The 115343-nt window shown below is 64.0% G+C and carries 109 protein-coding genes and 2 pseudogenes (2 of these 111 running past the window's edge); 57 read left to right on the forward strand and 54 right to left on the reverse strand.

The window, feature by feature from the left end:
* The 3 genes and pseudogenes from tnpC to AAC691_RS07470 all read left to right on the forward strand — a co-directional run.
* Nucleotides 1-235, forward strand: the 3' portion of a protein-coding gene (tnpC, locus tag AAC691_RS07460; RefSeq protein ID WP_342627163.1) for an IS66 family transposase. It extends 1361 nt beyond the left edge of the window; only the last 235 of its 1596 coding nucleotides appear in the window; the start codon falls outside the window, past its left edge; its stop codon occupies nt 233-235.
* Nucleotides 236-241: 6 nt separating this feature from the next.
* Entirely contained in the window at nt 242-940 is a 699-nt protein-coding gene (locus tag AAC691_RS07465; protein ID WP_342627626.1) for a UPF0149 family protein, read from the forward strand.
* Between the two features lie 57 nt (nt 941-997).
* Nucleotides 998-1567, forward strand: a pseudogene (locus tag AAC691_RS07470) (aldo/keto reductase); the annotation flags it as partial.
* Between the two features lie 301 nt (nt 1568-1868).
* Here AAC691_RS07470 and AAC691_RS07475 read toward each other — a convergent pair.
* From AAC691_RS07475 to AAC691_RS07520, 10 genes are all read right to left on the reverse strand, one after another.
* Nucleotides 1869-3392: a hypothetical protein gene (locus AAC691_RS07475; protein WP_342629550.1), complete on the reverse strand. Its 1524-nt coding sequence runs from the start codon at nt 3390-3392 to the stop codon at nt 1869-1871.
* Between the two features lie 179 nt (nt 3393-3571).
* Nucleotides 3572-4951: a hypothetical protein gene (locus tag AAC691_RS07480; RefSeq protein ID WP_342629551.1), complete on the reverse strand. Its 1380-nt coding sequence runs from the start codon at nt 4949-4951 to the stop codon at nt 3572-3574.
* Entirely contained in the window at nt 4941-7283 is a 2343-nt protein-coding gene (locus tag AAC691_RS07485) for a hypothetical protein (protein ID WP_342629552.1), read from the reverse strand. Before AAC691_RS07485 ends, AAC691_RS07480 begins: the two co-directional genes overlap by 11 nt.
* Nucleotides 7284-8402: 1119 nt before the next feature.
* Entirely contained in the window at nt 8403-9008 is a 606-nt protein-coding gene (locus AAC691_RS07490; RefSeq protein ID WP_176640024.1) for a nitroreductase family protein, read from the reverse strand.
* 87 nt (nt 9009-9095) lie between these two features.
* Entirely contained in the window at nt 9096-9932 is an 837-nt protein-coding gene (locus AAC691_RS07495; protein ID WP_323991912.1) for a fumarylacetoacetate hydrolase family protein, read from the reverse strand.
* A 17-nt stretch (nt 9933-9949) separates the two neighbouring features.
* Complete coding sequence (locus tag AAC691_RS07500) at nt 9950-10675, reverse strand: pirin family protein (protein WP_342629553.1); 726 nt, start codon at nt 10673-10675, stop codon at nt 9950-9952.
* On the reverse strand, nt 10672-12237 hold the full coding sequence (locus AAC691_RS07505) for an efflux transporter outer membrane subunit (protein WP_176640027.1): 1566 nt from the start codon (nt 12235-12237) through the stop codon (nt 10672-10674). Before AAC691_RS07505 ends, AAC691_RS07500 begins: the two co-directional genes overlap by 4 nt.
* Before the next feature lie 10 nt (nt 12238-12247).
* Entirely contained in the window at nt 12248-13324 is a 1077-nt protein-coding gene (locus tag AAC691_RS07510; RefSeq protein ID WP_342629554.1) for an HlyD family secretion protein, read from the reverse strand.
* Nucleotides 13325-13383: 59 nt separating this feature from the next.
* Nucleotides 13384-13545, reverse strand: a complete 162-nt coding sequence (locus tag AAC691_RS07515; protein ID WP_176639091.1) for a hypothetical protein — start codon at nt 13543-13545, stop codon at nt 13384-13386.
* A gap of 33 nt (nt 13546-13578) precedes the next feature.
* Nucleotides 13579-15246 carry an MFS transporter gene (locus AAC691_RS07520; RefSeq protein WP_342629555.1) on the reverse strand — a complete coding sequence of 556 codons (1668 nt, stop codon included), beginning with the start codon at nt 15244-15246 and terminating at the stop codon, nt 13579-13581.
* 250 nt (nt 15247-15496) lie between these two features.
* Between AAC691_RS07520 and AAC691_RS07525 the strand changes: the two genes are divergently transcribed.
* The gene (locus tag AAC691_RS07525) at nt 15497-16462 is read left to right on the forward strand and encodes a LysR family transcriptional regulator (RefSeq protein ID WP_176639096.1); all 966 of its coding nucleotides are present in this window, start codon (nt 15497-15499) and stop codon (nt 16460-16462) included.
* Nucleotides 16463-16469: 7 nt separating this feature from the next.
* Here AAC691_RS07525 and AAC691_RS07530 read toward each other — a convergent pair whose 3' ends face one another.
* The gene (locus tag AAC691_RS07530) at nt 16470-17252 is read right to left on the reverse strand and encodes an FCD domain-containing protein (protein ID WP_342629556.1); all 783 of its coding nucleotides are present in this window, start codon (nt 17250-17252) and stop codon (nt 16470-16472) included.
* 121 nt (nt 17253-17373) lie between these two features.
* Nucleotides 17374-18291 carry a LysR family transcriptional regulator gene (locus AAC691_RS07535; RefSeq protein WP_176639089.1) on the reverse strand — a complete coding sequence of 306 codons (918 nt, stop codon included), beginning with the start codon at nt 18289-18291 and terminating at the stop codon, nt 17374-17376.
* A gap of 100 nt (nt 18292-18391) precedes the next feature.
* Here AAC691_RS07535 and AAC691_RS07540 point away from each other — a divergent pair, with 100 nt between their 5' ends.
* The gene (locus AAC691_RS07540) at nt 18392-19183 is read left to right on the forward strand and encodes an NAD(P)H-dependent oxidoreductase (protein ID WP_176639088.1); all 792 of its coding nucleotides are present in this window, start codon (nt 18392-18394) and stop codon (nt 19181-19183) included.
* 245 nt (nt 19184-19428) lie between these two features.
* Here the strand turns inward: AAC691_RS07540 and AAC691_RS07545 are convergent, their stop codons facing one another.
* The 3 genes from AAC691_RS07545 to AAC691_RS07555 form a co-directional block, all read right to left on the reverse strand.
* The gene (locus tag AAC691_RS07545; RefSeq protein ID WP_342629557.1) at nt 19429-19902 is read right to left on the reverse strand and encodes a helix-turn-helix domain-containing protein; all 474 of its coding nucleotides are present in this window, start codon (nt 19900-19902) and stop codon (nt 19429-19431) included.
* Nucleotides 19903-20245: 343 nt separating this feature from the next.
* Nucleotides 20246-21127 carry a DMT family transporter gene (locus tag AAC691_RS07550; protein WP_342629558.1) on the reverse strand — a complete coding sequence of 294 codons (882 nt, stop codon included), beginning with the start codon at nt 21125-21127 and terminating at the stop codon, nt 20246-20248.
* 17 nt (nt 21128-21144) lie between these two features.
* Nucleotides 21145-22002 (reverse strand): 2OG-Fe dioxygenase family protein, encoded by an 858-nt coding sequence (locus AAC691_RS07555; RefSeq protein ID WP_342629559.1) that lies wholly within the window; start codon nt 22000-22002, stop codon nt 21145-21147.
* A 515-nt stretch (nt 22003-22517) separates the two neighbouring features.
* Between AAC691_RS07555 and AAC691_RS07560 the strand changes: the two genes are divergently transcribed.
* On the forward strand, nt 22518-23384 hold the full coding sequence (locus AAC691_RS07560; RefSeq protein ID WP_323991934.1) for a LysR family transcriptional regulator: 867 nt from the start codon (nt 22518-22520) through the stop codon (nt 23382-23384).
* Between the two features lie 441 nt (nt 23385-23825).
* The gene (locus AAC691_RS07565; RefSeq protein WP_408906066.1) at nt 23826-24479 is read left to right on the forward strand and encodes a MucR family transcriptional regulator; all 654 of its coding nucleotides are present in this window, start codon (nt 23826-23828) and stop codon (nt 24477-24479) included.
* A 28-nt stretch (nt 24480-24507) separates the two neighbouring features.
* On the opposite strand, the gene AAC691_RS07570 is transcribed toward AAC691_RS07565, so the two are convergent.
* The gene (locus tag AAC691_RS07570; protein ID WP_342629560.1) at nt 24508-25128 is read right to left on the reverse strand and encodes a TetR/AcrR family transcriptional regulator; all 621 of its coding nucleotides are present in this window, start codon (nt 25126-25128) and stop codon (nt 24508-24510) included.
* A 528-nt stretch (nt 25129-25656) separates the two neighbouring features.
* Between AAC691_RS07570 and AAC691_RS07575 the strand changes: the two genes are divergently transcribed.
* The 4 genes from AAC691_RS07575 to AAC691_RS07590 all read left to right on the forward strand — a co-directional run bounded on the left by AAC691_RS07575 (nt 25657) and on the right by AAC691_RS07590 (nt 32076).
* The gene (locus AAC691_RS07575) at nt 25657-27984 is read left to right on the forward strand and encodes a TonB-dependent receptor (RefSeq protein ID WP_342629561.1); all 2328 of its coding nucleotides are present in this window, start codon (nt 25657-25659) and stop codon (nt 27982-27984) included.
* Nucleotides 27985-28018: 34 nt separating this feature from the next.
* Nucleotides 28019-30175 carry a TonB-dependent siderophore receptor gene (locus AAC691_RS07580; protein WP_342629562.1) on the forward strand — a complete coding sequence of 719 codons (2157 nt, stop codon included), beginning with the start codon at nt 28019-28021 and terminating at the stop codon, nt 30173-30175.
* A 126-nt stretch (nt 30176-30301) separates the two neighbouring features.
* Complete coding sequence (locus tag AAC691_RS07585) at nt 30302-31066, forward strand: class II aldolase/adducin family protein (protein WP_342629563.1); 765 nt, start codon at nt 30302-30304, stop codon at nt 31064-31066.
* Nucleotides 31067-31080: 14 nt separating this feature from the next.
* Entirely contained in the window at nt 31081-32076 is a 996-nt protein-coding gene (locus AAC691_RS07590; protein WP_342629564.1) for an ABC transporter substrate-binding protein, read from the forward strand.
* A 77-nt stretch (nt 32077-32153) separates the two neighbouring features.
* Here the strand turns inward: AAC691_RS07590 and AAC691_RS22285 are convergent.
* Nucleotides 32154-32926: pseudogene (locus AAC691_RS22285) on the reverse strand (SDR family NAD(P)-dependent oxidoreductase).
* Between the two features lie 165 nt (nt 32927-33091).
* Here AAC691_RS22285 and AAC691_RS07605 point away from each other — a divergent pair.
* A complete protein-coding gene (locus AAC691_RS07605) occupies nt 33092-33979 on the forward strand; it encodes a LysR family transcriptional regulator (protein ID WP_342629567.1) in 888 nt (295 codons plus the stop codon).
* Nucleotides 33980-34052: 73 nt separating this feature from the next.
* Nucleotides 34053-34685, forward strand: a complete 633-nt coding sequence (locus tag AAC691_RS07610; protein WP_408906067.1) for an NADPH-dependent F420 reductase — start codon at nt 34053-34055, stop codon at nt 34683-34685.
* A 229-nt stretch (nt 34686-34914) separates the two neighbouring features.
* Here AAC691_RS07610 and AAC691_RS07615 read toward each other — a convergent pair whose 3' ends face one another.
* Together AAC691_RS07615 and AAC691_RS07620 are read right to left on the reverse strand one after the other, a co-directional pair.
* Entirely contained in the window at nt 34915-35652 is a 738-nt protein-coding gene (locus tag AAC691_RS07615) for an ABC transporter ATP-binding protein (RefSeq protein WP_176641349.1), read from the reverse strand.
* 5 nt (nt 35653-35657) lie between these two features.
* Nucleotides 35658-36554, reverse strand: coding sequence for an ABC transporter permease (locus tag AAC691_RS07620; RefSeq protein ID WP_408906068.1), 897 nt, complete (start codon nt 36552-36554; stop codon nt 35658-35660).
* Between the two features lie 242 nt (nt 36555-36796).
* Between AAC691_RS07620 and AAC691_RS07625 the strand changes: the two genes are divergently transcribed.
* Nucleotides 36797-37711 (forward strand): ABC transporter substrate-binding protein, encoded by a 915-nt coding sequence (locus tag AAC691_RS07625; RefSeq protein ID WP_342629569.1) that lies wholly within the window; start codon nt 36797-36799, stop codon nt 37709-37711.
* Between the two features lie 50 nt (nt 37712-37761).
* Nucleotides 37762-38922, forward strand: coding sequence for an acyl-CoA dehydrogenase family protein (locus AAC691_RS07630; RefSeq protein ID WP_342629570.1), 1161 nt, complete (start codon nt 37762-37764; stop codon nt 38920-38922).
* A 36-nt stretch (nt 38923-38958) separates the two neighbouring features.
* Here the strand turns inward: AAC691_RS07630 and AAC691_RS07635 are convergent, their stop codons facing one another.
* From AAC691_RS07635 to AAC691_RS07655, 5 genes are read right to left on the reverse strand one after another with little or no spacing between them, the layout of a single operon-like run.
* Nucleotides 38959-40548 (reverse strand): rhodanese-like domain-containing protein, encoded by a 1590-nt coding sequence (locus AAC691_RS07635; protein WP_342629571.1) that lies wholly within the window; start codon nt 40546-40548, stop codon nt 38959-38961.
* A 3-nt stretch (nt 40549-40551) separates the two neighbouring features.
* A complete protein-coding gene (locus AAC691_RS07640; protein ID WP_176640928.1) occupies nt 40552-41151 on the reverse strand; it encodes a cysteine dioxygenase in 600 nt (199 codons plus the stop codon).
* 5 nt (nt 41152-41156) lie between these two features.
* Nucleotides 41157-41987: a class II aldolase/adducin family protein gene (locus AAC691_RS07645; protein WP_323991959.1), complete on the reverse strand. Its 831-nt coding sequence runs from the start codon at nt 41985-41987 to the stop codon at nt 41157-41159.
* Between the two features lie 38 nt (nt 41988-42025).
* On the reverse strand, nt 42026-43039 hold the full coding sequence (locus AAC691_RS07650; protein WP_342629572.1) for an NAD(P)-dependent oxidoreductase: 1014 nt from the start codon (nt 43037-43039) through the stop codon (nt 42026-42028).
* 10 nt (nt 43040-43049) lie between these two features.
* Entirely contained in the window at nt 43050-44141 is a 1092-nt protein-coding gene (locus tag AAC691_RS07655) for an LLM class flavin-dependent oxidoreductase (protein ID WP_342629573.1), read from the reverse strand.
* 153 nt (nt 44142-44294) lie between these two features.
* Between AAC691_RS07655 and AAC691_RS07660 the strand changes: the two genes are divergently transcribed.
* The 6 genes from AAC691_RS07660 (at nt 44295) to AAC691_RS07685 (ending at nt 49385) form a co-directional block, all read left to right on the forward strand.
* Nucleotides 44295-45188, forward strand: coding sequence for a LysR substrate-binding domain-containing protein (locus AAC691_RS07660; protein WP_176640209.1), 894 nt, complete (start codon nt 44295-44297; stop codon nt 45186-45188).
* A gap of 96 nt (nt 45189-45284) precedes the next feature.
* Nucleotides 45285-45983 carry a peroxiredoxin-like family protein gene (locus AAC691_RS07665; protein WP_342629574.1) on the forward strand — a complete coding sequence of 233 codons (699 nt, stop codon included), beginning with the start codon at nt 45285-45287 and terminating at the stop codon, nt 45981-45983.
* Complete coding sequence (locus tag AAC691_RS07670) at nt 45973-46512, forward strand: flavin reductase (RefSeq protein WP_342629575.1); 540 nt, start codon at nt 45973-45975, stop codon at nt 46510-46512. The genes AAC691_RS07665 and AAC691_RS07670 overlap by 11 nt, the downstream gene beginning before the upstream one ends.
* A 28-nt stretch (nt 46513-46540) precedes the next feature.
* Nucleotides 46541-47614 carry an ABC transporter substrate-binding protein gene (locus tag AAC691_RS07675; protein WP_342629576.1) on the forward strand — a complete coding sequence of 358 codons (1074 nt, stop codon included), beginning with the start codon at nt 46541-46543 and terminating at the stop codon, nt 47612-47614.
* Nucleotides 47611-48630, forward strand: coding sequence for an ABC transporter permease subunit (locus tag AAC691_RS07680; RefSeq protein ID WP_342629577.1), 1020 nt, complete (start codon nt 47611-47613; stop codon nt 48628-48630). Before AAC691_RS07675 ends, AAC691_RS07680 begins: the two co-directional genes overlap by 4 nt.
* Entirely contained in the window at nt 48624-49385 is a 762-nt protein-coding gene (locus AAC691_RS07685; protein ID WP_323991974.1) for an ABC transporter ATP-binding protein, read from the forward strand. The genes AAC691_RS07680 and AAC691_RS07685 overlap by 7 nt, the downstream gene beginning before the upstream one ends.
* 45 nt (nt 49386-49430) lie before the next feature.
* Here the strand turns inward: AAC691_RS07685 and AAC691_RS07690 are convergent, their stop codons facing one another.
* Nucleotides 49431-50519, reverse strand: a complete 1089-nt coding sequence (locus AAC691_RS07690) for an LLM class flavin-dependent oxidoreductase (RefSeq protein ID WP_342629578.1) — start codon at nt 50517-50519, stop codon at nt 49431-49433.
* Nucleotides 50520-50729: 210 nt separating this feature from the next.
* Here AAC691_RS07690 and AAC691_RS07695 point away from each other — a divergent pair, with 210 nt between their 5' ends.
* Nucleotides 50730-52319 carry an FAD-binding protein gene (locus AAC691_RS07695; protein WP_342629579.1) on the forward strand — a complete coding sequence of 530 codons (1590 nt, stop codon included), beginning with the start codon at nt 50730-50732 and terminating at the stop codon, nt 52317-52319.
* Nucleotides 52316-52705, forward strand: a complete 390-nt coding sequence (locus AAC691_RS07700) for a ferredoxin family protein (protein WP_342629580.1) — start codon at nt 52316-52318, stop codon at nt 52703-52705. The genes AAC691_RS07695 and AAC691_RS07700 overlap by 4 nt, the downstream gene beginning before the upstream one ends.
* A gap of 19 nt (nt 52706-52724) precedes the next feature.
* On the opposite strand, the gene AAC691_RS07705 is transcribed toward AAC691_RS07700, so the two are convergent.
* The 5 genes from AAC691_RS07705 to AAC691_RS07725 form a co-directional block, all read right to left on the reverse strand.
* Nucleotides 52725-55184: a TonB-dependent receptor plug domain-containing protein gene (locus AAC691_RS07705; RefSeq protein WP_408906069.1), complete on the reverse strand. Its 2460-nt coding sequence runs from the start codon at nt 55182-55184 to the stop codon at nt 52725-52727.
* A gap of 267 nt (nt 55185-55451) precedes the next feature.
* Nucleotides 55452-56309, reverse strand: coding sequence for a serine O-acetyltransferase (gene cysE / locus AAC691_RS07710; RefSeq protein WP_342629582.1), 858 nt, complete (start codon nt 56307-56309; stop codon nt 55452-55454).
* 77 nt (nt 56310-56386) lie between these two features.
* Nucleotides 56387-58015, reverse strand: coding sequence for a chaperonin GroEL (gene groL / locus AAC691_RS07715; RefSeq protein ID WP_342629583.1), 1629 nt, complete (start codon nt 58013-58015; stop codon nt 56387-56389).
* Nucleotides 58016-58040: 25 nt separating this feature from the next.
* Complete coding sequence (locus AAC691_RS07720) at nt 58041-58340, reverse strand: co-chaperone GroES (RefSeq protein ID WP_342629584.1); 300 nt, start codon at nt 58338-58340, stop codon at nt 58041-58043.
* A 36-nt stretch (nt 58341-58376) separates the two neighbouring features.
* Nucleotides 58377-58598 (reverse strand): hypothetical protein, encoded by a 222-nt coding sequence (locus AAC691_RS07725; RefSeq protein ID WP_342629585.1) that lies wholly within the window; start codon nt 58596-58598, stop codon nt 58377-58379.
* Between the two features lie 553 nt (nt 58599-59151).
* Here AAC691_RS07725 and AAC691_RS07730 point away from each other — a divergent pair.
* The 6 genes from AAC691_RS07730 to AAC691_RS07755 all read left to right on the forward strand — a co-directional run bounded on the left by AAC691_RS07730 (nt 59152) and on the right by AAC691_RS07755 (nt 63425).
* Complete coding sequence (locus tag AAC691_RS07730; RefSeq protein WP_342629586.1) at nt 59152-59958, forward strand: MetQ/NlpA family ABC transporter substrate-binding protein; 807 nt, start codon at nt 59152-59154, stop codon at nt 59956-59958.
* A complete protein-coding gene (locus AAC691_RS07735) occupies nt 59955-60983 on the forward strand; it encodes a methionine ABC transporter ATP-binding protein (RefSeq protein ID WP_176638727.1) in 1029 nt (342 codons plus the stop codon). Before AAC691_RS07730 ends, AAC691_RS07735 begins: the two co-directional genes overlap by 4 nt.
* Nucleotides 60964-61611 (forward strand): methionine ABC transporter permease, encoded by a 648-nt coding sequence (locus AAC691_RS07740; RefSeq protein ID WP_342629587.1) that lies wholly within the window; start codon nt 60964-60966, stop codon nt 61609-61611. Before AAC691_RS07735 ends, AAC691_RS07740 begins: the two co-directional genes overlap by 20 nt.
* A 73-nt stretch (nt 61612-61684) precedes the next feature.
* A complete protein-coding gene (locus AAC691_RS07745; RefSeq protein WP_342629588.1) occupies nt 61685-62050 on the forward strand; it encodes a hypothetical protein in 366 nt (121 codons plus the stop codon).
* Nucleotides 62051-62113: 63 nt separating this feature from the next.
* The gene (locus tag AAC691_RS07750; protein ID WP_323991996.1) at nt 62114-62620 is read left to right on the forward strand and encodes a peroxiredoxin; all 507 of its coding nucleotides are present in this window, start codon (nt 62114-62116) and stop codon (nt 62618-62620) included.
* A gap of 25 nt (nt 62621-62645) precedes the next feature.
* Complete coding sequence (locus tag AAC691_RS07755; RefSeq protein ID WP_342629589.1) at nt 62646-63425, forward strand: alpha/beta hydrolase; 780 nt, start codon at nt 62646-62648, stop codon at nt 63423-63425.
* Between the two features lie 73 nt (nt 63426-63498).
* On the opposite strand, the gene AAC691_RS07760 is transcribed toward AAC691_RS07755, so the two are convergent.
* Nucleotides 63499-64536, reverse strand: coding sequence for an alpha/beta hydrolase (locus AAC691_RS07760; RefSeq protein WP_342629590.1), 1038 nt, complete (start codon nt 64534-64536; stop codon nt 63499-63501).
* Between the two features lie 305 nt (nt 64537-64841).
* On the opposite strand from AAC691_RS07760, the gene AAC691_RS07765 reads away from it, so the two are divergent.
* Genes AAC691_RS07765 through AAC691_RS07775 form a run of 3 tightly spaced genes read left to right on the forward strand, consistent with a single transcriptional unit; the run spans nt 64842 to nt 66768 of the window.
* A complete protein-coding gene (locus AAC691_RS07765; protein ID WP_176638709.1) occupies nt 64842-65300 on the forward strand; it encodes a MarR family winged helix-turn-helix transcriptional regulator in 459 nt (152 codons plus the stop codon).
* Nucleotides 65301-65356: 56 nt separating this feature from the next.
* A complete protein-coding gene (locus tag AAC691_RS07770) occupies nt 65357-65923 on the forward strand; it encodes a TetR/AcrR family transcriptional regulator (protein WP_342629591.1) in 567 nt (188 codons plus the stop codon).
* Nucleotides 65924-65970: 47 nt separating this feature from the next.
* Entirely contained in the window at nt 65971-66768 is a 798-nt protein-coding gene (locus tag AAC691_RS07775; RefSeq protein ID WP_218064148.1) for an SDR family NAD(P)-dependent oxidoreductase, read from the forward strand.
* 255 nt (nt 66769-67023) lie between these two features.
* Here the strand turns inward: AAC691_RS07775 and AAC691_RS07780 are convergent, their stop codons facing one another.
* The 3 genes from AAC691_RS07780 to AAC691_RS07790 form a co-directional block, all read right to left on the reverse strand.
* On the reverse strand, nt 67024-67719 hold the full coding sequence (locus tag AAC691_RS07780) for a VIT family protein (protein WP_342629592.1): 696 nt from the start codon (nt 67717-67719) through the stop codon (nt 67024-67026).
* A gap of 191 nt (nt 67720-67910) precedes the next feature.
* The gene (locus AAC691_RS07785; protein WP_342629593.1) at nt 67911-68516 is read right to left on the reverse strand and encodes a hypothetical protein; all 606 of its coding nucleotides are present in this window, start codon (nt 68514-68516) and stop codon (nt 67911-67913) included.
* A 14-nt stretch (nt 68517-68530) separates the two neighbouring features.
* Nucleotides 68531-69022, reverse strand: coding sequence for a DUF1826 domain-containing protein (locus tag AAC691_RS07790; protein WP_342629594.1), 492 nt, complete (start codon nt 69020-69022; stop codon nt 68531-68533).
* A gap of 309 nt (nt 69023-69331) precedes the next feature.
* Here AAC691_RS07790 and zigA point away from each other — a divergent pair, with 309 nt between their 5' ends.
* Nucleotides 69332-70552, forward strand: coding sequence for a zinc metallochaperone GTPase ZigA (gene zigA / locus AAC691_RS07795; protein ID WP_342629595.1), 1221 nt, complete (start codon nt 69332-69334; stop codon nt 70550-70552).
* 144 nt (nt 70553-70696) lie between these two features.
* Here the strand turns inward: zigA and AAC691_RS07800 are convergent, their stop codons facing one another.
* On the reverse strand, nt 70697-71314 hold the full coding sequence (locus tag AAC691_RS07800) for an NAD(P)H-dependent oxidoreductase (protein WP_342629596.1): 618 nt from the start codon (nt 71312-71314) through the stop codon (nt 70697-70699).
* Between the two features lie 38 nt (nt 71315-71352).
* A complete protein-coding gene (locus AAC691_RS07805; RefSeq protein ID WP_342629597.1) occupies nt 71353-72141 on the reverse strand; it encodes a class III extradiol ring-cleavage dioxygenase in 789 nt (262 codons plus the stop codon).
* A gap of 78 nt (nt 72142-72219) precedes the next feature.
* Here AAC691_RS07805 and AAC691_RS07810 point away from each other — a divergent pair, with 78 nt between their 5' ends.
* Nucleotides 72220-73122: a LysR family transcriptional regulator gene (locus AAC691_RS07810; RefSeq protein ID WP_342629598.1), complete on the forward strand. Its 903-nt coding sequence runs from the start codon at nt 72220-72222 to the stop codon at nt 73120-73122.
* Nucleotides 73123-73169: 47 nt separating this feature from the next.
* On the opposite strand, the gene AAC691_RS07815 is transcribed toward AAC691_RS07810, so the two are convergent.
* Entirely contained in the window at nt 73170-73925 is a 756-nt protein-coding gene (locus AAC691_RS07815) for a YoaK family protein (RefSeq protein ID WP_342629599.1), read from the reverse strand.
* A gap of 97 nt (nt 73926-74022) precedes the next feature.
* Entirely contained in the window at nt 74023-74616 is a 594-nt protein-coding gene (locus tag AAC691_RS07820; RefSeq protein ID WP_342629600.1) for a hypothetical protein, read from the reverse strand.
* Nucleotides 74617-75271: 655 nt separating this feature from the next.
* On the opposite strand from AAC691_RS07820, the gene AAC691_RS07825 reads away from it, so the two are divergent.
* The 10 genes from AAC691_RS07825 (at nt 75272) to AAC691_RS07870 (ending at nt 85284) form a co-directional block, all read left to right on the forward strand.
* A complete protein-coding gene (locus AAC691_RS07825) occupies nt 75272-76495 on the forward strand; it encodes a pyridoxal phosphate-dependent aminotransferase (RefSeq protein ID WP_342629601.1) in 1224 nt (407 codons plus the stop codon).
* Between the two features lie 66 nt (nt 76496-76561).
* Nucleotides 76562-77308, forward strand: coding sequence for an aspartate/glutamate racemase family protein (locus tag AAC691_RS07830; protein ID WP_342629602.1), 747 nt, complete (start codon nt 76562-76564; stop codon nt 77306-77308).
* A 22-nt stretch (nt 77309-77330) separates the two neighbouring features.
* On the forward strand, nt 77331-78110 hold the full coding sequence (locus tag AAC691_RS07835; RefSeq protein ID WP_342629603.1) for an SDR family oxidoreductase: 780 nt from the start codon (nt 77331-77333) through the stop codon (nt 78108-78110).
* 154 nt (nt 78111-78264) lie between these two features.
* Nucleotides 78265-79236, forward strand: a complete 972-nt coding sequence (locus AAC691_RS07840) for a D-2-hydroxyacid dehydrogenase (RefSeq protein WP_342629604.1) — start codon at nt 78265-78267, stop codon at nt 79234-79236.
* Nucleotides 79237-79337: 101 nt separating this feature from the next.
* Nucleotides 79338-80183, forward strand: a complete 846-nt coding sequence (locus AAC691_RS07845) for a transporter substrate-binding domain-containing protein (protein WP_342629605.1) — start codon at nt 79338-79340, stop codon at nt 80181-80183.
* Nucleotides 80184-80202: 19 nt separating this feature from the next.
* Entirely contained in the window at nt 80203-80862 is a 660-nt protein-coding gene (locus AAC691_RS07850) for an amino acid ABC transporter permease (RefSeq protein WP_342629606.1), read from the forward strand.
* The gene (locus AAC691_RS07855; RefSeq protein WP_342629607.1) at nt 80855-81628 is read left to right on the forward strand and encodes an amino acid ABC transporter ATP-binding protein; all 774 of its coding nucleotides are present in this window, start codon (nt 80855-80857) and stop codon (nt 81626-81628) included. The genes AAC691_RS07850 and AAC691_RS07855 overlap by 8 nt, the downstream gene beginning before the upstream one ends.
* Nucleotides 81629-81636: 8 nt before the next feature.
* Complete coding sequence (locus AAC691_RS07860) at nt 81637-82938, forward strand: FAD-dependent oxidoreductase (RefSeq protein WP_342629608.1); 1302 nt, start codon at nt 81637-81639, stop codon at nt 82936-82938.
* Nucleotides 82939-82945: 7 nt separating this feature from the next.
* Nucleotides 82946-84343 carry an MFS transporter gene (locus AAC691_RS07865; protein WP_342629609.1) on the forward strand — a complete coding sequence of 466 codons (1398 nt, stop codon included), beginning with the start codon at nt 82946-82948 and terminating at the stop codon, nt 84341-84343.
* Entirely contained in the window at nt 84322-85284 is a 963-nt protein-coding gene (locus AAC691_RS07870; RefSeq protein ID WP_342629610.1) for a LysR substrate-binding domain-containing protein, read from the forward strand. The genes AAC691_RS07865 and AAC691_RS07870 overlap by 22 nt, the downstream gene beginning before the upstream one ends.
* Nucleotides 85285-85356: 72 nt before the next feature.
* Here AAC691_RS07870 and AAC691_RS07875 read toward each other — a convergent pair whose 3' ends face one another.
* Entirely contained in the window at nt 85357-86481 is a 1125-nt protein-coding gene (locus AAC691_RS07875) for an AbrB family transcriptional regulator (protein WP_342629611.1), read from the reverse strand.
* A gap of 20 nt (nt 86482-86501) precedes the next feature.
* Nucleotides 86502-88994: a TonB-dependent receptor gene (locus AAC691_RS07880; RefSeq protein WP_342629612.1), complete on the reverse strand. Its 2493-nt coding sequence runs from the start codon at nt 88992-88994 to the stop codon at nt 86502-86504.
* Nucleotides 88995-89475: 481 nt separating this feature from the next.
* Here AAC691_RS07880 and AAC691_RS07885 point away from each other — a divergent pair, with 481 nt between their 5' ends.
* The gene (locus AAC691_RS07885) at nt 89476-90633 is read left to right on the forward strand and encodes an FAD-binding oxidoreductase (RefSeq protein ID WP_342629613.1); all 1158 of its coding nucleotides are present in this window, start codon (nt 89476-89478) and stop codon (nt 90631-90633) included.
* Nucleotides 90634-90702: 69 nt separating this feature from the next.
* Here AAC691_RS07885 and AAC691_RS07890 read toward each other — a convergent pair whose 3' ends face one another.
* The gene (locus AAC691_RS07890) at nt 90703-91818 is read right to left on the reverse strand and encodes a metallophosphoesterase (protein WP_342629614.1); all 1116 of its coding nucleotides are present in this window, start codon (nt 91816-91818) and stop codon (nt 90703-90705) included.
* Nucleotides 91819-91929: 111 nt separating this feature from the next.
* The gene (locus AAC691_RS07895; RefSeq protein WP_342629615.1) at nt 91930-92910 is read right to left on the reverse strand and encodes an SDR family NAD(P)-dependent oxidoreductase; all 981 of its coding nucleotides are present in this window, start codon (nt 92908-92910) and stop codon (nt 91930-91932) included.
* 120 nt (nt 92911-93030) lie between these two features.
* On the opposite strand from AAC691_RS07895, the gene AAC691_RS07900 reads away from it, so the two are divergent.
* Nucleotides 93031-93612 (forward strand): TetR/AcrR family transcriptional regulator, encoded by a 582-nt coding sequence (locus AAC691_RS07900; RefSeq protein WP_342629616.1) that lies wholly within the window; start codon nt 93031-93033, stop codon nt 93610-93612.
* Nucleotides 93613-93821: 209 nt separating this feature from the next.
* Here AAC691_RS07900 and AAC691_RS07905 read toward each other — a convergent pair whose 3' ends face one another.
* Nucleotides 93822-95030, reverse strand: a complete 1209-nt coding sequence (locus AAC691_RS07905; protein WP_342629617.1) for an MFS transporter — start codon at nt 95028-95030, stop codon at nt 93822-93824.
* Nucleotides 95031-95214: 184 nt separating this feature from the next.
* On the opposite strand from AAC691_RS07905, the gene AAC691_RS07910 reads away from it, so the two are divergent.
* The 3 genes from AAC691_RS07910 (at nt 95215) to AAC691_RS07920 (ending at nt 97297) form a co-directional block, all read left to right on the forward strand.
* Nucleotides 95215-95460, forward strand: a complete 246-nt coding sequence (locus AAC691_RS07910) for a hypothetical protein (protein WP_342629618.1) — start codon at nt 95215-95217, stop codon at nt 95458-95460.
* Nucleotides 95461-95694: 234 nt separating this feature from the next.
* Nucleotides 95695-96612 carry a DUF6328 family protein gene (locus tag AAC691_RS07915; protein ID WP_342629619.1) on the forward strand — a complete coding sequence of 306 codons (918 nt, stop codon included), beginning with the start codon at nt 95695-95697 and terminating at the stop codon, nt 96610-96612.
* Between the two features lie 91 nt (nt 96613-96703).
* Nucleotides 96704-97297, forward strand: coding sequence for a hypothetical protein (locus tag AAC691_RS07920; protein WP_342629620.1), 594 nt, complete (start codon nt 96704-96706; stop codon nt 97295-97297).
* Between the two features lie 64 nt (nt 97298-97361).
* Here the strand turns inward: AAC691_RS07920 and AAC691_RS07925 are convergent, their stop codons facing one another.
* Nucleotides 97362-97916 carry an extensin family protein gene (locus AAC691_RS07925; RefSeq protein ID WP_342629621.1) on the reverse strand — a complete coding sequence of 185 codons (555 nt, stop codon included), beginning with the start codon at nt 97914-97916 and terminating at the stop codon, nt 97362-97364.
* Nucleotides 97917-98275: 359 nt separating this feature from the next.
* Here AAC691_RS07925 and AAC691_RS07930 point away from each other — a divergent pair, with 359 nt between their 5' ends.
* The gene (locus tag AAC691_RS07930) at nt 98276-98653 is read left to right on the forward strand and encodes a PRC-barrel domain-containing protein (protein WP_176638372.1); all 378 of its coding nucleotides are present in this window, start codon (nt 98276-98278) and stop codon (nt 98651-98653) included.
* A gap of 121 nt (nt 98654-98774) precedes the next feature.
* On the opposite strand, the gene AAC691_RS07935 is transcribed toward AAC691_RS07930, so the two are convergent.
* The gene (locus tag AAC691_RS07935; RefSeq protein ID WP_342629622.1) at nt 98775-99188 is read right to left on the reverse strand and encodes a hypothetical protein; all 414 of its coding nucleotides are present in this window, start codon (nt 99186-99188) and stop codon (nt 98775-98777) included.
* 326 nt (nt 99189-99514) lie between these two features.
* On the opposite strand from AAC691_RS07935, the gene AAC691_RS07940 reads away from it, so the two are divergent.
* Nucleotides 99515-99925 carry a general stress protein gene (locus AAC691_RS07940; protein WP_342629623.1) on the forward strand — a complete coding sequence of 137 codons (411 nt, stop codon included), beginning with the start codon at nt 99515-99517 and terminating at the stop codon, nt 99923-99925.
* A gap of 217 nt (nt 99926-100142) precedes the next feature.
* On the opposite strand, the gene AAC691_RS07945 is transcribed toward AAC691_RS07940, so the two are convergent.
* From AAC691_RS07945 to AAC691_RS07955, 3 genes are all read right to left on the reverse strand, one after another.
* A complete protein-coding gene (locus tag AAC691_RS07945) occupies nt 100143-100445 on the reverse strand; it encodes a DUF6496 domain-containing protein (RefSeq protein WP_342629624.1) in 303 nt (100 codons plus the stop codon).
* 175 nt (nt 100446-100620) lie between these two features.
* Entirely contained in the window at nt 100621-100842 is a 222-nt protein-coding gene (locus tag AAC691_RS07950; protein WP_342629625.1) for a hypothetical protein, read from the reverse strand.
* Between the two features lie 110 nt (nt 100843-100952).
* Complete coding sequence (locus tag AAC691_RS07955) at nt 100953-101921, reverse strand: GlxA family transcriptional regulator (protein ID WP_342629626.1); 969 nt, start codon at nt 101919-101921, stop codon at nt 100953-100955.
* A gap of 167 nt (nt 101922-102088) precedes the next feature.
* Here AAC691_RS07955 and AAC691_RS07960 point away from each other — a divergent pair, with 167 nt between their 5' ends.
* Nucleotides 102089-102748, forward strand: a complete 660-nt coding sequence (locus AAC691_RS07960; RefSeq protein WP_342629627.1) for an HD domain-containing protein — start codon at nt 102089-102091, stop codon at nt 102746-102748.
* Here the strand turns inward: AAC691_RS07960 and AAC691_RS07965 are convergent.
* Both AAC691_RS07965 and AAC691_RS07970 read right to left on the reverse strand, forming a co-directional pair.
* Nucleotides 102697-103416: a MarR family transcriptional regulator gene (locus tag AAC691_RS07965; protein ID WP_342629628.1), complete on the reverse strand. Its 720-nt coding sequence runs from the start codon at nt 103414-103416 to the stop codon at nt 102697-102699. The two genes, AAC691_RS07960 and AAC691_RS07965, sit on opposite strands and share 52 nt — an antisense overlap.
* 48 nt (nt 103417-103464) lie before the next feature.
* Entirely contained in the window at nt 103465-104271 is an 807-nt protein-coding gene (locus AAC691_RS07970) for an SDR family oxidoreductase (RefSeq protein WP_176638378.1), read from the reverse strand.
* A 119-nt stretch (nt 104272-104390) separates the two neighbouring features.
* Here AAC691_RS07970 and AAC691_RS07975 point away from each other — a divergent pair, with 119 nt between their 5' ends.
* Nucleotides 104391-105326, forward strand: coding sequence for a GlxA family transcriptional regulator (locus tag AAC691_RS07975; RefSeq protein WP_342629629.1), 936 nt, complete (start codon nt 104391-104393; stop codon nt 105324-105326).
* Nucleotides 105327-105341: 15 nt separating this feature from the next.
* Here AAC691_RS07975 and AAC691_RS07980 read toward each other — a convergent pair whose 3' ends face one another.
* Nucleotides 105342-105917 carry a TetR family transcriptional regulator gene (locus AAC691_RS07980; RefSeq protein WP_342629630.1) on the reverse strand — a complete coding sequence of 192 codons (576 nt, stop codon included), beginning with the start codon at nt 105915-105917 and terminating at the stop codon, nt 105342-105344.
* A gap of 203 nt (nt 105918-106120) precedes the next feature.
* On the opposite strand from AAC691_RS07980, the gene AAC691_RS07985 reads away from it, so the two are divergent.
* From AAC691_RS07985 to AAC691_RS07995, 3 genes are all read left to right on the forward strand, one after another.
* A complete protein-coding gene (locus AAC691_RS07985; RefSeq protein ID WP_342629631.1) occupies nt 106121-106900 on the forward strand; it encodes a glucose 1-dehydrogenase in 780 nt (259 codons plus the stop codon).
* Between the two features lie 10 nt (nt 106901-106910).
* Nucleotides 106911-108350: an MATE family efflux transporter gene (locus tag AAC691_RS07990; protein ID WP_342629632.1), complete on the forward strand. Its 1440-nt coding sequence runs from the start codon at nt 106911-106913 to the stop codon at nt 108348-108350.
* A 138-nt stretch (nt 108351-108488) separates the two neighbouring features.
* Nucleotides 108489-108812 (forward strand): hypothetical protein, encoded by a 324-nt coding sequence (locus AAC691_RS07995; protein ID WP_342629633.1) that lies wholly within the window; start codon nt 108489-108491, stop codon nt 108810-108812.
* 62 nt (nt 108813-108874) lie between these two features.
* On the opposite strand, the gene AAC691_RS08000 is transcribed toward AAC691_RS07995, so the two are convergent.
* The 3 genes from AAC691_RS08000 to AAC691_RS08010 all read right to left on the reverse strand — a co-directional run bounded on the left by AAC691_RS08000 (nt 108875) and on the right by AAC691_RS08010 (nt 113715).
* Nucleotides 108875-111985 carry an efflux RND transporter permease subunit gene (locus tag AAC691_RS08000; RefSeq protein ID WP_342629634.1) on the reverse strand — a complete coding sequence of 1037 codons (3111 nt, stop codon included), beginning with the start codon at nt 111983-111985 and terminating at the stop codon, nt 108875-108877.
* A complete protein-coding gene (locus AAC691_RS08005) occupies nt 111982-113082 on the reverse strand; it encodes an efflux RND transporter periplasmic adaptor subunit (RefSeq protein WP_342629635.1) in 1101 nt (366 codons plus the stop codon). The genes AAC691_RS08000 and AAC691_RS08005 overlap by 4 nt, the downstream gene beginning before the upstream one ends.
* Before the next feature lie 84 nt (nt 113083-113166).
* The gene (locus AAC691_RS08010) at nt 113167-113715 is read right to left on the reverse strand and encodes a TetR/AcrR family transcriptional regulator (RefSeq protein WP_342629636.1); all 549 of its coding nucleotides are present in this window, start codon (nt 113713-113715) and stop codon (nt 113167-113169) included.
* 277 nt (nt 113716-113992) lie between these two features.
* Between AAC691_RS08010 and AAC691_RS08015 the strand changes: the two genes are divergently transcribed.
* Nucleotides 113993-115343 carry the 5' portion of an efflux transporter outer membrane subunit gene (locus tag AAC691_RS08015; protein ID WP_342629637.1) on the forward strand. 56 nt of this gene lie beyond the right edge of the window, so only the first 1351 of its 1407 coding nucleotides appear in the window; its start codon is at nt 113993-113995; its stop codon lies beyond the right edge, outside the window.

Here is a 115343-nt window from a genome sequence, read left to right on the forward strand (position 1 = left end):
TCTCAGAAATATTGCGGTGACACGGAAGAATTTTCTGTTTCTGGGATCGGACCGGGGTGGAGAGCGAGCCGCGATCTTCTATACTCTCCTGACCACGGCAGCCCTCAACGGGCTGAATCCGGAACGCTGGATGGCTGATGTAATCGACCGCCTCGCGCGTGGGCATCCGATCAACCGGATCGACGAACTTTTACCCTGGAACTGGTCGCCACAGGCAAAGCAGAAACCCGCCTGAAAAGGCTTGATCCTGGCTGCCGGGAATGCTGCGCTACTACGCAGCATGCCGCCACAGACAAGACTCCCTCCCTATCTGCGTCAACTCGAACGCGTCCTCGCACGGCTCGAGACAGCCATGCTGTTGAGCGAACTGGACGGGTTCCTCGCCGGCGTCATCGTCTGTCCTGAGATGATCCTGCCCTCCGAATGGCTGCCCGTGGCGCTCGATCCCGACGAGGAGGGGGATCCTGTTCTCGAACACGAGAACGATGCTCGGTTGATCCTGCGCCATTACAACGCCGTGCTAAGGGATCTCGATCGCGGGCGTTATGCGCCTCTGTTCGATATCGACACAAGGCATGACGAAATACTCTGGGAACTGTGGATCGAGGGGTTCGAGCGCGCCATGACGCTGCGGCCTGAAGCGTGGGACAGCTTTTTGCTCGATCCCGACGAGGCGGTGCTCCGGGCCCTTGTCGGTCTACGCAAGCTCGTCGCCATGACCGATGCCCCAGCCGACAGCAGCGATGAACTCGGCGCCCTGCTGACGGAGACCGCGCCGGATCTCATCCCCGACTGGGTGCAGACACTCCATGCCGAGCGCCTGTCAAATTCCATGGACCACTTCTCGAACGCACCAGCCCTGTCGACAAAGGTCGGCAGAAACGAGCCCTGCCCCTGTGGCTCCGGCAAAAAATACAAGAAATGCTGCGGCATGAACTGAGCCAATCCAGCCCATAGAATGATGGAATGCAAGCGTGGGGATCAGCTCACGCTTACGATGAAATCGATGTGCATCGCCGACCAGAACCGTTTTGCACGTCCGATTTCGCACCAGATCCACTACACCCTGCAGGCGCGCGAGGCCGAGCTCGAATTGTTGCCCTGCGCCGTCGACCAGGGCCTGGGCGTGATGGTCTGGAGTCCCCTGGCCGGCGGCCTGCTGTCGGGCAAGCACCGTCGCGGGCACGCCACTCCGGAAGGCACACGCCAACTGGCCCAATGGAGCGAACCGCCGGTCCACGACACCGACGCCCTGTACGACATCGTGGAAGTGCTGGTCGGCATCGCCAACGCACGCGGCATTTCAGCCGCCCAGGTAGCTCTGGCCTGGCTGTTGACCCGCGACGCCGTCAGCACGGTCGTCATCGGGGCCCGGACCGAAGCCCAGTTGACGGACAATCTGGGCGCCGCATCCGTGGCCCTGACCCGGGAAGAAACCGAAAAACTGGAACGCGCCAGCCGCAGGCCACTGCCCTATCCGTTCTGGCACCAGGCGACCACGGCATCGGATCGCCTCGGCCCCGCCGACCTGGCGCTGCTGCGGCCCTACCTGGCCGACCTTATGTGATACCGATCCTCTACGCGCGTTCATCACCGGCGACCTTGGCGCAAGCGCCCAGATCAAGGCCAATCCCAGTCGCGCCACTGCTCCGCCGAGCGACTGGGGCAGTATAGGGAACGCCACAATGGATAATGGCTTCATCGAACGCCTCCGGCGCTCGATGAAGCCAGTCAACAGCCCGCACAGGCATCCTCGGTCGATTTAATGATCAGCCCGACCAAGGAGAAACAACCGAGCCGGACCGTCCAACTTGAAAGCGGCCACCATTGATCTTCAGGATGGGGCCGCTTCATGCGCTTCGGCAATATCACGCCGTGCGCGCAACGGGGCGATCGGCTTCGACGCTGCCGGACGTCCATCCGACCCGCTCCGCGAAGCGATCGAACATCGCGGTGGAGTCGTTTTTCACGCCGCGCAGGCGCAATCCCAATCCGATCAGCGCGTTGCCCAGCATCAGGATCCGGCTGCCTTCGCCCTGGCCGTCCGATGAAAACTGTTCGACAAGCCAGGAGAACGCCGACGCGCCGCCATATGCCGCCCGCGGTTCGAACAGTTTTCCGGCCTCCCCCACCTCGCCCAGGGCATTGAGATCATATGCGAACGGATAGGCACGGCTGACACGGTCGAGCGGGGTTGCGTCCATGCGCACGAAACAATCGGCAATCCGGTCGATCGCCCGGCCGGAGATCGCGTCGAGCCGTCCCGTCACCATAGCGGTTTCCACGATATAGGCATGCGACAGGCCGTTGAGGAAGAAATTCGCCCCGGGGTCCACGACATCGAGATACTGGACCAGTTCGTCGACGATTGCGCCCTCGCCGCCGATCTCCTGCGACATCTTGCCGAGATTATGCAGCGCGATGAGGTAATACAGCCCCTGATGCATCTTCTCCGGCGGCTCCAGCTCGGCCCAGAGCGGCTTCAACTCAGCCAGCCGATCGTGCCCCATCGTCGCATAGGATGCCCGCCCCGAGACCGCGATGGCGTTCAGCATGGTCACGCGCGGGTAGATCTTGACATAGGCCGGCGAGATCGGCTGCGGGAAGCGCAGCGGGAAGCTGATCTCGTCATCCCGATCGACATAGTCCAGCACCTCCTTCATGAAGTCGGTGCCGTCATCGAAGATCATGCCGTCCAGCCCGATGGCCGACAGCACCGAGAACAGCATCGAGCAGCCGCGCCCCTTGAAGAAGGGAGACGGGACCGTCTGGATCAGGCCGAGGGCCTCCCTGACGTAATTGCGGCGGCCTTCGATCAGTTTCCTCTCCAGCCCTGCCTGCCCCATGCCCAGGAAGAGCGAGGTGTAGGCGAACAGCTTCTCGTATTCGCCGTGGTTCCCGGCATTTTCGTCCTTGATCTGGTCGGGCTGGATCCGATCGACCGTCGCCAGCATTTCCTCGGCGAAATCGCACTCGGCATTGACGAGCAACGACACATCGAGACGCAATTTGGCAAAGGCGTCGAACAGGATGCCGCCGCCGACGACGGCATAATAGGGGTTCTTCTCGGCACGCAGCGCGTCCATCAGCCTTGTCGCGCTGGCCTTGAGCCCGTCGCCATCAATTCTGGCGCCGGGACGGCACAATTCGACGGCCAGATCGGCCAGAAGCAGCGCGAAGAGCAGATAGCCCTGGGGCCTGGAAATCCTGCGCAGCAGGATGTCCTTCGCCTGGCCGACGACGGACGCGAGGGATTCATTATAATCGACAGGATACTGGCCAAGGGCGAGCCCCCGGACCATACGGCTCCAGGGCGTGGAGATGACTCGCGATTCGGGCGCCAAAGCCGCCATGCCGAGGCGCGACAGCGCGGGATTGGGAGTTGTGACCATCACATTCTTCCTTCCAGGAGGCTCAACGGCCGGCAACCGTGTCCGACAGGAGATTGGAGCGGGGCGGCGATCGGGCGGAATCGTTCGATCGCGTGAAGATGCCCGCCAAAACAAGAGGCCAGGGTCATATCCGTGTACGGATATGACCCTGGGTATCGAGTGAAAGACCGGTCCGGCCGCTATGCGTCCACGGTATCCGCCAATGTGGCCCTGGACGGAGACGCCGCCACATAATCCGGCACCGGGACGCCCAGGAATTTCCGGCGCTTGCCCTCGAGCATTTCGAGCGACCAGTTCAGCCAGCGGATGCCTTCGCAGAAGATGGCCACCGGGCGCCGCTGCACGAGATACGAATCGACCAGGGTACCGTCGAGTTCCATCTGGAAATGGAAGGGCGGCATGGCGGTGAAATGAGCCCCCATCATGAACACGAACCGGACCAGCCAGTTCGGATCCTCGGCAACCGCCGCGGAATGCGGATTGTCGAGATCGTAGAGCTTGCGCATCACCGGCGCGAAATAGCGCTCCATGCCCGTGACATCGGGGCGCTCGTCGATGTCGATGTTACGTTCGGTCAGATCCTCGACCCTGTAGGACCGCTCATACGGATTGCCCGGCTCGTAACGGATCTCGATCTCGGGTGTCTGCCCTTCCCCGACCGAAACCGACAGGTCGAAACGCTCGTGATGCACTTCGTCGTAATGACCGAGCGAATTGTGCCAGGGCTTGTTGTCATACATCGGGTCGTCGCGCGTCTCGGCACCCTCGCTGTCGAAGCCGATCGCGCGCGGATCGAGGAACCGCAGATCGATCGAGGCCGCCGTAATGGCGTCCAGCGCGGCCTCGATTTCGGCATCCGGCGCGTTTCCTTCGATCAGCGCCTGGGCCCGCAGCAGAGGCGCCAGGTTGTTGATCTTGATGTTCTCGGTGTTGGTGTCCCCCATGACGAGGGCGTGGAAGCGCGGCTCCAGCACATCGCAATAGGCCGCGTTTTCCCGCAGGATGCCCAGGATCGTCCGGAAGTTCCGGTAGCGGACCCCATTGATGACGATATGTCCGGTATCGAGAAGTTTCTCGTTGAAGGTATTCGGCGCGGTGCGCCGGCACAGGTCCAGGCGATCCTCGATCTTGCGGAAATAGGATGCCTCCAGCGTTTCGCCCGGCGACGCCGTGCGCCGCAGGCTATGCACGTCGTTGCGCAACACGATGGCGATCTGCTCGTAGATACGGGCCACGATCGCCGGCGGCGGGCTGCAGCGCTCGACGTAACGGCTGACCTCCTCTCCCGGCACGAAGCTCATCTCATAGATCAGTTCCTTGAAGGTGGGCCGATCGGTTTCCTTGAGATAATGGGTCGGCACCGGGATCTCGCGTTCGAGGATATCGAACACGCGCGGAAAGTAGCGGCGCGCCGGATCCGGCAAGGCCTGCAGGAACTCGGCCTGCCTCTTGGCCTTGGTAAAGGGAGGCAGCATGACGCCGGTCCCCTCCGGATTCCAGCCGACGGCGATCAGGGCTTCGCTCAGGATCTTCCGAACGATGACATTTTCATGCTGCATGATGGTCCTCCGCGGTGACGAACATCGTCATGGATTCGCTGCCGCCCTTTCCGAACCCCAGGACGCGCTCGCCAAGTTTGATGTAGGAGAAGACGGTGCTGCTCAGGATCTTTCGCCCCCGGGCGAAATGCAGCACGCGCTGGTTGTCGTCGGTGAGGGACGACACGCATCCATGTTCCAGGGCTTCCAGGGACGCGCTGTGGCTGCGTTGCGCAATCTCTTCCGGTGTGGCCACGATGGTGACCGCGCTCCCGTAAGGCGCCGTATCGAATGTCTCCTGGTCCGGATCCGAGCCGAGGCAGACGATCTGGACGTCCCCATTGAGACGGAGATAGCGGCGCCGCGCGTCGAATGCCGGCTGTTCGAACAGGTGCCGCGTCGCCGTCGCGATGTCCTTGGCTGCCGCCAGAGGGACACCGGTGACGGAAACGAGCGGCGAGGCGGCCTCGCGGAGGCGCCCGAGAATATCGCCGATCCCGTCCGTCGGATTTGCGTCCGACGCCGTCACGCCGCGCAAGTGATTGGCATAGAGCGCGACCGCATCCTCGACGTCCAGCGCATCCGCCGCACAGAGCGCAACGCACCAGCCGAGGAGATCACCGCCCGCATGGTAATAGTCGTGGGACATGAAGATGGCCGGACGTTCCACCCGCAGCAGCAGCAGCATCGAAAGCTGGTGGAGGATCTGAAGCGTTGCGACCGCCTGCGGGGACATCACGCCGATCGGCTCCCGCCCCGCGGTCTCGGCACCGACGTCAAGCGACAGCACCGAGGCGAACGTGCCGTAGAGCGATGCGACCTGCTCGTGATGCTCGGCCATGCGGCGGGCGCTGCGGATCAGATCCAGGACCGGCACGCCATCCAGACGGCTGAAATAGAAGACCAGCGCTTCCGGCGTCCAGCGGCCGGCGGAGCACCGGTCCGTCACCGAGCCGTCCGGCTTGAGTACCTTGATCTCCGTGGTCACGCGGCCCAGCGTATGGCTGTCCCCTACGACGGTCTTCTTCGCCTGCACCTGGAGTGCGAGTTCCCCTCCCGCAAGGTCGAGATCGTCGCGGGCCGCGGATGTGTGCTGGTAGATTTCCAGGAACCGGCGCAATGGCCGGGGGATGGACTTGCGGGAGGCGAGTTGAAAGCCCGCGATCAGGCGGGTGAACTCCCGGACCAGGAACTCCTTTACCAAGGGATAGCACGCCGGCACGCCGAACATCTGCCTCAGGACGGCCAGATCACCCTCCTGGAGGCTCACCGCTCCTTCTGCGTCGCGGGCCGCGATGCCGCCGACCTCCTGCAGCAGGGTCGCGGCCGCCACGAGGGCATCCGTATCCTTCTGGCCGCCGGCATACGCGATCGCCGGCAGGGTGAGTTCGTTATCCACCAGAAGCTGGACCGATTTTCCGCCCTGGCCGAGTTCGATCACGACGTTTCCACCGACATGCTCGCAATTATCGGCGGTCCAGCGTGATTCCATAACGCAATCGATGATCGACAGGACGGCGTCGCGAACGTCCGCGGCCTTGCGGACGATGCGATTTGCATGATTGCAGATGAGGGGCGTATGCGCGTCCCGGAACAGAATGCCCTCGCTGTCCATCATGCGGGCGAATGCCTCGCGAACGGGCGCCATCCGGGCCGCATGGGCCATGAAACTCGTCGGCTCTTTCAGTTCCTTCACCGTGATGTCCGGGAAGTTGCGCATGAAGAAGCCGAAACTTTCCCGGATACCCGACCGCACATAGACATTCGCCTGGTTCGCGGCGTAGGTCTTGTGCAGCTCCACATCGGAGACGTCGTAGGCGTCGCCGATCGCCACCAGGACGCGATTCACCACGTCGGGATGCCCCGTCAGCGCCACGACATGCGCGGGCTGCGCCACGAGAGGCTGTGTGACGCCGACGGCCGCCAGCGTTTCGGCGACACGTGCCTGCAGGGGCGACGACGACGTCACACCCTCCGCACCGACGAGGATGAAGGGCGCGAGCGCATGGGCGATCTTCGTGCCGTCGGCAACGGACAATGCGCCGGCGGCGACCGCCGCGGTGATGATGCCGAAGCTTTCGCCCGTAAAGGCCGCGAAACGGATCTCCGCCCCGCTTCGCCGAGCCGCATCGACAAGATAGCGGTGCAATGCGATCCCATGGACCAGCAGCGCGGCCCCCAGGAACGCCTGCCGCTCGATCCGGTCGTCAGGTATGTTGGCGTCCTGCAGAACGAGACGTTCGGGATCGAAACCAAGGGCCTCCGCCCCTTCAGAGAAAACCTGACGAACGTCCCGTACGTCGCTGTCAAACAGGTTGCGTTCAAGCTGCCGATAGGCAGCGCGGCTGCCCAAGCCGGGAAAAAACCCAACCGGGCACATCGAAATGGAGCCCGATTGCGCTGTTGCCCCTCGGCTCACGCCGTCAGGCGCGGAAACCGGACGGGCAGGTTTCTGACTGGTACTCATCCGTGTCTTCCCTTTCATGACCGATAGTCTCGTTATCGACGCTCCTGCCCGTATTCACGACGCACACCTTTTGTGGTGTGTTTTATATACAATTGTTTTTATTGATTTTTTTAAATTCCACCTGGAACGGCACCAGGCATTTTTTGATGGCCGGACCGGTGGACTGCCACCATCTTTGCAAATCATCCTATGTTTAAGTCAATAACGCACATTTAAGTGCGTAGGTATCAAATTTGATATTTCGGCGAAGGGAAATCATGCTGCCGGAGGGCATCGCAGCACACGGCACAGATGCCGGTGCGCGCTCATTCCCGCGTTGCCAAGAATTTTTAACGTATTGTATTTTAAAGAGTTTATTTCGTTTAGCCACGCCCGGCATCCGAACGGAGGCGACGGCATGGCCGGACAAGTGTGAACAGGACGTAAACCGGCGGCCAAAAGCAGGCCTCATTATGTTACAGTACCGTATGGTACCAATTGTAAATAAATAAATGCGACACGGACCTTTTGCTTATCGGCGCGATTTCAGCGGAAGCCAGCGGCGTTCGCCTCGTGGGCGGTTGTATTGGCGCCGCAGTCACCGCAATGTCGCACGTCGACGCGCAGAACGCATTCCACGCAAGGCGATGATCGATGCGCGCGGGAGCGCGACCTCGAAAAGGATCCAGATTAGAAAAATAAATATTGATTTAATTAAAACATCATCCGATCGAATGGAATCGTCATCCGACATCCTGCGAATTTCGGATGATGCGCACAATTCAAACCAACGACTTAGTATCTTCCAGCAATCGTACAGCATGCCTTCAGGGCAATGTCGGCGAGATCAACGCTTTTCCTCCACAGGAGGACTGGACTGCAGCGAAGACACGATCGGGCAAGAACGTGCAACGACTGATGCGAAAAATCGCGAACGGCGGTGCCCAGGGTCGACGCTCTACCGGCGCTCTCGAATCCTGGCACCACCAAGGGCCTCATCGCGGCCCATATGCCGGGAAGCCCTGTTCAGAAGCGGTCATAGGCGACGATGTCGGCATCCGGGATCCGGCCGCCATGGGGCGGCAATGCGCCGGTCCCCTTTCCGACCGCGACGAACATGACCAGTGCATGGTCCTTGGGCAGGCGGATGATGTCCGCGACCTGCTCGAAATCGAAGCCGTCCATCGGGCAGGTATCGTAGCCATGCGCGGCGGCCGCCATCATCAGGGCATAGGCCGCCATACCCGCGGACCGGAATGCCTCGTCACGCTGCATGGCGGGGTTGTTTTCGTAATATTGCGTGATCATAGTGACATATTTCTCGCGCATGTCCTCGGGCGCGTCCTTCCAGTACCGGCCGGGGTCCTTTGCGTAAGCATGCATGTCCGCGCACAGAACGATCAACGCCGAGCATTCTTCGATCTGCGGCTGGTGCCACGCCACCTCCTTGATCGCGGCGCGGATGACGGGGTCGCGCACCACCAGGAATCGCCAGTTCTGGAGATTGAATGCCGTAGGCGCCGTTCGGGCCGCATGCAGGATCGCAGCCAGCGTTTCATCCGGAATCTTGTGGGCCGCGTCGAAGCGTTTCGTCGCCCGCCGCGCGAGCATCGTGTCCAGGATCTCGTTCATCTCGCCTTCTCCTTCTGTCCGTCCATGTCCACCGGCGGCGCGCACGGAACCGGACGACCTGCCGTCGTGCCGCCGCCGCGCACCTTATCAGGCCACGCGTTGCCGCTGCCTGCCAAGCCGCTCGATACCGAGTTCCACGACGTCGCCGGACCGGAGATAGAGAGGTTCGGGCCGCATCCCCATCCCCACGCCCGGCGGCGTCCCGGTGGCGATGACGTCGCCCGGCATCAGCGTCATGTAGCGGCTGACATAGGCAACGATCTCGGCTACGGAAAAGATCATCGTCCTGGTATTGCCAGCCTGCATCCGGCGGCCGTTCACGTCGAGCCAGATCGCCAGATCCTGGGGATCGGGCACCTCATCCTTCGTGACGAGCCACGGGCCGAGCGGACCGAACGTGTCGCATCCCTTGCCCTTGTCCCACTGGCTGGACTGCATCTGGAAGGCGCGCTCGGACACATCATTGGCGACGCAATAGCCTGCGACATGATCCAGCGCGTCACGCGACGACACATCCTTTGCGCGTGTGCCGATGACGACGGCGAGTTCCGCCTCCCAGTCCAGCCGGGTCGCGCCGAGCGGCGGCACGATCGGGTCGTCCGGCCCCGAGAGCGCGGTGATCGCCTTGAGAAAGACGATCGGCTCGTCCGGGACGGGCAGACCGGCCTCTTCGGCATGATCGCGATAATTGAGGCCAATGCAGACATATTTTCCGATACCCGCGACCGGCACTCCCAGGCGCGCGCCCGCTTCGACGCGCGGCAATGTCCGCGGGTCGAGATCCGCAAGAGCCGCAAGCCGCGCCGGCGCGAGACTGTCCGGCGTCACGTCGCCGATCACGCCCGCCAGGCTGCGCACGGCCCCCGTCTCGTCGACCAGGCCCGGACGTTCCTGCCCCGGGGTTCCGTAGCGGCACAGTTTCATGACCCTCTCCTTCCGCGTCAGTCCGAATCGCAGACGACAAGGTGCGATGGCTCGAGCGCCCGCACAATGACCGTCTCGCATCCCGTGACAGCGGCGCCGCAGCCCACGTCGGCGTCGCGCCCGAGAATGTCCACGCGTCCCGCGACGACGAGCGCGTAGACGGACCGATCCGCGCGCGTGGAGATGACGGCCTGTCCGCCAGCCGGCAAGGCGATGCGGAGCACGCGCGCCCGGGCCTTCAGCGGCAGCGGATCGCCCGACCGCCCCTGGTCCGTTTCCTCCGGATCGTCCTCAGGGAAGCCGCTGGCCAACAGGATGTGCTCATGGCCCGACCGATCCGCATCGCGGCGCAGGCCGATTTCCGGCTCGCCCCCCTCTTCCTCGGGCAGCAGCCAGAGTTGCAGCAGCGCCGCCGGGGCACCGCCAGCCTGCCATGTCGCCAGGCCGATGCCGTCGCCGGCACTGACGACATGACAATCGCCCGGCTGCAGCAGGCTGTCGCCAAGACCATCCACCCGCACCACGACCGTTCCGTCCAGAACCAGGGTCACGATTTCGACCGAACGCTCGTTCGCCAGTCTGAAGGTGGCGTCGGCGTCGAGTTCGATCCGGTTGAGCACGCGCAGCCGTCCCCAATGAACCGGGGCCGTGCCGGCATAGTCCCTGAACGCGAAATGACAGCGCAGCGTCACGCCATCGCGCGTGAGAAGGCCGAGTGTGGACGGGTGATGGAGCTGGATCATCCCTGATGCACTCCCTCCTGGCGCACGCCCTGCCCTGCCCGCTGCGCCGTTGCCAGCGGATAGCGTTCCTCCCAGCCGCCGCCGAGCGCGCGATAGAGCCGCGCAACCGAGACAGAAACCGCCGTCGTCGCCTGCACGAGCTGGTTCTGGCTGGCCAGCAGCGCATTCTGCAGGGTCAATACGTTCAGGAAGTCCGACGCGCCCTGCACATATTGCTGCTGGGCCAGGCTCACCGCCATCTCGTTCTGCGCCACGGTCTCGCGCAACTGGTCGCGCTGCTGCTGCGCGGCCGAGAAATCAGCCATGGCGTCGTCGATCTCCTGCCACGCCTTCAGGATCGTGCGCTGGAGGTTGATCGCAGCTTCCTTCTGCTGTGCCTTGCGCAGACGCAACTGCCCCGTCAGGCGGCCGCCCTCGAACAGCGGCAGGGTCATGGTCGGTCCAAAACCATATTGCCGCGACGCCCAGGTGCCGAGCTCGCTGAACTGCAGCGCCTGGATGTCCAGGCTGCCCGACAGCGTCACGCGCGGGAAGAAATCGGCCACCGCCACGCCGATACTGGCCGTGGCCGCGTGAAGCTGCTCCTCCGCCACGCGGATGTCTGGCCGGCGCTCCGCCAGTTCCGACGGCAGGCCGACCGGTACCGAGATCGGCACGGGCGGGATCGGCGCGGGCGTGCCCAACTGGGATCGCAGCGCGCCCGGCTCGCGCGCCACCAGGAAGCTCAGGGCGTTGATGAGATGTACTTCCTGGCTTTGCAGCACCGGCAGGCGCGATTGGAATTCGCTGAGCTGGCCGCGCGAATCCGCCACGTCGAGCCGGGTCGCCGCCCCTTGCGTGAAGCGCAGCGTCGTCAGGCCGACGCTGTGGCGGGCGATGTCGATGTTCCGGCGGACGATCGCGATCTGTGCCTGCACGCCGCGCAGATCGAGATAATCCTGCGCAGTTTCCGCCATCAGCGAGACCAGCACGTCACGCTGCATGTCCTCGGTCGCCCGCACCGCCGCGCTGGCAGCCTCCACCTGACGCCGGACATGGCCCCAGAAATCGACCTCCCATGACGCGCTCAGGCCATATTGCGGCAGATCGAAGGGCGCCGCGCCCGTCGTGCCGGGCAGGCGGGCCGGCCCAAATCCCTGCGCCCCGCTGGCGATCTCGCCCGGGCCCTGTTCCTCCATCGTGCCCAACAGCCCCAGCACGCCGTTGGGGCTGGCCCGCTCGCGTGCGTAGGAGGCGTTGGCCTCGACACGCGGGAACTGGGCCGCGCGGGCGATACGGCGTTCGGCCAGGCTCTCGGCCAGCCGCCAGGCGGCGGCGCGCAGATCCAGATTGGCGTCGGCAACCTGCTGCTCCAATGCCGTCAGGGTCGGATCGCGATAGATGCGCCACCATTGCGGGTCGGCCGGGCTTTCGACTGGCCGGCTTTCGGCGTCGCCCAGGCCGCGATGCCAATGGGCCGCGCTGGCGAGATCGGACTTGTGGTAATCTGGCCCGACCGAGCACGCGCCGAGCAGAAGAGCGCTTGCCAGGGAGAGGCAGCTACGATTCACGAGGGTCGCCATGATCCGCCCCTCACCGCCACGCATAGCGCGGATCGTTGGCCTTCGGGCCCTCGGGGCGCGACGCCGTGTCGACCGTGACCTCCACCGACATGCCGACCCGCACACGCGCTGCCAGAGTCTGGCCCGGATCGAAGGTGATCCGCACCGGCAGGCGCTGCACCACCTTGGTGAAATTGCCCGTCGCATTGTCGGGCTGGATCGGCGCGAAGGCGACGCCGGTCGCGGGCGGAATGCTGTCCACATGCGCGCGCAGGGGCTGGTCGGGGAAGGCATCGACCCACACCGTCGCCTTCTGGCCCGGCAGCATATGGGTCAGTTGCGTTTCCTGGAAATGGGCGACGACAAACGCGTCTTGCACCGGCGTGACCGCCATCAGCGCCGTGCCAGGATGGACATAATTGCCGACGCGCACGCCGCGGGCGCCCACCACGCCGTCGACCGGGGCGGGAATCGTGCAATAGGACAGGTCGAGTTCCGCCTGCTGCGCCATGCCTTGAGCGCGCACGAGGTCGCCCTTGGCGCGTTCGATCCGGGCGGCCAGGACGTCCTTTTCCTGCCGCGCGGCCAGAAAGGCGGCCTCGTCGCGCGCCTTGGCGGCGGCAGCCTCGCGCGTTTGGGCGGCGGTGCGCTGCCGCTGTTCGGTCGTGCCCGCGCCGCCGGCGGCGAGGTTGCGGTAGCGGTCCTCATCCTGCCGCGCGAAGGCCAGTTGGGCATCGTCCGCCTGCACCGACGCCTGGGCGGCGGCGATCAGCGCGTCCTGCCGGACAAAGGCGGCTTGAAGGTCGGCGATGTCGGCGCGCGCAGCAATGACATTGCCCTGGGCCACCCTGAGCGCGGCACGGTAATCGTCGTCCTCGATATGGGCCAGCACGTCGCCCGTGCGGACACGTTCGTTGTCCTGCGCCGTCACGGCATCGATCCGGCCGCCGACCTTGGGTGCGACGACCGACGAATAGGCCGCGACATAGGCGTCGTTCGTCGAGACCCGCGCGCCATCCCCGAGCACGAGGCGGTCGCCGCCCCAGGCTGCCGCGCCCAGCACGACCACCCCGGCCGCGAGAAGCAGCCCTTTCGATGTTCCGTTCATGGATACTCCCTCTGGCGGCCCCTGCGGCCGCATCGTCTTTCGCAGGATGCGGGGGACCGTCAGGTCAGCGTCAGGTCGATCGCGACGGTCGGCGCCGGCAGGTCCCCCTCGCCCCGATTGCGCAGCGTCCATTTCCGGTCCGCCACGCTGGCGTGTCTATCCGGCGATCGGATATCGAGGCGCCGCGGCACGCGCGTCGCCGGATGCAAGTCGGTCTTCATATCACTCCCATGTCGGGCATCTTCGGACCCGAATCAGCGCGCCGGCGCGCTGGCCGAGGGCGCCCGCGGCGGATAGACCCGCTGGGGCAGAATCATGTTGAGGACGAACAGCGCGGCGCAGACGCCGATCATGATCGTATAGATATCCGCGCAGGCCAGGATCAGCGCCTGCTCCGATACGGCCCCATGCATCAGGATCGTCATGTTCCATTCCAGCCGCGCGGGATCGGCGATATGCGGCGCCAGCAAGCCCTGTGCCGGATCGCCCCAGGGCTGCAGGGCGTTGTGGTTGTAGCCATACGTATCCAGCAGCATGGTGGAATGATATTGCTCGCGCCGCCGCAGCAGAGCGGAGATCACGCCCGCCGCGATGGCATTGGCCAACCCCTTGGTCATGTTGAACATGCCGGAAATGAACGGCCCGTCCGCCGGCCCGAGCCCCATCGTCGCCAGCATCAGGATCGCGATGACCATCATCGGCTCGCTGGCAACCTGCAACAACTGCACGATATAGAAATTCTCGCGCACCCAGTCGGAGTCGACCCACGTGCCGAGCCAGTACGACAGGCCCTGGATCGCCAGCCCAGCCATCAGCACGTGGCGGCAATCCACCCGGCGGATGTTGCACAGGGCCGAGACCAGCGGCAGCGCCAACAGTTGCGGGATCGCCAGGATCAGGGCGACCGGTGCGATCTGGATCGGACGGTAGCCGCGGATTTCCTCGAGATAGACGGTCGGAATCTCCATCGTGACCGCGCCCAATATCAGCACGGCCGCCAGAGTCAGCAGCGCGTCCGTCACGTTGCGCTGCTTGAGCAACTGGATGCGGAAGAACGGCACCGGGTGGAACCATTCATTGATGATGAACAGCGCGAACAGGAACCCGCCGCCGAAGAACAGATGGGTGATCAGCGGCGAGCGGAACCAGTCCAGCCGGTCCCCCTGCTCCAGCCCGATCACCAGCATGCAGATCGCGGGCAGGCCGGTCAGCAGGCCGCGCCAGTCGAACTGGCGGAAACGCTCCAGCCGGATCGGATCCTGGGGCAGCCCCCAGGCCACGCAGATCATGGAGATAAGGCACAGCGGGACGATCTGCCAGAACAGAAACGGCCAGCCGACATATTCGAACCAGAATCCCGCCAGCGGCGAACCGCCCAGGTTCGGCCCGAAGGTGGCGGTCAGGGCATAGGCGCCCAGACCGTAGATCTTGATGTTCGGCGGCAGGAAGCGCAGCGCCACCGTCATCAGCATGGGCGGCAGGCTGCCGCAGGCCAGCCCCTGCAGGCAGCGCAGCACCAGCAGCGACGCCAGGTTCGGCATGAAGGGCGCCACCATCCCCAGCACGCCCACAAGGCCTGTCATCACGACGGTCAGGCGGCGGATCGAGAACGTCACCGAGCACCAGGGCGCGAAAGCCATCGCCGCGATGTTGAACGCCTCGAATAGGGCAGTGATCCAGGTGCCTTCATCATGGCCCAGATGGAATACGCCCCTGATATCCGCCAGCCCGGCCTCGGTGGTATGTTCGTTGAAGCCCGCCAGCAGGACCGCCAGCAGCACGCCGATCAGCCCGGTGGCCAGGCGCGGCCCGAAGACCGGCGCCTTGGGCGGCGCGGGCGGCGGAGGCTCGGGGCGCCCCACGCGGGGCGTTTCCACTGCAACGACTGGTGACGGCAGCGTCAGGTTATCGGCGTGGTCCACGGGACACCTCGCGGCGACATCGTTCGGGCATGCCGACAGTTTCGATTAAACGTCCCATGTTTGGGAACCATCAATTCTGAAATCGTTGGAAAGCAGATTTGAAACGGTCGCCCCATCAGATTCCGATTGCGACACGGCGGCGTCTCTGCCAGCTTCGGCCGGGATACGGTCCGGGCCGCGCATATTCATCCTATGATTCGGATTTTATGGCGCTTGTCGGAGGCTCGCCCGTATGGCGAAGGAGACCCTGATGGCAAACGTGGCGCGCGGCTACGATCTCAATCTTCTGCAGGCGATGAACGTACTCGTAGAGGAATCGAGCGTCACGGGGGCGGCGCAGCGGCTGCATGTCAGCGCCGCGACAATGAGCCGTACCCTGGCGCGCCTGCGCGAGACCTTCCATGACGCGATTCTGGTGCAGTCGGGGCGACATATGGTGCCGACGCCGCGCGCGCTGCAGATGCAGCCGCGCGTCAGCCAGATCCTCTCGGCCATCGGCGATCTGTATCGTCCGCGCGAAGCCCTGGATTTCACGGGGCTTAAACCGATATTCCGCATCCGCGCCACCGACGTCGTGATCGGTCCGTTCGCGGACGCTCTGCTCCGCGCGCTGCGTGCCGACTGTCCGGACACCACCCTCATCTTCACGGCGGAATCGAGCAACGACGACAGCGATTTCCTGCGCCAGGGCGGAGTCGACCTCTATATCGGGGCGACCGCCTTCCTGCGCCCTGAGATCATGCGCCAGACGCTTTTCGAAATCCACTTTCGCGGCGTCGTCCGAGCCGGCCACCCGATCCTGCTGGGCGACATAACGCCTCACACGCTGGTGGCCTATGACCATATCGCCGTCTCGCGCCGAGGCGCGCGACGCGGACCGATCGATGAGGTGCTGGCGGACCAGTACGGGCTCGAACGGAACGTGGCCCTCCTGCTGACATCCTTCTATGCGGCGCTCCAGGGCCTGTCGCGGACCGACCTGATTCTGCCGCTTCCGGACATCGTCGCGGACGGCGCTACGCTTGAGCGCCTCGGCCTCTACGCATTTCCGTTGCCGCTCGAACTGCCGCCGGTCTCGATATTCCAGGCTTGGCACCCGCGGCATGATACCGATCGGCTTCACCAGTGGCTGCGACGCAAGGTCGCGCAGGTACTGGCCCCGCGCCCGGTCCCTTTGCAACGCGCAGGGGGCTCCTCGGAAAGGAAAGCGTCCTGAGCCCGTCTCAGCGCAGATCTATTGCTTCCATGCCCGCGTCCGGCGCGCGGCCGCGGCCATTATTGGAAGGCACGTTTTTCTCAACCAGGCTGAAGGCGGCGATCAGAGGACGCAGGACCGCACGCGCAGCACGGGCGGCGTGCGCCACGTCTCCGGCTTCGATCGCGCGGAAGAGGCGCGCGTGCAGCGGCTGGCCGGGCTCGGCCACACCATGCTCGATCATGGCCGACCGTGCGGCCTCCTGGGCCATGCCCAGGAAATAGCGATAGAGTTGTATGAGCGCGCCGTTTCGACTTGCCTCGACGATGGCCAGATGGAAGGCGGCATCGCATTTGAGGAACGCGTCCACGTTATCGGCGGCATTGCACTCACTCCGCGCCGTCAATGCACTTTCAATCCGCCTGAGATCTCGCGGCGACCGGCGCGACGCGGCGAGTCGCGCGCCTTCGATTTCGAGCATCGCGCGTAACTCGAAGTGGTCGCGCAGGCTCGACCGGCTGATCGTGCGCATCACGACGGCGGGGTCTTCGATCGATCGAACATATGTGCCGTCGCCCTGTCTGACCTCCAGGACGCCGGCATGAGAAAGCACCCGGATGGCCTCACGAACGGTATTTCGGCCGATCTGGAGCATGTTCCCCAGTTCGGCCTCGTTGGGGATGCGGCTCCCGACCGGCCACGTACCCGCGCCGATATGCTCGCGCAGGGCGTCAAGTGCGAAATCGACCAGAGACTGGCGTCTGGCGTGGGAAAGCGTCTCAGTACGTCGCATGATCTTATCCAGGGGCATGGCACAGTCATCCTATCGCCGGATGTTTCCTTGTCGATAGGTTAATAATTATTACGGTGACGGGACTATCAATCAAGCCGGGCACGCACCCGGGTCGCACAACGGGCTTACGGCTCGGCGGCTAACGGCGGATGCCGGGGAGCCGCATAATTCCGCCGGACAAGAAATCGGCGCACAGCCTGACGCGGGCAAGGGTCGCGCGCTCGGGCGCGATCAGCATGCTCAAGGGAACGGGGGTGAGCGTCCATGACGGCAGGAGGCGCATCAGGCGACCGTCGGCCAAGCAATCCTCGACCAGCCAGAGATGGGCCGGTCCGTAGCCGCGCCCGGCCAGCAATGCCTCGCGCAGGGCCAGTCCGTGATCGACGTTCAGGCGCGCGTGAAACGGCAAAATGGCAGGCTTTCCGGCCTTGCCCTGCAGGACCAACCGGTCTGAGCCCAGAACGCGCGAAAGCCGAACCCCGTCGCGTTCAGCAAGGTCCGCGGGCAGGCGTGGCACTCCAAACCGCTGGACCCACGCCGGCGCGGCGACCAGCACGCGCTCGCTGGTGCCCAGGGAGCGCAGCCGCATGGCGCTGTCCGTCAGCGGCCCCAGACGGATGGCGATATCCACGTCGTCCTGCACCAGGTCGACGCGGTCATCCGTCAGGTTGAACGCGATGCGGATGTCCGGCTGGGCGTCCTGGAAATCGAAGATGAACCGACCGACATGCAGGACGCCCAGCGCCGCCGTGCAGGAAATCCGGACCGATCCGGCCATCGACGTCCCTGTCGCATGCAGTTCCTGACGGGCCTGCTCGATGAGGCAGAGGACCTGCTGGCAATGGTTATAATAGCGGGTGCCTTCCTCGGTGAGCGACACGCGGCGGGTCGTGCGGCGCAGAAGCGCCACCCCCAAAGCGTCCTCGAGCTCCCGAAGGTGGCGCGTCACGGTGGACTGCCCCGCGCCCGTCTCGCGCGCCACCGCGGATAGACTGCCCCTCTCTACAATTCGCATGAATGTGCGCATCCGGTCGAGCGAGATGCCAGATTGTTCCATAATTCGGCATAGTCCTATCCGGTTGGACCATATGGGACAACGATACCATATCGCCTATTTTCTGGTCTGTGCAAACTGACTGGAGAAGAGGTACGCGCCCATGAATGTTCTGATCGTTTTCGCTCATCCGGAACGGCAATCCCTGAACGGGGCGTTGCTGGACGTCGCCGTACGCGAACTGGAGGCACAGGGACACAAGGTCCAGGTTTCGGATCTTTACACCATGCACTGGAAGGCCACGGTGGACCGCGACGATTTTCCCGGCCTGTCGTCCGACGCGTCGCTGAAGGTCTGGAAGGCCTCACATGACGGCTTCGCAGCGGGCGATCTGACGGAGGACGTCAAGGCCGAGCAGGAAAAGCTGCGCTGGGCCGATACGGTCATCCTGCAGTTCCCCCTCTGGTGGTTCGCCATGCCGGCCATCCTGAAAGGCTGGGTCGACCGCGTCTATGCCTCGGGCTTCGCCTATGGCGTCGGCGAGCATAGCGACAAACGCTGGGGCGACCGCTATGGCGAAGGCGTCATGGAAGGCAAGCGTGCCATGCTGATCGTCACGGCCGGCGGCTGGCCCGAGCATTATTCCGAACGCGGGATCAACGGCCCGATCGACGACCTGCTGTTCCCGATCAACCATGGGATCCTGTTCTACCCCGGCTTTACCGTGTTGCCGCCGTTCGTCGCCTACCGTGTCGATCGCCTCGACGACGCGAAGTTCGGCGTAGTCGCCGACCAACTGCGCGAGCGCATGCGCACTCTGGAGACAATCCGGCCGATCCCGTACCGCCGGCAGAATTACGGCGACTATCAGATTCCGACCATGGAGGTTCTGCCGGAGCTGGTTCCGCCGGGTGTCAAGGGCTTCGAGGTGCATCTCGCACCCGAACGCGACTGAGGAACGGAGCGTATTCGCCTGACGAAACGTCAGCGATAAAACGCTCAAAACGAGCCATCTCGGCTTGGTGGTGGGGCGGGCCTTACGGCCCGCTCTGATGCCGCGGAGATTGGATGCAGGCCGCAATCTATCGCGGCACGCAACAATTTTTCATATCAACATCGGAGAATGGGCTACGACCGCGCCGCTCCCTGCGGCCTGACATTCGCCAGTCATGCAAGGTCACCGAGCCCGTTTCGTATTCATCAGGACGAAGCTATTGCCTCAACAGCTTCGCTTGCCGAACGGCTTCGAACGGATCGCATCGTTTGCCGGCTCGGCGAACCCTCCCGAAGCGGACCATCTTGCAGTTCGGCGGCAGGATCGACATGTCCATGTGATGGAACAGTCGGATCTATTCCGCATGCCCCCCATGCCTCCAGCGCGATAATGACCGGGTGCAGGGCTTCGCCATATTTCGTCAGGGCATACGTGACCCGCATCTGGGTAGTCATTTGGACGTCCCTGCCTATCAACCCGGCGTCTTCCATGTCGCGCAACTGGAGCGTCAGTACGCGGTGGGTGATTTTTGGCAGGCACCGGCGGAGGTCGTTAAAGCGCAAGGGGCCCCGCGTCATCAACGCGTAGAGAATGAGCCCCTTCCATTTGCCGCTGATCCGATCCAGCGCCACTTCGACATAATAGCCGGGCAGCTCGCCATGTGTGCGTTTATGATCCATCGGGCAGTCCTCCGAGGCAACACATCCATTCGATACCACACTCTATGGTTGCATGATAGTCGATCATTCGTCATGCAGATTGCATGAGACAGGGGAACAGCGGATACCAACACGCACTGGAAATCGCCATAGGATGCGTGCGCGAATTCAATTGTGAGGCACGACGAATAGCGCCGCAGGCATCTATGGAAATCTCATGAAAAACAATGATCTCTCGACGGTTTGGAAACATCAAAATAACCATGGAAAGATTTATTCGTTTTTCGCGGTAAGCGAACAATTTTTACCATCGAGTATTTCAGTCACTGTGCCATGGGAATGTTCAGCTTGCGTCCGAAGAACCTCATTGTACTCTCGCCAACCGGGTCACGACGCGGGGCATGCCCCATCCAAATCTCGCTCCCAGGGTCGAAACAGCGATCAATGTCGCTCCGATATATTGGACGACTGTCAAGCGGTGACCATAAACCAGATTATCACAAAGAATCGCCACGAGCGGGTATATAAACGTCAAGGAACTGATTGTTGCCGTACTCAGATGCGGGTAAGCATTAAACATTAACGCGTAACATAGGCCTGTAAGGATCACACCGGCACCAATAACCCATCCCCACGCCGACCAACCGGGTAGATGACTATAGCGCGCGAACGGCGCCAAAAGTGCGGCACCAGCTATCAATTGCCAGAATGTCGTGATTTCTGCACACTGATTGCGGATGCTCTTGGTCACGAGAGTGATGAGCGCGTAGGCAGCGGCGGCCAGTAACGCAAGCATCACTCCGATCAGGGCGTGATCCCCGGCAGGCATTCCTTTGGAGAGAAACCCGCTGGACAGGGCCACACCGATAAAAGCCGCCACGATCCACAAGATTTGCAATCGTGTTATTTTTTCCTTGAAGAAAAAAGCACCAGCGATAATAACAAAAAAAGGTTGAATATGATAAACTATTGTCGCTGTTGCAATTGATGTCAGACCATAGGCGGTAAAAAATAAAGTCCAGGAACATACTATAAGTGCGCCGCATGCCACGGCTGCAATGATACCGCGCGTATGAAAATGAAAAAACAAACCATGAATCAGGCACCAAATGCCGATGGATATAGCACCGAACACACAACGCCAGAATACGAAATTGATCGGATCAAGCGTGCTTTGGACGACGCAGACACCAATCGTTCCTGACAATGCCATTGCGACGGCAAGTTGAAGGGCTGGGGATCGCATAACCCTTTTCCTTTACTCTATGCATCAGCCATTGCGACTTTTTTCGTGTCGGCAAGAGCGACGGTCGGGGCAACTGTCGGAGGACTTGGAATATTGAGATTCAGAGGAAATTCCAAATGAGGATTAAATGAATCGTAGGGGTACGAGATATGTCCCTTTGTCGCCGGTTTGCGCGTAAAGAAAATGATTACGTCCCGCGTGGCCCGCAACCTGGGATCGACAGCACGCACCGGAGAAAGACTGTGCTTTCTTTCGTGATCGACGATCAGGACGGTATCCAGAAATTTCTTGTGCTGAAATTTCCCGCGCAGGAAAGCAGGATTTGTTTCATTCCATCGTTTCGCATTATCCTCGCGCATATCGTGTATAAAGGTCTCGGCACTGTCATCCGTCATATTATGACTTCCCAACAGAGAGGTCATAGTATGGTCAACGCCGTCGCTATGAACTCCTTCGAGCGCAGGCTCCCCCAGCACGTCGGGTGTCGTGATCGTTCGCGTGGGGAAAACAGTCGAAACCCATTTTGCAGAGGACATGTCCAAATTTGGTCGCGGCGAAACATATACATCGCGGATAATAAAATACTTAAAGAACAGAAGGGCATGGAAAGCTTTATTTAGCTGAAGATTGTCTCCAATCCCTCGAAATCTTCGCAACTTTCCGGAATCATGGCGAACGAAATCTTCCTTTACCGAAAGAACGAACGGTTGAAACTCAAGCCGGCTTATACTGCCTTGATCTGAATCGAGGCAGAAGCGCGCGCCGTTTGTTTCACGAAAAGGAAGTGTCGGGTCCGGAGCCAGATGATCGCCCACCGTTTTTAGGGCATCGAAATCTTTGTCTCTGACACCAAATTCTTCGAGAATGCGAATCATGTCACGACCGTCAATGGTAACAAAACGGTCCTTCAGATAAGATTCATGTATGTCACGCAGTAATCCGTTCAATCTCATTTTATGCATGCCCAAAATTTTTCTCCATCATCATTAAAAAAATGAGGCGACACAACGAGGCTAGAACATCTTTATCTGATCAGATAGAATCATCTGATCAGATAAGGATGCTCGTTGAAACACGAGAGCCATGTCCATGGACCCCGTGTCCATGAACCGATGTGAACGGATATAGCTCCCAGACCGTTCGCAATACGGGAAATGCGTACGCGACCCCTCGCGCTGCAACATGGGTTGCGCCCTGCACGTCACGCTGAAACCCCAACGCGGCCATTCCCGGGAGAGGCTGCGTCGACGGTCCAGCCAACTGATCAACGCCGTTCAACCGCCGGGAACTCCACGATATCCCTTTCCCAATGTTCCGATTCGTATGATGTATTGAAAAATTAGAGAAACGATAATTTGACGTGGGTTGCATTAGGAATCATGATACCAGAATGATACGTACGCTCGACCTTCTGCTGATTCGCACCTTCGTCACCGTGGCGGACCATGCCAGCATGACGAGCGCGGCGAACAAGCTACATTTGACCCAGGGAGCCGTCAGCCAGCATGTCCGGCGATTGGAGGACCAATTGGGGCGGCCTCTGTTTGAGCGTGCGCGTGGCGGTCTGAGACTCACGCCCGCGGGAGAACGGCTGCTGGGCAAGGCCCGATACCTTCTTGCCCTCAACGATGAGATCTGGAGCGATTTGGATGAGCATGCCCTCAAGGGAACGGTGCGTTTCGGCGTACCCCCCGACCTTATAGGTACCAGCATCGCACCCATCCTGAAGTCGTTTTCCGAAACTTATCCCCAGGTCGAGTTGTCCCTAGCTTGCTCCGCATCTCCGGACCTGAAAGATTGTCTCAGAAGAGGAGAATTGGACCTCGCCGTCATCGAGGAGCCGGCAGGACAGGAGACAGGAGAATGCCTGACTGTGGACAGGCTGGTCTGGGTGGGTGCCCGAGACGGCCAAGCCTTCCGTCGCCGCCCCCTCCCCGTCTCCATGGTGTCGCCCACCTGCGCCTTTCGCCCCGTCATGCTGGACGCCCTGCATAGAAGTGACGTGCCTTGGCGAAGCGCCTTTGAAACCGGCAGTATCGAGGCCGCGGCGACAACGGTCCGTGCGGATCTGGCCGTAACCCCATGGTTGCTCTCTACCGTTCCGGCAGATCTTGGGATCCTGACGGAGGCGAACCTACCCGATCTGGGCTCCTTCGCGATTACGCTCCATCTGGCAGGACAAACCATGTCGCCAGCCGCAACCGAGCTTGCCCGCTCGATTCGAATGCGGTTTCTGGCATTTCGACAAGCGGCGTGAAGCTCCGGGAAGAGGAGAGCCATTTTCAGGCTGAGAGCGAATGCACGAAATAAAGCGCGCCAGGACGCGTTGCTCGCCCTGTTCACTGCCCCAGTGCCAAGACGTGCCCGGCGAGATGCACGGCGCGTTTGGAAAGTGACATGGGAACAAAACACGAACATTCCCAGGGCGAAGTTCTCGGGCGTGTCGGTATCGAATCTCGCATGGGCGGCATGCATATACGCCGCGCACTGTTGCGGGTCTCGGCGCCGAGCAGGCCATCAATTACCGTCAAGCACCGCGACGCCGTGGCATCCCGCCATGCGCCGTCACATCGGCGTGGCATACTTGCTGGACGATGGAAGAACATGCTTGGAATGTCACGGGAGCACCGTCGAACGGCCGGTACCGAGATCCGTGCCATTGTCGGTTTTTGCGGTTAATGGGCAAGGACGTTCATCATTGAGCAACGACGACGCCGTCTTTCTCGCACGCCTGAATGCGATGACCCAAATCGTCACCGCTCATATGGCAACAACGAAAATCGAGACCGACAGAGTCCCGGAATTCATCCAACGGGTGTACGCATCGATCCCCACACGACAAGCTGACCCCAGCCCCGCCGTTTCACTGCGGGAATACGATACCGCGACGGACAAAGAGCGACCGGCCAGGCGGGAAGCCGCCTGGGAGCCCACGATCTCCGCACCCGCGAGCGCACGGCCCGAAGGGTCGGATGCGCCCGTTCCGGCAGTACCGATCCAAGCCTCGGTCTTTCCGGATTACATTATCTGCCTCGAGGATGGGAGGAAGCTCAAATCCCTTAAACGCCATCTGATGTCGGCCTTCGGCATGACGCTCGCCGCCTACAGGGCGAAATGGGGGCTTCCCGAAGAATATCCCACGGTGGCGCCGAACTTCGCTGCCCGCCGCCGCGAGGTGGCGCAGGCTATCGGACTTGGCCGGCGCTCGTCAATCGCTGCACCCGTTGCATCGGTACCTCCGGAAGAATCCCGGGTTGTCGAAACGACCGATTACGGATCTATCGGAAGAACCGCACGGCAACGTCCGCAGCAGGACGAATACAGCCTCCTGCGTGCATTGAAGGTGTCCTGACAGCGCAGTCGGCCATCGTAAACTGGAGCTACCACCCCGTGGTGCTCCGTGGCGGCACGAGCTCGGCAGAGAGCGCAGTTTCGGTCATGTTCCACGCAATGTCCGCCGCATCTTTCTCACCCAGAAGCTGAGCCGAAACGACTGCCCCGTCCAGAAGGCAGATGATCTGGCGCGCCAGGTGCTCCGAGCGGCTCTCCGGCACGCCGATCGCCTCGACCAACGCGCGCACGGCATTGCGGAGACTGAGCTTCTGCACTTCGGACAGCCGAATGATTTCAGGATGCTCGCCCTTGTACTCCCTGGCAGCGAGGGGGAACATGCACCCGGCGAAGTCCGGTTGAGCGAACCAAGCCGTGTGCCAATCGAACACGGCCTTCAGGCGATCGCGCGGGTCCTGTCTCGCGTTGACGGCCGCCGCCAGCGACGCCTCGATCTGTACGATACGGTTTTCCAAAACCTCGGTCACCAGGTTTTCCTTCCCGCCAAAATGGCGGTAGAGCGTCGATTTGGTCACCTTGGCTTCCCGAGCGATGTCCTCGACGCTGACATCATGAAAGCCCGACCGCGCGAACAATGTATCAGCCGTGTCGAGGAGCAGCGCATGATTGTCCGGACGCCGGCGGCGGATCTCAACCTGGGACTGTAGCACGTCGAAAGACCTCACATTCTCGGCGGCGGCTTGTCACCGCGCAAGGTGAGAACCTCTCCTCCATCGCCCGGTCTGGAAAGGGATGAAGCCACAGTCCCGAGGGAGCCTCAAGTAAAATGTCATAAACCTGTCATTACCGTCGTGCGAAGGCAGCATGGTTTCCGACGGGTGCGCCCGCTGACGCCGGGTTACCCCGTCGCGCCACGCATCACGACAGTATGAAGCAAGTCTGGAATTGCGGTCCCTCAAGATCCGCAGCCGAGCCATCGACTTCGCAGGGCGAGAGTAACCCTTTCAACCCAAAAATTCACGACAGACAACAAGAGAGTAATATAAACCAAATAAATCATTTTAATATTTCTTATGGGATCGTTTTCAATAAGTCATGAAACGCCCCGTTGCAGTGCCCTCGCGGGACTGAATATAATTTAATTGAGTGATTTCGAACCTCAATTCGTGTCAATAAAACGCTTAGGACACGTGATGTCGTCAGCCGGCAATTCCCCCTGCCCTAAAAATGCCTCCAGCATGTATCCCGAACTCATGGGGGCGGTATGCTGCGCCATCCTGCTGACGATCGGGGGACACAGGGCGAACGCGGCACCACAGGGGGCGCGGTCGCAGAAACAAAACGCGACGTCCGTACATCCGTCTTCTCCACCGTCCACGGGCGGCGCGCGCAAGCACCCGCCGAGGAAGGCGCGGGCGCAGGCCGCCGAAACCGTATCGGTCACAGGCCTGTCGCGGAGCGCGCGGCGCACGAAGGAATTGCAGAAAACGCCGTCGTCCACTTCGCTCCTGACGGACCAGACACTGGAACGGCTTGGCGTGCAGAACACCCGGCAACTGGCCCGCCTGACGCCGAACCTGTATGTGCCCAACAGCATGCCCGGATATTCGGTCAACAACTACTTCATTCGCGGCATCGGTGAAATCGACCCCCAGGGAGAGCCGTCGGTCGGCACCTATATCGACGGCGTCTATCTGCCGCGCAACATGGGCACCATGCAGGAGCTCCTCGACGTGGGGGACATCGAGGTCGATCGTGGCCCGGTCGTCTTTGCCGGACATCAATCCGAAGGCGGCGGCATCAGGATCAATACGCTGACACCGACCAACCAGCGTCATGCCGTCCTTCAGACGGGCTATGGCACCTATAACGAATATCAGATCGGCGCGCTGGCCAGCGGCGCGATCGTCCGCGACAAGGTCTATGCGAGCATCGCGTTCGGACGCCACGCCCGCGGCGGGATCGACCATAATTATACGGTCGGCAAGGACACGAACACGATCGACTACACACAGGCGCGGGGGAAGCTGCGTTTTACGCCCAACGACGCCCTGGACATCACGCTGGCCTTCGACGGCACGGTGGATGGCGGCACGAACCGCGGGGTCGGCAATCTGCTCAATCCCTATATCTACGGAAACTACAATCGGGCCTTTCCCAAAAACAACTACAGCGAGGCCGGATTTACGGGAAATATTCGCTATGCCCTTTCGCCGCACCTGGTCCTTTACGCGACGACCGGGATACGCGGCTACGACGACAAGGGCATGTACGATAACTATGGAGACTATTATTCCCGCGCCAGCCAGAACCTGTATTACCGCGACCGCATGTATTCGCAAGAGCTGCGCCTGCATGGCGAATATTCAAAACTGACCTTCAGTGCCGGCGCGTATTTCATGTACGAAAACTGGTTCACGCAGCGTTGGGCCAATAACGCCACCAGTTACAACACCGCCCCCAACGTGCTGACGCAACCGGTACTGGCCATCATCAACCAAATCAATCGCAACTGGGCCGTCTATGGCGACGTCAGTTACCACATTGCACCGAAACTGACATTTACGGCGGGACTACGCTTCAACTGGGAAGATCACGACAATGCCGAATCGCTGTATTATCTGGAGCCCGGCAATCATCTGGCCGGCCCCGCCGCCGCGCTGGCGGCCCTCAACTGGGGGGCTCCCAGTTCGCTGGCCTGGCGGGCCACCGCGCGCGACAACTGGATCCAACTGCTTCCCAAAGGTGTCCTGAACTGGCAAGCCCTGCCGAACCTGATGACTTATCTATCGATTTCGCAAGGCGGAAAGTCGGGTGGATTCGATTTCCGCGCCCAGACGCCGACCGCGCTGGGCAGCCTTCAAGCGACCACGCCGTATAATCCCGAAATCGTGACGACGTACGAAATCGGCGTCAAGACGGATCCAATTCCCGGTCGCGTACGCGTCAACGGCGCGTTGTTCTGGAATCAGTTCGACAATATCCAGTTGACCGTCACCGACCCGTCGAACGGGCTGTCACATCGCTTCAACGCCGGCACGGGACACTCCGCCGGCGCCGAAATCGAAACCACGGCACAGATCACGCCAGACCTTTCCCTGCGCTATACCGCATCCTACCTTTACGCCGTACTCGACACATTCAACGGGGTCGTCAGCAGGACGATTCTGGCCAGCGGACAGATATACAACAACACGCCCTATGCCGGCGCGCCGCTTCCCTATTCCCCACGATTCCAGACGATGGGGGCGCTGACCTATCATATCCCGCTCGATCTGCCTGGACGTTTCGAGATCGGCGCCGACGTGTCCTTCCAGTCGGCAGCTTATGTCAGTTCGGCCATCAATCCGCAGACGCGCATCCCGCCGCAGACCTATGTCAACGCCATGGCCGGCTGGACCAGTCCGAACAAACGCTGGACCGTCCAGGCGATGGGGCGAAATTTGCTGGATCATCGTTATCTGCAAAGCGAGACGCTTTTCCAGTCCGGTGGAAAACCCGTTTACGAAGGGGCCTATTTTTCAGACCCGCGCACGGTTTTCGTGTCCGCGAAGCTGACATTCTGATCCGGCGCAGATGATCATGAAACGGTTTTTTCCCATGACGACAAGCGCCAGCGCCGTCACTACGATGCTCATGCTTCTGAACCATGGGGGCCAGGCCGCCTATGCGGCGGGGCCTGCGACGCGCAAGGCGACGACAGCCCCGGCCCGGCCAGCCGCGCCGACGGCGGCCGGCGCCCAGGCGACACCCGAGGCGATCACGGTTCACGCCGACCCGCATCGCCCGCGCCTGGCGGCGCATGCCGCGATGGGCGCATTGGGATCGCGTTCGGAATTCGACACGCCGTTTTCGCTGAGCGTGGTGTCGGCTGCGAAGGTCGAGCAGATGCAGGCGGCGGACATCAACGACGTCTTCCGCGCCGAGCCGGGCGTGCAGGAAAATTCGAACGGCGGATCGACCGCGTCGGGCGCCAGCTTTCGAGTCCGCGGCCTCGACCTGGACTGGACCAACGGGTACAAGATCGACGGTTTCGCCATCCCGTACTGGTTCATCGACCTGCCGATGGCCAATTTCGGCCAGTTCCAGCTGACGAAGGGCGCGTCGGCCTTCCTCTACGGGTTCGGATCGCCCGGCGCAGTCCTGGATTTCCAGTTAAAAAAGCCGGTCGATGCGCCGCGGCTGGGGGTCGAGGCCGGCTATCGGTCCGATACCGCGTTTCGCCAGAGCCTGGATGCCGGCGGCCCGATCGGACCGTCGGATCGGATAATCTATCGCTTCGTAGCCGCCAACGAGGTCGGCAACCAGTATAATGGCAGCTACATCCGCTCCACATCGATATCAGGCGCGCTGAAGGTGCAGATCACCGACGCGCTCGACTGGAATTTCGATAGTTTCTACCTCAATACTCTACAAACCGGCATGGTCAATGGGGTGAGCGTGAGCAGCGGCCTGGCATCGCTGACCCCGATCAGCGGCCGGGCCGAGCTTGGCGCGCCGGATTCATGGAAACGCAATGACCTCAAGCATTTCAACACCGGCTTCGATTGGCAATTCGCGCCCCGTTGGACCGCCCGCCTGGCCTATGCCTACTCGCACCTGGACGAACGGTTTCCCTCGAACGCCATTACCTTTCTGGACAATCAGGGCGACTACCTGAACCGCCCGTTCCAGATGACGCGAGTCTTCACCTATCACGAGGTACAGCAGACCACGGAAGGGCATTTCGAAACCGGACCTCTACACCATGACGTTGTCGCCGGCATCATGTGGCTGTACCAGAAATTCGACGCCGACGCCAACGCGGCCTATTACCAGCCCTATCAATACGGAAACATCTTCACCACGCGTCCGACCAACACCAACGCGCATTTCTACAATCCGAAGCTCTACAACTACGTCGATTACACGCAGGTCGCGCCGTTCTGGAGCGATACCATCACATGGCATCGCTGGTCCCTTCTGGCCGGCGCGCGCTACACGGACTATATCGAAAACGATTACGCGACCGACGGCAGCGGGCGGCGGACGGCCGCCCGACAGAATAACCCCGTGACCCCCGTCGTCTCGCTCTCCTACAAGCCCGCAGCGGATATCAATGCCTATTTCAGCTATGTCGAAGCCATGCAGTCCGGCACCCAGGCTGCCGCGACGGCGAAAAATGCGTACCAGGTCTTCGCCCCCATGCGCAGCCAGGAATACGAACTGGGCGTGAAGGTGCAGAAAACCCGTTGGAGCGGCACGCTGGCCCTCTACCGGCTCGACACCATCGCGGCCTATGTCGATTCCAACAATGTGCAACAGCAGGGGGGGCTTGTCCGCTACCAGGGGGTGGAAGCCGGCGGAACGGTCCAGGCGACACGCAACCTGCAATTGACGGGCAGCCTGACCTATCTGGATGCACGCTATGGCGCAGGCACGCCCTATAACGGCAAGCAAGCCGAATCCACCTCGCCATTCGAGGCGAATGTCGCCGCGGACTACACAATCCCCTGGATGAAAGGCCTGAGTATCCATGGCGGCGTGAACTACGTATCCGCCGGATGGCTGAATCCGTCGAATAGTTTCCGGCTGCAATCCTATATTTTGGGTACGGTCGGCGCCCAGTATGTCACGCACGCCGACCGGCATAGACTGACCTTCCGGGCGGCGGTCGAGAATATCGGCAACGAGAGCTACTGGGTCAGCCGGGGCGCGCTGCAGCTTTTCCCGGGGGCGCCCCGTACGGTCACGCTTAGCGCGCGGCTGGATCTCTGACCCGTCTTTGGGCAAACGGCCATTATATTGTCGAGAAAAAATCGATAGAATCATGATCTTTTCTCACTCGTGTCCATCGGCCCGGCATTTAGAATGATCATGCCCAGGCATGATCAGGAGGCTCCGATGGCGGTCAACGGTATTTCCGATAGCGAATGGGCCCTGCGTGTCGATCTGGCAGCACTTTATCGTCTGGCTGCCCTGCATGGCTGGGACGATCTGGTGGCGACCCATATCTCGGCGCGTCTCCCCGGACCCCAGCATCATTTCCTGATCAATCCCTTCGGCCTTCTGTTCGAGGAAGTCACGGCATCCAGCCTGGTCAAGGTCGACCTGGACGGCACAATCGTCGAACCCGGTGAATACGGCATCAATTACGCAGGCTTCGTCATCCATTCGGCCATCCATGCCGCGCGTCCCGACGCCCATTTCATTATCCATTTCCATACGGCGGACGGGATGGCCGTCTCGGCCCATGCCGAGGGACTGCTGCCGCTCAACCAGCGCGCGCTGACGGTCATTCCATCTCTGCGCTACCATGATTACGAAGGCATCGCCCTCGATCTCGACGAACGGGAACGTCTGGTCGCCGATCTGGGCGATGGGCATTTCATGCTGCTGCGCAATCACGGCACGCTCGCCCTCGGCCACAGCCCGGGCCGGGCGTGGCGACGGATCTATCAACTCGAAACCGCCTGCACGGCGCAGGTCCGGACCCTGTCCATCGGCCGGGACAATGTGCTTTTGGCGCCTCAGGCCGCGCAGGATACGGTGCGCCGGCAGATCGACCGCAACCGGCAACCGGTCGAGGGCAAACGGGACCTGGACGATCTGATCTGGGAGGCCGCGCTGCGCCGCGTGGCGCGCCACGCACCGGGTTTCGATAGTTAATTAAGGACCCCATCATGTTCCATAGCCCGTACCGGCCCACGCGACGTCAGTTTACCCGTCTGTTCAGTGGCAGCGCCTTCGCCATGGCGCTTCCGTCGTCGCCGCGCGCCGCCGACGCCCCGGACCTGTCGCACGTCACGCTGCGCGTGGCGACCTTTCGCGGGCAGGACAATACGCTCCTGCCCGCGGCAGGACAGGCCGACTTCCCGTATCGGGTCCAGTTCAGCGAATTCAATTCCGGCAACCTGATCGCCCAGGCGATCAATGCCGATGCGATCGATCTGGGTGGCTGGAGCGAGATCCCGATGGTCTTCGCGGCCGCATCCGGTTCGCGGGTCGCCATCGTCGCGACACTGGACGGCCCGACCACCGACCAGGCGGTGCTGACCCCGCTGCATAGCCCCTACCATTCGGTCGTGGATCTGCGCGGCCGGCGCGTGGGCTACATCAAGGCGACCACCGCCCATTATTTCCTGATCCGCATGCTCGCACAGCACGGCATGAGCTTTGCGGACATCCATCCCATCGCATTGGGGATGAGCGAAGGTCTGACGGCGATGAAGGCGGGCAGCCTCGATGCGTGGGCGACCTACGGCTATGCCATCCAGACGCTGGAGGCCGACGGCACCGCGCGGATCCTGGAAAGTGCCCGGGACATCCTGTCAGGCCATTATTTCATCGGCGTCAATCCGCGCCGGTTGGACGACCCTGCCTTCCGCTATGCCTCGGCCGATTATATCCGCCGTCTGGGCCGTGCCTATGCCATCCTTACCGCCGACAAGCCGCGCTGGGCGCAAACGGTGGCGCCCGTGATCCAGGTGCCCGAACCGGCCGTCCTGGCCTATTTGCAAGGGCAGAATCGCCCCTACGGAATCCGTGCCTGGACAGGCGCCGACATTTCCAGCGCTCAATCCGTCGCAGACACCTTCGTCCACGCCGGCGTGCTGCCCGCCGGCACACGGGTCGATTCCGTCTTCTCGCCGGCTCTGGCAAGGCTCCTGACGACATAGCCCAAGAGGCAAAAACATTCGCTTCGCTCTGAAGCAGGCTTCATAGCCTATGGGCTCGTTCGTACGCGGGACCGGTATCAGACGTTGCTCACACCGCCATCGACGACCATGTCGGAACCGGTCATGAACGAACTTTCGTCCGAGGCGAGGAAGAGGGCCGCGTTGGCCAGTTCCTCGGGCCGTCCCAGCCGGAGCATCGGGGTGTATCGTGCATAGCCCTCGCGGATCGCGGCGGCCTCTTCGGTCGTGCCGGCCTGGGAATCGAGGATCGGCGTGTCCACGACGCCTGGGCTCAACGTATTGGCGCGGATGCCATTATCGACGAATTCCGCCGCCCAGGTCCGCACATACGACCGCAGCGCCGCCTTGGTGGCCGCATAGGTCGAATGGTTCGCCAGCCCCATGTCGTGCATGGCCGAGGATACCAGGATAATCGACCCGCCACGCCCCATCATCGGCAGCATCTTCTGCACCAGGAACAGGGGGCACGGCAATTCAGGTCGAAGGTGCGGGCATAATGGTCCGGCGTGATGTCGGGCAGCTTCACCTGCTCCGTGATGCCGGCATTGGACACGACGACGTCGACCCTGCCCGCGTCGGCGCGGACGGCCCCCGCGATACGGTCGATGTCCTCCAGCCGGGTCAGGTCCGCCGCGATGGCGGTGACGTTGGCGCCGATCTCCCTCGCCGCCGCGTCCAATGCGTCGCGGCGCCGGGCTGTGATGAAGACCTGCGCGCCTTCGGCGGCGAAACGGCGGGCGATTGCCAGCCCGATTCCGCTATTGCCTCCGGTTACGACGGCGATCTTGCCTTTAAGTCTCGACATGATGTGTCCTTCGCTTGGGTGCATTCGACGATGTCGAGATAGGCCGACCTGTGCCGGCTGCTCAGTGCGCAGACGCGCGGAACGGTGGTGCGGAATCGATCCGGTCTTGCCCTTGGCACGATGCGTGCGGTCCGATAACGCAGGAACGGATTTGGAAAAGGCGCACCGCACGGTGCGGGATCGCACCAGATGATCGAATGGGACGACGTCCGCTATTTCCTGGCCGTCGCGCGTGGCGGTTCGGTCCGCACAGCCGCCGCGCGGCTACGGGTGAACCATTCCACCGTGCTGCGTCGCATCGCGCAGCTGGAGGCACGGCTGGGAGCGCAGATGTTCGAAAAACTGCCGTCGGGCTATCGCCTGACGGAGGCCGGCCAGGACATCCTTGAATTCGCGGCCCAGATGGAAGCGTCATCGCACCGGCTGGAGACGCGAATCTTCGGTCGCGACCAGGGCGTGCGCGGGGTGCTGCGCGTCACGATGGCGCCGACGCTGGCCACGCACCTGCTGATGCCGGACTTCGCCGAATTCGCGCGCCTGCATCCCGAGGTCGAGATGGAGATCCTGTCGTCCGACGCACCGGTCAACCTGACCAACCGCGAAGCCGACATCGCCCTGCGGGTCGTCCATGACCGCACGACCCTGCCGCCCAATCTGCATGGATTGAAGGGGCCGGAACTATTCGACGGCGTCTATCTGTCCCGCGACCGGCTGGCCGCGCGGGACGCGGGTGAGGCTGTGCGCTGGATCGTCAAGAACGGGGCCGCCATGCCGGACCTGGCGCGCGCAGGCGATATCCGCGCGGCTGGGGTGCCGTTCCGGACCACGGATGCCGGGGCGCAGATCGTGGCGGCGCGGCAGGGGCTGGGAATGGCGGTGCTGCCCTGCTTCGTCGGCGATGCCGAACCGCTGCTGGTCAGGGCGCCGGGCGCGGCACTGCACCGGCACGGCACGCTGTGGCTTCTGACGCAGGGCGAGACGCGCAAGACGAAGCGCGTGCGGCTGTTTACCGCGTTCATTGCCCGCCGGCTGGCCGCTCATGCGTCGCGTCTCGCGGGAATGCCGCCCGGCGGCTGACCTACGGTGCATCGGCGCACAGCCCCTGTCGAGAATTGGCCAGTCGCTCCCGGCCGCGGACGCGTCCAGAACGATGGGGACGTTTGTCAGAATCGGGAGCAACAGGATGAGCTATGCGATCATCGGCTTCGGTGCGGTCGGCCAGGCCCTGGCCCGTGCCTTCGCCCGCACGGGGGTCGCCGTCACTGTGGCGAGCCGGCGGCCGCCCGAGGCACTGGCGCCGCAGGCCAGGGCGATCGGACCGACGATCGCCCCCAGGCCGTTGCGCGACGCGCTGGCGGCCGAGACCATCATTCTGGCGATCCCGTTCGCGGCCTATCCGGAAATCGCAAAGGCGGGCGGAGACTGGCAGGGCCGGATCGTGATCGACGCGACCAATGCCTTCGGCGTCCCGTCGGAGGAACTGGGCGGCCGCCCGTCCTCGGTGGCGATCGCCCAGGCGTTGCCCGGCGCCCGGCTGGTGAAAGGGTTCAATCACCTGCCCGCCGGGGTGTTGGCCAGTGACCCGGCCGGTCATGGCGGCCGGCGGGTGGTCTTCCTGTCGGGCGACGACGATGGCGCGACGGCGCGGGTGGCCGCCCTGGTCGAGCGGCTGGGCTTCGCGCCGGTCGGATTGGGCAGGCTTGAGGAAGGCGGCCTGCTGGTGCAGGCGCGGGGACACACATGGGCGCCGCTGATCTTTCAGGACCTCGTCAAGTTCACGTAGCGTCGGGACTCACATGAATCCAACGGTTGAGCGTTTCTTATGAGAATTTCCCGGATCAGCAGGCCGCCAGAGCAGATCCCGTTCAAACGGAGTCGTTTGAACGGGCAAAGATGCTCGATAAAATAACGACACTCGGCGGGCAACCGGCCCCGACCGCGATTTGGCGTGGGCCAAGCGTAAGGTCCGGTCTTTTCACCTGCCGTCAGTCGAGCGAAACGGAGAATTGGCATCAGCCGTCATGTACGCCCAGCGCGTCCAGCAGCATGGCGCGCAGGCGTTCGAATTCCGGATCGGCGTGGCGGCGCGGACGGGCCAGTTCGACGGGAACATCGGTCCGGATCCGGCCGCGTTCCAGCACCACCGCCCGGTCGGCCAGCAGCAATGCCTCGTCCACGTCATGGGTCACCAGCAGGACCGCGCAGCGATGGCGCGTCCACAGGTCCGAGACCAGGCGCTGCATCTTCAGCCGCGTCAGCGCGTCCAGCGCGGCGAAGGGCTCGTCCAGCAGCAGGAAATCCGGTTCGCGCACCAGGGCGCGCGCCAGGGCGGCGCGCTGCGCCTCCCCCCCGGACAGGGTCAGCGGCCAGGAATCGATCCTGTGGCCCAGCCCGACTTCCCGCAGGACCTCCGCCGCGCGGTCCCGCCGGTCGGCGCCATCCTGTCCCAGCACGACATTCTGCCATGTCCGCTTCCATGGCAGCAGCCGGCTTTCCTGAAAGACCACCGAGACCTCGCGCGGCCGCGCCACGGTCCCTTCGGTGACAGGATCGAGCCCGGACAGGGTGCGCAGCAGGGTCGACTTGCCCGAACCGCTATGGCCGAGCAACGCCACGAATTCGCCCGGCGCGATCGCCAGGTCGAGACGGTCCAGCACCGCCGGCCCGTCGCCGAAGCGCCGGGTGAGCCCCTTGACGATGACGGCCTGGCCGGACCCGGCCCGACCAGATGTCCGCCGGGCGTCGGAAATCGCATTCACGACGCACGCCCGCCGCGATAGACCGGCCGCCAGGCCAGCAGGGTGGTTTCCAGAAGCCGGACGACCTGGTCCGAGGCAAGGCCGAGCAGACCGTAGATGACCAGCCCCACCAGGATGATGTCCGTCCGCAGGAAATCCTGCGCGTCCATCATCATGTGGCCGATGCCGCTGTCGGCATTGACCTGCTCCGCCACCACCAGCATCAGCCAGGATATGCCGACCGCGAAACGCAGGCCGACCAGCAGGTCCGGCAGGGCGCCGGGCAGGATGACATCGCGGATCGTGCGGCCCCGCGACAGGCCCAGCGTACGGGCCATTTCCAGCAATTTGGGATCGATGGCGCGGATCCCCTTGTGCAGGTTGAGGTAGATCGGAAAGGTCGCGCCCAGCGCCACCAGAAGGATCTTCGGCGTCTCGCCGATACCGAACCAGAGGATGAACAGCGGCACCAGGGCCAGGGCCGGCAGCGTGCGCAGGATCTGCAGCGGCGCATCGACGACATCCTCGCCCAGGCGCGACAGGCCCGAGACCAGGGCCAGGCCGACGCCGGCCACCAGCGCCAGCCCCAACCCGCCGGCGGCGCGGATCAGCGACACCGACAGGTTGGCCGCCAGCGTGCCGTCCCGCATCAGCGACCAGCCGGTCGCCGCGATCTGAGCGGGCGACGCGACCAGCCGGGTGGAAAGCAGGCCGGACGCGCACGCCAACTGCCATAGCACCACCAGCAGAACGGGCGAGGCGAAGCGCCTGAAGGAGAGGCGGACCGGGATGCCCGGCAGGCGCCGCGCGACTGTCCGACCCTGGGTTCCGATCCGGATGCCGATCCGAGTGCCGATCCGAGTGCCAATTCGAGTGCCAATTCGAGTGCCAATTCGAGTGATTGTCTCCGACATAGGCGAATGCTCCGCGGCAAAGGGCGACGTTCCACACAGATTTATATAAATTACATACCAACGTCAGGTGAATTTAATTCATACAAAACTTTATCGTGATTTAATTGTATCGCACAGCGGCCGGCGGCAAGATCGGCCGGAGACATGGCCAGGGGCATGGCCCGAGACATGATATGAGCCAGAAACATGGTACAAGAGTGACGTCCTTGCCTTTCCCGCTGCAGACCGCGAGGCGTCTCGCCTTGGCCTTTCTCTTCGGCCTGTCCTGCCCCCTGGCGACGGCCCGGGCCGGGGACGAACTCGTCGTCGCGGATCAGAAAGGACAGCAGAAGGCGCTGCTGGACGCGGCCGGTGTCGACCGGGACCTGCCCTATCGCATCCGCTGGACCGAATTCGAGGCCGCGGCACCCCTGTTGCAGGCGCTCGGCGCGGGCGCGGTCGATACCGGCATCGCCGGCGACGGCCCGTTCCTGTTCGCCTGGGGCTCCGGCCTGCCCGTGAAAGCCGCCTTCCTGCTGCCGCCGCGCGGCGGCGGACGGGCGACGGCGGTCGTGGTCGCGGCCGGCTCGCCAATCCACGACGCCGCAGGGCTTTCGGGCAAGCGGATCGCCACCGGACGCGGCTCGATCGGGCATCTGCTGCTGCTGCGCCTGATCCAGAGCGGCGCGATTCCGCCGCCCGCGCCCCGCATCGTGTTCCTGACCCCGGCTCAGGCCAAGGCCGCGCTCGACGCCGGCAACCTGGACGCCTGGTCGACCTGGGAGCCTTATGTGTCTCTGGAGGTGCTGCGCGGCCACGGGCATGTGGTGGTGGACGGGAGTGGTCTCCTGCCCGGCAACAGTTTCTTCGTCGCCAACCAGGCGGCGCTGGCGCACAAGCGTGCGCAATTGGCCGATTTCTACCGGCGCGTCACCCGGGCCTATGCCTGGGGGCACGCCCATCTGGCGGACTATGCCGCGATCCTGGCGCGGCAGACAGGACTGCCGGACGACGTGGCCCTGGCCGTCGCCGAAAAACAGATCGCGGCACCCGTGCCGCTGGATCATCATGTGGTTGCGCAGGAGCAGGCGACTCTGGACAGTTATCGCAAGGCCGGGCTGGTATCGGGCACGGACGCCCTGCCCACGGCCTTCGACGAAAGCCTTGCCGCGCCTTGATCCCGACGACGGATACCAGGAAGACGGATACGAGGAAGGAGAACGAACGGATGGACACGCTACCGGTCGCACCGACGCGGCATGACACGCCGGACTGGGCGGCGCTGGACCGGCTAGTGCCGCGCTTCGCGGCGCGGGCGGCGGAATATGACCGCTCGGGCGAGATTGCGCTGGACAATCTGGCAGAGCTGCGCGACGCGGGTTTCCTGGCGCTGGCCTTGCCCCGCGCCCATGGCGGCCTGGCGATCGGGCTGCGCACGATGCTGGAGGTCGTCAGCCGCATCGCACGCGGCGACCCGTCCACCGCGCTGATCGTGTCGATGCAATATCTTCAGTCCGGCGCGATCGTCCGTTCGGATCGCTGGCCCGATGATGTCAAGATGGAACTGTTCCGCAGCATCACGCAAGAGGGGGCGCTGATCAACGCGCTGCGCGTCGAGCCCGAACTGGGCACGCCGGCGCGCGGCGGCCTGCCTGCCACCACCGTCCGGCAGGACGGCGCGACCTGGCGGATCAACGGGTGCAAGATCTTCTCGACCGGTTCGACGGCGTTGCGCTGGGGGGCGGTATGGGCGCGTACGGAGGGCGATACGCCGCGTGTCGGACAGGTGCTGGTGCCGCTGGACCTGCCCGGCGTACGGATCGAGAAAAGCTGGCACCAGATGGGCATGCGCGCGACCGGCAGTCACACCATCCGCTTCGAGGACGTGGCGATTCCCGAACGTTATCTGGTCAATCTCGCCCCGCCCGCCGCCGCGCCGGACGAAGCCGTGCAACTGGCCAGTTGGCATGCCGTCGTCATCGCGGCGCTCTATGACGGGGTGGCGCATGCCGCCCGCGACTGGCTGGTGGGCTTCCTGCATGACCGGGTGCCCACCAATCTGGGCGCGCCGCTGGCCAGCCTGCCGCGCTTTCAGGTCCTGCTCGGCGAGATCGACGCCCTGCTGCTGACCAACCGCGCCCTGATCGAGCACGCGCTGGCCCGCGAGGAGAGCGGCGAGCGCGCCGACACCGATGCCGGGCTGGTCAAGCATGTCGTGACCGAAAACGCGATCGCCGCCGTCGGCAAGGCGGTGGCCGCGATCGGCAATCCGGGGCTAAGCCAGGACAATCCGCTGGAACGCCATTATCGCGACGTGCTGTGCGGACGGATTCATACGCCCCAGGGCGACAGCGCCCTGATCGCCGCCGGCCGGTCCGCCCTGACGTAACAGGACGGACCGCATTGCCCGATCACGCCCGCCGGATCACTCCAGCACCGTGAAACCATGGGTTCCGTCGCGCTCCAACTGCGCGACCAGCCCGAATTCCCAGTCCAGATAGGCCTGCATCGCGGCGGCGGCGTTGTCGGTGCCCTCATAAGGCCGCTTGTAGACATCGTCGGCGCCGAACAGGGCGGTCGCGGGGTCGAGCCCGGTTTCCAGCCCCAGCCCGGCCTGCTGCCAGGCGCGGGTACCCCCGGCCAACACGCGGACATGCCTGCCCTGCCGCGCCAGTTCCGGCGCGGCCAGACGTGCAGCGAGTCCGTCGGGTGAGGTCAGCACGATCTCCCGCACCGTCTCCAGGGCCGGATGATCGGCCAGGCCGGTCCGGATCGCAAAGCGCGCGCCGGGGATATGGCCCCTGCGGAATTCAGGGCTGGTGGCCAGGTCGATCACCCATGCCTCATCCCGAAGCGCGGCCAGGTCCGACGGCGCGATCATTTCCACCTCGGGCGGAGACGCCGCCAGCAGGACCGGCTCCGGCCCGGACTCGCGCGGCAGGTCCGACCAGCCGTCCAGCACATAGACCTCGCGCCAGCCGAGTTGCCTCAGCCAATGACCGGTCATGCGGGCGCGCACCCCGTCATCGTCCGTCAGCACGATCGTGCCGTGCCGCACGCCGATCCATTCGTCGGTCGCCTGGACAAGCTGGCCGCCCGGGGCGGAGCGGAAGCCGGCCAGGTGGCCACGTTCGTATTCCTCGGGCGTGCGCACATCCAGCCGGTAGAGCGTGCGCGCCGGGTCCGCCAGCAACGCGGCCAGTGTATCGGCGCCGATCACGCGCACGCCCGTCCGCTCTGCCAGCGCGGCGGCATTCTGCCTGGCCAGGGCCGCGTTATCCCGCGTCACATCGCCCGCGCGGCGGGTCGCGCCGCGATCGAGCGCCAGGCCTTCCAGAGTCCAGCCGATCGTGCCGTTGCGCAGCGCCACGACCGGGTTGGGAATGCCGGCATTGATCAGCGACTGGGCGCCGATGATCGAGCGCGTGCGACCGGCGCAGTTCACCACCACCGTGGTATCGGCCGAGGGCGCGATGTCGCGCACGCGCAACGCCAGTTCCCCGCCGGGCACCGAACGGCCGCCCGGGATCGACATGACATTGTATTCGCTGAAGCGTCGGGCATCGAGAATCACCAGATCATCGCCCCGCGCGATCCGGTCATGCAACGCCCGCGCCGGGATCGACGGCGTGTGGCGGACATGCTCGACCAGTTCGCCGAAGGCCTTGGACGGCACGTTGACGTCGATGAAGATCTCGCCGCCGGATTGCCGCCAGCCCGCCAACCCGCCTTCCAGGACGGCCACCTGGCTGTAGCCCAGCGTCGCCAGCACGGGCAGCGCCCGCGCCACGCGCCCCTCCCCGTCGTCATACAGCACGATCGGCGCATCCCGGCGCGGGATCAGGCCGGCGATCCGTTCCTCGATCCGTCCCAGCGGCAGGTTGACGGCGAACAACGGATGGCCGGTCGCGAACGGCCCTTCCTCGCGCAGATCGAGCAGGGCGATTTCCTCGCCCTCGCGAAGACGGCGGCGGATTTCCTCCGGCGACAATGTGGACGCTGCGGAATGCGTCATGGCCTAGTCGGCTCCCTTGTTCTTCGAGCGGTCCCACAGATTGGGCACCACCGCGCTGGAATAACCGGAGATGAAGCTTTTTTCCGTCCCTGTTTCGGGATCGTAGGTCGCACGCGACACGCCGCCGATATTGTCGCCATAGACATGGATCGAAACCGACGTGCGATCCGCCAGGGCATTGGCGACCTGGTGGTAATCGTTCACGCCGGGGGCGAGAGATGCGACTTCGCCGGGCTCCAGGTCGCTTGTCTCGCCCGCGCGGAAGCGGCCGTCCGCGTCGCGGGCGAACTGGGTCTCGCGCTCGCGCCCGCGCAGCATACCGATCAGCCCCCAGACGCGATGATCATGCAGCGGCGTCTTCTGCCCCGGCCCCCAGACGAAGCTGACGACCGAAAACCGCTCCAGCGGATCGCAATGCAGCAGATACTGGCTATACCGCTCGGGATGCGGCCGGGCGAATTCCTCGGGCAGCCAGTCATCCTGCGCCACCAGTTCGCGCAGCAGCGCCGCACCTTCGTGCTGGAGGGCCTCGCGGTCCAGCCCGCGTTCATGCAGCGCCGTGAAGCGGGTGACGAAATCCCTGAGTCGGGCAATGGATGTCATGTCGGTCAATCCAGCAGATCGGGTTCCTGGGCGACGATCCAGTCCCACAGGGGCTGGAACGAGTAATAACCGCCCTGATGCGTGCCGACCTGGCCGGCGGTCAGGCGGGCGACCTCGGGCGCGATCGGCCTGACGGGTCCCGCCGCCTGGGCCAGCAATTGGGCATGCGCCGCGTTGTCCATGGTGATGAACCACCAGGCGGCGGCTTCGACCGTCGGTCCGACCGTCAGCAGCCCGTGATTCTGCAGGATCAGCGCCTTGCGATCCCCCAGCGTCGCGGCCAGCCGTTCGCCCTCTCCGTCATCCAACACCACGCCGCTGAATGGATCGAACACGGCATGGTCTTCGAAGAACGCGCAGGAATCCTGGGTGATCGGCAGAAGCTCGGTCCCCAGCGCGGAAAACGCCTTGCCATAGGTCGAATGGGTGTGGGCCGCCGCAATCACGTCCGGCCGCGCCCTGTGCAGGGCCGAATGGATGGTGAAGCCGGCGGTGTTGATCGGACGGTCGCCGACCAGGATCGTACCGTCATGGTCCACCAGTTGCAGGTCAGAGACCCGGATCTGCGAAAAATGGACGGCCAGCGGATTGATCCAGTACTGGTCCGGAAATTCCGGATCGCGCGCCGTGACATGGCCCGCCAGCCCCTGGTCGAAGCCGTAGCGGCCGAACAGGCGGAAGGTCGCGGCCAGCCGCTGCTTGCGATGCAGGCGCTCTTCCGCGAACGACGCGGCGGGCGGGCGCGGTTCCAGGCGGCGAGCACGCGCATGCGCCTGCGCTGGGGGGATGGTCGATGCCGCATCCCGTGCGCGGCTGGTCAGGACCGGAGCATTCATGATGATCTTGCCTTTTCGTTCAGTTCAATATCCGCGGGTCAATATCCGCGGGCCGCATCGACCACGTCGCGCAGCGGCTGGCCGGCAAAGAAGCGTTCGATATTTTCCGCGATCCTACGGGCGGAATTCTCACGGACGACGGGCCCCGACCAGGAAAGATGCGGCGTCAGCCGCACGGCAGGATGGCTGTAGAACGGATGGCCCGCCGGCAGCGGTTCCGGGCTTGTGACGTCCAGCGTCGCGAAGCCGACCTGCCCCCTGTCCAGCGCCGCCAGCAGGGCGGCGTGATCGACCAGCCCTCCGCGCGCGACATTGACCAGGTGCAGCCCCGGCCGGGCATGAAGCAGCACGTCCGCGTTCACGCATCCCGCTGTTTCCTCCGTCAGCGGCAACGCCAGCACCAAATGGTCCGACCGCCGGGCCAGTTCCGCCAGGCTGTCCACCGGCTCGACCGGGCCATGTCCGCCGGCCGGCCACTCACCGCGCCGCCAGGCCAGGACGCGCAGCCCGAAACCATGAGCCCGTGCCGCCACCGCCTGGCCGATCGCGCCGAATCCGGCCAGTCCGAGCACCTGCCCGTCGAGCGAGCCGAGCGGCGCCGCACCCGTGATGATGGCCGCGTCCCGCCGCCACGCATCGGGCGAGCCCGGGCGCAGCGCATCCAGGCGCTTCGTCCGCAGCAGCAACGCCGCCAGGACATATTCCGCGATCGGGACCGCGGAATCCCCGCGCCCGCAGGTCACGATCCGATCGCGCAGCAGCCAGGGCGGAAAACCGTCCACGCCGGCCGAGACGATCTGCACCCAGCGCGGCGCGCCCGGGGCGTCCGCCGCCCAGCCGGCCGGCGGTTCGGCGGGCGCCCGTTTCCAGCCCGCCGAGGGGCCGGTCAGCAGGATGTCCGCGCGGTCGAACCCGGCGGCGGCGTAATCCCAGGGCGCATCGGACTCACGGCTGGCATCGACGATGCGCAGACGCGATCCAAACCCGTCCAGCGCAGCGCGGACTTCCGGCCCCAACTGGTTGACGACGCGCGGCGGAAACGTGCCGGGCATGAAGCCGCCCCTAGGCCGCACGGTCCGACGCGGCCCGATCCTCGGCCGCGACCAGGCTGCGCACACGCGGGATCAGGTCGCGCCCATACACATAGGCATCCAGTAGCGGGTCGAAACCGCGGATCAGGAAGGTCGAGATGCCGATCCGGTAATAATCCAGCAGCGCCTCGGCGACCTGATCCGGCGTGCCGACCAGGGCGGTCGAATTGCCGCGCGCGCCGGTCAGGGCGGCAAGGCCGGTCCAGAGGCGCTTGTCCAGCCGCACCCCCTGTTCGGCCGCCGCCAGAAGACGGCGCGAACCCTCGTTCGGAATCACCGCCGGGCGCGCATATCCGGTGCGCTCCTGCAGGGCGCGGGCCGTTTCCAGGATATGGTCGGCCTTGCGCCAGGCTTCTTCCTCGGAGTCCGCCAGGATCGGCCGCAGGGACAGCGAGAAACGCGGCGTCCGCCCGTACGCCGCCGCCGCCGTGCGCACCCGGCTGACGGTTTCGTGCACCTGGGCGTAGGTCTCCCCCCACAGGGCATAGACGTCGGCATGGCGGCCCGCGACCGCGATCGCCTCGTCCGACGAGCCGCCGAAATAGACGGGAATGCCGCCCTGCCGATAGGGGCGGACCTGGGATCGCGCGCCCCGCACGTCATAGAAACGTCCCTGGTGGTCGAAGGGCGCCGTCGCGGTCCATTCCTGGCGGACGATGTCGAGATATTCGCCGGTCCGGGCGTAGCGTTCCGCCTTGGTGGTATGGTCCCCGTCCGCCTGCAATTCGACGTCGCTGCCCCCGGTGATGATATGGACCGCCACGCGCCCCCGCGTCAGATGATCCAGCGTCGCCAGTTGCCGCGCCGCCAGGGTCGGCGCCGTGAAGCCGGGCCGGTGCGCGATCAGCACCCCCAGGTCGCGCGTCACGCCGGCCACGTGCTGTGCCAGCAGCAGGCTGTCCGGCGAATGCGAATGAAAGGCGATCAGCGTCCGGTCGAACCCGCCATTCTCGTGGATCTTCGCCGCAGCCTCGACGTGCGCCGGGTCGATGACCGGGCCGGAAGGCGGGATGATTTCCGACTGGTTCTGGCCATTGACGAAGCCGATGAATTCCACAGACATCCGTACCTCCGGAAAATTAAACGATACATATATGTTGTTTGATACATTTGACGCTTGCAATGTGATGTTTATCAAGTCAGAAATGATCATCAAACGCATTTAGAACGTTAATATGAGCGTTTGCGGTCCATCATCGACGCGGAGGTTCCTGCCATGTCCCAAGCCACCGCGGCGATACCGCCGCAAAGAGCGGCACGGAATATCCCCACCGAACTGCTGCGCTCGTTCGTCGCGATCGCCGAATCGGGATCCATGGCGCAGGCGACGGACGTCATCTATCTGACGCAGTCGGCGCTGAGCCTGCAGATGAAACGGTTGGAAGACCTGCTGCAGCAGAAGCTGTTCCGCCGCGACGGAAGACGTCTGGCCCTGACGGCGGCGGGAGAGGATCTGGTGGGCTATGCGCGGCAACTGCTCGCGCTGAATGACCGGATCGTGCATAATCTGGGCCAGGTCGAGGACCCCGAGCCGATCACGATCGGCATGGTGCAGGATTTTGCCGACACCATTCTGCCGGACGTGCTGGGTCGCTTCCGGATGGAACATCCGCGCGCGCGCCTGATCGTGCGCGTCGGCGGATCCGCCGAATTGCTGGAGATGTTCGACCGTTCGCGCCTCGACCTGGTGCTGTGCCTGGGCCAGCACGGCGATCGTCCCGGCGCGCACTGGAAGGTGGTCGGCCATGACCGGATGGTCTGGCTTGGCGACCCCGCGACCACCGAGCGGGAAGAACTGCCGCTGGTCCTGCTGGAACCGCCCTGCCGCTTCCGCGACGCCGCGCTGCGCGCGCTGACCGGCACGCGACGCGACTATCGCATCGTCCTGGAAACCCCGAACCTGCCGGCGTTGCGCGCCGGTGTCAGGGGCGGATTGGGGGCCAGTTGCCGCACGCATCGCTTCGCGGCGGCGGAGGGGCTTCCGACCATTCCCCCGGGCATCCTTCCCGCGGTGCCGGACATCGAAACCATCCTGGTGCAGCGGGAGGCCTTGAGCGATGCGGCGCACGACCTGGGCGCGCTGCTGGCCCAGGCCGCCGGCGATTCATAAGAAATATCCAATCCTTCCTTGAAGGAAACTCCTTGGAAGGGAGCAGGCGCCCTGATCCATAGTCCGACGTCCCTTTTCCTGTTCAGGACTTATCCCATGGGTCTTCCCGTTTCCGATACTCCCCCGACGCTGCGTGAACGTTTCCGCAGGCTGGAAGACGAACGGCGGCGAAGCTGGACGGCCGAAGCCCTTGCCGTCAACCTGGACCAGCGCGAAGCGCTGGTGCGCGCGCACCCGCAGACCCGCCATGTCGCCGCCGGCGACACGCTGCCCCCGGCGGTGCTGCACCGGACCGACGGCAGCCCCCTGGCGCTGGACGACCTGGTGGCGCGGGGGCCGGCGGTGCTGATTTTCTTCCGTTTCGCCACCTGTCCGGCCTGCAACATCGCCCTGCCCTATTATAGGGAGACCCTGTGGCCCGCCCTTGCGGAGGCCGGCATTCCGTTGGTCGCGGTCGCGCCCCAGCCCGAAGCCCTGTTGGGCGAGATCGTCACGCGGCATGCCCTGCCCTTCGCGGTGGCGACCGATGGCGGGCTGGCGCTGTCCCGCGCGCTGGGCATCACCTATGTCTTCGACGATGCCTCGCGCGCGGCGGCCGAGGCGAAGGGCGGCAGCAGCCGGCAACTCAACGGCACGGACGCGTGGGAACTGCCCAAGCCGACGGTCATCGTCCTCGATCCGGGGCGTGTCGCGCGCTTCGTGGATATCGCGCCGGACTGGATGGACCGTACCGAGGCGCCGGCGATCCTGGCCGCGCTTGGCCTGTCGCAGGATGGGCAGTCCCGTGCCGCGTGACGTCGCCCTGCACCTGGCCGCAACGGAAAGCGCCGGGCCGGACGTCAGCCGCGACAGGTTCCGCGACGCCATGAGCCGGCTCGGCGCGCCGGTCGTCCTGGTGACGACGAACGGTGTGGCCGGCCGGCATGGCCTGACCGTTTCGGCGATCACCAGCGTCAGCGACGAACCACCGACCGTGCTGGTCTGCCTGAACCGGGCCAACCGCTCGCACGACGCGTTCCTGCGCAACGGTGTCGTGGGCATCAGCATTCTGGGCCAGGGGCATGATACGCTGGCGGCCACGTTCGCAAGCAGCCGGCTGTCTTCCGACGAGAAATTCGGCCACGGCGCATGGCGCGCGGACGGAAGCGGCGCCCCCTTGCTGGAGGACGCGCCGGTCACGCTGGATTGCACGATCGAGGCGCGTCATGCCGCGGGCAGCCATGACGTTCTGTTCTGCCAGGTCCGTTCGATCGGACTGCATGCGCGGCCACGCCACGGCCTGGCCTGGTTTTCCCGCCGCTTTCATCTTCTGCCCGCCGATTGAGCGCGGATTATCTTCTCAAGGTCGAACCATGCCGGAAACACAGAACCTGACCCGCCGCGCGTTGCTGGGGACCTCGCTTGCGTCTCTCGCTCCATTACCCTTTCTACCGGACCGCGCGCGGTCCGCCACGATGGGGTCGATGGGTCATGACGACAGCCAGTGCGCCGCCACCGGCAAGGGGCTGGTGCCGCCCGTGCCCGGTCCGACCCGTAGATTGACCATCGCCTGGAACGAAAGCGCCGTCTGCACCGCCGCCGTGCCCGTCGCCAAGGCGAAGGGATTCTTCGCACGCTACAATATCGACGTCGATTACGTGAATTTCGCCGGCGCCACCGACCAGTTGCTGGAAGCCCTGTCGACCGGCAAGGCCGACGGCGCGCCAGGCATGGCGCTGCGCTGGCTCAAGCCGTTGCAGCAGGGATTCGACGTCAAGCTGGTCGCGGGCCTGCATGCGGGCTGCATGTATCTGCTGGCGCCGCCCAATGGCGGAATCAAGCAACTGGCGGACCTGCGCGGAAAAACCGTGGGCGTCACGGACATCGGCGGGCCGGACCGGAATTTCTTCTCCATCCGGCTGAAAGAAGCTGGCATCGATCCGGAAAGCGACGTGCAATGGCGGCAATATCCGGCCGACCTGCTGCCGGTGGCGCTGCAACGCGGCGACGTGCAGGCCATCACGGACGGCGACCCGTTTTCCTACCTGCAGAAACGGCAGTTCGGGCTGGCCGAGATCGACAGCAACATGCGGGGGGAATGGGCGCACATCGCCTGCTGCGTCATCGGCCTGCGCGGCAGCCTGATCCGCGATGAGCCCGCGGTCGCAGCGGCGGTGACACGCGCGATCCTGGACGCCGGCGCCTGGCTGGCCTGCAATCCCGACGAGGCAGGCCGGATCTTCAAGCCCTATGCCGCCAAGGCAAGCGCCGAGGATATCGCCCAGATGATCCGGATCCAGGGTCATCACCACCAGACATTGGGATCGGCCTTCCGCGACGACATCGTGCGCTATGCCGACGCGCTGAAACAGATCGGCGTCTTCCGCCCCTCGCTCGACACGTCCCGCTACGCCCAGCGGGTCACGCAGGATCTCCTCGCCGCATGAGCCGCTCCCACTCGACATCCCTTGGCCTGGGCGCCGCCGATCATGCGTCCCCAGGCGACCAGGCAACCGCGCGTCGCCGCATCTTGTCCCGTGCCCCCTTGCCGCGGGTGCTGCCCTGGGCGGCGGGTCCGGCATGGTTCGTGGCCGCCCTGGCCACCTGGCGCTGGCCGGACGCCGACGATTTTCCGGACACGAACCAACTGGCCGCGCTCTTCCTCGTGATCGGGCTGGCGCTGACGGCCGCCGCCGCCCTGCGCCGGCTGTCGGCGCGCGCGCCATGGGCCATCGCGCTCGGCCTGGGCTTCGCGGCGTGGGAAATCGTGCAGGCCAAGCTGCTCTGGCTGCCGCGCCCGTTCTTCGGCACGCCGCAGGACCTGCTGGACGTCTTCCTGACGGACTGGAAGCGGCTGGGCGACAGCCTGCTGCACTCACTGGGCCTGCTGGCGGTGGGATATGGCACGGGATCGGCGCTGGGCATCGCCACCGGCGTCGGGCTGGGCCGTTCGCCGCGCGTCCGCTACTGGGTGCAGCCGGTGATCCGCCTGATCGGCCCGTTGCCCCCCGTGGCGCTGCTGCCGCTGGCCTTCGTGCTGATCCCCTCCAGCCGGCTGGCCAGCGAGGCCCTGCTTGCCCTGGCGGCCGGCTTTCCCACCGCCATTCTCACCTGGTCCGGCGTCGCCGCCGTCGATCCGGCCTATTACGACGTCGCCCGCACCATGGGCGCGCGCAACCGCTTCCTGGTGCTGCGCGTCGCCCTGCCCGCCGCGATGCCGCAGATCTTCGTCGGCCTGTTCATGGGGCTGGGCGTCTCCTTCGCCACCCTGGTGGTGGCCGAAATGCTGGGCGTGAAGTCCGGCCTGGGCTTCTACATGCAATGGGCCCAGGGCTGGGCGGCCTATCCCAACATGTATGCGGCGCTGCTGGTGATGTCGCTGATGTGTACGGGACTGGTCACGCTGCTGTTCAAAGTACGCGACCGCGTCCTGTCCTGGCAGAAGGACGGGCTGAAATGGTGAGCATCCGTCCCCTCGGGCTGCAACTCGCGCATATCGACCATGGCTATACGATCGGCGGCGCCTTCACCCCGGTTCTCGACGAGATCAGCCTGACCATCGCACCGGGCGAGTTCGTCGCCCTGCTCGGCCCCTCGGGCTGCGGCAAATCCACCCTGCTGCGCCTGATCGCGGGGCTGGAGACGCCGCGATCAGGCACGATCCTGGCCGACGGCATCTCCATCACCGGTCCGGGCCCCGACCGCATCGTGATGTTCCAGGACCCGACGCTCTATCCATGGCGCACCGTGCGCGGCAACGTGGCGCTGGGCCGCGACATCGCCGGCCGCAAAGACCCGGAAGCGGTCGAGGCCGCGATCGAACTGGTCGGGCTGAAGGGCTTCGAACGCGCCTGGCCGCATCAGCTTTCCGGCGGCATGGCCCAGCGCGCCGCCCTGGCCCGCGCGCTGGTCAACGACCCGCGCCTGCTGATCCTCGACGAACCGCTGGGCAAGCTGGACAGCCTGACGCGCCTGACGATGCAGGCCGAATTGCTGCGCCTGTGGCGCGATCGCGGCTTCACCGCCATCATGGTCACCCACGATGTCGAGGAAGCCCTGCTGCTGGCGACGCGCATCGTGGTCTTCAGCCCTCGCCCCGCCCGCATCGTCGGCGACCTGACGATCGACCTGCCCCCTCACCGCCACCGCGACGACCCACGCCTGCTGGCACTGCGCAGGGATATCCTGGTCCAGCTCGGACACAGCGCGGACTGGTAAAAGACGGAAGGCGCGCCGCCGCATGGCGGCGCGCTGCCTGACTTTTTACCCTGCAGCGACTCTGCTCCGCGTATCGAGCGCAGCGACACGCTCACGCACCAGCGGAATCAGGTCGCGCCCGTAGCGCTCCGCGTCCGCCAGAGGCTCGAACCCCCGGATCAGAAAATTCTCGATTCCCAGCGCGTAATAATCGAGCAGCGCATCAGCGACCTGTTCGGGCGTACCGACCAGGCCGGTCGAATTGCCGGCGGCACCCGTCACCTGCGCCACACCGGTCCACAGGCGCTTGTCCCGCCGCAGGCCGGACGCCGTTTCCAGCAGGCGGCGCGATCCGTCATTGGGCGGCCGGTGCCCGCTGGTCGGCAATCCGGCTGCTTCGCGGTTCGCACGCACCTGTTCGACGATCTCCGCCGCGCGTTTCCATGCCGCGTCCTCGGTCTCCGCGATCACCGGCCGCAGGGACAGGGAAAATCCGATCGTGCGCCCATGGCGCGCAGCGGATGCGCGGACGCGCGCCACGATTTCCCGCGTGGCGTCCAGCGTTTCGCCCCAGGTCGCGTAGACATCGGCATGCCGCCCGGCCACGTCGATCGCCTCGGCCGAGGTGCCTCCGAAAAAGACGGGCAGGTTCCGCGGCTGGACGGAACTGAACGCCTGACGGACATGATAGAAGCGGCCGTCATGATCGAACGGTGCCGTAGCCGACCATTCCTGCCGCAGGATGCCCAGATATTCGTCGCTGCGCGCGTAGCGTTCGGCCTTGGTCGTGCCCACATCGCCGTCCCGCGCCATTTCCTCGTCCGCGCCGCCGGTGATGATATGCACCGCCACCCGCCCCTGGGAGAGCTGGTCCAGCGTCGCGAGCTGCCGCGCCGCCAGGGTGGGCTGGGTAAAGCCGGGCCGGTGCGCGACCAGGAAGCCGAGCCGCGTCGTCAGCGCGGCACCATAGGCTGCGACGATCTGGCTTTCGGGCGAATTGGAACCGAAGGGGATCAGGACGCGATCGAAGCCGCCATCTTCCTGCACGCGCAGGGCCGCCTGCACGTATTCCCTGTCGAGCGAGCGCCTGCGCGCACCCGCATGCAGTTCCGAACTGTTGTTGAAGCCGATATAGCCGATAAAATTCACAGGCATGACGTTTCTCTCCGACACATCAAGGAAGGATCGCCACTCTCCGCGACGGCCGCCGCCGATGTCATTCGAGAAAAGGTCAAGTCTCGCTCCATCATTCCTTATGCGTCGCGACATACCCCGGCCGTATCAGCCGGCATCAAGAATGATATGAAAACTCGTCATTTTTCCGGACGATTTTCACGTTCTATCGTCATCGGCACAGCAATGGACATGACGCGCATGTGGGCGTTCGAAAGCGACGTACTCGTCATCGGTGGGGGCATGGCGGCCGCCTGGGCCGCGATTTCGGCCGCCCGCGAGGGCGCATCCGTCACCCTGGTGGATAAGGGCTTTGTCGGTACCAGCGGAGTGACGGCGACCGGCGGGCCGAACCATTGGTGGGTGCCGCCGGATCCCGCCCGGCGCGAGACCGCCATCCGCCGCCGCCTGGAGACGGCGTACGGGTTGGCCGACGCGGACTGGATGGCCAGGGTGATCGACGTCACCTGGCGGACGCTGCCGGATCTCGCGGCGTACTACCCCTTCAGCGGCGACGGCCAGGGCGGGACCTATTACTCCGGCGTGCGCGGCCCGGACTATATGCGTGGTCTGCGCCGCTACGCCCTGGCGCTGGGGGTGCGCGTGCTGGACCATCACCCGGCCCTGGAACTGCTGGCCCGCCCGGACGGCTCGATCGGGGGCGCTGCCGGCTATGCGCGGCTGCAGCGTCAATCCTGGACGGCCCGGGCGGGCGCGGTCATTCTCGCCACCGGCGGCTGCGCGTTCCGATCGGGACTGATCGGCAGCCACAACAACACGGGCGACGGATATCTGATGGGGGTCGAAGCCGGGGCCGGACTGTCCGGCATGGAGTTCTGCGTCGCCTATTCAATCTCGCCGGCCTGGGCGTCCACCCGTACGCTGCCTTATACGGGTGCACGCTTCTTTGACGCAGAGGGGCGGCTGCTCGACATTCCCTCGCCGCTGGCGCAAAGGGATTATCTGTGCGCGCTCGCCCGCGCCTTCGCCCAGGGGCCGGTCTTCGCCGATTTGCACGAGGCGCCCGAATTCCTCCGGACCGTCATCCGCAAGATCCAACCCGCGACCCCGACGCCGTTCGAACGGCGGGGGCTGGACATGTTCCGCGATCGCTTTCCCGTGGCGTTGTACGGCGAAGGAACGATCCGGGGAACCGGCGGCCTCAGGATCACCGACGGCGCGTGCCAGACCAGCGTGCCCGGCCTGTATGCGGCCGGCGATGCCGCAACGCGCGAACTGGTTGCGGGTGCCACCAGCGGCGGGGGCGCGCAGAATGCCGCCTGGGCCCTGGCATCCGGCGTCCTGGCGGGAAGCGGAGCGGCCTCGCTGGCACTGATCCTGGGCAAGGGAGGACGCCACGGCCCACTGACTGCCCTGGGACAGGCAGGCCTGCGTCCGCGCGCCACCAGCCGCCCGGTAGACGACCAGGCTGCGATCGGCCTGGCCCGGCACCACATCCTCGACCTCGACCAGGCTTTGTGGCGGAATGCGGAATCGCTGACGACAGCCCAGGCCGAACTAAATGCCGCCTGGGCCGAGATCCAGGACCACCGGCGGGGCGACGGTCTCGGCCTGGTCGCGGCGCGAGAGGCTGCGGCAATGACCGCGACGGCCCGCTGGTGCAATGCCGCCGCCCTGGCCCGCACCGAGAGCCGGGGCATGCATGTGCGCACCGACGTACCGGCCGCCATGCCCGCGCATGATGGCCGATTGCTCGTCGACGGCCTCGACAGGATCAGGACCCGTTTCGAAACCGCGGGCACCAAGGCCAATGCTGCATGATCACCTATATTTTTCCCGAGCGCTGTATCGCGTGCAACGATTGCGTGGCTGCCTGCCCGACCCATGTCCTGGACCCCGGCGCGGGAGGCGTGCCCACCATCGCCCGGCCTGATCAATGCCAGACCTGCTTCATGTGCGAACTTTATTGTCCTGCCGATGCCATTTACGTGGCGCCCGGCCGAGACGAAGCTGAAGCGCCCGACCCGGCGGCCATTCTGGCCTCCGGGCAGCTCGGCCGCGTGCGGCGCGATCATGGCTGGACCGGCGACGACCCCGACCCGTTGTCGGAGTTCTGGCGTCTTGGACCATTGCTGATGGCGGGGGCGGAGATCGCCGCCACACGCCATGCCCGCATGCGCGGGGAAGAGGGTCACGGCCGGGACTGAAACGCGCCGCCGGCCGGCGTCAGAGGCTGAAATTGATCCGGCCGTAGTAATAGCCGCCCGTGATCGGAACGCCGGACGAGTTGGCGTCGTAATAGGAATTGCCCAGATAGGACGTGATCAGCGGCATCCGGCGGGGACGGACATTGAAGATGTTGTTCGCGCCGACAGCGACGTGCCAGCGGCGCGAGAGCCGGTACCCGACTTCCAGATCGGTCAGCCAGCGCGGCGTGTTCACGAACTGATAGAATTGCGTGTTGGAATAGCGGAGCGCGGCCGGCGCCTGGTCCTCATAACTGACATCGTCGACCGTCTGGCCGTAGCGGGTCTGGCGCAGATTGATATCCCAATTGCCGATCGTCCAATAGGCATCCAGGATGATCTTGCTGCGCGGGGACGCATTGGTCAGGTAGCCGATTCCCTGGGCGCTCAGCAGCGGGTTACCGTTCGCGTCCTTGGCCAGGTGATGCAGGCGCGTCCGGTTGAGGTTGAGCCCCAGGCTGAGATCCAGATTGCCATATTGCCGCAGACGGAACAGGTAATCGGCGGTGATGTCCAGTCCCTGGGTGCGCGTACTGGCACCATTGGAAAAATAGGTCGCCGATACGTCGTTGGATTGCAGTCCCGTCGGCAGCGTGGCGCCCGTCAGGGCGATGGCCTGTTCGGCGATGGCCCCTTCGTAATTGCCGCCGGCGACGATCCGGTCGCGGATATTGATCTGGTACACGTCGACCGCGACATGGAAACCGTCCACCGGTTCCAGCACGATGCCGCCGCTCGCATTCGTCGACCGTTCCGGTTTCAGCGGCACCGCGCCCAACAGACGCGCCGCCGCCGAATTGACGGCGAGGTCGCCCGTCGCCCCGGTCGGCGACACGTTCAGCGAACTGTAATGTTCCTCGGCCAGCGTCGGGGCGCGGAACCCGTTGCTGATGGTGGCCCGGACCGCGATGCGCCGGGTGAAATCGTACCGCGCCGAGATCTTGCCATTCTCGGTATTGCCGAAATCGGTATAATGCTCGAAACGCCCGGCCAGATCGACATCCAGCTTGCGCGTGACATGCATGTCGGTATCGATATAGCCGGCCCAGATGTCACGACTCCAGCGGCCGGCATTCTCCGGCATCAGGCCGGCATAAGCCGCCGTCCCGCCCAGCAGATAGGACGGCGGAATGCCCGCACCCACGTCATAGGTCTCCAGCCGATGCTCGGCCCCGAAGGCCAGGTTCAGCTTTCTGCCCAGCACCTGGAACAGCCGGGTGAAATCCAGATCATTCGTCCATTGCGCGTTGCGATAGCTCTCCGCATGGACCATGGTCGGCGTCCAGCCATAGGCGTCGTAGAAACCGACATTGGCAGTGTTCTTGACGCCGATATCGTCCTCGTCCGCACCATAGGTCGTGCTCAGATCCCAGTGGAACCCCAGGAAACGGTCGCCCTTCAGGCCCAGGGTCGCCGCGTAGTCGTTCTCCTCGATCGTCTCCAGCGGCAGGAAACCGTAGGGATAGAGCTGCGGCAAGACCGACGGCAGGCGATAATGTTCGTTGGCTTCGGCATGACGGTGGCCATAGGTGATAAAACCATAGCCCTGCACGCCTTCGGCCAGAGTCTTGCCGAAATCGATGCCCAGCGTCTCGCGGGTTTCTTCCGGCGTGCTCTGCGCCTGGTCGTCCTGCAATCCGGTGCGGGCGTCGGTGCCGCCATGGACGAAATGGTCGGTGTGATAGGCTTGCCCGCTCAAATGCAGATAACCGTCGCCGCCCAGGGAAAATCCGCCATCCATGCCAACCTGGTACTGCCAGCCATCACCGTTATAGGCATTGGCGCCGGTCTGCGCGGTCATATCCAACCCGTGGGGAGTCTTTTTCAGCACGACGTTGACGACCCCCGCAATGGCATCCGAACCGTACTGCGCCGCCGCGCCGCCGCGCAGAACCTCGATATGGTCGATCGCATCGACCGGTATCATGTTCAGATCGACCGGCGTCGACCCTTTCTGCGGGCCGGAGTCGGCATAGATATTGCCCGTCATGTGGCGCCGCTTGCCGTCGACGAGGACGAGCGTGTCATTGGGGTTCAGTCCACGCAGGCGAATGAACGATGTCAGCGCCCCCGCATCCCATCCGACCGCATTGATGCTGATCGACGGGTTGGTCCGCGCCAGCGCGTCGGCCAAATTGATCTGTCCCGAACGGCGTAGCGCCGCCGCGGAAATGACGTCGATGGGCGAGGTGCTGGCACGCGCCGTCCGGTTGCGGACATGCGTGCCGGTGGCGATGACGATCTCGGCCGCATCCGGCGCGGCGACACTACCGGCCGGCACCGCGGACCGCACCGTCCGCCTGCCGGTCGGCGCTGCGTGCGCGCCCGTAGCCACCCCTTGTCGCGCGGCAGGCGTCGGGGCCGGCTTTACCTTGACGATATGTTTCCGCTTATGCGCCCCCAACGACGCCGCCTCCGGCGCTGCGCCGGCCACCGACATATGAGAAAAAGCCAGACTCGCTGAAAACAAAAGACCTTTTTTTAAAGACATTCTTCAATCCGTCCATTTCGAAGCAGAGCATCCCGCCCTCAACGATATGAACATTAATTTTCAATGCGTATATTGAATTTGGCAAATTAACCCAATGAACATATTAAAATTAATACTTTTGGAAGCTTAATAATTAAGCTTCATTTTTCATCGCCTGGAGTTTTTCATCATTGTCTATGCCTGAAATCGTCCGAAACGCTTATATTTCCGGCAATATCAGATCACGTAATCGGGCAATGCCTGATCCATGGTCAAGGAGGGCAGTTCCTCGTGGCGCGTGCCGACGGCGCGTGCCGGGTTGCCGACGACGGTGGTGAAGGGCGCGACGGGTTTCAACACGATCGAGCCCGCCCCGATTTTCGCACCCTCGCCGATCTCGATATTGCCCAGCACCTTCGCGCCGGTGCCGATCAGCGCGCCGCGCCGCACCTTGGGATGGCGGTCGCCACCTTCCTTGCCCGTGCCGCCCAGGGTGACGTTCTGCAGCAGGGCCACATCGTCCTCGATCACCGCCGTTTCGCCGACCACGATGCCGGTGCCGTGGTCGAACATGATCCGTTGTCCCAGACGCGCGGCGGGGTGAATGTCCACCGCGAACAGTTCCGATGTCCGGCTTTGGATATAATGCGCCAGCGGCTTGCGGTTTTCATGCCACAGCCAGTGCGCGACCCGATAGGACTGGATCGCATGGAAGCCCTTGAAGAACAGGAACGGCACCAGATGGTCGGTCGCCGCCGGATCACGCGCGCGGATCGCCGCCAGATCGGCCACCGCCATGTCGACCGCCTGCGGCCGGAGACGCTGGAAATCCCGTATCAGCGCGAAGATCGTGGCCTTGCGCACCAGATCGCTGCTGAGCTTGCGTGACAGCAGGAACGCCAGGGCGGTGGCAAAATCCGGCTGGTCGAGCACGGCCGGCCGCGTCAATTCCCGCAACACGGGATCGCGATAAGTCCGCGCCTCGCCTTGCATAAGGTCCCATATGCCCGCCGCCGTGGCGGACGGAGGCGATACGGCGGCGGCGGATCCGCCGCGCGCAAGATAGGTGTGCAGGCTGGTGACGTGCGCGGTCATCCCGTCTTTTCACTCTATCATGACATGGATACATGGATCGCGCCCGGACGCGGCCCGGGCGCGGCCATATGCTTCGCTCAGTATCCCAGTTCTGCGCCGGCCGGTCCGGCCGCCGGCGGCCTGGGCTCGGCCTTCTCGGTCACCAGCGCCTCGGTGGTGATCAGCAGACTGCCCACCGACGATGCGTCCTGCAATGCGGTGCGCACCACCTTGGTCGGATCGATGATACCGGCCGCCACCAGGTCCTTGTATTCGCCGATCTGGGCATCAAACCCGTAATTGTAATCGGCGGCCTCCAGAACCTTGCCAGCGACCACCGCGCCGTCCTCGCCGGCATTCTCCGCGATCTGCCGCAGCGGCGCCTGCAACGCCTTGCGCACGATCTCGCCGCCGATGCGCTGGTCCTCGTTATGGAAATGCAACTTGGCGATCACCGATGTGGCCCGTGCCAGCGCCGTGCCGCCGCCGGGCACGATCCCTTCCTCCACCGCGGCCCGCGTCGCGTTCAGCGCGTCATCGACACGGTCCTTGCGCTCCTTCACCTCGATCTCGGTCGAGCCGCCGACCCGGATGATGGCGACGCCACCCGCCAGCTTGGCCAGACGCTCCTGCAGTTTCTCACGGTCGTAGTCCGAGGTGGTTTCCTCGATCTGCGCGCGAATCTGTGCCACACGCCCCTTGATGGCATCGCCGTCGCCCTCGCCGTCGACCAACGTGGTATTGTCCTTGTCGATCACCACCCGCCGCGCCTGGCCCAACTGGGCCAGCGTCACGTTCTCCAGCTTGATGCCCAGATCCTCGCTGATGACCTCGCCACCGGTCAGGATCGCGATATCCTCGAGAATGGCCTTGCGCCGGTCACCGAAGCCGGGCGCCTTGACGGCCGCGATCTTCAGCCCGCCGCGCAGCTTGTTGACCACCAGCGTCGCCAGGGCCTCGCCTTCCACATCCTCGGCGAGGATCAGCAGCGGACGCCCGGATTTGACCACGCTTTCCAGCAGCGGCAGCAACGGCTGCAGCGACGACAGCTTCTTCTCGTGGATCAGGATATAGGGATGCTCCAGGTCCGCGATCAGCTTCTCGCTGTTGGTCACGAAATAGGGCGAGATATAGCCGCGATCGAACTGCAGCCCCTCGACCACGTCCAGTTCGGTCTCGAACCCCTTCGCCTCCTCGACCGTGATCACGCCGTCCTTGCCGACCTTCTGCACGGCGTCCGAAATGATCCGGCCGATCTCGGTATCGCCGTTTGCCGAAATGGTCGCGACCTGGGCGGTTTCCGCCTTGGTCGCGATCGGGCGGGTGCGGGCACGCAGATCCTCGATCACCGAAGCCGTGGCACGGTCGATGCCCCGCTTGATATCCTGCGGGTTGAAGCCCGCCGCCACCGATTTCAGCCCCTCGCGCACGATCGCCTGGGCCAAGACCGTCGCGGTCGTCGTGCCGTCGCCGGCCAGGTCGTTGGTCTTGCTGGCGACCTCGCGCAGCAACTGCGCACCCAGATTCTCGAACCTGTCGGACAGCTCGATCTCTTTCGCGACCGACACCCCGTCCTTGGTGATCCGCGGCGCGCCGAAGCTCTTGTCGATCACCACGTTGCGGCCCTTGGGGCCCAGCGTCACCTTCACCGCGTCGGCGAGGATATCGATCCCCGCCAGCAGCCGCGCCCGGGCATCCCCCGCGAATTTGACGTCCTTGCTGGCCATGATGCCTCTCCTTGTTCCCTGAATCTTACCGCGCGTCGCCGACGATGCCGAACAGGTCGGATTCCTTGGCGATCAGCAGATCCTCGCCGCCGATCTTCACTTCGGTGCCCGACCATTTTCCGAACAGGACATGATCGCCCTCGCGGACCTCCAGCGGCACGACCTGCCCGTGCTCGTCCCGCGCGCCGGGCCCGACCACCACCACGACGGCCTCGACCGGCTTTTCCTGCGCCGTGTCGGGAATGATGATGCCGCCCGCCGTCTTTTCGGCAGGAGAAATACGCCGCAGGACCACACGGTCATGCAGGGGACGAAATCTGCTCATGTTCAAACCTTTGAATTTTCGGCCTATCGAATCGGTCTATCGAACCTGGCGGCCATCGCCATCGGCCGACCGGACGCGTGCACGCCGGAACCGCCACGCCGCCTGGCGCGTCAGGTCATCCGGTTCGGCCAGGATGTGATTATGCAGGGGGCGCACGCTGTCATGCGCGGCGTAGAAGCGCCGCGTCTTGCGGTCGCTTTCCAGGATCACGGCACCCAGAAACGTGCCGTCGATTTCGACGATATGGGATTCAAGCATGGTCGCTGCCTCTCGCTCCGCTTGCGCGGACCTCCGCCGGCAGCATCGACCGCCGGCGATCCTATCGGGCGGGCACCGGCTTCATATGGCCGGCGCACGCTGCGCTACATCGATCGATGCGACACATTCGCGCGGTGATACGGGTCATCAGGCTCCGCCCTTGGATTGAGGCGCCACAATGGCGGCCAAGCCCACGATCGCAGGGGCATCGCCTCACGTCAAGACAATATAATCATTTAAGTTCGTTATATGTAGAATTCACGTCAAACAACGAATCGCAATCGAAAGGCGGAGCGAATTCAAATTATCATATTGATATTAAATGATATATTGTTCATCTCGGCGGATGTTGCCGCATCGTGCGCCCCATCGGTCAAGCCGGGCATCGCCCGATTTCTGGCGCAGCCTCGCCGACAAGGGAATTTATCATACGATATTCGTGGTTATTTATTGCATACCACGATCATATATCGCAGAGTGGCTTGCATTCGCTGCCGGCCGCGCCCGGCGACCGACAAGGACCATTGGCCTGCAAAAGGATTCCACAAAGACCATGCCGTCGTCCTTCACCCGCCGCTCCGTCCTCGGCCTGCTGGCCGCGGCCCCGCTCCCGCGCATCGCCGGCGCGACCACCCTCACGACGCTGCGAATCGGCATCATGGCTGGCGAGGACGAGGATGTCTGGCGTGCCGTAGCCGCCCATGCCGCGCAATGCGGGCTGGCCCTGAAGATCGTCCCGTTCTCGGACTACAATGCCCCCGACGAGGCCCTGGCGGAACACGAACTGGACGCCAATGCCTTTCAGCACCGCCCGTTCCTGTCCGCCCAGATCGCGGCGCACGGCTATAATATCGTAGCGGTGGGCGATACCTATTTCTCGCCGATCGGTCTGTATTCCAGCCGCTGGAAATCGGTCCGCGACCTGCCCGCCGGCGCGACGATCGGGGTGCCCAACGACCCGAGCAACGAGGGCCGCGCCCTGCATCTTCTGGAAGCCCTCGGCCTGATCACGCTGAATCCGTCCGCGGGCCTGCTGCCGACCGCGCTGGATATCGCCGACAATCCACGCAACCTGTCCGTCAAGGAACTGGATGCCGGGATCGTCGGCCGCACGCTTCCCGACCTGGACGCGGCGATCGTCAACACCGATTGGGCGTTCAAATCGGGGATCCAGGTCGACAGGCAGCGGATCGGTCAGGAAACTCTGGCCGGCAATCCTTACGTCAACTTCATCGCCGTGAACGCGCAGGATGCGCATGCCCCGTGGGTCGCATCCCTGACGAACGCCTTTCACCAGCCGGACGTGCGCAAGGCGATCCTGGACATCTATCACGGGGCGATCGTGCCGGCATGGGGATGACTCTGCTGCGGGTCGAACAGGTCTGCCGCCGGTTCGGCGACCATGTCGCGCTCCAGGACGTCCGGTTCGACGTCCATCCCGGCGAGATCGTCGGTATCATCGGCCGGTCCGGAGCGGGCAAGACGACATTGCTGCGCTGCCTGAGCGGGCTGGAACGGCCGGACAGCGGACGGATCGTCATCGAAGGCCAGGACATCACCGCCCTGCCGGAACGCCGGCTGGTCGAAATTCGCCGGCGGATCGGGCTGGTGTTTCAGCATTTCAACCTGCTGCAATCCCGGAGTGCCGCCGGCAATATCGCCCTGCCTCTGGAGATCGCGGGCATGCCGAAATCCGCGCGCGCGGCCCGGGTCGCCGACCTGATCGACCTGGTCGGGCTGTCCGGGCACGAACGAAAGCGCCCCAGCCAGATGTCGGGCGGACAGAAACAGCGGGTCGGCATCGCCCGCGCCCTGGCGGGAAATCCGGCGCTGCTGCTGTGCGACGAGGCGACTTCGGCGCTCGATCCGGAAACCACGGCCGCGATCCTGGACCTGCTGGTCGATATCAACCGGCGACTGGGCCTGACCATCCTGCTGATCACGCACGAGATGGACGTCATCCGCCGCATCGCGCACCGCGTCGTGGTGCTCGACCACGGCCGAATCGTCGAGGACGGCCCGGTCGCGGCATTGCTGGGCGGGGCGAGCCGCCACGCCGTCACGCGCGCTTTCCTCTCCGAAGGCCGGCCGCGTGTTCCCGATCATGTCGTGGCGCAGTTGCGGGACGTGTCCTTCGACGACGCTCATCCGGTCGTACGCGCGACCTTCGATCCGAACGCGGCGCCCTCTCCCGTCCTGTCGGTGCTGAGCCGCCGCTTCGGACTGGACGTGACCATCCTGCAGGCGACCGCGGGCGACATCGCCCGCCGGCCGGATGCGGAATTCGTGCTGCGCCTGTCGCGGCACGATGGCGACGCCCTGGATTTCATCCGCCAGGCCAGCCAATCCATGGAGGTACTCGGCTATGTTCCGGCTGATTGCTGATCTGATTCTGCGCGCGACGGGCGAGACGCTGGAGATGGTGCTGGCGTCCGGCCTGATTTCGGTGCTCGGCGGTCTGCCGCTGGCCGTCCTGCTGATCGTCACGGCGCCGGGCGGCCTGTACCCCCTGCCGGCACTGTCCCGCGCCCTCGCCCTTGCCGTCGACGCGGTCCGTGCCGTGCCGTTCATGATCCTGCTGGTACTGCTGATCCCGCTGACCCGGCTGATCGCGGGCACCGCCCTGGGGACCGGCGCTGCAATCGTACCGCTGGCCATCGCCGCCGTGCCCTATTTCGCCAGGATCGCGGAGGTCTCGCTGCGCGAGGTCGACCAGGGACTGGTGGACGCCGTGCGCGCCATGGGCGGCACGCGCTGGATGACGGTGCGCTACGTGCTGCTGCCGGAGGCGCTGCCGGGCCTCATTTCAGGCTTCACCGTAACCCTGATCACCCTGGTCGGCGCCTCGGCCATGGCGGGCGTCATCGGCGCCGGGGGCCTGGGAGACCTGGCGATCCGCTATGGCTATCAGCGTTTCAACACGACGGTGATGCTGTCGGTCGTCGCCGTGCTGATCGTCATGGTCACAATCCTCCAATGGATCGGCAACCGGCTGGCACGGCGGCTGGCATGAAGCCGCCTCCGCTCTGCGTGCATATCCTGCGCATGGTTCTCTGAAATATGTCCAGAATCCGGAGTCGAAATAAATGAAAACCAACATGTCCACTCCCCCATCGATCCAGAGGCCATCCGCTCGAACCGACCACCGGGCCGATCCGGAAAAGCGATTTGCAACCTGGATATCTTCCGATCTGGGACGGGATTTCCATTCCGTTCGTCAGGTGTGGGTGTCCAAGTTCGCGACGCAGGGCTCCATCTTCCGTATCAACGGCGAACCGCGCGACGACGGATGGTTCACGCCCGAGGGCGAAACACAAGCGCTTCGGATCGGACGGGATTGCTTCCTTTCGCGCGACGAAGCTGCGCTGGATGCCGATTCACGGCGCAGACACAAAGTCACGTCCCTGAAAAATACGCTCGAACGGATCGAGAAGCTCATCGCGTCCGATTAGGCCACGCCTTCACTCCCATCCGCTCCAACGACCCGAAACGATCCAGATTCAGGAGGCCGACGAATGGCACTGCTCCCCGGCTGGACAGCCCCGGATTTCGCCTGCGACACGACATCCGGGCCGATCCGCTTCCATGCATGGCTCGGTTCAGGCTGGGGCGTCGTCCTGACCCACTTGGACGATTACACGACGCAGAGTCTTGGCGCCGGGATGGATTGGGCCAAGACATGTGCCCGGCCGATCAAAGTGCTGGGCCTGGATTCCCCGCCCCATGAACGCCGCGCGCCGCCCCGTCCGCGCCAATCGGCTCCGTCGCCAGTGCCGCGACTTGTAGACCCGACCGGCGCCGTTCGGACCCTCTGGCGGGGCATCGCCATCGATGCCGGCCATGATGCCCCCGCTCTCGATGATGATCATGTCGTCTATTTTCTGGACCCAGCCAAGACCATACGCATGACGCTTTCATATTCTCTTTTCCAGTCCCGCGATTTTTCCGATATCGTGTCTGTACTCCATGCCTTGGGGGCCGACCGGCATTGCGGGTGCCGCCCCATCCGGAAGGCGGCCTGACACCGGCATAAGACTGATCCGCACCATGAACCATCTGTGGGAAGCACTGGCTCGTTACCCGAACGATGCCCCGGTCAGGGAAAATCAACCCAAAAGGAAGATATGCCCGATGCCGACACCCGGCCGTTCCAACGATGGCGGCAGCATCCAGCACCGTCCGCTGCCCTGCCGCGAGACGACCGCTTTTTTGACCGACCCGACCGTCGCGTCCGCACTGATCGGCGCATTGTCGCCCTTTGACATCGTGATCGTTCCCGGACTCGACGGCTCCGGACCGGATCACTGGCAATCCCGCTGGGAGGGTTTCCTGAGTCGGCGCAGCATTGCCGTCCATCGGGTCGTGCAGATCGATTGGGAAAAACCGACCTATCGCGCCTGGCGTAGCGGGCTGCGCGCGACCCTGGCAAAATGCAGCCGACCGACGATCCTGATCGCGCACAGCCTCGGCGCCGTCCTCGTCGCGCGCTGGGCCAGCGAGCGCTCGAACGGGCCTGTCTCGGGCGCGTTTCTGGTGGCCCCGGCCGACGTGGAGCGGCATCGCGGAGCGGATGCCGGACGGGTCGCCGACTTCGCCCCACTTCCGAGCGCCCGCCTGCCCTTCCCTTCGGTACTGGTCGCCAGCCGCAACGACGAATGGCTGACCATACATCGCGCGCGCACCATGGCACGCCGGTGGGGATCGACGATGCTGGATGCCGGTAAGCTCGGACATATCGGCAACATATCGGGCGTCGGGCTTTGGCCGGACGGCCTCTCCGCACTTGGAGACCTGGCCCTTTCATTGTCCGGCGCTCCCGATCCATAATCGACGAGGCAGATCCGAAGCGCGTGGCCGGCTGGTGGCGGGGATTGCCGGAATTGGAGACGGATCCTGTCCGTCACGACGCGATCGTCCGCACCGCGTCCGTAAAGGCGACCGGCGCTTCCTGCGGCAGATTGTGACCGATCCCGCCACGGACCAGGCGATGTTCATAGCGTCCCGCAAAGCGGGTCCGATATGTTTCGGGCGCCGGGTGCGGCGCGCCGTTGGCGTCCCCTTCCAGCGTAATGGTGGGCACCGTGATGGCCGGCTGCGTCGCAAGTCGCTTTTCCAGCGCGTCATATTGACGTTCTCCGTCGGCCAGACCCAGACGCCAGCGATAATTGTGGATCACGATGGCCACATGGTCGGGGTTGTCGAAGGCGCGCGCTGAACGGTCGTAGGTCGCGTCGTCGAAATGCCATTGCGGCGAGGCGAGCTGCCAGATGAGCCTGTTGAACTCCCTGGTGTTGCGCGCATAGCCCAGGCGGCCGCGCTCGGTCGCGAAATAGAACTGGTACCACCAGGCCAGTTCCGCTTTCGGCGGCAACGGCGCGGCATTGGCCTGCTGGCTGCCGATCAGATAGCCGCTGACCGACACCAGCCCCCTGCACCGTTCCGGCCACAGGGCGGCAACGATATCCGCCGTCCGCGCGCCCCAGTCGAAACCGGCGACGATCGCCCGGCGGATGCCCAGGGCATCCATCAGCGCGATGGTATCAGCCGCCAGCGCGGCCTGCTGCGCATTGCGCGGCGTGGCCGCCGCGCGAAAGACGGTCGTGCCATAGCCGCGCAGATAGGGCATGACCACACGGTACCCCGCCGCCGCGAGCACAGGCGCGACGTCGGCAAAACTGTGGATGTCATACGGCCATCCATGCAGAAGAATGACGGCAGAGCCGTCCGACGGCCCCATCTCGACATATCCTATGGACAGGGGCCCCGCATCGACCTGCCGCGGCGCCGGCAGGCGGGGCGGAACGGCCGGCCGGTTGCTCGATGCCGGCGTTGCGCGGCCTGCGCGCGTAAGGCCGCCGAATTCGAACGCAGCGGCGGACGAGGCCGCGAAGCCCAGGAAGCGGCGGCGGCTCGGGTCACGGAAAAGACTGTAGGTCATGATGATGAATCCGATTGCTGATGATTGGAGGACGAATGCGCAGGAATCGCCGGCACGATGAAATGGACGGTCCTGCGGTTCAGGAGAGAACGGTTCGCGCCAACCCGTGTGACGAAAGCCCGCTGGGGGCAGGCAGGCCTGCATAAAGCGCGATGTTCATCCGGACGTTCATGGCATGCAATCCTATCGTATCCGATATTATCGGACACGAGTTTATAGAGCCGGCGACGATCCGCCGTCAAGCCTTCCGATTTAATCGGATGCGATTTATATTGAGACGGGAATTGCCATAGGAGAGATGCAGGATGGATGCGCGCCCGCCCAAGCCGGACTACCCGAAACTCGCGGATTTCATGTGCTTCGCCGTCTATTCGACGAACCTCGCCTATGGTCGCGCCTACAGACCGATCCTGGAGGAACTGGGCGTCACCTACACCCAGTGGATCGCCATCGTCGCCTTGTGGGAAGAAGATCACCAGACCGTGAGCGGGCTGGGAGAGAAGCTCTTCCTCGAATCCAATACGCTGACGCCGATCCTGAAAAAGCTGGAGACCCTCGGCTATCTCCGCCGAGGACGCGACCCGCGGGATGAGAGGCAAGTGATCGTCAGCCTGACCGAGTCCGGTCGCGCCCTGCGCGAGAAGGGCGCGCAGAGGACGCTGGTCCAGGCATCGGGCCTGGAACCGGACGAGTTCCGCGCACTTCAAAAGGCCATCGTCAAGCTGCGCACGAATTTGATCCGCCATGCGGAGGCGGGGAACTGACGGGCACGGCTTCGCCATTATTGACCGATCATTCCATATCCTGCTATGCACGGGGCATGGCACGGCCACAGCAATTCGATCGGGATCAGGTTCTGGACGCGGCCGTCGCCGTCTTCCGACAGCATGGCTTCGAGGGAAGTTCGGCAGCCGCGCTCGTCTCGGCAATGGGGATCGGTCGGCAAAGCCTGTACAACAGCTTCGGCGACAAGTGGCAACTCTATCAGGAGGCGGTCCGCCGTTACGCGGCGGCAGAGACCGAGGCACATCTGGCAGCGCTGCGGCGCGGCCCGCGCGCCGTTGACGGCATCCGGCATTTTCTGGAACGCGTGGTCGAAACAGCGCGGGAGACGTGCCTGGGCGTCAGCAGCATCTGCGAATTCGGAACCTCTCGCACCGATCTCGCGAAGATCCATGAATGCTTCGGCAGGGTTCTGCGCGACGCCCTCATGACCCGAATGCGTCAGGCCCAGTGCGAGGGCGACCTGTCTTCCGCTATTGATACTGGCGAAGCGGCGGCCTTCCTGATCGCCACGGTCGCGGGCATCCGGGTGTCGGCCCGGGGCGGTGCCGACCGGGCGACCCTTGCCGCCGTCGCACGCGCGGCGCTGCGTGGCCTGCGCTAAAAATTTTGCCCATTATGGAATGATTGTTCAATAAAAAGGACCGGACGATGACCCCGGAGAACACCCCAGAGAACCCCGCAGAGACCCTCCATGAGATCAAGGAAACATTCGCGGCCACGCCCGACCGGAGCCGGGTGGCCATGGTGTTCGGCGGATCGCGCGGCATTGGCGCAGGGCTTGCCCGGCGGCTGGCGCGGGACGGATTTGCCGTCGGCCTGACCTATGTATCCCGGCCCGAGCAGGCGCAAGAGGTGGCGGCCGCGATCCAGGCGGATGGCGGCCGCGCGCTGGCCGTCCGGGCCGACAGCGCAGATCCTGCTGCACTGCACGCGGCGGTCGAACAGGTCGTCTCGCATTACGGCCGCCTGGACGTCGCCGTGGTCAATGCCGGCGTGCTGAAGCTGGCGCCGCTGGAGCGGATGAGTCTGGACGATCTCGATCTTTGCCTCAACGTCAATGTGCGCGGCGTCGTGCTCGCCGTTCAGGCCGGCGTCGCCCGGATGCATGACGGTGGGCGCGTGGTGACCATCGGCAGCATTGCCGCGATCCGGCCGATCGCGCCGGGCAACAGTATCTATGCCATGACGAAGGCGGCGGTGGCGGCGTTCGTGCAGGGGGCGGCACTCGACCTCGCCCGGCGCGGGATCACGATCAACAACATCCAGCCCGGCCCGATCGAAACCGACATGACCGACGGCATGGCGGACCATCTGGTCGCCCGAATGCCGCTCGGCCGGATGGGACGTCCGGACGACGTGGCGGCACTCGCGTCCTACCTCGCCGGCCCCGCTTCGTCCTTCATGACCGGCGCAAGCGTGACGATCGACGGAGGCTTCATCCTTTAGATTTCCTGATTACATCCGGATGACACCCGAATTTGATCGATCGAGGCGTCGAGCCCGGCCGGCGAAACCGGAGGCAAGGCATGCGCCGCGGGTCTCGCGGCGTTTGCGACGTCGGCGCGCCATGAATTCCGCCGCCGCGACGAGGGCATAGCGCGGGCGCGGGCCGACAAACGTGAATGCCATGTCGCTCAGGCCATGCTGACTCTCGTCGATCCGGCCCGGCCACCGCTTCGCCTGGCCCTGGGCAGCGGTGCGCTACACACCGAACAGCCGGCCGATGCCGCCCGTGACCAGCATGGCGATAATGCCCCAGAACGTCACCCGAAGCGTGGGCCGCACCGGAGACGCGCCGCCGGCCACCGCACCGACAGCCCCGAGAACGGCCAGCACGACGATCGAGACCAGGGACACGCCCCATGACACGTACGGTTCCGGCGTGAGCACGGCGGTCAGGACGGGCATCACCGCACCGGACGAAAACGCCGCCGCCGAGGCGAACGCCGCCTGGAGCGGGCGCGCCGCCGTGGCATCGGACAGCCCGAGTTCGTCGCGGGCATGCGCGCCCAGCGCGTCATGCTTCATGAGTTCGGTCGCCACCGTACGGGCCAGCGCGTCGTCCAGCCCCCGCTTGCAATAGATCCCGGCGAGTTCGTCGATTTCGCTGTCCCAGTCCGAGGCAAGCTCCTGCTTTTCACGCGCGATGTCGGCCCGTTCCGAATCCGCCTGGGAACTGACCGAGACATATTCGCCCGCGGCCATCGACAGGGCGCCCGCCACCAGCGCGGACAAGCCGGCGATGAGAATGCTGCCGCCCGACGCATGGGAACTGGCGACGCCGACGATGAGACTGCCGGTCGATAGCGTCCCGTCATTGGCGCCGAGCACGGCGGCACGCAGCCACCCCAGCTTCTCGACGGCATGACGCTCGGTATGGGAACGGAGACGTGACATGAATGCATCCATGATGGCAGATGGCCGGCCTCGGGATCACGACCGGGAACGGGCGTGACGCGATCGCGAATCCCACATAGCATGCTCTGAAGCCCGGCATGGATAGGTCCGCGAAAAGACCACCCGAGCCCCTTCGGTCAGGCCGCGTCCCCTCCCCGGCCCGCCCCCGGGGTTCTGCGATGCGTCGGCCCTCATGAGCGAGCGGCTTCAAACATAGCGGGGATCTGGATGACCATCTCGATGCATGCTGCAGGCGTCGTATCAGGGACCCAGGTCCGGCAATGGATGGCCATGGCGGGAGGCGCGGGCTTCATGAGCGCGATCGAGAAGGGTGACAAGCTGCTGACGAGCGGCCCTGTCGGAGACTGGCCGGAGATCCACTCGACGGCGCCGGCACCATAGCAGCAGACGATCTGCAATTTCGAAGCCGGCACGGGCTGCAGGACCTCGCCCGGCTGAACCACGCGCAACGAGAAACGCTGCCGCATGGAGCCGCCCAGTGCCGCCGCCATCGATGCGCTCTGTTCCGCGTCCTTCACGAGGAAGGACGGCCACCCGCACCGGGTCGCCGGGTGCTTCAGCGTGCGCAGGACGTCATCCAATGTGCCGTCGATCCGAACTGGCGCCGGCCGGCCCGTGAAGGCGGCGCTCGCATCCAACCAGTCGTCTGGCACCATCCGGCCCCATACGACGATGTCCAGGTCCGGATGGATAGCGTCCATCAGGATGCTCGGGTCGGCCGATGCCCTCACACGCGGAGCCAGGGAGGAACCCGGCCAGCTTTCGATGACGAACATGGTGGCGACTCCGCTCACGTCACGATCGTGGGATTGGCGTCATCCATCATGCCGCAGGCATCCGGTGCGTCGATCGTCAGCAGCAGTCGGACACGTTCGGCTTCCGGCGCATGAGACAAAGGTGGAGAGCGGTGCAGCACGCCCTGTCCATCGCCGCCCGGCCAGGCACTGCCTTTGAGAACGGCGATGTCGCCGGTGCCGATCTGGCGCATGGACGCCGGGTCGATCTCCGCGTGCGGCATGCGATCGGCCGGATGTGAGGGCACCCATTGCGTCCCCGGCCCCACATAGGTGCATAGCAGGCGCAATCCCACGCGATCGACATGGAATCTGCGGCAGGAATCGGTGGTAATGCGTTCCAGCCGCAGCCGGACCTCCGTCAGCCCGGCAAGGGTCCGATAATCCGCCGCCAGCGCCAACGCGTCATCGAGCAAAATCCGTGCGTCCGCCGGCATACGAGGGGCCAGCAGGCGACCGAGCCGGTCGGGCGTCCCGCGTGCCAGCATCAGGCGTGGTCCATGCGCAAGCATGATTCGCGCCGCGGCGCTGTGCGCCGCCGATAACGCGCGTGGCCTGACGGCGATCACACGATCCGGCACGAGGATCGTCCGCAAAGGATCGGTCTCGGGCGGGAGCAGGCGAGAACGGGTCGGACAAGGAGAGTCGATCATCATCGGGCCGGAAGCAAGGAGAAGAGGAAGCAGCGCAGGCACGCCGCACGTCGATATTGTTATGTTATAATATTTCATTTAGGAAGAGGTAAAGCCGCTCCGCAATGGCTGCGATGCCATGCGGACACAGCCAAGGACTCCCTGATGGACAGCAGACTGCCCGTTACCGTGCTCTCCGGCTTTCTCGGCGCCGGGAAGACGACCCTTCTCAACCACATTCTGAACAACCGCGAGGGACGGAAGGTCGCCGTCATCGTCAACGATATGAGCGAGGTGAACATCGATGCCGACCTGGTGCGCGAAGGCGGCGGCAACCTGTCCCGCACGGATGAGACCTTGGTGGAAATGACCAATGGCTGCATCTGCTGCACGCTGCGCGACGATCTGTTGCAGGAAGTCCGGAAACTGGCCGGAGAGGGGCGGTTCGACTACCTGCTGATCGAATCCACCGGCATTTCCGAACCTCTGCCCGTCGCCGCGACATTCGAATTTCGTGACGAGGCCGGCGAGAGCCTGAACGACGTTGCGCGGCTGGACACGATGGTCACGGTCGTGGACGCGGTGAACCTGCTGCGCGACTATGCCTCGACCGACTTCCTGCGCGACCGGGGCGAATCGCTGGGTACGGACGATGATCGTGCGATGGTCGATCTGCTGGTGCAGCAGATCGAATTCGCCGATGTGGTGGTCCTGAACAAGATCGATACGGCCACGGCGGAGCAGGCCGATGCCGCCCGCAAGATCGTCCGGGCCCTGAACCCGGATGCCGATCTGATCGAGACCAGCCAGAGCCGGCTCGACCTGGGGCGGGTGCTGGACACACGCCGTTTCGACTACGAGAAGGCGCACGAGCACCCGCTATGGTACAAGGAACTTCATGGTTTCGCGGACCATGTTCCCGAAAGCGACGCATATGGCATCAGCAGCTTCGTCTATCGTGTGCATCGTCCCTTCGACCCGGCGAAATTCCACCGCTTTCTCGATACGGCCTGGCCTGGGGTCGTGCGTGCGAAGGGATATTTCTGGCTGGCCACCCGTCCTGACTGGGTCGGGGAACTGAGCCAGGCCGGCGCGCTCGTGCGCAATCAGGCAATGGGCTTCTGGTGGGCCAGCGTGCCGAAGGATCGGTGGCCCGATGACGCGGCCTGGCGGGAGATGATCCTGGATCGTTGGGATCCGGTCTATGGCGACCGGCGGCAGGAAATCGTGTTCATCGGCACCGGCATGGACGAGACCGCGATCCGCACGGCACTGGATGCCTGCCTTGTCGCGGCGGAGACAGGCACCCGTTTCGATCCGTCGCACTATGCCGGTCTTCCCGACCCCTTCCCGGCCTGGCAGCAATCGACCTCCGTCGTGGACTGACAGTTTGGGTGAGCACGAGTCTCCAAGCCCGGTGTTTCCTATCCGGATAGGAGCGGAAGCAAGACTGTCGGGCGAGACTGCGCGAATGGCGGGCATGGATCTTGACCCTGTCCGCCGATCATCTTCTCCCGAGCCGCGGCAATCTTACCGATCCAGACGAATGTCGATCTGCGTGCGCAAGGGCGCCAGGAAATCGTCGCGGGAGATCTCGCCGAGATCGACGGCCTTGGCCCCGCCGGCCGCAATGACGGAGACATCGTCGATCCCGATCACGTTCAGGATCAGCTTGAGATAGTGGGTTGCGACGTCACGGTCGCGGATCGGCGAGCCTTCCGTATAGACGCCGCCCGACGCCACAAGGACGGTTGCCCTCTTGCCCGTCACCAGCCCTTCGCCCCCGAAGCCCAGCGTGTGGCCCTTGCGCACGATATTGTCCACCCAGGCCTTGAGATTGGCCGGGATATTGTAATTGTAGACCGGTGTCCCGATCACGATGTGATCCGCCGCCAACAGTTCGGCGACAAGTGCGTCGGACAGGCGCAGTGTTTCGCGCATCTCCGGCGAATGCCGCTCGAACGGCGTGAAGTAGGCGGCGAGCCAGGACGCATTGACGAACGGCAGGTCCGTGGTCGTCAGGTCGCGCGCGACCACCGTACCGTCGGGGTGTTTAGCACGCCATTTTTCGACGAACGCAGCCGTCAGGTTGCGTGAGATCGCAGACCTGCCGCGCGGGCTGGCTTCGACGACGAGGAGACGAGGCATGGCAATTCCTTTATCGTGGTCCGTGAGGTCTTCCGGTTTCAGCCAAAGCGGAATCCGGAGATCGGTTTGCCCAGGGCATGGCCGTGGAAATCGACGACGCCCGGCTCGCCGGTCGCAGCACCCGCGGCGACCATGAGCGGCAGAAGGTGGTCCTCATGCGGGTGCGCATCGCGCGCACCCGGCGCCGACGCCCAATGGGTCAAGGCGGCGTCGCGGCCGTTTGGATCGGTCACGATGTCGCGCAGCCACGCATCGAACGCCTCGGCACCCCGATCGGGGCCGCGCCCGAAAAAGCGACTCATGTTGTGGTAGCTCTGGCCGCTGCCGACGATCAGCACGCCCTCGCGGCGCAGCTTGGCCAGGGCACGGCCGAGTGCGAGATGAAACGCCGGATCGAAGTCCCGCTGCATCGATACCTGTACGACGGGCAGTTCCGCCTCCGGCATCATGACCTTGAACGGGACGAACACGCCGTGATCGAACCCGCGCCGTGTCTCCGTGCCGCTGGCAATCCCCATCTCTGCCAGGCCCGCACGTATCCGCCCGGCGAGAGATGGCGCGCCCGGCGCCGGCCATGTCAGGTCGTAAGTATGCGGGGGAAACCCGAAATAGTCGTAGAGCAGCGGCGGGGCGGCGCCGGCATTGACGCTCGGCATCCGCTCGGCCCAGTGGCCGGAGACCACGACGATAGCCGAGGGCTTCTCGCGCAGTCGGCTCATGAAGCCGCGAAGATAATGTTCCAGCGCGGACCAACTGTCCCGCATCGGCCCCGGATCGAGGAAGAAGCAGGGACCACCGCCATGATTGATGAAGAATGTCGGTTGCATGGCGGCAGGCTACCGGCACACGCTTGGCCTGTGGAAGCGATCAAAATATGATCATCTCCATCTCTTTTGGAGATGGAGATGATCGGCAGTCTGACCCTCGACCAGTTGCGCGTGCTGGTAGCCATTGCGGAGACCGGCAGTTTTTCGGCGGCCGGGCGCAGGCTTGGCCGCGTCCAATCGGCCATCAGCCAGTCGATCCTGGCCCTGGAAGGCGCACAGGGGGTCGTTCTGTTCGATCGCAGCAGGCATCGGCCGATTCTGACGGAACAGGGGCGCGTCCTGGTCGATCAGGCCCGCCTCGTGCTCGCGGGTGCCGCGCGGTTCGCGGCGGTGGCCGCCGGCATGCACGCGGGCATCGAGCCGGAATTGACGCTGGTGATCGATCCTCTGGTGCCGAGCGAACCCCTGGTGAAAAGCCTGCAGGCGCTGCAGGTTCAGTTTCCGGATCTGCCGGTGCGTTTTCAGGCCGAGCTTATCGGCGGCGCAGCGCGGCGCTTGCGGGCACGCGACGCAGCCGTTGCGATCTGCCTGTTGTTGCCGGTCGTGCCGCCGGACCTGACTGCATATCCCCTGTCCACGTTGGACCTCGTCCCCGTGGCCGCGCCGCATCATCCGCTCGCGGGGGCCGGCCGTCCGCTGGATCGCCACGATCTCGCGCCGCATGTGCAGCTCGTCCTCTCCGACCCGAACGCAGAAGACGGGCGGGAATACGGTATCGTCAGCAACAGGCAGTGGCGCTTTGTCGACCAGGGACGGCGGCTTGATTTCCTGCTTGCCGGGTTCGGGTGGTGCAAGATGCCCGCGCATCTCGTGGCTGGCCACATTGCCGGCGGACGACTCGTGGCGCTTCCGGTACGTGACGAAATCGTGCACGCAAGACCCTCTCTCGTCGTGTATGCAGCGCATCTGAGCACCGTTCCACTTGGACCCGCGGCTGGATGGCTGCTGCGCCATCTCCAGGAAGAATGGAAACTGTCGTGAGTTTCCGCGCCGGATCGCGCAGGGGTGACGCCGGCAGCCATTGATGGCTACTTGATCCGGTCAGGTTTTGCCGGAACTGCACCGCCGCCGCGTGTCCGGTGATCTGCCAATATTCCTGGCAAGGCCAGCCAGGCGAGCAACGCCGCCAGGACGAGGAAGCAACGCGCTGTCCACCACCCATAGACGAGTGCCCCGACAAGACCGCCGCCAGCGAAGGACAGCACGATTCCACCATGCAGCAACAGTCGCTGGCGTGTCTGTGCGAGGCGGCCATGGTCGACGGGATGGCGAAAGGATTCCAGCCAATCGGCGATTTCGATACCGAAATCGGTCAACATGCCCGTCATGTGCGTGGTCCGCACGCGCGCGCCGGAGATGCGGGTGACCGTCGCGTTCTGCAGGCCCATCAAAAAACTCAGCCCATAGGCCAGCACCGGCCCGCGTGGACCCGCATGCAATGCGGTATCCAGGAAGGCCAACAGCCCGAGCAGGACGGATTCCAGCAGGATACTATAGGCATAAATCGCCTGGTGTCGGCGGCGTCGGCCGGCATTGACCAGAAAGGTCGAGAGCACGGCCCCCGCCACGAAGGCCGCGATCAGCCCAAGGCAGGATGCCACGACCATGAGATCGCCGACATGCAGGCTCATCGCCAGGGTCGACACATTGCCGGTCATGTTTGCGGAATAATAGCCGACGGCGAGAAAACCCGCTGCGTTGACCGCACCCGCGACGGCGGCAAGCGAGCAGCCCAACCGGCGGTCCATGACGAAGGTCCGGGTTTCCCCCTCTCGGACAAGCACATGCCCCTCCTGTTGCGTCGGCTGTATGGGCTCCACAACCTTCAATGTGATGGCACGCGCCGTCAAACACCAGAATGAACTGAACGCAACCAGCGCTTCAGTTCAATGTATCGAAGAAGCGCAGGATGTAGGTAATTTCATAAAGCAGGGCAAACGTAACGAACGCCTTATGGAATTGACGATTTGCGGAATATATAGCGATACCGCAGAGCACCATATAGAGTGGAACCCGAAACCAGTATTCGCCACCGAACATCGCGAGATGCGCATGCCCCTTGATCAGCGTGTCGATCAGGTCGAATATGATCGTCAATCCAAAGAAACCAAAGAACCATTTACGCCGGGAGATGAAGAAATCCTCATACCCGGTGTAGTCGCTGATCGAATCCGGAAACAGGAAGGCGCTCAGGAAGAATAGAATGATCGCATAGAGGATCAGGAACAGGTAGACTTGGAACGTCCAGGTCGGCAGTTCGACCAGCCAGAACTCCCACCACCAGAAATGCATCAGCGTCAGGAGCAGGGTCAGCACCCAGCCGATATGCACCGGGTAGATCCGTGTCTGCCCGGGATGCTGGATGATCCGTACCAGCCCGTTGAGCAGGCGGGTCATGCTCAATCCCAGGACCATGCCCATGATAATGCGGACATGCTGGAAGATCTCGGGGGACGTCACGGACGGTATCGCCATACGGATCAGGTTCCTCGGTTGTTTTGCATTCGATGCGTGCGGTTACGGCGCTGGATTGACCATAGCCAGTCCATTGGAACCAAAATAGCCCGGACCGCTCCCGATCATGGCCAGGCCCTCGGTCATAGTTGCCGAAACGATAAACCTATCGTGCGCCGCCTCTCACCCACGTCAAAATACCGACTGATCATTTCTACGGGGTGCACGTGCGGGAACGACGTCGCAGGGACCGGGCGGCGGCCGAGCAGCTCGGCCGTTCGGCTCCACCCTCACGGACGCGCACCCGGCTCTTCCCGAAAGGGGCGCGCGTCATGTTGCACGTGGTGTCCAGGGACGAATGATCCGGGGTCGGGACAAGGGCAAGTTCGCCGTCACGGTCTCGAACCAGTCCCAGCCCATGCGCCGGCTCTTCTGGCTCCGCCGCTTGAGGCAATTGAACCAGATGCGCCGGACGTCCTGCAGGAACCCGTTCATAGAGCGCCGGTTATGCTGCAGGCCGAACTTGCCTGGCCACCGCTGGCGGCCGGAATCGGGCAGCCTTCGTCCGTTCCAATGGAATGATGACCATACCAAAAGTAAGTCAAACGACAGGGTTCAACGTCATCCGATCTGCTACGAGTTTACAACCAAAAAAAATGAACGGAAGCATGCAAATATGGATCGCTGGGCCGAATTTTCCAGATCCGCCAAGCTGAGCGGCATCGGTGTTTCGGAAATCATCCGCATCGGCGCAGAAGCCCGGAAGCTGGCCGAAACGCATCAGGACGTCATATCCCTCAGCGCGGGCGAGCCCGACTTTCCTACCCCCGACAATGTCAAGCTGGCTGGCATCAATGCCATATTGACCAACCAGACCCGTTACACGGCCCTTGACGGCACCGCCGAACTCAAGGCCGCGATCCGGCGCAAGCTCAAGCGCGAAAACGGCCTGGATTATGCCGCAAATGAAATCAGCATCGGTGCCGGCGCGAAACAGGTGCTCTTCAACATCCTGATGGCGACGCTGGATCCGGAGGACGAGGTGATCGTTCCGTCCCCGTGCTGGACGACCTATCTGGACATGATCCGGCTGGCCGGCGGTACGGCGACCATGGTGCCCTGTTCGGCGGACGCCGGTTTCCGTCTGTCGCCAGAGCAACTCGCCGCCGCCCTGACCTCCCGGACGCGCTGGCTGCTGCTCAATTCCCCGTCCAACCCCACGGGCGCCGTCTATGGCGCGGCGCATCTCGCCGCGCTGGCCGAGGTGCTGCGCACCGCACCCGGCGTCGGCGTCATCTCCGACGACATCTATGAACACGTGCTTTACGATTCGGCACCGTTCGCCACGATGGCCGCCATCTGTCCGGACATCAAGCCTCGCGTGGTCATCGTCAATGGCGTGTCCAAGGCCTATTCGATGACCGGCTGGCGCGTGGGCTATGCCGCCGCCGCGCCGGACATCATCGCCGCCATGGCGGTGGTGCAGAGCCAGAGTTCCTCCAACCCATGCTCGATCAGCCAGGTCGCCGCGATCGAGGCCCTGGACGGCCCGCAGGACATCATAACGGAACGGCGTGACGCCTTTCGCCGCCGCCGGGACAGAATCGTCGCCGGCCTGAATGCGATCCCGCATGTCCATTGCCTTCTGCCCGACGGGGCATTCTATGCGTTCGTGGACATGCGCACGCTCCTTGCCAGGCCGGAATTAAAGCGGAAAGATATTGCCGACGATACCGCGTTGTGCCGGTATTTCCTGCACGAATGCCATGTCGCTTCCGTGCCGGGATTCTGCTTCGGGGGACCGGGATATTTACGGCTTTCCTTTGCGGCATCGGACAGAATGATCGACGACGCGCTGGAACGCATGAAAGCGGGCGTCGAGCGGTTGCTGAAATACTGACGGACAAAACAACATAGAGCATTTCCGCTGAACCGGTGTTCAGCGGAAATGCTCCAGGAGCGGCGGATGATGGCAAGCATGATCGCACAGGGCGGACGAGCCATATATGGGGTGCCGCTCGGTATCCTGATGCTGGAAGCGCGCTTCCCGCGCATTCCGGGCGACATGGGCAATGCCGAGACCTGGCCCTTTCCCGTGCAGCTCTGCGTCGTGGAGGGCGCCACCCCCGAACGGATCGTCCTCGGCGACCCCCGCGCGTGGCTGGAACATTTCATCGGGGCCGCGAAGCGCCTGATCGACCTGGGCGTGTCGGCCATCACGACGAATTGCGGCTTTCTCGCCCTGCTGCAGCCGCAACTGGCAGCAGCCCTGAATGTCCCGGTCGCGACATCGTCGCTGATGCAGATTCCATGGGTCAACGCGACCCTTCCCCCGGGCCGGCGGGCCGGCATCGTGACGATATGCGCCGCGACGCTCACACAGGCCCATCTCGCCGCCGTGGGCGCACCCACGGACACGCCCGTCATCGGCACCGAAGACGGCGCGGAATTCTTCCGGGTCCTGATCAAGGCCGAAAGCGAGACGATGGACGTCGCCCTGGCGGAACGCGACGTGGTGGCGGCGGCACAGGCGCTGGTGGCCCAGCATCCGGATGTCGGCGCCATCGTCCTGGAATGCACGAACATGCCGCCCTACGCCGCCGCCGTCGCCGCGGCGACCGGGCTGCCGGTCTATGACATCTATTCCATGGTCACATGGTTCGTGGCCGGCATTCGGCCGCGCGTCTTTTCCAGCCATTATTCGCGGCTGTAATTTTCCGAGGGGGAGCCAGGACATGGATCTGGGACTGGAGGGGCGCCGCGCGATCGTGTGCGGCGCCAGCCGCGGCATGGGCCGGGCGATCGCCGTGACGCTGGCGGCGGAGGGGGCAGCGGTTACGCTGGTGGCGCGCGACCCCGCGGCGCTCGAGGACACCGTGTCGCTGGTGCGCGCGCAGACCGGACGCGACGCGGTGGCAGTGGCTGCGGACCTGACGCGGGATGAGGACCGGCAGCGGATCTTCGCCACCTGTCCCCAACCCGACATTCTGGTGAATAATGGCGGCGGCATGCTGCCAGGCGATTTCCGCGACTGGGACAGGGCGCACTGGATCGCGGGCGTGGACATGATGATGCTGGCCCCGATCGACATGATCCGCCTTGCCGTGGACGGCATGACCGAACGCGGTTTCGGCCGCATCGTCAACATCGTCTCGCGCAGCGTGAAGAATCCGCAGGCCGAGATGGCCCTTTCCAACGCCGCGCGATCGGGGCTGGTGGCCTTTTCGTCGGGTCTGGCGCGACAGTTGGTCGCACGGAACGTCACGATCAATAATGTCCTGCCGGGCATCATCGATTCGGCGGCGCAGCATGCCCATGTCCATGACCTGTCGCGCATGACGGGGCGCAGCTACGACAGCATCTGGGCAGAGCGCGCTGCCGCCAACCCCGCGAAACGGTTCGGCGATGTCGAGGAGATCGCGGCGGCGGTCGCCTTCTTCTGCTCGCACAAGGCAGGCTTCATCACCGCCCAGAGCCTGCTGGTGGACGGGGGCGACTATCGCGGCCTGTTCTGAAACAGCATCAAACATTCCAAAAAGGAATATGTACAAGAGGCGTTTTGCCTTCTCATTCCGAGTCAGAAATAACATAATGACCGTCAGGACAAAGGTGATCATGGCAGGCGGGTTTCGGCCCCTCCTTTTCTCCTGCAACGGATGGACGTGAATCATGACGAAACCCTGGATCGGGGCACAACCCAAAGTCTGTGTCGCGCATGCTCATTACGATCTGAAGGGCGAGATGGAGCGCCGCCCCAATCCACCCCCCTGCGTCCAGGTCAACAACCTGGCGGATCTCGAGCAGGTCGTCGCCGATGCCGAGGTGCTGGTCGTTTCCATGCTCTGGAAGAACCATATTCTCGACTGGGCACCGAAATTGAAGCTGGTACAGTCGGTCAGTGCCGGCGTCGACCATTACGACCATGCCCTGTTCCGCGAACGCGGCGTGCATCTGTGCAGCGCCCGGGGGGTGAATGCGAACGCCGTTTCGGACCACGCGCTGGGCCTGCTGCTGAACCTGTCGCGCCGGCTTTTCGAAGCGCGCGACGACCAGAGGAATGCCTATTGGCGCCTGACCAGCAGCAACCCGAAAGACAGGCTGCAGGAACTGGACGGCAAGACCGTCCTGATCGTGGGATTCGGCGGAATCGGGGCCCGCGTCGCCCGGCTTTGCAGGGCCTTCGGCATGAACGTGATCGCGATGCGCCGTTCGGTTCCCCAAACGCAGCCCGAGGACGTGCGAATCATCTCGAACCGGGATTTCCTGCCCACCCTGCCGCAGGCCGACGTGGTGATCCTGACCTGCCCGCTGACCGAAGAGACGTTCGAACTGGTGAATGCGGAAGCCTTCGCCGCCATGCGCCCGGACGCGGTGCTGATCAATGTGGCACGCGGCAAGGTCGTCGACGAGGGCGCCATGATCGAGGCGCTGCAATCCGGGCAGATCGCCGGCGCGGCGCTGGACACGTTCGTCGAGGAACCGCTGCCCGCCTCCTCTCCCCTCTGGTCGATGGACAACGTGATCGTGACGCCGCACGCGGCGGGCGAGACGCAGTTCTATGAACGGAACGTCGTGGACATCCTGCTGACGAACATCGGCGCGCTCGAAGCCGGCACCCCCCTGAAGAATCAGATCGTCTGACGACAGGCAGGGGGCGATTTCGGCTTTACGGTGCCGCCCGCCCCCCTAAACTCGATATGCGTTGTAAACGGTTCGCCTGATGGCGGCGGGGAGGTCCTGGAGTGACGACACGTCGAGCTTTTGCATCGGTCCTGGCCCTGGGCGGCGTCGCGGCCGCGACGTCCCTTGCCGGCATATGTCCGGCACGGGCGCAGGAAGAAGGGGGAACGATCGCGCGCATCAAGGCCTCGGGCAAGCTCCGCACCGCCGCCATTCCGGGAGCCGAACCGTTTTTTCACAAGGATATTCTAAAGGGCGGCTGGAGCGGCGCATGCGTCGACATGGTCAGGGACATGGCCGCTTCCCTGGGGGTCACGCCCGACATCGTCGAGGCCGAGTGGGGGACGTCGGTCATGGACCTCCAGACCGGCAAGATCGACGTCATGTTCGCCCTGAGCCCCACCCCCGCGCGGGCACTCCAGATCCAGTTCAGCGACATCGCCATCAACAACGCATTCACGGTGATTGCGAAAAACGGCCTGTCGGTCGCGACGTGGGACGATCTGGACAAACCCGAAATCCGCGTCGCCTTCGACACAGGTTCGTCGCACGACATCTTCGTCCGGCGCCGGCTGCCCCACTGCACCCCCGTGGCGGTCCAATCCCCGACCGACGCGATCATGGCGCTTCAGGCCGGACGCGCGGACTGCGTGGTGCAGGTGGTGGTGATCGCGGCCGTGATGCATGCGCGCAACCCGGCGGTAGGCCGGCTGATCCTGCCGCAGCCCGTGGTGCATCAGCCGACCTGTATCGGCGTGCCGGCCTCGCCCGACCCGCGTTTCCTGACCTTCGTCAATAACTGGCTTCTCTACAACCGTTCGGAGGGCATCGTGCAGGACTGGATGTTCAAGGCGCTGCGGGCCAGCAATGTCGATCCGGCATCGCTGCCGCCCGGCCTGGAATTCTGATGGCGATGCGGCCCGCACCATGACCTATCAATGGGATTTCGGCCCGATCCTTCAATACTGGTCTCTTTTCAGGATCGGTCTCGAATATACGTTGGGCTTCACCCTGGCCAGCGCGATCGTCGGCATGGTCGCGGGCCTGCTGCTGACGCTGGCCCGGCGCAGCGGCTGGAAGATCCTGTCCATCCCCGCCGGCGCGGTCGTCGAAATCTTCCGCTGCACGCCGGCCCTGGTGCAACTGGTATGGTGCTATTACGCGCTGCCGGTCGTGCTGGGCCTTAGCCTGCCGCCCGCCACGGCGGCGCTGCTGGCGCTGTCGCTCTACGGCGCGGCGTTCTACAGCGAAATCTTTCGCGCGGGCCTGGATTCGATCGACCGTGGCCAGTGGGATGCCGCCGCCGCGCTGGGCATGACACCCTTCACGATGATGCGCCGGATCATCCTTCCGCAGGCCCTGCGGCGCATGACCGCCCCGCTCGTCAGCCAGGTGGTGCTGCAATTGAAGAACACGTCTCTGATTTCGGTCGTGACCGTCCCCGACCTCGTCTACCAGGGACAGATGGTTGCCTCCGCCACCTACAAGCCGCTCGAGGTCTACACCACGATCGCAATCATCTATTTCCTGATCCTGTTTCCGATGACACAGGGCGCGCGGCTGCTGGAGCGTCGTCGTCATGGCTAGGGAACCGCTGATGATCGACATCGTGAACCTGTCCAAGCGCTTCGGCAGGCGCGAGGTGCTCAGGGACATCTCGCTGGGGGTGCCGAAGGGCAATGTGCTTGCCCTGATCGGCCCCAGCGGATCGGGAAAATCCACCTTGCTCCGTTGCGTCAATCTTCTGGAAGCCCCCGATTCCGGGTCGGTCACGATCGACAACCATACGATGCGGTTCGGCGCCACGGCATCGCGCCACCGTACGGGGGCCATGGCGGCGTTCCGTGCCGAAGCCGGAATGGTTTTTCAGTCCTTCAACCTGTTTCCGCACCTGACGGTCCTGGAAAACGTGATGTCCGGCCCGCGTTTCGTGCGGGGCCGGTCGCGCGACGCGGCCGAGCGGATCGCCCGCCCGCTGCTGGAACGCATGGGAATGGAAAGTTTCGCCGACACCATGCCCGAACGTCTTTCCGGCGGCCAGAAGCAGCGCGTGGCGATTGCCCGCGCCCTGGCGATGGAACCGAAGGTCATGCTGTTCGACGAGGCGACATCCGCGCTCGACCCGCAGCGGGTGGCCGAGATCCTGAGCGTGATGCGCGACCTGGCGCAGGCGGGCATGACCCAGATCGTGGTCACGCATGAAATGTCCTATGCGCGGGACGTGGCCGATACCGTCGTCTTCATGGCGGACGGATACATCGTGGAATCGGGCCCGGCGCGGCAGGTCATCGAAGACCCGCGGGAAGAACGGACCCGGACGTTCCTGAAACATTTCCACATGGGAAAAGCCTGATGGCTGCCATGTCTTCTCCGCCGGCCTCTTCTCCGCCGGCGCAGGGTGCCCGGCTCGTCGTCATCGGCGCGGGGGCCGTTGGCGTGACGATTGCGCTGCACCTGCGGCGCCTGGGGCATGACGTCACCCTTCTGTCCTCCGATGCGCCCGGATCGGAAAATGCGACGAGCTACGGCAATGCCGGGTGGCTGAGTCCGGGGTCCGTCGTACCGATTTCCATGCCCGGCATGTGGAAGAAGGTACCAGGCTATCTGCTGGATGCCCAGGGTCCGCTGCGCCTGCGTCCGTCATCCCTGCCGCATATCTGGCTGTGGCTGCTGCGCTTCGTCGCCTGTGGCGCCACCCGCGCCCGTGCCCGCGCCATCGCGTCGGCGCTGCGGCCGTTCCTGGCCGGCGCGGCGGACCGGCATGCCGCCCTGGCGGCGGAAGCGGGCGTTCCCGAACTGATCCAGCGCAAGGGGCTGCTGATCGTCTATCCGGATGAAGCTGCCTATAGGGCCGACGCCTTCGGCTGGCAGCTCCGGCGCGAAAACGGCGTACGGTGGAATACGCTCGACCGCGCGGCGCTGGAAGCGGTCTGCCCGGGCCTGAGCCCCCGCTACGGCTTTGCGGCACAACTGCCCGATGGCGCCCATTGCGCCGATCCCGGGGGCTATGTGGCGGCCCTGGCCACGCTGGCACGCGCGCAGGGCGTGCACTTTGCCGACGGCCATGTCGATGGCTTCGTGCTGGAGGCCGGGCAGGTGCGCGGTGTCCGTTCGTCGGGCCGGGTCGTGGCCTGCGACAGCATCATCGTCGCCGCCGGGATGGGCGCGCGCGCGCTGGGCAGCATGCTGGGAGATTCCGTGCCGCTGGTGAGCGAGCGCGGCTATCATGTCCAGGTCCCCGGCCTGGCGGAGGAACCGCCCCTGCCCGTCATGATGTCGGACCTCAAATTCGGCATCACCCCGATGACAGGCGGCATGCGTGCCGCCGGACAGGTGGAATTCGCGCCTGAGGGGGCACCGCCGGACTGGCGGCGGGCCCGTATCCTGCTCGATTGCCTGCGCGACGGCCTGCCCCTCGTGAAGATCGGCGGCTTCTCCACGGTCGGGCACTGGATGGGCAACCGGCCGTCGACACCGGACTGCCTGCCTGTCATCGGCCCTTCGCCCTCGACGCGGGGCGTGTTCTACGCCACGGGCCATGGGCATCTGGGGCTGGTCAGCGCGCCTTGGACCGCGGAACTGATCGGGCGGATGATCGGCGGCGATACCGTCCCCGAGGCCGCGCCCTACGACCCCGCCCGGTTCCTCCGCTTCCGTCTCTGAGCGAACCATGAGCGTGATCGCGACCGAAGCACCGGCGCACGAGAGCCCTGCCGCCATCCGGCGGGGCGCGCTGGCGGCGATCCTGCTCTCGGTCCTGCTGGCGGTTCTCGATTACGCGGTCGCCAATATCGCCCTTCCGACGATCGCGACGGATCTGCACGCGTCCGCCTCGGTCTCGATCTGGGTCGTCAATGCCTATCAGCTCGTCAACTGCATGCTGCTTCTGCCGCTTGCCGCCTTCGCCGAACGCATCGGCGCGAAGAAAATCTGTCTGAGCGGGCTGGCGGTACTCATGGCGGGCTCGCTGCTCTGCGCCCTTTCGCACCATATCGCGACCCTCGCTTTCGCACGCGGCATGCAGGGGGCGGGTGGCGCCGCGATCATGGCGGTCAATACCGCGCTCATCCGGATGGTCTGCCCCCCTGCCCGTCTCGGCCAGTGTCTCGCGCTCAACGCGCTGACCACGGCGCTGAGCGTGGCGCTGGGCCCGTCCGTCGCGGCGGCGGTCCTCTATTGCACCGGTTCGTGGCGCTGGCTGTTCCTGTTCAACCTGCCGGCCGGCGCGCTGGTGTTCGCTTTGTGCAAGGTCCGCCTGCCCGCCACGCCGCCGCTCCGGCGCATGATCGACCCGCTGTCGGTCGTCCTGAACATGGCAGCCTTCTGCCTCATCCTGACCGGCAGCGATTTTCTGGCCCGCAACGCGTGGGCATCGGGCGGGACGATACTCGTCCTGCTGGGGGCGGTGGCAGGGGCCTTGCTGCTGGCGCGCCAAAGAGGGCACGCCGCTCCCCTGCTGCCGGTCGACCTGCTTGCGCGCCCCGCCTTTTCCATCGGCGTGATGACCTGTTTCCTGGGCTATACGGCGGCGAATTTCTTCATGATCTCGATCCCGTTCTCCCTGACCGGCCTGTTCGGCCGCTCGCCGGTCACGACGGGACTGCTGATCACGGCCTGGCCCGGGGCGATGGTTCTGACCGGGCCGCTCGTCGCCCGGCTTGCGGATCGGATCCCGGCGGGAACGCTGTCTTCGCTGGGGCTTGCGGTCAATGGCTTCGGTTTCCTGATGGTCAGGATGACGCCTCCCGATGCCGGGAATTTCGACATCATGTGGCGCTTCGCGCTGGCGGGCACGGGGTTCGCCATGTTCGTCTCGCCCAACAACCGCGCGATCCTGCTGGCCGCGCCACATGACCGCAGCGCAAGCGCCAGCGGCATGATCGCGCTCTCGCGCATCATGGGACAGACCTGCGGCGCGACGCTGGTGGCCATGATCATGGCCCGGGTGGCGAACCGGCCGACGCTGTTATGCCTGGATTACGCGGCTGCCGTCGCCTGGACGGCAGCCCTGCTGAGCCTGAGCCGCAAGATGAAAAGGAGGTTGCCATGCTCCTTCCCCGCCGCCTGATGCCGTCGGTCCCCGAACTCGTCGCCTTCGAGGCCGCGGCCCGGCACCAGAATTTCAGCGCCGCCGCCGAGGAACTGAGCCTCACGCAGGGCGCGATCAGCAAGCAGATCCGCAACATGGAAATGACGCTGGGCGTGTCCCTGTTCGACAGGCGCCGCAAGCGTCTGGTCATGACGCGCCAGGCCAAGTCGATCCTGCCGTCCGTGATTTCGATCCTCGAGCAGATCGCCGGCACGACCTATCGCGTCCTGTCCGCGGGAGACGGCGAGAACACGCTGAACCTGCATATGTTCTCCACCTTTTCGTCCCGGTGGCTGATCCCCCGCCTGCCGCGGCTGATCAGGCAATATCCACAGATCAAGGTCAATATCACGACGGTCTTCGAACCGTTCAGCTTCGACGGGTCCGATTGCGATATCGCGGTGCATTATGGCGCGCCGGTCTGGCCGGACGGGCAGCTCCATCATCTGTTCGACGAAACGATCGTCCCGGTATGCAGCCCGGCCTTTCGCGACGCGACGAAACTGGAGACGGCCGAGGATCTTGCGCGGGTCAGCCTTATCCAACTGACCACCCGGCCCGCCTTGTGGGATTTCTGGTTCGCACAGGTGAACGTCACCGGTGCCGCATCATTCAAGGGGCATGTCTTCGACCAGTTCAACGCGACGATCGAGGCGGCGATTGCAGGCTTCGGCGTGGCCCTCGTCCCCACGATCTTCGTGGAACGCGAGCTTGCCGATGGCACGCTCTGCGTCGTCTCCAACGAGACGATCCGTTCACGCGGGGCCTATTACGTCGTGACTCCGGTCGAAAAAGCCCACGATCCCGCCATCTCCGCCTTTATCCGCTGGATCTGCGCGGAAAGCGCCGCTTATGGCGGCCTGGGCGAGGCCGCGCCGGCGACCCTGCATTTCAACGGATATGAAGGAACGAGGAATTGAACGACATTCTCTACCTCGATACGAATCGTCGCCGATCCCGGACGCCGCCATTGCCGATGTCCGGCCGAAGGATCAGGCGGCATTGTCTTTCGAAAAGAGCGGGCGGCTGTCGGGAGCGGAGGCAGAAGGAATCCAGCGGCCGAGCCAGCGCGCGAGGCCCGGCCCGGTGAACAGGACCAGCACGAAACGTACCGTCTGCATCGCCATCACGAAAGACATATCCACCCCAGGCGTGGTGGAGGCGATGATGGCGATCGTATCCTCGCCGCCCGGGCTACAGGACAACCAGGCGGAGAGCGGGTCCGTCTGGCCGCACAGGACCAGCAGCCACGCCACCGCGCCCGACGCCGCGATGACCAGCGACGTCGACAGCACGACCCAGGGCGACGCGCGCAGGGCATGGCGAACGATCCCGGGCGTGAAGCGCAGGCCGATCCCCCATCCCAGCGCCGCATAGGCAGGAACGCGGACCCATCCGGGCAGGACGATGGTCAGCAGGCCCGTATCCTGCAACGCAGCGCTGACGACCAGCGGTACCATCAGCGCACCGGCGGGAATACGCCATTTCCGGGCAAGGAACGACGACACGGCAACGGTCAGAAGCGTTCCGGCGATCGCGCCGGCGTCTCCGCCGGCCGCGGACACCGGAATCGGCCCCGGCGTCGCCGGAGCCGCAGCGAAAAACCGCGTGGCCGCCGCGGCACTTCCCGAGACGAAGATCACCCGCAGATATTGCATGAAGGCGACAAGCCGCATATCGGCGCCATAACTGGCGGACATGATCGTCATCGCAGTCGCGGCACCCGGCGACGCCCCCCATAACGCCGTCGTCCCCGGCAGGACCCCGGTCCGCGCGAGGGCGAAGCCGGCGGCGGCGCTGACCAGCACGACGGCCAGGACCCCGGCGAAAAAGACCGGCCCCTTGTCGAGGATGCTGGCCAGAACGGACAAGGGCAGGCTGGTGGCGATCAGGCAGCCGATCACCCCCAGGGCCAGCGGAAAGATCGGGCCGGGAAACCGCAATTCCTGCCCCGTGACACCGGCAGCGATGGCACAGATCATCGGGCCCAGCAGCGCCGACGCCGGCAGGCCGGCACGGCGAAACAGCTCGGCCAGCACCATCGACCCCGCGACCAGGACCACCCAGCGCGGCAGCAGCCTGCACATGGCCATGGAGCCCGAACCGACGTCAGACATAGGACATGTCCCGGATCGGGTCAGAGGGAGAGGTCCAGTTGCATGTAGTAATAGCCGCCGAACAGACCCATCTGCTGAACATCCATGTTATAGATTTCGGATCCGAGATATTGCACCGCGTACGGAAGCTTGCGGGGATAGGCGTTGCCGACATTGTTGGCGCCCAACGTGGCGTGCAGGCGCGGCGTCACCTGATAGCCTATCGCAAGGTCGGTCTGAAAGCGCGGCGTCTGGACCCAGCGCAGGAACTGCGTGACCGAATTGACCATGGAAGCCGGCACGTCGTTCCAATAGGTATTGTTCGACGTCGTGCGTCCGTAGCGGGTTTCGTGCACCGAGAAATCCAGCTTTCCCCAGGTCCAGCGGCCGCCGAAGATCAGCTTGTTGCGCGGCATGTACGAGGTCAGGAACGACCTCTGCTGCGCGTTCAGCAGCGTGTTCCCGTTCAGGTCGGTGCCGACGGAACGGACGTTGGTCTGGTTGAAATTGACCGCCGCGTCCCAGTTGATTCTTCCATATCGGCCCAGATTGGTCAGGTAGGTGGCCGTGACGTCCATGCCGCGCGTGCGCGTCGATGCACCGTTCGTCTCATACTGTGCCGTGGCGGTCGCCGACGTGGAGGGAAAGAAGAGACCCGACAGTTCCATCGCCTGAATGGCCTTGGCACCACCATAGACGCCACCGATCACGATACGGTCGCGAATGTCGATCTGATAGGCATCCAGGGAGACATGCATATTCGGGATCGGATTGAGGATGATGCCGGCGCTGAAGCTCGTCGAGCGTTCGGGCTTCAGCGGCCGGGCGCCCAGCAGCCTGGCGCCGGGCGAGTGCACGCCCAGGACACCGGAGGCCGATGTCGGCGATTCCGTCAGACTGGAGAAGTTCTGCTCGGCGAGGGTCGGCGCGCGAAAACCGCTGCTGACGGTGCCACGAACGGCAAGATACCTGTTCAGGTCATAACGGGTCGAGACCTTGCCGATCTCGGTATCGCCGACATCGGTGTAATGTTCGAACCGTCCAGCAAAATCCGCTTTCCATCCCTTCAGGAACTCCGTCCCGACATCGATATACCCCGCCGTCACGTCGCGGCTCGACGTGCTGGCGAGGCCCGGCGGAATCGCGTGCTGGCCCTGGGCGCCCGATATATAATAGGCGTCGTAATCGCCGGCACCGATCTTGTAGGTCTCGTACCGATATTCGGCACCGATCGAGAAATTGAGCGGACCCGCCAGAACACCCGTATCGAAGCTGCGCCGGAAGTCGAGATTGTTCGTCCATTGCGTGGCCGTATAGGCAGTCTGGTGGAATTCGGTCGGTGTATAGCCGTAGGTCTGGAGAAAGCTCTGGCTGCCGGTATTGGCGATGTTCACGTCGTTATGATTGCCGCCGTACGTCGTCGACAGATCGAAATCGAAGCCCAGGAACGCCTTCCCTTTGAAGCCGACCGTAACACCGTAATCGGTCTCGTCGGTCTGGATGATGGGGACATAGCCGTTGGGGAAGAGCGTGGGGAAGGTCGCCCCCGGCACGTCCACGCCGGTCCGGAAATTCTGCAGCGCGTCGGCGACCTTGTGGCCGAAGGTCGAGAAGGAATAAAGCGTCAGGCCGTTCTCGACGTTGTATTCCATATTGTAGCCGAGCACGACCTGGACCGCACGCGGCATGCTCATGATCGGGTTATCGTATCTGTTCGTCCGCTTGTCCCATCCGCCACGAATGGCATGATCCTGGAACTTGAAGTCCGCGCCCAGGTTGAAGAAGCCGTCGTTCGGCAATGCGAATCCGGCCCCGATATAATCCTTCGAGGTAAAACCGTCGCCCTTGTAATATCCACCATTATTGGCCGACATCTGGATGCCATGCTTGCGGTGCGTCAGAATGACGTTGATGACCCCCGCGATGGCGTCCGACCCGTACTGGGCGGCTGCACCGTCTTCCAGCACCTCGATATGATCGATTTCCGAGACCGGAATCATGTCGATATCGACCGGCGTGGTCCCCTGTTGCGGACCGGGCGCGTAATAGACCGTCGACGTGGTGTGGCGGCGCTTGCCATCGACCAGAATGAGCGTCTGGTTCGACGTCAGGCCGCGCATGTTGATCGAGTCAATCGTATTGGCCGTCCCCGTACCGACGGTCTGGCGGGTCAGAGACGGAATCAGCGTGGTCAGCGCATCGCGCAGGTCGGCCTGCCCGGTGGATTTGAGCTGCGCCGCCGAGATGACGACCACAGGGCTGATACTGTCGCGCGCTCTCGCGTGCGGATCGCGCGTTCCTGTCACGATCACCTGCTCCTCGGCATCTCCCGAGGCATAATGGCGCGCGGCAGGCACCTTGACTGGCGCCAGGACAGAGGCTGCCGTCGGCGCGGGCGTCGAGCCAGCGGCGGCATGACCCTTTGCCGCACGCACCGACTTGGTATTCGTGCCGGTCGCCGCAAAACCCTCGGACGCGATCACGGCCGGAAATACAACGGCAAGAGCCGTCGAGAAAAGTGCCTGACGTTTCATTCTGCTCTGCCTTCTTCGCCTCTTTCGCGCCGCCGCCCGACGCGGAAGTCTCCAACCACGGGATCGCGCCGGCCGAACGGCTGCCTCATTCCGCCAGGCCCCGAACCCGATCCATGAAGGAACCTACCTCAGTTCGAATAGGCAACAAAACATATATGGGTCCCGATCCGATATTGTTTTTACGGTTAAGATGAAAAGAATTCATGGAAAGATTGGGTGCTGTCCTTCCCCAGATGCGTGGGGCATGGCCTCGCCCGCCAAGGAGCAGCCAACCGGGATTTTTGTCTCCGCCGGGTCCTGGGAGTTCCGATTTCGTAATAATGTGATATCGATGTGCTTCCCCAAGAGGAAAATAGAAATGTCGCCTTCTCGAACCGAGGAAATTCCAAGTGGAATTGGAACGGTCTAGCAATGGCTCGATCCCCTACGCATTCGCTCGGCCGCATCGTGCCGGCGCCCGACAGGACAGGAGTGAAACCCGATGCTTTTAAAGAGACGACACCTGCTGATGGGCCTTGCCGGCACGGCGGCACCCACGGCCCTGGCCGCGTCGCCCCGCAAATCGGTGGTCGTCGTGGGAGCCGGCATCATCGGCGCATCGGTCAGCTATCACCTTGCCTCCTACGGTGCCGACGTCACGATTATCGACCGTGCCGGCCCGGGGCAGGAAACCACGGCCAAATCCTTTGCCTGGCTGAACGCGTTCAACAAGAAACCCTATTCCTATTATACATTGAACATGCTCGGCATCCTGGGCTGGCGTCGCCTCCAGCAGGAGATCGGCAACGACCTCGCCATCCAGTGGGGCGGTGGCGTCTCGTGGCACGCCGACGAGCAGAATGCCGTGGAAGAAACGCTGGACATCATTCGCCGGCTCGAAGGCTGGGGTTATCCCATCCGCAGGATCGGCAAGGCGGAGGTCGAGGCCCGGTTGCCGGGCGTTCGCACCGGGTCGTGCGCCATTGCCTGGAAATCCGACATCGACGGGACGGTGGACCCGGTCGCCGCGGCAAAGGCCCTGGTCGCGGCCGCGGCCGGAAAGGGCGCGCGCCTGGCCATGGGCACGAACGTGCTGGCGCTTGACCGGACGGGCGGGCATGTAACGGGCGTGCAGACAAGCAAGGGCCTGATCCGTGCGGATCACGTCGTGCTCTGCATGGGCAATGATACACCGGCGATGGCGGCAACGGCCGGGTTGAAGACCCCCCTCAAGGAATCAAGAGGTGTCCTGGCCCATACCGAGCCGCTTCGCCCCCTTTTCGGACAGGTCATCATGCCGCCGGGCTGCGACATCAAGCAGAATCCCGATGGACGCCTTGTCACCGGCTCCAATTTCGGCGACAGCGGCGATACGCCGGCCGACGCCGCCACGGGGGCGAGATTCCTGGCGCAGGTCCGAAAGTTCTTCCCCCACTTGCCCCCCATGCCGCTCGAATTCATGACCCTGGGTCACAGGGTCCTGCCGGTCGACGGGCACCCTATCGTCGGCGCTTCGGCCAGCGATCCGAACGTCTACGCCGCCGTCATGCACAGCGGCATGACGCAGGCGCCGATCATGGGGCAGTGCATCGCGATGGAGGTCCTGAACGGTGTTCCCGTCGACTGGCTCTCCGATTATCGGCCCAGCCGGTTCGCGTGACCGTCAGCGCATTCCATGCGGGAAGTCATGAACGGCCTTCCCAGCATCCCCCGAGCCAGGTCTCGACCCCTATCCGGCCCGCAGATGAAACCGCGTCATTTCGGACGGCACGCCCAGACGGAGTGCGAAGCCGGGCCAGAGACCGGTCCCGTTACTGACATAAAGCGTCATGCCGGCCACCTCATAACGCCCGGAGACGAAACCGTTATTGCCGCGCGCGACGAGTCGGTCGAGGCCGAGGATCATCCCGCCATGCGTATGGCCCGAGAGCTGAAGCGCCACGCCGCGGGCGGCCGCAGCGGGGGCGTCGCCGGGCTGATGATCGAGCAGCACGACCGGCGCATCCCGAGGGCTCCCGTCCAGCGCCGCGTCGAGATCCGGGACCGTATGCCCGTGCCTGTGTGCGGAACGATCGGTCACCCCGGCGATCACCAGAGACGCCGTCCCGCGCGTGATGATCCTGTGCTGGTTTTCCAGCACATCGAAACCCAGCGCCGACAGATGGCGCATCCAGTCCGCATAGTCGAAAAAATATTCATGGTTGCCCGGAGCGGCCAGAACGCCGTCCGGCGCACGCAGCCGCGCAAGCGGCGCGATGTCGGCGCGGCGCATATCCACTGATCCGTCGATGAAATCCCCGGTCACGACGATCAGGTCGGCGCCCGCCGCGTTGGCCCGCGCCACGACACGGGCGGCCCATTTCGCAGAGAAGAGCCGCGTGATATGCAGATCACTCAACTGGAGCAGCCGATATCCGTCGAACAGCGGGGACAATCCGCGTATGACGACGATCTCGTCCCTGACGGGCGGCACCCGCAGCGCATTGACGACGCCGGTTGCCGCCAGCAGCGCGGCCACTCCACCCACCGCAATGCGGGCTTCCGCGCCGATATGAACCGGCTGCCATGTCACCAGCGCGATCACCAACACGCCGCAATCGAGCGCGAGCTGGAGCAGCGTGAGAAACAGGACCGTCCCGACCGCCCAGTTGAACAGGATGATGAGCGGCTTCGGGAACTCCGGCGCGAACACCGAGCCCGAGGAGAGCCTGCTCCAGAACTGGTATTGCGACGCCACGATGACGCAGACGGCCACCAGGACTTTCACGGCCAGGGGAAGAGGCAGCGGCCATAACCAGTTCAGGATCACGATCGACAGGAGCAGGCCGAAAATAATGACGCGCAAGAGTGTAGGATCCTCATGGGTAAGCAGAAGAGCCGGCGGCTTGGCTGCCTCCGCCGTCCGGTTGCGCGTCGTGACCCTACGCCGGATCGAAGTGCGGTTCGCGCGAACGCCTCAGGCGAAGCGTTCCCCGACCATGTCCTCGCTTTTCGTCCACAGGGCCTCGGCGCGTGCCGGATCGAGAGCGTAGGCGCGTACCCCCGCATTGACCAGACTGATCGGCTGATCGTCCGGCACGACATCGCTGACGCGGCAATTCTCGCAGTAGCGCCCGCCTACCGCGTCGGCCCCGGCGACCGCACCGGCCCATACGGATGTTGCTGCGCCCTGCGGAATGCTCTTGAACTGGAACGGCTTCTGGCCCTCGGCGGCGGCCTGCTCATTGATCCGGCTCACCATGGCTTCGATCTCACCGGGCGCCATATGCCGCGCCAGTTCCGTCATGATTCCACCGGGATGCACCGCCGTCGCCCGCACGCCCCGCGCGCGATGTCGTGCATCGAATGCGACGGCGAAGAGAATGTTGGCGGTCTTGGAGCGCCCATAGGCCACGAACGGCTCATAAGGCGTATGCTCGAAATTAGGGTCGTCAAGATCGACGTCGGCGAAGCGATGTCCGGCCGACGACACATTGACCAGCCGGGCGCCGTCACGCATCAGGCCTGCGATCCGGTTGACCAGGACGAAATGTCCCAGATGGTTGGTGCCGAACTGCGTCTCGAACCCGTCCTTCGTATGCCCGAACGGCGTCGCCATGACGCCTGCATTGGCGATCACCAGATCGAACGGCGTGCCTTGCGCGTTCAGACGGTCGGCGCATGCACGCACGCTCGCCAGATCCGCGAGGTCCAGCGCGGTCAGTTCGAACGCGCCGCCGCCCTGCTCCGCAGCCGCGCGAACCTGTTCCGTCGCGCGCCCCGCTTTCGCAAGATCGCGCGCCGCACCCACGACATGCGCGCCATGAGCCACCAGCGCCCGGGCCGTTTCGACGCCCAGTCCGGCGGAAACGCCGGTCACGAGCACGCGCCTGCCCTTCAGGGACACGCCGGAGAGAACATCATCGGTCGTCGAGGTTGCGCCAAAAATCTGTGTCATCGGTGGAACTCCTCGAAATGGTACATGCATTTCTTGCCGAAACGGCATTCGGTGTCATATGTGGAGTATCGCTCCGTTTGATATATACGGAGCATCACTCCGTTTAACAAGAGGGGACAGGTGACCGACGTGAAAACGCCCCGCCGCCGACCGCGCAGCGACGGACAACGCAACAGAGAGCATCTCCTGGAAGTGGCCAAAGCCGCGTTTACGGAGGGCGAAGTCGACATTCCTCTGGATGAAGTCGCAAGGCGCGCGGATGTGGGCATCGGAACGCTCTATCGTCACTTTCCCAGTCGCGACGCTCTTATCGAGGCGGTCTATCGCGCTGAACTGGACCGCCTTGCCGAAGCAGCGCCGGTTCTCGCAGCGCAACATCCGCCGGTGGAGGCCCTTCGCGCATGGATGCGATTATTCGTGGATTACATCGCCGCCAAGCAGGTCATCGCACCAGCACTCAATAGGCTGGTCGGAGGAACGAGCACGCTTTACGCTCAGTCCGGCGCCGTCCTCCAGACTGCGATCGACAAGCTCGTAGCTGCTGCGGTGGAAAGCGGGGATCTCAACGCGGATATCGAGCCGCTCGATCTGCTTCGCGCCCTGGCTGGCGTCTCCAATTTCTCGTCCGGGCCGGGCTGGGAGAAAAGCGCGAAACGCCTCGTTGACATTCTCATCGCGGGCTCGCGGTCATCAGCGTCGTAACGACGCAGGTCCCACGGCTTTGTCCGCTTAGCGGCCCCACTGCTCGTATTTTTCGCAATGTTGCAAATGAGGCCGCAACAGCCGCGATTGCATCACCTTCAGACTGAACACCATACGGCGCCATCGGAAATCCACAAGACGCTCACCGGGCAGGCCCTGCTCGTATACCGCGCCCCTCTTTGCAGAGCTTCTTGCCGGCCACGTCTCCGTCACCGGCTCACCATCATTCGGTCGTTCAAAATCCGAATCGAGCGCGAGAATAAAAGCATGATGACGCTGGCAGCGGCGATTCCACTGCCCACCGCCAGCAAGCGCGCCGTGCCGAGCGCGTGCGCCAGCAGACCGCACGACGCATAGGCGACCGGCGCCATTCCCTGGGCACATACGCTGAAAATGGCGCTGACACGCGACACGGCCTCTTCGGGAACGTTCCGCTGTATCGTCGTCTGCGCGACAAGGTTCTGGACCACCATCCCGGCCCCGAACGCGACCCCGCCCAGAGCCAGAAACGGCACCCCCACCCCGTTCAGCAGCAGGAGCAGCGGGATGATCGACACCGCCGTCGCGACCTCGTACATCACAAGCGGGCGTGACGCCCGGACGACCAGCAGAATGAGCGCGGCCAGGATACCCCCGACGCCGATCCCGGCCGACACGATGCCCCAGGACCGGGCGCCATGGCTGGCAGTCGCCAGCGACGCCGGCCCCAGGACGAGGAAGGGGGCGAAAACCGCCAGGTTCATGACCCCGTACTGCATGGTGATCAGTTGCAGCCAGCGCAGACGGCGAAACACCGCCCAGCCGGTGGCCAGGCGCGCGGCAAATGACGTGTGCGGACGTTCTGGCATGGCGCGGATTTCCAGCCTGGCAAGGCAGAGCGCGCTGAAGGCATAGGTCAGGGCATTGAAGCCGATCGCCAGCACGGGCCCGTGGCTGGCGATCAGCAGCCCGGACAGCATGGGCCCCAGGATGGCGGTGATGGAGCCGGCAAGACTCAGAAGACTGTTCACCCGATGCAGATGCCACGCCTCGACCAGAAGCGGGATCAGGCCGAATTCCGCCGGCCCGTAAAACGCGTTGCCGGTTCCGATCAGCGCCACCAGCACAATCAGCAGCGGGATCGACGAATGGGGCCCGGACATCAGGACGGCGATCAGCCCCTGGCTGGCACAGCGCAACAGGTCCGCACCGATCATCAGGCCGCGCCGTGACCACCGATCAGCGATCGCGCCGGCCGGCAGGGTCAGCAGCACCGTGGGCGCCGCCTGTGCCGCCAGGACGAGGCCAAGGACGATGGTGGATTGGCCATGCAGCAGCAGCGCGAACGTCAATGCCAGGCTGACCATGGACGTGCCCAGCGTCGATACCGTCGTCGCCACAAGATACAGGCCGACATTCCGGGTCAGCCAGTGCCTCATCGACCGCGGGCACTGGCGTGGGTGGGAAAAGGCGACACGCGACGCTCCGAAAGATCCAAGGAAGTTCCAGACGGACCCGTCCTGAAGACAGGGCGGCGGCCGATCAGTTCATGAACGCCGATAAAACCCGCATCCTCGCCATCTGTTCCCGTCCGGCACACGGCTCTGCCGGGGAGCAGACCCGATGCCCGCCGGCTGCAAACGTGATGCCGGCGCCACGGAAGGCGACGTCACCGCCAACGAAGACTTGATGCGCGAGCATGGCGTGTTGCGGCGTATTCTGACCGTCTATCGTGAGGCTGCGCCGTGCATCGAGACGAATGCCGCAAACGTGGACATGGCGGCGCTCCTTCGGTTCACGGATATGGCTCTAGCTGATTGTTTTGGCGCGCATCTTTATCCAACCGGATGCGTCCATCCGGTCGGATGATGCTCTAGTGTCCTGCCCGAGAAATTCTTATGAGAATTTCTCGGATCAGCAGGCCACTAAAATATTGATTCTACTATCTTTTCGATTCCGAAATTCGCTTGCCAATTTCGGAATCGGAACACTAGGCCTAAGCGAACCGGCCGGGTTCACCGCGCCACCTCCCGGCGGCTGGCACGTCACCCGGAACGCTCCGAAGCCGCCGGTCTGCGACGCGCAGCAGGGGAGCAACGAACCTTGCATGACTCGGTAAAGATGGCGCTGGACGAGACGCGTACCCTGATTCTGGGGGCTCAGATCCTGCTCGGCTTCCAGTTCCAGGCCGCCTTCCAAAACCGGTTCGACAGCCTGCCGACGCATGCCCGCGCGATGGCGGCCGGGGCACTGGGCCTGATGCTGCTCACCACCGGCCTGCTGATCGCACCGTCAAGCTATCATCGCATTGCGGTGGACGGCTACAGCACCGGGCATTTCCTCCGGATGGTCACCTATATGACCGCATCGGCGCTGCTGCCGTTCACGATCGCCTTCGGGCTCGACGTCGCGATCGCGGCGGAACATATTCTCGACGGAAACGGACGGGCGGGCGGAGCGGTTGGCGCGGGCCTCGCCGGTCTTGCCCTCGTCGCCTGGTATGGCACGGGCATGATGATGAAACGCCACATCGGCACCGCCGAACGGCATGCGGCCGGCATGCGACGGAACCGGCGCGTTCTACCCCCGCTGCATGCCAGGATCGAGGCGATGCTGACCGAAGCACGCGTCATCCTGCCGGGCGCACAAGCGCTTCTGGGCTTCCAATTGGTCATCGTCTTCGCCGCCGCATTCGAAACCCTGCCCGCTGCGTCGCGCCTGGTCCACGGGGCAGCCCTGCTGTGCGTGGCGTTGTCCGTCATCCTATTGGTCATGCCCGCGGCACTGCATCGCATCGTCTGGGCAGGCGAAGACAGCGAAAGGTTCCTGAGCGTCGGCGGGGCCCTCACGGCCATGGCCCTGGTCCCGTTGGCCCTGGGCCTGGCGGGCGACAGCTATGTCGTGATCGCCCGGATCGCGGGGCCGCGCACCGGCGCCGCCACGGCCATCGCCGTCGCATGCCTGCTGTATGGGTTATGGTTCGCCTGGCCGATGGTCATGCGAGGGTCCCGAAACGCGTAATCCGCCGGATCGTTGACTCCGCACCGGCCGGAGCCGCCGCGCCCACGCCGTGGACCTGGTCCCAAAACCTCCGGCACAAGGACTCCACGAAATGCCCGAAGCCGAAATTATCCTGATGCGGCATGCCGAAAAGCCGGACAAAGACCGGAACGAGATCGGTCTGTCCCCCGCCGGTCAACCGGACGAGCACGCGTTGAGCGCTCGCGGCTGGCAACGCGCCGGCGCGCTTGCCCTGCTGCTCGGCCGCGACTCACGCGTCCAGGTGCCACTACCGACGCCCGACAGGATCCTGGCCTCGGCGTTTCGCGAGAACGGGGGCCGCAGCCGCCGGCCGGAACAGACCGTCCAGCCCCTTGCCGACCGGCTGTCCCTGTCCCTCGACCTGGCCTGGAGCCTGAATCAGGAACAGGCTTTGGCGTCGGACCTGCGCCGGCGGACCGGGGTTCATCTGGTCTGCTGGCAACATGACGGTCTGCCGGCACTGGCGCGCGCCATCGCCGCGCCCGACGGCCTGACGGAAATTCCTGAAACCTGGGCATGGCCGAGCGAGCGTTTCGACGTATTCTGGCTGCTCAGCCGGGCCTCCGCAACCGCCCCCTGGCGCTTCGCGCAACATTGCCAGTGCCTGCTACCCGGCGACGCCGACCGGCCATTGCTCCTTTCGCCCCCGGTCAACGACCATTGACCGGTCCGGTTTCTCCATACCGATCCGCCGCGGATCGAGCACGGCCTGGTGTTGGCCGGCGGCATCAGCGGCACAGTCCGAACCCAGTCGCCTGGAAATGAAAATGGCTGGCATGCAGCCTGTCATAATCCGGCGATAGAACGGTTTCGAAGACCCCACAGGATTCGTCGCGAATCCTGCGGAGAAAAACCGCATCGACACCCTGGCCGTTCCATGCGCTGAGTGGGATTTCACGTCCGTCCGCCAGAACGAACGCCGATACGTCGATCGCATTGGCCGTGGCATGGCTGCTCCGAATACCCGGACGATCGCGCACATCGCGGCAGGCAAAGCTGCCGACATGCCGAATGCGCGCAAGTCTGGTACCGAATACCGACCGGGCCACGGGAAGGGCGACATCGGTTTCGAACAGCGCCCAGCGGACCGCGAGGTCGCAGGACGCCAGAAAGCTTTCCGGCTCCATGGCGACAGGCCCTCCGGAGACGGTAAAGATATCGCTCAACGGGCACGTTGCCGTGCCATCGCTGGCCTGCGGCTTAACCCGTATGGGCGCGGTCCGCAGAGCGGCGCGGCAGAATTCCGGAAAAAAGGCAGTGATCCGAAGCTTCAGCGGCGTCATGACGGTACGGGGCGCGCGCAAATCCAGAGGCGAGGCAGGATCATAGGACGGCGGAAGCCACCTGCTGTGGAAAACGAGCACGGCGGCGATCGCAAGGCCGGTGATGAAGATCGCGAAGTGCAGGAAACGCAAGGACACCTCCGTTATTCGACATGACGCCGCAAAGGTCCCCCCTCCTTTCCACAGCACGATTCCGAACAGCCGCTATCAAGAAACATTCTTGTTAAATCTCATCTTTTTCTTTCCAATGCCGATTGGCCGACTTCAAGATATCGTGCAAGCAAAAAAATCCACATGCCCTTTGGCAAGCACGTCGCCATGCCAACCTATCTTTCGTGATCCAACCAGAGGAGGCCATCATGGCGGATCCAATCACGGACAAAATCGACGAAACGCATGAGCTTATCGCCTCGGACAAGGTCGAAGGCACGGCGGTCTATTCGCGCACCAACGAGAAGCTGGGGACCGTCAACCATTTCATGGTCGACAAGCGCACGGGCCATGTCGCCTACGCGGTGATGAGTTTTGGTGGCTTCCTGGGCCTGGGCAGCCGCTATCATCCCCTGCCGTGGAGTGCCTTGACTTACGATCCGAATCTGGGGGGCTATGTTGTGGACTTGACGCCGGAACAACTGAAATCGGCGCCCAGCTATACGTCGGAAGCCCTGCCAAATTGGGATGATCAAGTATACAGTCATCGGATCGATGAATATTACGAAGGCACCATGGGACACTGAACACGATATCGGCCTTCGATATCTTTCATTGCAGTGTGTCCTTGCGCCGTACTCGACACCAGGTCAATCGATACAGGGTGCCGCCATTATGTGGCGGCACCCTGTATGACGCGACCGCCCGTCAATGCGGCCGCTGATCGGGCGGAATGCCGCCCGGCGCCGGATTGTGCGCGCGCTTTATCTCCTCGGGCGAGGCCGGCCTCATCTTCAAAGGGGGCTTCGGAGTTGGAGAGACCTGGTCCCGTTTCAACTGAGGCCACTCAGGCAATTTTTCGGAAGGCGGGACAGTCTTCCGCTTCTGGTCGGGGCTATTTCCGGATTGCGGTTTCATCGCCGACGGTGAAGGTGGAGCTTGCGGAACGTCGGGCGGTTGCGCGGCCATGATCGTATACGGCACCAGTGCAAGAGCTGCCGACAAAATTATGGGCATTCGCTTGGACACCTTGTTCCGCATCTGAATGCGGCATCCATGGAAATCACATGTTTTTCTTGAAAATCTTTCGATCGGCATGCTGATTTTTTTATTTATCCTCATGATCCCGCTCTCCATTGAAGGCATATCGTGCCAACGGTCTCCCCACGACCGGGTTGCGGCGAAATTTCGGATCGCTCTCCCTTACGCGAACGCCTGATCGATCGAAGAAGAAAATTGCCCATTTTAAATATTTCATTCACATATCGCGCCAAGTAATTTAATAACAATGCTTTAGATACCCAAGACAAAGCTTAAGCTTATTCAATTTTTCCTCACATTATGGTGTTAATTTTTTTGACAATTATGGATATTTTTGTGCTTTTATTTGCATGCGGGTCGTCCGCCTAAGGCGAAACGCTTCTCTCTTAAATCGACAGGAGGAAATAATGGCCCAGACACGTGGTTTCGGTGCGATGGATGAAAAGAAACAACAGGATATCGCGTCGAAGGGCGGCCAGAGCGTCGCCCCTGAAAACCGATCTTTTTCCAAGGATCATGAACTCGCCGCCGAAGCCGGTCGCAAGGGCGGGCAAAGCGTGGCACCCGAGGATCGCTCCTTCTCCAAGGATCATGAGCTCGCCGCCGAAGCCGGCCGCAAGGGCGGACAAAGCGTGGCGCCGGAAGATCGCTCCTTCTCCAAGGATCATGAACTCGCCGCCGAAGCCGGCCGCAAGGGCGGGCAAAGCGTGGCGCCCGAGGATCGCTCCTTCTCCAAGGATCATGAACTCGCCGCCGAGGCCGGCCGCAAAGGGGGTAGCGCAAGTCACGGTTCGGACGACACCGGCGACGGCAGCTAGAGCAGATCCCATTCAAACGGAATCGTTTGAATGGGTGAAGATGCTCGATAAAATAACGACATAGAGCATTTCCGCTGAACCGGTGTTCAGTGGAAATGCTCTAAGGTATAATCTCCCTCGGGAAAAACAGATTGGCAGAGAGCGGAAAAGCCGTGGCGCACCGCGCGACGGCAGCCCGCTCTCATGCATCATTCAACGGACATGGAAATGCGGACCCTCATCCCCTTTTTCCACGTGAGCGGCCACGCTCCAGAGTCCGATCCTGCGCCGCCTTACCTTCCGCTTCGGCCTGGAATGTTTCGCCTTTCCGCTCTTTCTCTTTGGTACGTCTAAGATTTTCTTTATTTTTCTTTCCGGATTCCTGCCGTGTCGCGCCAGCCTCATGCAGCGCAATCGCGATCGCCTGCTGCGGCTTCTTCACCGGCTTTCCATCCTGCCCGCGCGTCTTGAGTTCCCCATGCTTGAACTCATGCATCACCCGTTCGACCGTCTCTTTCTGTTCCCTCGACTGTTTTGCCATGATGGTACTCCATTCGTGCGTAGCTTGCCGCCGACGTCCGTCCATGGACTCCAGACTAAGAAACGCAGATGGAGACGGATACGGCATTATCAAGCGTGTTTTGCCGGTTCCTTTTGTTTTTTCCTATGTGGTATTTGATATGACCTTGCCCCCTGAAATTGAAGTAAGTGCCAGATTATAAGACGTGATTGGCGTAGGTCATGATGCGATGGACACCATCCATGATATCCGGGGCAACCTCAGCGCTGCCGTCATCGTTACGGCCATATCGATCTGCCGTCGATCCGGCCGATTGTGACGCGGAGTGGAACCGTTCGATGGCCGCTGCCGGGCTGTGGCCGGCGTTATCGGGCCGAGGCACGAACATGACCGCCGCCACCAGGGCGATCAGCGACACGCTGCTCTCGGCCCGGATCTGTGGACGTGGCGGCGGCAGTTGCGGTGGGGGCGAGCTTGGCGGCTGGGCTCGCGTCAATAATGCATCCCTCAAAGCCTGGGACTAAACGCTTAGGCTCTATGACGACTTGACCGACGCAGAGCCTGTGGCGGCTGTCCATAAACGCGCAGGCATGCACGACGCATGCGTTCGAGATCACGGAAGCCGACATGCAAGGCGATCTGGTTGAGCGGTTCGCTCGTATTTTCGATACGTGGGAGAGCGGCGTCACACCGCAGGCGCTCAACAGCGCGAGCCGGCGTCTCCCCCGTCTCCACGACGAACTGTCGGGCAAACTGGCGTGGACTGATCTTCGCGACATCTGCCAGTTGCTCAACCGACAATGGCTCCCGCAAGTGCGTATGAATATAGGCAATAGCATCGCGAATGCGCCCCGGGCGCGGCTCCAGGTCGAGAAGAGTCGAAAACTGAGACTGGCCGCCACTGCGGCGATGATAAACCACAAGTTCTCTTGCGACAGCCTTGGATGTTTCGATCCCAAAATCCTCTTCGATCATCGCCAGTGCAAGGTCAATGCCGGCGGTAATGCCGGCCGAGGTCCAGATCGCACCGTCGTGAATGAAAATCCGGTCGGCCTCGACCTTGAGCAAAGGGTAGCGACGCTGGAGATCAGCCGTATGACGCCAATGGGTCGTCACGCGATGTCCGTCAAGCAGCCCGGCTGCCGCCAGAACGAACGTTCCTGTGCAGACGCTGGCGCTGCGCCGCGCATGGGGCGCCAGCATGCGCACGAGTGCAATCAGATCAGTCTGCCGGGAGAGCATCTCCGTGTCGGGGGCCCCCACGATCACAAGCGTATCGAGGCGCCCGGGCACAGATGGCTGGGCGGTGTCGATTGTCACTCCCGATGAACTGGCCACGGGCCCACCGGACACCGAGACGGTCCGGATGTCATAGCCCGTCGGATGAAAGTCGCGCGCCAGATGAAACGCGCATAACGGGCCACTCACGTCGAGGAGTTCGAAGCCGGGAAACACGACGAACCAGATGGTAAGGGTATCGGAGGGAATCGGCATCATCGTCTGTCACTCTATGGCAGAATACGAGGTATATATGTCATTTCTGCCATCCCCGACAGAGAATAGAATCCGAATGAGACGATACGCCTCATGAGGCAGGCGGTCGCCGGATGGTCGCGACACCGTTGTCAGGATCGCCGGAGCCGGAAAAAAAAGGAGCTTACATCATGATAGATACGCTTCGTTCTGGGACGAGCATCAATGGCATCGTTGTGCCGGACTCTTCTCTTGGCCGCGCGATCACGGAGTTCATTCGTGATATCGAAAGCGAACTGCTCTTTAATCATTCAAGCCGCGTCTACTTCTTCGGCGCGCTTGCCGGGCAGCAGCGCGAACTGACCTTCAATCCCGAACTCCTCTATGCTGCCGCGATGTTCCACGATATCGGATTGATGCCATCGCACAGCAGCGAGACTCTTCGTTTCGAAGTTGACGGCGCCAATGCCGCACGGGACTTCCTCAAGAGTCACGATGTCGATCCATCTGACATCGAAAAGGTCTGGACGGGCATCGCCCTCCACACGACCCCAGGCGTGCCGGAATTCATGCATCCCGTGATCGCGCTCACCACGGCCGGCGTCGAAATGGATGTTCTCGGCCTTACGTACGACCAATATCCCGACGCGGTCCGCGAGGCAATCGTCGCCGCCTTTCCAAGGGCACCGCATTTCAAGGAAGATATCATCCAGGCATTCTACGACGGTATCCGCCATAAGCCGGACACGACCTTCGGCAACGTAAAGGCGGATGTGATCGCTGATAAGGAGCCGCATTTTCACAAAGGAAACTTCTGCTCAATCATCCGCACATCGCGCTGGAATGCCTGATCCCGACCGCCTGGTCCAGATGACCGCGCTTCAGCCCCAGGAGCGCCAATATTCATATCAACGGGTATGTCATTGCCGGAGGAGGCGGCCGAGGCTGCACGTTCGGCGATCCGATGAAAGACATCACGGCGCGTTACGGGCCCGATGGCCTGATCAGATTGCTTAAGCAGCCCTCTTACAACTCTATCCTCACCTATGGCCGCCTGCCCGAATACGGAAAGTATCGCGACCATCCATCTCTCGGAAACGAGACTGTCGCCGCAGCACAGGTTCTCGCTGCCGGATGCGAATAAGCCAAACCGCGGCCGGTTACCCTGCTTCCGGAGGGGTAACGAGGAGGGCGCCCCTGAAGCCGCGGACCTGTTCAGTGAGGCGGACAAGATCGGATACCGGAGCGCCAATCGCTTGAGCAGGGTCGTCGCGAAGCATGTTGCGTCCTGGCGCAACGCAACGCCTTTCGAACGCGGCGTTACGACGGCCTGGCGCTCATCGTCCGAATTGCGTTGGCGTCGCACGAATTCCGCAGCTTCCGGACGCGTCACGAGAGGCGTTATCGTACTCGACTCCAGTGCGAGGCGATCGGCGACCGCTCCGACGGATTGCCCGTTCTTCTCCCAGAGCACGTTCATGACGAGATACTGCGGATAGGTGGTACCAAGCCGAAGCAACTCTTCGCAACGGGCTATTCCGCTTGTTTCCTTTTACCGAAGCGGCGATCACGTGAGATCGCCGTTGGTGTAGCGAGCGGCCGGAAGCGAACGCGAGAGGTTCGGCATCAAGGCATGGCGGGCGTTCTCGTAGGCTTCCCAGTCCGCGACATCGGGCAGCGAGGGGATCGTCACCAGTTCGCCCTGGTCCAGCCCCGCCAGAGCGGCGTCGACCATGTCCGTTGCCTTCATGACGATGCCGGACGGCAGGTGCTCGATCGGCGTGCCCGCCGCATTCCAGAACTCGGTGGCCGTGGCACCCGGCAGAACCGCCTGGACGTTGACACCGGTACCAGCCAGTTCCTTGTGCAATGACTGGGTCAGCGCCAACACGAAGGCCTTGGTGCCACCGTACACACCGTTCAGGACTTCAGGCGCAATGGCGCCAATCGACGAAATATTGACGATTAGCCCCTGTCCGCGGGCCACAAAACCCGGTAGCGCGGCATAGGTGAGTCGCGTGAGAGCGGTGACGTTCAGCCCGATCATCGCCTCCATCGCGTCGATATCGGATTGGAGAGCGGGCGCCGTCGCGCCGACACCGGCATTGTTGACCAGCGTGGTGATGCTGTGATCAGTCTTCAGAATGTCTGCCACCCGGCGGACGTCTGCGTCCTGACCCAGATCGGCGGTTACGACCTCAACGGACCGACCGGTCTCGTCGCTGATCCGCGCCGCCAGTTCGTCGAGCCGTGCGCGATTGCGCGCGACCAGGATCAGGTCATAACCGCGTCGGGCCAGCCGGTCCGCGTAGATCGCGCCGATCCCCGACGATGCTCCCGTCACCAGCGCCGTTCCCGGATGTTGCGTTGCCATTACCTTGGTTCCTTTTCGATGCGAAGGCGTGATGCCGTCGCTGGGTGGGACCATAGGCGGGCTGGCTTTTGTCTTGAATGTCGTATAAGCGTCAATTCAAGACAAAGGAGATCGCAGCTATGCAGCGCGTCGGGTTCATCGTCTACCCGGGGTTCCAGATCATAGGTCTCGCCGCTGCGACGGCGTTCGAGGTTGCCAATCTCGTCAGCGATCCGCCGGTCTACGAAGTATCGGTCCACTCGGAGAGCGGCGGCACGATCCGGGGATCAGACGCCGTTTCGGTCGACAGCGCGACGTTGGACGACACGCATTTCGACACCCTGATCGTCTTGGGCGGGACGGGGATCCCCGATCCTTCGCTGGGGCTGGTGGAGCATATTCGAATTGCCGCCAGAAGCGTACGTCGCCTCGCGTCGATCTGCACGGGTGCCTTCGTCCTGGCGGAAGCCGGATTGCTGGACGGCCGGCGCGCGACCACACACTGGCTTATGGCCTCCGAATTGCGCACCCGGTTTCCGGCGATCAAGGTGGAAGAGGACCGGATCTTCCTGATTGACGGCGCAATCTGGACCTCCGCCGGCATGAGTGCCGGGATCGACCTCGCGCTGGCGATGATCGAAAAGGATCTGGGCCGGGACATCACGCGATCAGTCGCGCAGAAGCTGGTGCTCTATCACCGTCGCGCCGGTGGCCAGTCACAGCATTCGACCTTGTTGGCACTGGAACCGAAATCGGACCGGATTCAGAATGCTCTGGATCATGCCCGGCGCAATCTGCGGAATAGTCTGTCCGTCGAGGAGCTGGCCGAGGCCGCGCATCTCAGTCCCCGCCAGTTCAGCCGCCTCTTTCGCGCCGAAACCGGGGAATCACCCGCCAAGGCGATCGAACAACTGCGCATCGAAGCCGCGCGCCTGATGCTGGAACAAGGTCGCCATCCGATTGAAGTCATCGCGCGCGAAACCGGCTTCGACGACCGCAACCGGATGCGCAGAGCCTTTCTGCGCGCCTATGGCGTGCCGCCGCAGGACATCAGGCGCAACCTCGCGGAGGCATAAGGCCGTCCGCCGCCCTTATCCAAGGCCGATCATCAGCAACCCGGCCCGCACGCCGTTTTCGAGGATCGCATCGGACTCGGCCCCCGATCCGATCACCCGCGCCAGTTGCAGCGTGCCGATCATCAACCCATAGAGCGCCTGTGCGGTCGCCCGCCGCGCCGCTGGCGTACCGGCAGGCAGGCTGTCCGCGATCTGCCCGACGAATTCCTCGCACGCGGCACGGAAGGCATCGCGCGTTTCTTCCGGATGCCGGGCGATTTCGGCCGATAATGCGGCCGCGACACACCCCCCACCCGGATTGTCGCGATGAGACGGGCTGAGATACCGGCGCAACCAGATCTCGGGCGGCGCGCCATCGCGGATCGCCTGCACGGTGGCACCGCCGGCACTCTCGCGCATCATGTCCAAGGTCTGCCGGACCAGATCCTCTTTCGACTCGAAATGTGTGTAGAACGCGCCGTTGGTCAGGCCGGCATCCGTCATCAGCCCGGCAATGCCGGCAGCCGCGATCCCATCCTGGCGAAAGCGCCGGCCCGCCACGTCGATGATATGCCGGCGCGTTTCCTCCCGACGACCTTTCTGATAGCGCATCCGTCCCTCTCGTCCCTGCTGCCGGAATTTAGAGCATCATCCGATCAGATGGAATCATCTGATCGGATAAAGATGCTCGCCAAAACAACGGTCTAGAGACGTATCCGTGAACCAGTGTGAACGGATACGACTCTAGGTCCGCGCCTATTGCATTACAATCATAATTCTACATTATGACCGTAATTCAACTGGAGGCACAGACAATGAGGCTACGTGACAAGACCGCCCTGATCACGGGCGGCAACAGCGGCATCGGCCTCGCCACGGCCGAACGCTTCGTCCAGGAAGGGGCACGGGTCGCGATCACGGGTCGCGACCGGAAGACGCTCGATGCGGCAGCGGCGAAGCTGGGGCCGAACGCGCTCGCCATACAGGCCGACCTGACCGAGGACGGCGCGGCCGAGCGTGCGATCGCCGCCACAATCGAGCGATTCGGCGCACTCGATGTCCTGTTCCTCAATGCCGGGATCTCGGGCAGTACGCCGGTCGGGACGACGATCCGCGCGGATTTCGAACGCATTATCGCGACCAACCTGACTGCCGTCTTCTTCACCGCACAAGCGGCTGCCCCTCACCTGAAGAAGGGTGGATCGATCGTTCTCAACGGATCGGTACACCAGGTACTGGGCATTCCGGGAGCGTCTGCCTATGCCGCAAGCAAGGGCGGGATCGGCGCGATGAACCGCGTTCTGGCATCGGAATTCGCACCGCGCGGCATCCGGGTGAACAGCGTGGTGCCGGGCGCCACCCGCACGCCGATCTGGGCCGCACGCGCGACGACCCCCGAGGCGCTGGCAGCGCTGGAAAATGGCTATTCCCGCTCCATTCCGCTGGGCCATTTCGGCGAAGCCGTGGATATCGCCAACGCGGTGCTGTTCCTGGCCTCAGATGAGGCACGGCATATCACCGGCACCGAGATCGTCGTCGATGGCGGCACGATCGGCGCGCCTGCCGGCTCCCCGATTTTCCGCGCCGAAACGTAAGACGACCACGATGTCCGAGAGCGCCAATGAGAGGATCGCCGACCTCATCGAAATCACCCCGATCAGCGAGCCCCGCGTGGCGGATCGCAAGGCGCGGACACGCGACGCCATCCTGACGGGACCGATCGCCGGAACATTGATGCGGCTCGCGCTGCCGACGATCGCCGTACTCCTGGCCCAGACGGCGGTTGGGGTGGCCGAAACCTACTATGTCGGTGTCCTGGGGACCGAGGCGCTGGCCGGCGTAGCACTGGTCTTTCCCGTCTATATGCTGATGGTCACCATGTCGAACGGTGGCCTGGGCAGCGGGGTGGCGTCGGCGCTCGCGCGGGCGATCGGCGCCGGGCGGCAGCACGACGCCGACGCTCTGGTGCTGCATGCCATCGTGCTGGCCACGATCGCCGGCGCGGTCTTTACCGTCGGGCTGCTCTGCGGCGGTCCCGCGCTCTATGGCGCGCTGGGCGGAAACGGCGCGTCCCTGCGCACGGCGCTGGCGTACTCGAATACCGTTTTCGGCGGCGCGGTCGCGATCTGGATCGTCAATCTGCTATCCGCCGCCTTGCGCGGGGCGGGGAACGTAAGGGTACCCGCATTGGTAACCCTGGTCGGGGCCGCGGTCATGATTCCGGCTTCTCCGGCCCTGATCTTCGGCTTCGGGCCGATCCCGCGTCTCGGCGTCGGAGGCGCCGGACTCGCGTTCGTGCTCTATTACGTCTGCGCGCTGATCGTCCTGTTACGCTACATGGCCTCGGGCCGGTCGGGCTTGAAACTGCGGATGGCACGCCTCGAATGGCGCCTGTTCGCGGATATCCTGAAAGTGGGCATCCCCACCGCATTGAATACGGTGCAGACGAATCTGACCGTCATCATCATGACCGGCGCGGTTGGAGGCCTCGGCGTCGACGCCATTGCCGGATATGGCATCGCCTCCCGGCTCGATTACGTGATGATCCCGATCCTGTTCGGCCTGTCCTCGGCCGTACTGACCATGGTCGGGATCGCGGTCGGCGCGGGACAGGCCGCTCGCGCGCGCAGGATTGCCTTGATCGGCGCAAGCGTGGGCGGTGCCTTCGCGGAAATCGTCGGGCTGGCCGTCGCCCTCGCCCCCACGCTCTGGAGCGGCCTGTTCACCGGCCAGGCGCCCGTCACGATAACCGCAACGACCTATCTGACGACAGTGGCCCCCACATACGGCTTCATGGCGGCGGGATTCGTGTTCGCCTTCGCCGTCCAGGGCGCAGGCCATGCCCTGTGGCCTTTTCTCGCCTATACCATGCGGACGTTGCTGGCGGCGGGTGGCGGGATGGTCGTCGTGCATGTCTTCCACGCCGGAATGGCGGCTTTGTCAGCCGCCGTGGCGATATCCTATATCGTTTTTGCCCCGATCTGCGGCGTGCCGATGCTGTCCCGGCGCCTGTGGCGCGTTCCCGCGAAACAGGACACCGCCTGACACACAAAGGCCATCGTGAAGCGCCAGCCATGCTCAGCGGCGCAGATTGATATCGTCCTCCTGCTGACGGATATCGTCCAGCCGTCATGCCGTCGTACGTCGATATCGGCATGACGACATCCTTCGGACGCGGCCCGAATGCGCAACCCCGTGTCATTCCGGCGCCCGCCGATGACCCTAATTGCCGGCCGCCCGGTCGATCGGCTGGACGCACGGGCATCAGCGACATCATACGCGTTCGCCTCGGCGATTCCGGACCAGACCGCGTCATCTTCCAGCAATCCCGCGAACGCCCCGAAAAACGCGACGATCTGTGCGTCCGATCTGGTCGCCAGCGCCTTGAAGGCCGCCGAAGGGGCTGAGATATCGTCGCAGCCCCCCGTCGGTCTGGCACAGCTCCAGCACATCTCCGGCCCGAAATTCATGCGCCAGGCCGGCCGCTACGGTGGCGGCACGGCCTGAGCTACCTCTTCGAAGCGTCCTTATCTTTGTTTTCGGGACGTAGGGAGTGCCGAAGGCACACCCTACTCTTTGGAAGCCCCCGTGAAATCCTTCGCCACCTCCGGCTCGCCGCCGTCAGGCTCGTTCGTCGGCTTTATGCGATACCAGATCGCATAAAGCGCCGGCAGGAACATCAGGATCAACCCGGTACCGGCCGCCGTGCCGCCGATCAGCGTATAGGCCAGCGAGCCCCAGAACACCGATTCCGTCAGCGGGATGAAGGCCAGTACGGCCGCCAGGGCCGTCAGGATGACCGGGCGGGCACGCTGCACGGTCGCCTCGACCACCGAATGGAACGGATCGAGCCCCGCCGCCTGATTGACCTTGATCTGTCCGATCAGGATCAGCGTGTTGCGCATCAGGATGCCCGACAGGCCGATCAATCCCAGGATCGCATTGAAACCGAACGGCTGATGGAAGATCAGCAGGGTCGGAACGGTCCCGATCAGCCCCAGCGGAGCCGTCAGGAACACCATGAACATGCCGGAGATGGATCGGGTCTCGAACACCAGGACGACCAGGGTCAGCAGGATCATCACCGGAAAGATCGGCACCAGGGCCTTGTTGGCCTTTCCGGATTCTTCCGCGTTGCCGCCGGCTTCGATGCGATAGCCAGGGGGCAGCGTCGCGCGGACGGGCGCCAGAGCCTGATCGATCTCCGTCGTGACCTGCGGCGGCTGCAGGTTTTCGTCGATATCGCTCTGAAGCGTGATCGTCGGAATCCGGTCACGCCGACGCAGGATAGGGTCTTCGGCACGGATCTCGACGTGACCGATCTGGCTGAGCGGAATCAATTGGCCCGTGCGGTTGCTGATGGTCATGTTGCCCAGCTTCGCCGGATCCAGACGATCCTGCCCCGCGCTGCGGACCACCAGATCGACGGTCCGGATGTCCTCGCGGATCTGGGTCACGGGCACGCCCAGCAGCAGGAACTGGATCTGTTCGGACGCTTCCTGGGGGGACAGGCCGATCAGTTGCAGCCGCGCCTGGTCCAGCACGAAATGCGCCGTCTGCACGCGCTCGCCCCAATCGGCATTGACCTGCCGTGTATGCGGATTGTTCCGCATGATCGTGCCGACCTGGGCCGCGATATCGCGCACCCGATCCGCATCCGGTCCCATGATACGGAACATAACCGGGAAATGCGTGTAGGGGCCGAAGACGAACTGCGTCACGCGGATCCGGGCATCAGGCGCCATCCCCTGGGCCACGGCCTGGCGCATACGATCGCGCAAGCGGTCGCGGTCCCGGGCGCTGGGAGTCAGGACGACGATTTTGGCAAAGGACGGATCAGGCAATTCCGGGTTGTACGCCAGGAAGAAACGCGGCGCGCCGGCACCCACATAGCTGGTGACGATCTTTGCCTCGGGCTGCGTCTTCAGCCATGCTTCCACACGGGCCGTGACCCGCGTTGTGGCTTCGATGCTGGTGCCCTCCGGCATCTGCACCTCGGCCAGCAGTTCCGGGCGGTCCGAACTGGGGAAGAATTGCTGCCGGACAGAGCCCATCCCGACGAAGGCCAGCAGGAACAACGCCAGCACCGCCCCCGCGACCATGAATTTGCGCCGCACGACCCATATGACGAGGCGCCGGAAGCGGCGGTAATTGGGCGTGGCGTAGATATGTTCGTAGGCGCCCTCGATCCGCTTGATGTCCGGCAGCAGCTTGACGCCGAGATAGGGCGTGAACACCACGGCCACGAACCAGGAGGTCAGCAGCGCATAGCCGACGATCCAGAAAATGTTGCCGGCGTACTCGCCGGCGGTGGAGCGCGCGAAGCCGACCGGGGTGAAACCGATAATCGTGACCAGCGTGCCGGCCAGCATCGGGGCCGCCGTGTGGCTCCAGGCATAGGCGGCGGCCTTCGTGCGTTCGTACCCTTCCTCCAGCTTCACCACCATCATCTCGATCGCGATGATCGCGTCGTCGACCAGAAGGCCCAGCGAGATGATCAACGCGCCCAGCGTGATGCGGTCCAGCGCCCGGCCGGTCACCAGCATGATGACCATGACGATCGACAGCGTCAGCGGCACGGCTGCCGCGACGACGATGCCGACCCGCCAGCCCAGGCTGACCAGGCTGACGACCATCACGACGCCGAGCGCCACGAAGAATTTCAGCATGAATTCGCCGACGGCGGCATGAATGATCCCGGCCTGGTCCACGATTTTCGTCAGCGTGACCCCGACAGGCAGTCCCGCCCCCAGCGTCTTCTCCGCCGCGGCCAGGGACTGGCCGAGCTTCAACCCGTTCCAGTGATCCTGCATCACGACGTTCAGCACCAGAGTCTGGGCTCCGGCATGCCGGACAAGGTAGGTCGGTGGGTCCTCGTACCCCCGCTCCACCGTCGCGATGTCCGAGATCTTGAGAGTCCGGCCGCCCGCCGCGATGGGGATGTCACGAATTTTCTGCAGGTCGTCCAGCGCGCCATCCAACCGCACGAAGACCTGCGGGCCGCGCGTATCGATCGAACCCGCGGCCGTCACCGCATTCTGACGTTCGAGCGCCGCGAACACGTCCTGCGTGCTGATCCCGAGCGTGACCAGTCTGGCATTGGAAAAATTGACGAAGATCCGTTCCGGCCGCTCGCCGATAATATCAACCTTGCGCACGCCCGGCACATGCAGCAGGCGCTGCCGCACCGTTTCGGCCTGGCGGACCAGCAGGCGTTCGGGCAGCCCATGGCCGTCCAGTGCGTAGACGGCGAAATCGACATCGGAATATTCGTCATTGACGAACGGTCCCTGCACGCCCTGCGGCAGAAGAGGCATGGTATCGTACAGCTTCTTGCGCGTCTGGTAGAATTGCTCGGGAACGGCGGCAGGCGGCGTGTTGTCCTTGAGCGTGACCATCATCAGCGCCAGGCCCGGCCGGGTCAATGTTTCCACCCGGTCGTACCATTGCAGTTCCTGCACCCGCTTTTCCAGGGGATCGGCCACCAGGTCCTGCATTTCCTGCGCCGTGGCGCCCGGCCAGACAGCGGTCGCCGTCAGGGTTTTGACGGTGAAGGCGGGGTCCTCGGCACGGCCGAGACTGAAGAACGCATAGGCGCCCGACAATGCCAGCGCCACAATCAGGAACAATGTGATCCCGCGCTCGCGCACCGCGAGGGCGGACAGGTTGAACCCGCTCATTGCATCGCGACCTTTGTCGAGGCGACCTGGACATGCTCGCCGACATGCAGATAGTGACCGCCGGCCGCCGCGATCAGCATGCCCGGGCGAAGATCCGCACCGGGGACGACCGTCGCCGTATCCTCGCCGATATGTGCGATCTGTACCGGATGAAAGCTGACTGTCGAAGCCAGGCCATCCACGCTCCAGACGCCGGGCCCCTTGCCCTCGTCATCGACGGCGCCCAACGGCACGACGAGCGCGGGCGGATCGTCGCTGGCTTCAGGCAGGTGGACACGCACCGTCGCCCCCAGCGGCGCGTCCGCGCCCGGCCCGTCCATGACGTAACGGGCCTCGAACGTGCGGGTACGCGGGTCGGCGGCGTCGGACAGTTGCCGCAGGTGCGCGGACACGCGGGAACCCTCGTCATACAGTTCGGCTTCCGCCGCGGAATGCAGGATCGGACGCACCCCTTCCGGCAGGTCGATCGCGGCCTCGCGCGGGCCGGCATGTGCCAGCACGATCACGGTCTGGCCGGCCGCGACGACGTGGCCCGGTTCCGCCAGGGTCTGGACGACGACACCGTCTTCATCCGCGCGCAGCAGGGAATAATCGTCCTGGTTGCGGGCAATCTTCTCCTGCGCGATCGCCGCATCCAGTTGCGCGCGGGCGCTGTCCGCTTCGGCCTTTACCTGATCGTAGGCCGAGGCCGCCACGGCACCGGTCGCGACAAGACCGCGATAGCGACGCTCATCCGCCGCGGCCTGGACCCAGCGGGCGCGCAACGATGCCACACTGCCGACCTGGGTCGTCACGGCATGGAGGTAATCCGTCGGGTCGAGGCGCATCAGCACCTGCCCCTTTGAGACAGTCTGTCCGGTGTCGACCAGGCGTTCGACGATCTTGCCGGACACGCGAAAGCCGAGATCGCTTTGGACGCGGGCCGCTACGACCCCCGTGTAGACATGCTCGGCAGTCGCTGCGGGTTCGATCCGCACCGTCTCCACGATACGGTCGGCCGTGCGCGGATCAGGATCGTCTTTGGGCTTGCAGGCCGACAGCCCGAAAACGGTGCAGATGCCGGCCGCTGCAAGAAAGGATAGGCGTGTTCCAGCCATGTTCGGGCTCCCAGCGGGTTTGGAAGCCCAAATTGTACACGAGTGACCGTATTGTCAATTGGTCACATAAACCTCGTACCAAATTCACGGTGCTAGGCTTCTCAAGACGAGACTGGCCAGCGTCGCCGCATCATCGTCCAACGTGTCCATGTGCTGCTCGAGCAGAAGGGGGTGATAGATCGACTGCAGGACCAGCATGATGGCGTGACAGGTCTCGTCAACGGGCGTCTTGCGCTCGAACTCGCCGCCCTCGCGGCCTTCGCGGATCAGGTGCTCGACCATGCCGCGCAACGCATCGGCGAAACTCCGGGCAGACGCCCATTCCTCCTCCACCGCCGAATAGACGATGTCGTGCAGTTTACGCTCGTGCGAAAACAGCGTGACCGTATTGCGCGCCAGAGCGAGGAAAACCCTGCGCATTCTGTCGGAAGCCGGCTTGTCGTCGTCGACGATCGCCTGGATATCCGCGCGCATCTTGCCATGCTGGAGCGCGCAGATCGCCTCGCCGATCGCTTTCTTCGACTCGAAGAATTTATAGATATAGGCTTTCGACAGACCGATGGCGTCGGCCAGATCGGCCATCGTGGTCTTCTTGTATCCATAATGCCCGAAATGCTCGATGGCCGCCGTCATGATCTGATCCCGGCGCTCGTGATCGACCGGGCCACGTTGTCCAGTGTGAGGCGCGCGCATCCTGTTTCCCCTGGCTGAATTTGACCTCTTAGATAAGACACGGGCGGTGAATTGACAACGAGTGACGGATATGTATATCAGTCACTCGACTACAGCAGGGCAACGCGTGTCCGAGGCTTATCGAAGGTCGAACGCCATGAATTCCACACTTCCTGCAACAAGGCGGAACACGGCACCCCCGCGCCGCCGGGCAACGACCGGATTGCTGAAGCCGGCCATGACACTCTCCCTGGCCATGATGATGTCCGCCTGCGCGGTCGGCCCGGATTACAGGGCGCCGGATGCACGTCTCCGTCCTTTCCACAGCGCAGCAGCCATCGACGCCCGGCACGTCACGGCGGCACCGTCGCTCGACACGTGGTGGGAGGGATTTCACGACCCCGAACTGGTGCGCATCGAACAGCGTGTGCTGACCCAGAACCTGGACCTCGCGGCCGCCATAGCCCGCGTCCGCCAGGCGCGGGGCGCCGCGGAAGCAGCTACCGCACGCCTGTTGCCGACGCTGGATTTCGCCCCGCAGGCCTCCGCGAACCGGTTGTCCCAGGAGGGGCTGATCGGCCATGTCGTACGGACCGTCCCCGGTTTCCACCGTGACTATCGCACCTATGACGTCAGCGGCGTGGCAAGCTGGGAAATCGATCTGTTCGGCGGCCTCAGGCGCGGGCAGGAAGCCGCACGGGACGAGGAAGAGGCCGCGCAGGTGGAACGTGTGGGTGAGCGTATCACCGTGGCGGCCGACGCCGCCGACGCTTATTTCCAGATCCGGGGAGACCAAGCACGGCTCGCCGTCGCGGAAAGGCAGATTACCGTGGACACCCATCTGCTGGATCTGGTCCGCCAGCGACGCACACAGGGCATTTCGAACGAGCGGGAACTCGCCCAGGCGGAGGCTTTGCTGCAATCCGCGCGCCAGACCGTGCCGTTGATCCGCATCGCCCTCGAAGCTCAGACTAATCGTCTTGACGTGCTGATGGGCGCTCAGCCCGGCACCTACGCCGCCGAGTTGGGAACGCCGTCCGACATTCCAGCCATTCCGGCCATCGGCGCCAGCGACAAGCCCACGGACATGCTGCGTCGCCGACCGGACATTCTGGCTGCGGAGCGCCGTCTGGCGGCATCGAACGCACGGATCGGCGAGGCGCTGGGCGATTACTATCCCAAATTGTCACTCACCGGAATTCTGGGCTTTCAAAGTCTCAGTCCCAACAGGCTTTTCACAGCACCCGGTTTCCAGGCGACGGGGTCCGGAGCAATTCGCTGGCGGATCTTCGATTTCGGCAAGATCGACGCCGAGGTGCAGCAGGCCCGTGGCGCCAATGCCGAGGCCCTGGCGCGTTACCGGCTGACGGTCCTGCATGCGGCCGAAGATGTAGAAAATGCTTTCACGACCCTGGTACAGACGGAGCAGCGCACAGGCGACTTGCAGACTGAAGTCGCCTCGCTGACGCGCGCGCGCGATCTGTCCCAGCAATCTTTCCAGGCGGGCGTCATTCCTTTGACGGACGTGCTCGACGCAGATCGGCAGCTTCTGGACTCGCAGGACCAACTTGCCCTAAACCGGGCAAACG

Origin of the sequence: Nguyenibacter vanlangensis, assembly GCF_038719015.1 — a bacterium.
Classification (GTDB): Bacteria; Pseudomonadota; Alphaproteobacteria; order Acetobacterales; family Acetobacteraceae; genus Gluconacetobacter; species Gluconacetobacter vanlangensis.

Bases quoted from the DNA above. Each gene is read 5' to 3' on its own strand.
- AAC691_RS07475 (WP_342629550.1), bottom strand. From the start codon at position 3,392: ATGGTCACAACTCCCAATCCCGCGCTGTCGCGCCTCGGCATGGCGGCT.
- AAC691_RS07480 (WP_342629551.1), bottom strand. From the start codon at position 4,951: ATGCAGCATGAAAATGTCATCGTTCGGAAGATCCTGAGCGAAGCCCTG.
- AAC691_RS07490 (WP_176640024.1), bottom strand. From the start codon at position 9,008: ATGAACGAGATCCTGGACACGATGCTCGCGCGGCGGGCGACGAAACGC.
- AAC691_RS07495 (WP_323991912.1), bottom strand. From the start codon at position 9,932: ATGAAACTGTGCCGCTACGGAACCCCGGGGCAGGAACGTCCGGGCCTG.
- AAC691_RS07500 (WP_342629553.1), bottom strand. From the start codon at position 10,675: ATGATCCAGCTCCATCACCCGTCCACACTCGGCCTTCTCACGCGCGAT.
- AAC691_RS07505 (WP_176640027.1), bottom strand. From the start codon at position 12,237: ATGGCGACCCTCGTGAATCGTAGCTGCCTCTCCCTGGCAAGCGCTCTT.
- AAC691_RS07510 (WP_342629554.1), bottom strand. From the start codon at position 13,324: ATGAACGGAACATCGAAAGGGCTGCTTCTCGCGGCCGGGGTGGTCGTG.
- AAC691_RS07515 (WP_176639091.1), bottom strand. From the start codon at position 13,545: ATGAAGACCGACTTGCATCCGGCGACGCGCGTGCCGCGGCGCCTCGAT.
- AAC691_RS07525 (WP_176639096.1), top strand. From the start codon at position 15,497: ATGGCAAACGTGGCGCGCGGCTACGATCTCAATCTTCTGCAGGCGATG.
- AAC691_RS07530 (WP_342629556.1), bottom strand. From the start codon at position 17,252: ATGCCCCTGGATAAGATCATGCGACGTACTGAGACGCTTTCCCACGCC.
- AAC691_RS07535 (WP_176639089.1), bottom strand. From the start codon at position 18,291: ATGGAACAATCTGGCATCTCGCTCGACCGGATGCGCACATTCATGCGA.
- AAC691_RS07540 (WP_176639088.1), top strand. From the start codon at position 18,392: ATGAATGTTCTGATCGTTTTCGCTCATCCGGAACGGCAATCCCTGAAC.
- AAC691_RS07545 (WP_342629557.1), bottom strand. From the start codon at position 19,902: ATGGATCATAAACGCACACATGGCGAGCTGCCCGGCTATTATGTCGAA.
- AAC691_RS07550 (WP_342629558.1), bottom strand. From the start codon at position 21,127: ATGCGATCCCCAGCCCTTCAACTTGCCGTCGCAATGGCATTGTCAGGA.
- AAC691_RS07555 (WP_342629559.1), bottom strand. From the start codon at position 22,002: ATGATTCGCATTCTCGAAGAATTTGGTGTCAGAGACAAAGATTTCGAT.
- AAC691_RS07560 (WP_323991934.1), top strand. From the start codon at position 22,518: ATGATACGTACGCTCGACCTTCTGCTGATTCGCACCTTCGTCACCGTG.
- AAC691_RS07575 (WP_342629561.1), top strand. From the start codon at position 25,657: ATGTATCCCGAACTCATGGGGGCGGTATGCTGCGCCATCCTGCTGACG.
- AAC691_RS07580 (WP_342629562.1), top strand. From the start codon at position 28,019: ATGACGACAAGCGCCAGCGCCGTCACTACGATGCTCATGCTTCTGAAC.
- AAC691_RS07585 (WP_342629563.1), top strand. From the start codon at position 30,302: ATGGCGGTCAACGGTATTTCCGATAGCGAATGGGCCCTGCGTGTCGAT.
- AAC691_RS07590 (WP_342629564.1), top strand. From the start codon at position 31,081: ATGTTCCATAGCCCGTACCGGCCCACGCGACGTCAGTTTACCCGTCTG.
- AAC691_RS07605 (WP_342629567.1), top strand. From the start codon at position 33,092: ATGATCGAATGGGACGACGTCCGCTATTTCCTGGCCGTCGCGCGTGGC.
- AAC691_RS07610 (WP_408906067.1), top strand. From the start codon at position 34,053: ATGGGGACGTTTGTCAGAATCGGGAGCAACAGGATGAGCTATGCGATC.
- AAC691_RS07620 (WP_408906068.1), bottom strand. From the start codon at position 36,554: ATGTCGGAGACAATCACTCGAATTGGCACTCGAATTGGCACTCGAATT.
- AAC691_RS07630 (WP_342629570.1), top strand. From the start codon at position 37,762: ATGGACACGCTACCGGTCGCACCGACGCGGCATGACACGCCGGACTGG.
- AAC691_RS07635 (WP_342629571.1), bottom strand. From the start codon at position 40,548: ATGACGCATTCCGCAGCGTCCACATTGTCGCCGGAGGAAATCCGCCGC.
- AAC691_RS07640 (WP_176640928.1), bottom strand. From the start codon at position 41,151: ATGACATCCATTGCCCGACTCAGGGATTTCGTCACCCGCTTCACGGCG.
- AAC691_RS07645 (WP_323991959.1), bottom strand. From the start codon at position 41,987: ATGAATGCTCCGGTCCTGACCAGCCGCGCACGGGATGCGGCATCGACC.
- AAC691_RS07650 (WP_342629572.1), bottom strand. From the start codon at position 43,039: ATGCCCGGCACGTTTCCGCCGCGCGTCGTCAACCAGTTGGGGCCGGAA.
- AAC691_RS07655 (WP_342629573.1), bottom strand. From the start codon at position 44,141: ATGTCTGTGGAATTCATCGGCTTCGTCAATGGCCAGAACCAGTCGGAA.
- AAC691_RS07660 (WP_176640209.1), top strand. From the start codon at position 44,295: ATGTCCCAAGCCACCGCGGCGATACCGCCGCAAAGAGCGGCACGGAAT.
- AAC691_RS07665 (WP_342629574.1), top strand. From the start codon at position 45,285: ATGGGTCTTCCCGTTTCCGATACTCCCCCGACGCTGCGTGAACGTTTC.
- AAC691_RS07675 (WP_342629576.1), top strand. From the start codon at position 46,541: ATGCCGGAAACACAGAACCTGACCCGCCGCGCGTTGCTGGGGACCTCG.
- AAC691_RS07680 (WP_342629577.1), top strand. From the start codon at position 47,611: ATGAGCCGCTCCCACTCGACATCCCTTGGCCTGGGCGCCGCCGATCAT.
- AAC691_RS07685 (WP_323991974.1), top strand. From the start codon at position 48,624: ATGGTGAGCATCCGTCCCCTCGGGCTGCAACTCGCGCATATCGACCAT.
- AAC691_RS07690 (WP_342629578.1), bottom strand. From the start codon at position 50,519: ATGCCTGTGAATTTTATCGGCTATATCGGCTTCAACAACAGTTCGGAA.
- AAC691_RS07695 (WP_342629579.1), top strand. From the start codon at position 50,730: ATGACGCGCATGTGGGCGTTCGAAAGCGACGTACTCGTCATCGGTGGG.
- AAC691_RS07700 (WP_342629580.1), top strand. From the start codon at position 52,316: ATGATCACCTATATTTTTCCCGAGCGCTGTATCGCGTGCAACGATTGC.
- AAC691_RS07705 (WP_408906069.1), bottom strand. From the start codon at position 55,184: ATGTCGGTGGCCGGCGCAGCGCCGGAGGCGGCGTCGTTGGGGGCGCAT.
- cysE (WP_342629582.1), bottom strand. From the start codon at position 56,309: ATGACCGCGCACGTCACCAGCCTGCACACCTATCTTGCGCGCGGCGGA.
- groL (WP_342629583.1), bottom strand. From the start codon at position 58,015: ATGGCCAGCAAGGACGTCAAATTCGCGGGGGATGCCCGGGCGCGGCTG.
- AAC691_RS07720 (WP_342629584.1), bottom strand. From the start codon at position 58,340: ATGAGCAGATTTCGTCCCCTGCATGACCGTGTGGTCCTGCGGCGTATT.
- AAC691_RS07725 (WP_342629585.1), bottom strand. From the start codon at position 58,598: ATGCTTGAATCCCATATCGTCGAAATCGACGGCACGTTTCTGGGTGCC.
- AAC691_RS07730 (WP_342629586.1), top strand. From the start codon at position 59,152: ATGCCGTCGTCCTTCACCCGCCGCTCCGTCCTCGGCCTGCTGGCCGCG.
- AAC691_RS07735 (WP_176638727.1), top strand. From the start codon at position 59,955: ATGACTCTGCTGCGGGTCGAACAGGTCTGCCGCCGGTTCGGCGACCAT.
- AAC691_RS07740 (WP_342629587.1), top strand. From the start codon at position 60,964: ATGTTCCGGCTGATTGCTGATCTGATTCTGCGCGCGACGGGCGAGACG.
- AAC691_RS07745 (WP_342629588.1), top strand. From the start codon at position 61,685: ATGAAAACCAACATGTCCACTCCCCCATCGATCCAGAGGCCATCCGCT.
- AAC691_RS07750 (WP_323991996.1), top strand. From the start codon at position 62,114: ATGGCACTGCTCCCCGGCTGGACAGCCCCGGATTTCGCCTGCGACACG.
- AAC691_RS07755 (WP_342629589.1), top strand. From the start codon at position 62,646: ATGAACCATCTGTGGGAAGCACTGGCTCGTTACCCGAACGATGCCCCG.
- AAC691_RS07760 (WP_342629590.1), bottom strand. From the start codon at position 64,536: ATGACCTACAGTCTTTTCCGTGACCCGAGCCGCCGCCGCTTCCTGGGC.
- AAC691_RS07765 (WP_176638709.1), top strand. From the start codon at position 64,842: ATGGATGCGCGCCCGCCCAAGCCGGACTACCCGAAACTCGCGGATTTC.
- AAC691_RS07770 (WP_342629591.1), top strand. From the start codon at position 65,357: ATGGCACGGCCACAGCAATTCGATCGGGATCAGGTTCTGGACGCGGCC.
- AAC691_RS07775 (WP_218064148.1), top strand. From the start codon at position 65,971: ATGACCCCGGAGAACACCCCAGAGAACCCCGCAGAGACCCTCCATGAG.
- AAC691_RS07780 (WP_342629592.1), bottom strand. From the start codon at position 67,719: ATGTCACGTCTCCGTTCCCATACCGAGCGTCATGCCGTCGAGAAGCTG.
- AAC691_RS07785 (WP_342629593.1), bottom strand. From the start codon at position 68,516: ATGTTCGTCATCGAAAGCTGGCCGGGTTCCTCCCTGGCTCCGCGTGTG.
- AAC691_RS07790 (WP_342629594.1), bottom strand. From the start codon at position 69,022: ATGCTGGCACGCGGGACGCCCGACCGGCTCGGTCGCCTGCTGGCCCCT.
- zigA (WP_342629595.1), top strand. From the start codon at position 69,332: ATGGACAGCAGACTGCCCGTTACCGTGCTCTCCGGCTTTCTCGGCGCC.
- AAC691_RS07800 (WP_342629596.1), bottom strand. From the start codon at position 71,314: ATGCCTCGTCTCCTCGTCGTCGAAGCCAGCCCGCGCGGCAGGTCTGCG.
- AAC691_RS07805 (WP_342629597.1), bottom strand. From the start codon at position 72,141: ATGCAACCGACATTCTTCATCAATCATGGCGGTGGTCCCTGCTTCTTC.
- AAC691_RS07810 (WP_342629598.1), top strand. From the start codon at position 72,220: ATGATCGGCAGTCTGACCCTCGACCAGTTGCGCGTGCTGGTAGCCATT.
- AAC691_RS07820 (WP_342629600.1), bottom strand. From the start codon at position 74,616: ATGGCGATACCGTCCGTGACGTCCCCCGAGATCTTCCAGCATGTCCGC.
- AAC691_RS07825 (WP_342629601.1), top strand. From the start codon at position 75,272: ATGGATCGCTGGGCCGAATTTTCCAGATCCGCCAAGCTGAGCGGCATC.
- AAC691_RS07830 (WP_342629602.1), top strand. From the start codon at position 76,562: ATGATGGCAAGCATGATCGCACAGGGCGGACGAGCCATATATGGGGTG.
- AAC691_RS07835 (WP_342629603.1), top strand. From the start codon at position 77,331: ATGGATCTGGGACTGGAGGGGCGCCGCGCGATCGTGTGCGGCGCCAGC.
- AAC691_RS07840 (WP_342629604.1), top strand. From the start codon at position 78,265: ATGACGAAACCCTGGATCGGGGCACAACCCAAAGTCTGTGTCGCGCAT.
- AAC691_RS07850 (WP_342629606.1), top strand. From the start codon at position 80,203: ATGACCTATCAATGGGATTTCGGCCCGATCCTTCAATACTGGTCTCTT.
- AAC691_RS07855 (WP_342629607.1), top strand. From the start codon at position 80,855: ATGGCTAGGGAACCGCTGATGATCGACATCGTGAACCTGTCCAAGCGC.
- AAC691_RS07860 (WP_342629608.1), top strand. From the start codon at position 81,637: ATGTCTTCTCCGCCGGCCTCTTCTCCGCCGGCGCAGGGTGCCCGGCTC.
- AAC691_RS07865 (WP_342629609.1), top strand. From the start codon at position 82,946: ATGAGCGTGATCGCGACCGAAGCACCGGCGCACGAGAGCCCTGCCGCC.
- AAC691_RS07870 (WP_342629610.1), top strand. From the start codon at position 84,322: ATGCTCCTTCCCCGCCGCCTGATGCCGTCGGTCCCCGAACTCGTCGCC.
- AAC691_RS07875 (WP_342629611.1), bottom strand. From the start codon at position 86,481: ATGTCTGACGTCGGTTCGGGCTCCATGGCCATGTGCAGGCTGCTGCCG.
- AAC691_RS07880 (WP_342629612.1), bottom strand. From the start codon at position 88,994: ATGAAACGTCAGGCACTTTTCTCGACGGCTCTTGCCGTTGTATTTCCG.
- AAC691_RS07885 (WP_342629613.1), top strand. From the start codon at position 89,476: ATGCTTTTAAAGAGACGACACCTGCTGATGGGCCTTGCCGGCACGGCG.
- AAC691_RS07895 (WP_342629615.1), bottom strand. From the start codon at position 92,910: ATGACACAGATTTTTGGCGCAACCTCGACGACCGATGATGTTCTCTCC.
- AAC691_RS07905 (WP_342629617.1), bottom strand. From the start codon at position 95,030: ATGAGGCACTGGCTGACCCGGAATGTCGGCCTGTATCTTGTGGCGACG.
- AAC691_RS07910 (WP_342629618.1), top strand. From the start codon at position 95,215: ATGCCCGCCGGCTGCAAACGTGATGCCGGCGCCACGGAAGGCGACGTC.
- AAC691_RS07920 (WP_342629620.1), top strand. From the start codon at position 96,704: ATGCCCGAAGCCGAAATTATCCTGATGCGGCATGCCGAAAAGCCGGAC.
- AAC691_RS07925 (WP_342629621.1), bottom strand. From the start codon at position 97,916: ATGACGCCGCTGAAGCTTCGGATCACTGCCTTTTTTCCGGAATTCTGC.
- AAC691_RS07930 (WP_176638372.1), top strand. From the start codon at position 98,276: ATGGCGGATCCAATCACGGACAAAATCGACGAAACGCATGAGCTTATC.
- AAC691_RS07935 (WP_342629622.1), bottom strand. From the start codon at position 99,188: ATGAGGATAAATAAAAAAATCAGCATGCCGATCGAAAGATTTTCAAGA.
- AAC691_RS07940 (WP_342629623.1), top strand. From the start codon at position 99,515: ATGGCCCAGACACGTGGTTTCGGTGCGATGGATGAAAAGAAACAACAG.
- AAC691_RS07945 (WP_342629624.1), bottom strand. From the start codon at position 100,445: ATGGCAAAACAGTCGAGGGAACAGAAAGAGACGGTCGAACGGGTGATG.
- AAC691_RS07955 (WP_342629626.1), bottom strand. From the start codon at position 101,921: ATGATGCCGATTCCCTCCGATACCCTTACCATCTGGTTCGTCGTGTTT.
- AAC691_RS07960 (WP_342629627.1), top strand. From the start codon at position 102,089: ATGATAGATACGCTTCGTTCTGGGACGAGCATCAATGGCATCGTTGTG.
- AAC691_RS07970 (WP_176638378.1), bottom strand. From the start codon at position 104,271: ATGGCAACGCAACATCCGGGAACGGCGCTGGTGACGGGAGCATCGTCG.
- AAC691_RS07975 (WP_342629629.1), top strand. From the start codon at position 104,391: ATGCAGCGCGTCGGGTTCATCGTCTACCCGGGGTTCCAGATCATAGGT.
- AAC691_RS07980 (WP_342629630.1), bottom strand. From the start codon at position 105,917: ATGCGCTATCAGAAAGGTCGTCGGGAGGAAACGCGCCGGCATATCATC.
- AAC691_RS07985 (WP_342629631.1), top strand. From the start codon at position 106,121: ATGAGGCTACGTGACAAGACCGCCCTGATCACGGGCGGCAACAGCGGC.
- AAC691_RS07990 (WP_342629632.1), top strand. From the start codon at position 106,911: ATGTCCGAGAGCGCCAATGAGAGGATCGCCGACCTCATCGAAATCACC.
- AAC691_RS07995 (WP_342629633.1), top strand. From the start codon at position 108,489: ATGCGCAACCCCGTGTCATTCCGGCGCCCGCCGATGACCCTAATTGCC.
- AAC691_RS08000 (WP_342629634.1), bottom strand. From the start codon at position 111,985: ATGAGCGGGTTCAACCTGTCCGCCCTCGCGGTGCGCGAGCGCGGGATC.
- AAC691_RS08005 (WP_342629635.1), bottom strand. From the start codon at position 113,082: ATGGCTGGAACACGCCTATCCTTTCTTGCAGCGGCCGGCATCTGCACC.
- AAC691_RS08010 (WP_342629636.1), bottom strand. From the start codon at position 113,715: ATGACGGCGGCCATCGAGCATTTCGGGCATTATGGATACAAGAAGACC.